The organism is Nocardia sp. NPDC049190, assembly GCF_040648115.1.
Classification (GTDB): Bacteria; Actinomycetota; Actinomycetes; order Mycobacteriales; family Mycobacteriaceae; genus Nocardia.
On record NZ_JBEZDE010000018.1, the window covers coordinates 35,796 to 139,746 of the forward strand.

Annotated in this window: 89 protein-coding genes; 62 read left to right on the top strand and 27 right to left on the bottom strand. The window is 66.1% G+C overall.

Annotated elements, in window-relative coordinates; all coding sequences use genetic code 11:
* The first annotated feature begins 190 nt into the window (after positions 1 to 190).
* From AB0B25_RS17385 to AB0B25_RS17505, 25 genes are all read left to right on the top strand, one after another.
* Entirely contained in the window at positions 191 to 12,430 is a 12,240-nt protein-coding gene (locus AB0B25_RS17385) for a hypothetical protein (protein ID WP_357180066.1), read from the top strand.
* A 36-nt stretch (positions 12,431 to 12,466) separates the two neighbouring features.
* Positions 12,467 to 12,706, top strand: coding sequence for a hypothetical protein (locus AB0B25_RS17390; RefSeq protein ID WP_357180069.1), 240 nt, complete (start codon positions 12,467 to 12,469; stop codon positions 12,704 to 12,706).
* A gap of 93 nt (positions 12,707 to 12,799) precedes the next feature.
* Positions 12,800 to 14,158: a helix-turn-helix transcriptional regulator gene (locus AB0B25_RS17395; RefSeq protein WP_357180072.1), complete on the top strand. Its 1,359-nt coding sequence runs from the start codon at positions 12,800 to 12,802 to the stop codon at positions 14,156 to 14,158.
* Positions 14,159 to 14,463: 305 nt separating this feature from the next.
* Entirely contained in the window at positions 14,464 to 16,110 is a 1,647-nt protein-coding gene (locus tag AB0B25_RS17400; protein WP_357180075.1) for a hypothetical protein, read from the top strand.
* Positions 16,107 to 16,844, top strand: coding sequence for an ESX secretion-associated protein EspG (locus tag AB0B25_RS17405; protein ID WP_357180078.1), 738 nt, complete (start codon positions 16,107 to 16,109; stop codon positions 16,842 to 16,844). The genes AB0B25_RS17400 and AB0B25_RS17405 overlap by 4 nt, the downstream gene beginning before the upstream one ends.
* Before the next feature lie 798 nt (positions 16,845 to 17,642).
* Complete coding sequence (locus AB0B25_RS17410; RefSeq protein ID WP_357180081.1) at positions 17,643 to 19,223, top strand: hypothetical protein; 1,581 nt, start codon at positions 17,643 to 17,645, stop codon at positions 19,221 to 19,223.
* 15 nt (positions 19,224 to 19,238) lie between these two features.
* On the top strand, positions 19,239 to 21,173 hold the full coding sequence (locus tag AB0B25_RS17415; RefSeq protein ID WP_357180084.1) for a hypothetical protein: 1,935 nt from the start codon (positions 19,239 to 19,241) through the stop codon (positions 21,171 to 21,173).
* The gene (locus tag AB0B25_RS17420; protein ID WP_357180086.1) at positions 21,170 to 21,982 is read left to right on the top strand and encodes an ESX secretion-associated protein EspG; all 813 of its coding nucleotides are present in this window, start codon (positions 21,170 to 21,172) and stop codon (positions 21,980 to 21,982) included. Before AB0B25_RS17415 ends, AB0B25_RS17420 begins: the two co-directional genes overlap by 4 nt.
* A complete protein-coding gene (locus AB0B25_RS17425; RefSeq protein WP_357180089.1) occupies positions 21,979 to 22,332 on the top strand; it encodes a hypothetical protein in 354 nt (117 codons plus the stop codon). Before AB0B25_RS17420 ends, AB0B25_RS17425 begins: the two co-directional genes overlap by 4 nt.
* On the top strand, positions 22,325 to 22,627 hold the full coding sequence (locus AB0B25_RS17430) for a YbaB/EbfC family nucleoid-associated protein (protein ID WP_357180091.1): 303 nt from the start codon (positions 22,325 to 22,327) through the stop codon (positions 22,625 to 22,627). The genes AB0B25_RS17425 and AB0B25_RS17430 overlap by 8 nt, the downstream gene beginning before the upstream one ends.
* Before the next feature lie 434 nt (positions 22,628 to 23,061).
* On the top strand, positions 23,062 to 23,373 hold the full coding sequence (locus AB0B25_RS17435; RefSeq protein ID WP_357180094.1) for a type VII secretion target: 312 nt from the start codon (positions 23,062 to 23,064) through the stop codon (positions 23,371 to 23,373).
* Positions 23,370 to 24,629: a hypothetical protein gene (locus tag AB0B25_RS17440; RefSeq protein ID WP_357180097.1), complete on the top strand. Its 1,260-nt coding sequence runs from the start codon at positions 23,370 to 23,372 to the stop codon at positions 24,627 to 24,629. Before AB0B25_RS17435 ends, AB0B25_RS17440 begins: the two co-directional genes overlap by 4 nt.
* 28 nt (positions 24,630 to 24,657) lie before the next feature.
* Positions 24,658 to 24,975, top strand: coding sequence for a PE family protein (locus AB0B25_RS17445; protein WP_357180099.1), 318 nt, complete (start codon positions 24,658 to 24,660; stop codon positions 24,973 to 24,975).
* 36 nt (positions 24,976 to 25,011) lie between these two features.
* A complete protein-coding gene (locus tag AB0B25_RS17450; protein WP_357180101.1) occupies positions 25,012 to 25,992 on the top strand; it encodes a PPE domain-containing protein in 981 nt (326 codons plus the stop codon).
* Entirely contained in the window at positions 25,989 to 26,777 is a 789-nt protein-coding gene (locus tag AB0B25_RS17455) for an ESX secretion-associated protein EspG (protein ID WP_357180104.1), read from the top strand. The genes AB0B25_RS17450 and AB0B25_RS17455 overlap by 4 nt, the downstream gene beginning before the upstream one ends.
* Before the next feature lie 60 nt (positions 26,778 to 26,837).
* Positions 26,838 to 27,161, top strand: coding sequence for a WXG100 family type VII secretion target (locus AB0B25_RS17460; protein WP_357180107.1), 324 nt, complete (start codon positions 26,838 to 26,840; stop codon positions 27,159 to 27,161).
* Between the two features lie 39 nt (positions 27,162 to 27,200).
* Entirely contained in the window at positions 27,201 to 27,500 is a 300-nt protein-coding gene (locus tag AB0B25_RS17465; protein ID WP_357180110.1) for a WXG100 family type VII secretion target, read from the top strand.
* Between the two features lie 138 nt (positions 27,501 to 27,638).
* On the top strand, positions 27,639 to 29,054 hold the full coding sequence (gene eccB, locus AB0B25_RS17470; RefSeq protein ID WP_357180112.1) for a type VII secretion protein EccB: 1,416 nt from the start codon (positions 27,639 to 27,641) through the stop codon (positions 29,052 to 29,054).
* Between the two features lie 54 nt (positions 29,055 to 29,108).
* Positions 29,109 to 30,569, top strand: coding sequence for a type VII secretion integral membrane protein EccD (eccD, locus tag AB0B25_RS17475; protein ID WP_357180115.1), 1,461 nt, complete (start codon positions 29,109 to 29,111; stop codon positions 30,567 to 30,569).
* Positions 30,570 to 30,658: 89 nt separating this feature from the next.
* Positions 30,659 to 32,041, top strand: coding sequence for a type VII secretion-associated serine protease mycosin (gene mycP / locus AB0B25_RS17480; protein ID WP_357180288.1), 1,383 nt, complete (start codon positions 30,659 to 30,661; stop codon positions 32,039 to 32,041).
* Positions 32,042 to 32,064: 23 nt separating this feature from the next.
* Positions 32,065 to 36,108: a type VII secretion protein EccCa gene (gene eccCa / locus AB0B25_RS17485; RefSeq protein ID WP_357180118.1), complete on the top strand. Its 4,044-nt coding sequence runs from the start codon at positions 32,065 to 32,067 to the stop codon at positions 36,106 to 36,108.
* Between the two features lie 394 nt (positions 36,109 to 36,502).
* Positions 36,503 to 39,445 carry an AAA family ATPase gene (locus AB0B25_RS17490; protein WP_357180121.1) on the top strand — a complete coding sequence of 981 codons (2,943 nt, stop codon included), beginning with the start codon at positions 36,503 to 36,505 and terminating at the stop codon, positions 39,443 to 39,445.
* Between the two features lie 62 nt (positions 39,446 to 39,507).
* Positions 39,508 to 40,113: a TetR/AcrR family transcriptional regulator gene (locus tag AB0B25_RS17495; RefSeq protein ID WP_357180124.1), complete on the top strand. Its 606-nt coding sequence runs from the start codon at positions 39,508 to 39,510 to the stop codon at positions 40,111 to 40,113.
* Positions 40,114 to 40,160: 47 nt separating this feature from the next.
* Positions 40,161 to 40,973 carry a glucose 1-dehydrogenase gene (locus tag AB0B25_RS17500; RefSeq protein WP_357180126.1) on the top strand — a complete coding sequence of 271 codons (813 nt, stop codon included), beginning with the start codon at positions 40,161 to 40,163 and terminating at the stop codon, positions 40,971 to 40,973.
* Between the two features lie 162 nt (positions 40,974 to 41,135).
* Entirely contained in the window at positions 41,136 to 41,576 is a 441-nt protein-coding gene (locus AB0B25_RS17505) for a DUF4254 domain-containing protein (protein ID WP_357180128.1), read from the top strand.
* Positions 41,577 to 41,621: 45 nt separating this feature from the next.
* On the opposite strand, the gene AB0B25_RS17510 is transcribed toward AB0B25_RS17505, so the two are convergent.
* The 3 genes from AB0B25_RS17510 to AB0B25_RS17520 are packed head-to-tail and all read right to left on the bottom strand — an operon-like array spanning position 41,622 to position 44,407.
* Positions 41,622 to 42,833 (bottom strand): hypothetical protein, encoded by a 1,212-nt coding sequence (locus tag AB0B25_RS17510; RefSeq protein WP_357180131.1) that lies wholly within the window; start codon positions 42,831 to 42,833, stop codon positions 41,622 to 41,624.
* Positions 42,834 to 42,882: 49 nt separating this feature from the next.
* Entirely contained in the window at positions 42,883 to 44,133 is a 1,251-nt protein-coding gene (locus AB0B25_RS17515) for an MFS transporter (RefSeq protein ID WP_357180134.1), read from the bottom strand.
* Positions 44,134 to 44,161: 28 nt separating this feature from the next.
* On the bottom strand, positions 44,162 to 44,407 hold the full coding sequence (locus AB0B25_RS17520; protein ID WP_357180136.1) for a hypothetical protein: 246 nt from the start codon (positions 44,405 to 44,407) through the stop codon (positions 44,162 to 44,164).
* A gap of 146 nt (positions 44,408 to 44,553) precedes the next feature.
* On the opposite strand from AB0B25_RS17520, the gene AB0B25_RS17525 reads away from it, so the two are divergent.
* Complete coding sequence (locus AB0B25_RS17525; protein WP_357180139.1) at positions 44,554 to 47,424, top strand: AAA family ATPase; 2,871 nt, start codon at positions 44,554 to 44,556, stop codon at positions 47,422 to 47,424.
* A gap of 133 nt (positions 47,425 to 47,557) precedes the next feature.
* Here the strand turns inward: AB0B25_RS17525 and AB0B25_RS17530 are convergent, their stop codons facing one another.
* Entirely contained in the window at positions 47,558 to 48,010 is a 453-nt protein-coding gene (locus tag AB0B25_RS17530) for a hypothetical protein (RefSeq protein WP_357180141.1), read from the bottom strand.
* 603 nt (positions 48,011 to 48,613) lie between these two features.
* Positions 48,614 to 49,396, bottom strand: coding sequence for a serine/threonine protein phosphatase (locus AB0B25_RS17535; protein WP_357180144.1), 783 nt, complete (start codon positions 49,394 to 49,396; stop codon positions 48,614 to 48,616).
* A 992-nt stretch (positions 49,397 to 50,388) separates the two neighbouring features.
* Here AB0B25_RS17535 and AB0B25_RS17540 point away from each other — a divergent pair.
* From AB0B25_RS17540 to AB0B25_RS17575, 8 genes are all read left to right on the top strand, one after another.
* Positions 50,389 to 50,625, top strand: coding sequence for a hypothetical protein (locus AB0B25_RS17540; RefSeq protein WP_357180147.1), 237 nt, complete (start codon positions 50,389 to 50,391; stop codon positions 50,623 to 50,625).
* A gap of 1,287 nt (positions 50,626 to 51,912) precedes the next feature.
* Positions 51,913 to 53,088 (top strand): N-acetylmuramoyl-L-alanine amidase, encoded by a 1,176-nt coding sequence (locus tag AB0B25_RS17545; protein WP_357180150.1) that lies wholly within the window; start codon positions 51,913 to 51,915, stop codon positions 53,086 to 53,088.
* Positions 53,089 to 53,103: 15 nt separating this feature from the next.
* On the top strand, positions 53,104 to 53,325 hold the full coding sequence (locus tag AB0B25_RS17550; protein ID WP_357180153.1) for a hypothetical protein: 222 nt from the start codon (positions 53,104 to 53,106) through the stop codon (positions 53,323 to 53,325).
* On the top strand, positions 53,322 to 53,762 hold the full coding sequence (locus AB0B25_RS17555) for a hypothetical protein (RefSeq protein WP_357180156.1): 441 nt from the start codon (positions 53,322 to 53,324) through the stop codon (positions 53,760 to 53,762). Before AB0B25_RS17550 ends, AB0B25_RS17555 begins: the two co-directional genes overlap by 4 nt.
* Positions 53,759 to 54,064: a hypothetical protein gene (locus AB0B25_RS17560; RefSeq protein WP_357066554.1), complete on the top strand. Its 306-nt coding sequence runs from the start codon at positions 53,759 to 53,761 to the stop codon at positions 54,062 to 54,064. Before AB0B25_RS17555 ends, AB0B25_RS17560 begins: the two co-directional genes overlap by 4 nt.
* 417 nt (positions 54,065 to 54,481) lie before the next feature.
* The gene (locus AB0B25_RS17565) at positions 54,482 to 55,708 is read left to right on the top strand and encodes an IPT/TIG domain-containing protein (protein ID WP_357180158.1); all 1,227 of its coding nucleotides are present in this window, start codon (positions 54,482 to 54,484) and stop codon (positions 55,706 to 55,708) included.
* A 126-nt stretch (positions 55,709 to 55,834) separates the two neighbouring features.
* Positions 55,835 to 56,845: a hypothetical protein gene (locus tag AB0B25_RS17570; protein ID WP_357180161.1), complete on the top strand. Its 1,011-nt coding sequence runs from the start codon at positions 55,835 to 55,837 to the stop codon at positions 56,843 to 56,845.
* Between the two features lie 189 nt (positions 56,846 to 57,034).
* Positions 57,035 to 57,658, top strand: coding sequence for a hypothetical protein (locus AB0B25_RS17575; RefSeq protein ID WP_357180164.1), 624 nt, complete (start codon positions 57,035 to 57,037; stop codon positions 57,656 to 57,658).
* A 197-nt stretch (positions 57,659 to 57,855) separates the two neighbouring features.
* Here the strand turns inward: AB0B25_RS17575 and AB0B25_RS17580 are convergent, their stop codons facing one another.
* Positions 57,856 to 58,806 (bottom strand): alpha/beta hydrolase family protein, encoded by a 951-nt coding sequence (locus tag AB0B25_RS17580; RefSeq protein ID WP_357180167.1) that lies wholly within the window; start codon positions 58,804 to 58,806, stop codon positions 57,856 to 57,858.
* Positions 58,807 to 59,088: 282 nt separating this feature from the next.
* Here AB0B25_RS17580 and ilvD point away from each other — a divergent pair, with 282 nt between their 5' ends.
* The gene (gene ilvD, locus AB0B25_RS17585; protein WP_357180170.1) at positions 59,089 to 60,795 is read left to right on the top strand and encodes a dihydroxy-acid dehydratase; all 1,707 of its coding nucleotides are present in this window, start codon (positions 59,089 to 59,091) and stop codon (positions 60,793 to 60,795) included.
* 104 nt (positions 60,796 to 60,899) lie between these two features.
* Here the strand turns inward: ilvD and AB0B25_RS17590 are convergent, their stop codons facing one another.
* Positions 60,900 to 61,448 (bottom strand): hypothetical protein, encoded by a 549-nt coding sequence (locus AB0B25_RS17590; RefSeq protein WP_357180173.1) that lies wholly within the window; start codon positions 61,446 to 61,448, stop codon positions 60,900 to 60,902.
* A gap of 232 nt (positions 61,449 to 61,680) precedes the next feature.
* Between AB0B25_RS17590 and AB0B25_RS17595 the strand changes: the two genes are divergently transcribed.
* From AB0B25_RS17595 to AB0B25_RS17620, 6 genes are all read left to right on the top strand, one after another.
* A complete protein-coding gene (locus tag AB0B25_RS17595) occupies positions 61,681 to 62,319 on the top strand; it encodes a MerR family transcriptional regulator (protein WP_357180176.1) in 639 nt (212 codons plus the stop codon).
* A 135-nt stretch (positions 62,320 to 62,454) separates the two neighbouring features.
* A complete protein-coding gene (locus AB0B25_RS17600) occupies positions 62,455 to 63,018 on the top strand; it encodes a type 1 glutamine amidotransferase domain-containing protein (RefSeq protein ID WP_357180178.1) in 564 nt (187 codons plus the stop codon).
* Between the two features lie 143 nt (positions 63,019 to 63,161).
* Positions 63,162 to 63,356 carry a hypothetical protein gene (locus AB0B25_RS17605; RefSeq protein ID WP_357180181.1) on the top strand — a complete coding sequence of 65 codons (195 nt, stop codon included), beginning with the start codon at positions 63,162 to 63,164 and terminating at the stop codon, positions 63,354 to 63,356.
* An 81-nt stretch (positions 63,357 to 63,437) separates the two neighbouring features.
* The gene (locus AB0B25_RS17610) at positions 63,438 to 64,157 is read left to right on the top strand and encodes a hypothetical protein (RefSeq protein ID WP_357180183.1); all 720 of its coding nucleotides are present in this window, start codon (positions 63,438 to 63,440) and stop codon (positions 64,155 to 64,157) included.
* A 230-nt stretch (positions 64,158 to 64,387) separates the two neighbouring features.
* Positions 64,388 to 64,852 carry a YiiD C-terminal domain-containing protein gene (locus AB0B25_RS17615; protein ID WP_357180186.1) on the top strand — a complete coding sequence of 155 codons (465 nt, stop codon included), beginning with the start codon at positions 64,388 to 64,390 and terminating at the stop codon, positions 64,850 to 64,852.
* Between the two features lie 601 nt (positions 64,853 to 65,453).
* Positions 65,454 to 65,783: a transglycosylase family protein gene (locus AB0B25_RS17620; RefSeq protein WP_357066576.1), complete on the top strand. Its 330-nt coding sequence runs from the start codon at positions 65,454 to 65,456 to the stop codon at positions 65,781 to 65,783.
* A gap of 456 nt (positions 65,784 to 66,239) precedes the next feature.
* On the opposite strand, the gene AB0B25_RS17625 is transcribed toward AB0B25_RS17620, so the two are convergent.
* The 5 genes from AB0B25_RS17625 to AB0B25_RS17645 form a co-directional block, all read right to left on the bottom strand.
* A complete protein-coding gene (locus AB0B25_RS17625) occupies positions 66,240 to 67,289 on the bottom strand; it encodes an ABC transporter ATP-binding protein (RefSeq protein ID WP_357180188.1) in 1,050 nt (349 codons plus the stop codon).
* Positions 67,286 to 68,098, bottom strand: coding sequence for a molybdate ABC transporter permease subunit (gene modB, locus AB0B25_RS17630; protein WP_357180190.1), 813 nt, complete (start codon positions 68,096 to 68,098; stop codon positions 67,286 to 67,288). The genes AB0B25_RS17625 and modB overlap by 4 nt, the downstream gene beginning before the upstream one ends.
* Entirely contained in the window at positions 68,095 to 68,862 is a 768-nt protein-coding gene (gene modA / locus AB0B25_RS17635; protein WP_357180193.1) for a molybdate ABC transporter substrate-binding protein, read from the bottom strand. The genes modB and modA overlap by 4 nt, the downstream gene beginning before the upstream one ends.
* 11 nt (positions 68,863 to 68,873) lie before the next feature.
* Complete coding sequence (locus tag AB0B25_RS17640) at positions 68,874 to 69,272, bottom strand: TOBE domain-containing protein (RefSeq protein WP_357180196.1); 399 nt, start codon at positions 69,270 to 69,272, stop codon at positions 68,874 to 68,876.
* Between the two features lie 63 nt (positions 69,273 to 69,335).
* Positions 69,336 to 69,986 carry a TetR family transcriptional regulator gene (locus tag AB0B25_RS17645; RefSeq protein WP_357180199.1) on the bottom strand — a complete coding sequence of 217 codons (651 nt, stop codon included), beginning with the start codon at positions 69,984 to 69,986 and terminating at the stop codon, positions 69,336 to 69,338.
* 60 nt (positions 69,987 to 70,046) lie between these two features.
* Between AB0B25_RS17645 and AB0B25_RS17650 the strand changes: the two genes are divergently transcribed.
* Entirely contained in the window at positions 70,047 to 70,847 is an 801-nt protein-coding gene (locus AB0B25_RS17650; RefSeq protein ID WP_357180201.1) for an SDR family NAD(P)-dependent oxidoreductase, read from the top strand.
* 93 nt (positions 70,848 to 70,940) lie between these two features.
* Here the strand turns inward: AB0B25_RS17650 and AB0B25_RS17655 are convergent, their stop codons facing one another.
* A complete protein-coding gene (locus AB0B25_RS17655) occupies positions 70,941 to 71,459 on the bottom strand; it encodes a helix-turn-helix domain-containing protein (RefSeq protein WP_357180204.1) in 519 nt (172 codons plus the stop codon).
* 98 nt (positions 71,460 to 71,557) lie between these two features.
* Here AB0B25_RS17655 and AB0B25_RS17660 point away from each other — a divergent pair, with 98 nt between their 5' ends.
* The 5 genes from AB0B25_RS17660 to AB0B25_RS17680 all read left to right on the top strand — a co-directional run bounded on the left by AB0B25_RS17660 (position 71,558) and on the right by AB0B25_RS17680 (position 76,913).
* On the top strand, positions 71,558 to 72,499 hold the full coding sequence (locus tag AB0B25_RS17660) for an NAD(P)H-binding protein (RefSeq protein ID WP_357180207.1): 942 nt from the start codon (positions 71,558 to 71,560) through the stop codon (positions 72,497 to 72,499).
* Positions 72,500 to 72,681: 182 nt separating this feature from the next.
* The gene (locus tag AB0B25_RS17665) at positions 72,682 to 74,046 is read left to right on the top strand and encodes a glutamine synthetase family protein (protein ID WP_357180210.1); all 1,365 of its coding nucleotides are present in this window, start codon (positions 72,682 to 72,684) and stop codon (positions 74,044 to 74,046) included.
* Positions 74,027 to 74,764, top strand: coding sequence for a gamma-glutamyl-gamma-aminobutyrate hydrolase family protein (locus AB0B25_RS17670; RefSeq protein ID WP_357180213.1), 738 nt, complete (start codon positions 74,027 to 74,029; stop codon positions 74,762 to 74,764). The genes AB0B25_RS17665 and AB0B25_RS17670 overlap by 20 nt, the downstream gene beginning before the upstream one ends.
* The gene (locus tag AB0B25_RS17675; protein ID WP_357180215.1) at positions 74,761 to 76,122 is read left to right on the top strand and encodes an aldehyde dehydrogenase family protein; all 1,362 of its coding nucleotides are present in this window, start codon (positions 74,761 to 74,763) and stop codon (positions 76,120 to 76,122) included. Before AB0B25_RS17670 ends, AB0B25_RS17675 begins: the two co-directional genes overlap by 4 nt.
* A gap of 26 nt (positions 76,123 to 76,148) precedes the next feature.
* On the top strand, positions 76,149 to 76,913 hold the full coding sequence (locus tag AB0B25_RS17680) for a 3-oxoacyl-ACP reductase (protein ID WP_357180217.1): 765 nt from the start codon (positions 76,149 to 76,151) through the stop codon (positions 76,911 to 76,913).
* 55 nt (positions 76,914 to 76,968) lie between these two features.
* Here the strand turns inward: AB0B25_RS17680 and AB0B25_RS17685 are convergent, their stop codons facing one another.
* Positions 76,969 to 77,688, bottom strand: coding sequence for an SDR family oxidoreductase (locus tag AB0B25_RS17685; RefSeq protein WP_357180220.1), 720 nt, complete (start codon positions 77,686 to 77,688; stop codon positions 76,969 to 76,971).
* A gap of 72 nt (positions 77,689 to 77,760) precedes the next feature.
* Here AB0B25_RS17685 and AB0B25_RS17690 point away from each other — a divergent pair, with 72 nt between their 5' ends.
* Positions 77,761 to 78,348, top strand: coding sequence for a TetR/AcrR family transcriptional regulator (locus tag AB0B25_RS17690; RefSeq protein ID WP_357180222.1), 588 nt, complete (start codon positions 77,761 to 77,763; stop codon positions 78,346 to 78,348).
* Positions 78,349 to 78,694: 346 nt separating this feature from the next.
* Positions 78,695 to 79,969 (top strand): MFS transporter, encoded by a 1,275-nt coding sequence (locus tag AB0B25_RS17695; RefSeq protein WP_357180291.1) that lies wholly within the window; start codon positions 78,695 to 78,697, stop codon positions 79,967 to 79,969.
* A gap of 57 nt (positions 79,970 to 80,026) precedes the next feature.
* Here AB0B25_RS17695 and AB0B25_RS17700 read toward each other — a convergent pair whose 3' ends face one another.
* Together AB0B25_RS17700 and AB0B25_RS17705 are read right to left on the bottom strand one after the other, a co-directional pair.
* Entirely contained in the window at positions 80,027 to 80,401 is a 375-nt protein-coding gene (locus AB0B25_RS17700; protein ID WP_357180225.1) for a hypothetical protein, read from the bottom strand.
* A 91-nt stretch (positions 80,402 to 80,492) separates the two neighbouring features.
* Positions 80,493 to 81,062, bottom strand: a complete 570-nt coding sequence (locus tag AB0B25_RS17705) for a TetR/AcrR family transcriptional regulator (RefSeq protein WP_357180227.1) — start codon at positions 81,060 to 81,062, stop codon at positions 80,493 to 80,495.
* Positions 81,063 to 81,161: 99 nt separating this feature from the next.
* On the opposite strand from AB0B25_RS17705, the gene AB0B25_RS17710 reads away from it, so the two are divergent.
* Positions 81,162 to 81,599, top strand: coding sequence for a DoxX family protein (locus AB0B25_RS17710; protein ID WP_357180294.1), 438 nt, complete (start codon positions 81,162 to 81,164; stop codon positions 81,597 to 81,599).
* Between the two features lie 161 nt (positions 81,600 to 81,760).
* Here the strand turns inward: AB0B25_RS17710 and AB0B25_RS17715 are convergent, their stop codons facing one another.
* On the bottom strand, positions 81,761 to 82,162 hold the full coding sequence (locus tag AB0B25_RS17715; RefSeq protein ID WP_357180230.1) for a PaaI family thioesterase: 402 nt from the start codon (positions 82,160 to 82,162) through the stop codon (positions 81,761 to 81,763).
* A 504-nt stretch (positions 82,163 to 82,666) separates the two neighbouring features.
* Here AB0B25_RS17715 and AB0B25_RS17720 point away from each other — a divergent pair.
* A complete protein-coding gene (locus AB0B25_RS17720; protein ID WP_357180233.1) occupies positions 82,667 to 83,524 on the top strand; it encodes a cyclopropane mycolic acid synthase family methyltransferase in 858 nt (285 codons plus the stop codon).
* A 73-nt stretch (positions 83,525 to 83,597) separates the two neighbouring features.
* On the opposite strand, the gene AB0B25_RS17725 is transcribed toward AB0B25_RS17720, so the two are convergent.
* Positions 83,598 to 84,347, bottom strand: a complete 750-nt coding sequence (locus AB0B25_RS17725) for an SDR family oxidoreductase (RefSeq protein ID WP_357180236.1) — start codon at positions 84,345 to 84,347, stop codon at positions 83,598 to 83,600.
* A 61-nt stretch (positions 84,348 to 84,408) separates the two neighbouring features.
* Entirely contained in the window at positions 84,409 to 84,780 is a 372-nt protein-coding gene (locus AB0B25_RS17730) for a hypothetical protein (RefSeq protein WP_357180239.1), read from the bottom strand.
* A gap of 189 nt (positions 84,781 to 84,969) precedes the next feature.
* On the opposite strand from AB0B25_RS17730, the gene AB0B25_RS17735 reads away from it, so the two are divergent.
* The 4 genes from AB0B25_RS17735 (at position 84,970) to AB0B25_RS17750 (ending at position 88,756) form a co-directional block, all read left to right on the top strand.
* Positions 84,970 to 85,548, top strand: coding sequence for a sigma-70 family RNA polymerase sigma factor (locus AB0B25_RS17735; protein ID WP_357180242.1), 579 nt, complete (start codon positions 84,970 to 84,972; stop codon positions 85,546 to 85,548).
* Positions 85,549 to 85,980: 432 nt separating this feature from the next.
* Positions 85,981 to 87,261 carry an N-acetylmuramoyl-L-alanine amidase gene (locus AB0B25_RS17740; RefSeq protein WP_357180245.1) on the top strand — a complete coding sequence of 427 codons (1,281 nt, stop codon included), beginning with the start codon at positions 85,981 to 85,983 and terminating at the stop codon, positions 87,259 to 87,261.
* A gap of 90 nt (positions 87,262 to 87,351) precedes the next feature.
* Positions 87,352 to 88,389, top strand: a complete 1,038-nt coding sequence (locus tag AB0B25_RS17745; RefSeq protein WP_357180247.1) for a CobW family GTP-binding protein — start codon at positions 87,352 to 87,354, stop codon at positions 88,387 to 88,389.
* A 175-nt stretch (positions 88,390 to 88,564) separates the two neighbouring features.
* Entirely contained in the window at positions 88,565 to 88,756 is a 192-nt protein-coding gene (locus AB0B25_RS17750; RefSeq protein WP_357180250.1) for a hypothetical protein, read from the top strand.
* Positions 88,757 to 88,760: 4 nt separating this feature from the next.
* Here the strand turns inward: AB0B25_RS17750 and AB0B25_RS17755 are convergent, their stop codons facing one another.
* The 4 genes from AB0B25_RS17755 to glp form a co-directional block, all read right to left on the bottom strand.
* Positions 88,761 to 89,513 carry an AraC family transcriptional regulator ligand-binding domain-containing protein gene (locus AB0B25_RS17755; RefSeq protein WP_357180252.1) on the bottom strand — a complete coding sequence of 251 codons (753 nt, stop codon included), beginning with the start codon at positions 89,511 to 89,513 and terminating at the stop codon, positions 88,761 to 88,763.
* 256 nt (positions 89,514 to 89,769) lie between these two features.
* On the bottom strand, positions 89,770 to 90,204 hold the full coding sequence (locus tag AB0B25_RS17760) for a molybdenum cofactor biosynthesis protein MoaE (protein ID WP_357180255.1): 435 nt from the start codon (positions 90,202 to 90,204) through the stop codon (positions 89,770 to 89,772).
* On the bottom strand, positions 90,191 to 91,267 hold the full coding sequence (gene moaCB / locus AB0B25_RS17765) for a bifunctional molybdenum cofactor biosynthesis protein MoaC/MoaB (RefSeq protein ID WP_357180258.1): 1,077 nt from the start codon (positions 91,265 to 91,267) through the stop codon (positions 90,191 to 90,193). The genes AB0B25_RS17760 and moaCB overlap by 14 nt, the downstream gene beginning before the upstream one ends.
* Positions 91,264 to 92,511: a gephyrin-like molybdotransferase Glp gene (gene glp, locus AB0B25_RS17770; protein WP_357180297.1), complete on the bottom strand. Its 1,248-nt coding sequence runs from the start codon at positions 92,509 to 92,511 to the stop codon at positions 91,264 to 91,266. The genes moaCB and glp overlap by 4 nt, the downstream gene beginning before the upstream one ends.
* 172 nt (positions 92,512 to 92,683) lie before the next feature.
* On the opposite strand from glp, the gene moaA reads away from it, so the two are divergent.
* Positions 92,684 to 93,742, top strand: coding sequence for a GTP 3',8-cyclase MoaA (moaA, locus tag AB0B25_RS17775; protein ID WP_357180261.1), 1,059 nt, complete (start codon positions 92,684 to 92,686; stop codon positions 93,740 to 93,742).
* On the top strand, positions 93,735 to 93,977 hold the full coding sequence (locus AB0B25_RS17780) for a MoaD/ThiS family protein (RefSeq protein WP_357180264.1): 243 nt from the start codon (positions 93,735 to 93,737) through the stop codon (positions 93,975 to 93,977). The genes moaA and AB0B25_RS17780 overlap by 8 nt, the downstream gene beginning before the upstream one ends.
* A 42-nt stretch (positions 93,978 to 94,019) precedes the next feature.
* On the opposite strand, the gene nadE is transcribed toward AB0B25_RS17780, so the two are convergent.
* Both nadE and AB0B25_RS17790 read right to left on the bottom strand, forming a co-directional pair.
* Positions 94,020 to 94,847, bottom strand: coding sequence for an ammonia-dependent NAD(+) synthetase (gene nadE, locus AB0B25_RS17785; RefSeq protein ID WP_357180268.1), 828 nt, complete (start codon positions 94,845 to 94,847; stop codon positions 94,020 to 94,022).
* A 22-nt stretch (positions 94,848 to 94,869) separates the two neighbouring features.
* Positions 94,870 to 95,493, bottom strand: a complete 624-nt coding sequence (locus tag AB0B25_RS17790) for a helix-turn-helix domain-containing protein (protein WP_357180300.1) — start codon at positions 95,491 to 95,493, stop codon at positions 94,870 to 94,872.
* Positions 95,494 to 95,615: 122 nt separating this feature from the next.
* Here AB0B25_RS17790 and AB0B25_RS17795 point away from each other — a divergent pair, with 122 nt between their 5' ends.
* From AB0B25_RS17795 to AB0B25_RS17815, 5 genes are all read left to right on the top strand, one after another.
* Positions 95,616 to 96,185, top strand: coding sequence for an NAD(P)H-dependent oxidoreductase (locus AB0B25_RS17795; RefSeq protein WP_357180271.1), 570 nt, complete (start codon positions 95,616 to 95,618; stop codon positions 96,183 to 96,185).
* 423 nt (positions 96,186 to 96,608) lie between these two features.
* Positions 96,609 to 96,842, top strand: coding sequence for a glutaredoxin-like protein NrdH (gene nrdH / locus AB0B25_RS17800; RefSeq protein ID WP_357180274.1), 234 nt, complete (start codon positions 96,609 to 96,611; stop codon positions 96,840 to 96,842).
* A gap of 83 nt (positions 96,843 to 96,925) precedes the next feature.
* Positions 96,926 to 97,387 carry a class Ib ribonucleoside-diphosphate reductase assembly flavoprotein NrdI gene (nrdI, locus tag AB0B25_RS17805; protein WP_357180277.1) on the top strand — a complete coding sequence of 154 codons (462 nt, stop codon included), beginning with the start codon at positions 96,926 to 96,928 and terminating at the stop codon, positions 97,385 to 97,387.
* 38 nt (positions 97,388 to 97,425) lie between these two features.
* Complete coding sequence (gene nrdE / locus AB0B25_RS17810; protein ID WP_357180303.1) at positions 97,426 to 100,758, top strand: class 1b ribonucleoside-diphosphate reductase subunit alpha; 3,333 nt, start codon at positions 97,426 to 97,428, stop codon at positions 100,756 to 100,758.
* A 311-nt stretch (positions 100,759 to 101,069) separates the two neighbouring features.
* Positions 101,070 to 101,951: a hypothetical protein gene (locus tag AB0B25_RS17815; protein ID WP_357180280.1), complete on the top strand. Its 882-nt coding sequence runs from the start codon at positions 101,070 to 101,072 to the stop codon at positions 101,949 to 101,951.
* A gap of 57 nt (positions 101,952 to 102,008) precedes the next feature.
* On the opposite strand, the gene AB0B25_RS17820 is transcribed toward AB0B25_RS17815, so the two are convergent.
* On the bottom strand, positions 102,009 to 103,001 hold the full coding sequence (locus AB0B25_RS17820) for an LLM class F420-dependent oxidoreductase (protein WP_357180282.1): 993 nt from the start codon (positions 102,999 to 103,001) through the stop codon (positions 102,009 to 102,011).
* Between the two features lie 177 nt (positions 103,002 to 103,178).
* Positions 103,179 to 103,688 (bottom strand): hypothetical protein, encoded by a 510-nt coding sequence (locus AB0B25_RS17825; RefSeq protein ID WP_357180285.1) that lies wholly within the window; start codon positions 103,686 to 103,688, stop codon positions 103,179 to 103,181.
* Positions 103,689 to 103,951: the final 263 nt, after the last annotated feature.

Here is a 103,951-nt window from a genome sequence, read left to right on the forward strand (position 1 = left end):
GGCCCCCCCCCCCCCCCCTCCCCCACCCACCGCCCCCCACCCGCCCCCCCCGCCCCCCCCCCCCCCCCCCCCGCCCCCCCCCCCCCCCCCCCCCCACGACGACACCGGCCACCGTCCGGACTCGGAGCCACTGGACCTGGATGCTGCGTTCGACGAGCAGAAAATTCGGATTCGGGCCGCGGTAGCGGGGTTGGCCGAGTCGGATCGCGCTGTCGAGTCGGCGCTGTTCGACGCGGAATCGGCCGGGGTGGTGGCACATGACGCCAAGTTGTCGGCTCTCCAGCAGATGATCGACTGGCTGGATGTGAAGATACGGTCGGTCGAGCAGCCGGACTTCGCCGATGCGCGGACGGTCGAGAACCTTCTCGACGAGATGTGGCGCGAAGTAGGCGAGGCGTTCACGCGGGCTGCCGACGTCTACAACGAGACCGCCGATGTGTGGACGGCGGCCGGAGAACGCGTGCGGCAGCGAAACGACCGCAAGATGCAGCTGCTCCAGAATTTCACGGCGTTCGTCGACGACGTGACGGCGGGATCGTCTGGAAACCCGTCGTGGGTGCAAGCACTCACCCAGGCGGAGTCGATCGAGCGCGCCATCGCCACGCGGGAGGCGTCCTACTGCGCCGAACGGGTTCTCGACGCGCATTTGACCGCCACCGCTCTCGTCGCTGAACGGGTCCGAGGCATCCTCATGCGTACCGTTTTCGAACAGCATGACCGCGGTGAATTGTCGGTTGCCCCTGATGACCTCTTCGGTCGAATCTGCGCCGACCTCAGGGACGACATCAGGACGGCGCACGAGATCGATGACATAACGGCGCAGACGGAACTGATGCTCGCCTTCGAGGCGTATCGCGCCCAAGAGGAAATTTTCGCCAAGCATTCCTTCCAGGCGTCTCGGGAGTCCGAACTATTGCGGCGAGTCGTCGACGAATTGCAGGCCCACGTGTGGCCGTCGGAACTCGCGGTCGCCGCGGTGATGGCCACCGATTTGTACCTGGCGTATCTGATGAATCCGTTCCCCGCGGACCTGCGGCCGGGAGGCGCGGCCCTCACGTCTGTCCTTGCCGACAGGTTCGCTGACTCGGACGAGATCCGGGCGTTCGATAGGAACCGTCGAGCCCTCGATCCGCAGACACCGGAATCCGCAGGGGAGCCAGGCGGGCGGGAGATCGACAATATCGGTCGCTCGCCTGATCCAGAGGGGCCGGCGAGAGCGCACACCGGCGTCCCGGCCGAGTCGCGCGGAAAAAACTCGGATGCAGGCGATGAGTCGGATAGTTCACTGCGACAGGGCAAGCCCGAAGTGGAGGCCGGTGGTCGGCATCGTACTCCGGATTCGGGTGCCGAGGGTGCCGAGGAACACTCGCCCACAGTGCGCCATGTCGAGGCCCCGGTGCAGGCACGTGTGGCGGAGCTGGCGCGCGCGAAGATCGACGCGGAGGTGAACTGGGCGACGCGCATGGCCCTGCTCACTCCCCGCGAGGTCCGCCGGCTCGCCGACAACGTCGTGTACCTGGAGCGGGCCGACAACGTGCATCCGGCGAAGCTGATCATCGCCGCCGGACATGGCGCGCACCTGGATACGCTGCGGGCGGTGGTTGCGGCCGACCCCGCTGTTTTCGCCCGGTTGGACGCCAACGGTGGCGGCATCGATTACTATCTGATCGAACCGGACGGCACGGCGTGGTATCTGGATCGCACAGTCGTGGAGCCGTACCGACAGCCCGCTGAGGGCGACCGCCGCTACAGGTTGTTGGCGGAGTCTTTGGCCGTGCGCGACCATGACCGGGCTGAGACCGCATCTCGCCCCGATCTCGAGCGCGAGCAGCAAACGCTCTATCAGCCGACCGAAGGGACACCGGGACAGCCGATCCGAGATGAGCACGCAGCATCCCAGCAACCTGCTGTCGTGACGGAGGTGGCCGAGCCGCCTCGGGTGATCGATGCCCGGTTGCTTGCCGATCTCGACTCAGCACAGCTGCGACAGCGCCATGCGGACGCGACCCGACGGCGCGACGCGGCCGCCGCGCGCTTGCGCGAGCTGGTGGGTGAAGTGCCCGACGCACCCGTCCCCGGCGGAGATCACGACGAGGCGGGCGATCAGCACATGACCGCAGCGCTCGAGACGCGCCGGGACCTGTTGCGTGCCGTAACATCCGCCGCCGAGCTGCGCGACCTCGATCGGGAGTTGTCCGCTGCGGTGGTCCCGGAGCATTACCTCTCCCCCGGAGAACACGGAATCGACCGGCCCACACCGCACGTCAGTGTCGCGGATGAGGTGATTGTCGTGGCGATGGACGGGTTCCACGGTGTCGCGCTGCACGAATTGCGTACAACCGCGAGTACGGTCTGGGAGGGGATCGTCAACGGCTCATACTCGGTTCGCTACCTGCGAGTGCACCTAGACGGGTCGACCACCCCGCTCGCCTCTGACGTAGTCGACCTCGACAGCATCGAGGCCGCCTGGGGCGGCGATATCATCGATGTGTCGCCACTGCGCGCCGAGTTGGCGGTGGTGGAGCAGCGGATCGCCGACCTGGAGCATCATCAGGCTGTCCAGGAGTTGGCGATGGTCGCGGACCTATTGGGCGCGCGGTCGGCCGCACCGATCGTCGAGGATTTACTGCGAGACGAACCCGCCGGTGTGCGGCGTACCGCGCAGGTTGTCGAATTCTCCGGCGAGCCACGCCGACTCGTGGTCGTCGCCGAGCCAGGGCAGCACCTGCGGGCGCTGACAGCGGCGGAGATCGCGCACCGGGATCTCGGTGACGCACTGTGGCGCTCCGACATTCAGATCGAATATTGGGAAATCGGTGTCCAACCGGACGGGACCGAGCGCGCCCATCAGGTTCCCGCGGCCCGCGCCGAAGGGCAGTACCGTGCCCCGACTCATGACGAAGTGCATGCTGTGTTGCTCGAGTTCTACACCAGCTGGGCCGACAGGATCTCGATGACCTTCGACCAGTGGTTCCGGCTGCTCGACGCGGGCCCATTCGGGGACGGTGATCCGACGGGTGCGGTGGATGTCGACGCGCTCACCGAATTCGGCCACCGGATGTCCGTCGATTCCCCGCTGCTGCCACCATGGCATCCAGCGGAAGTGCTGAGCCGACTGCACACTCGGCAGATTCCGCTGCCGCCGCTCGGCGATCACACCGAGTTGAGCGGTCGGCCGGCGGACTTGACAGTCCACCAGCCTGAGCCCGGTGACGCCCCCACCCGGGGCATCGACACCGACCCACGAAATGCCGGTCGGCGGTCTGATCCGGACGGGGCTGAGCAGCAGCCGATCTCGTCGCACTACACCGCGAGCTCGCAGCCCGATGGGACCGCGGAGCCGCCAGTTTCGCCTCGGCAACCGCCCCGGTTGTCGCTGGCCGACCGGTTGCGCGCCGCGGAGGCCGCGCACGAACCCGTGGTCCTGGAAGTTTTCCGAGATGGCACGCAACTACCCGAATACCAGGCCGAGCGGGTCGATCTGGTGGCATACGGCGACGATTTCGTGGTCGTCCGCAAATTTGTCACCCAGCCGCACCACCCCGATGCCGAGGACCTGGGCGCCATGGTGATCAGGGCACTCGGTGGAAAAGCGCCGGAGGTCCATGTCCGAGAAAACGTCGTCTACCTGGAGTACATCGAGCGCCCCACGCTGAGCCGGTTTCACCACGTTCTGCGCAATGACACGGTGCTCGTGACGTTGTACGGCGACTCCGCCGCCGGTCGCCGGCTCGGCTTCTCCGACCACCTGCTCGGCATTTTCGATCGGCGTGGCGACAATGTCATGGTCGACGGAACCGCCATCGACAACAGTCAGGCATTCCGTGATCCCGAGGGGGACCAGCATTTCGCCGCGCGGGCGGTCGGAATGCTGACATTGTTCGGGATCCAGTGGCTGGACCCGCGAACGCCATTGCCGAACCTCGATCCGATGCGCGGCGCACTCGAAAGGTTGCGGCCGGAATTCGATCGCCGTGGACGTTCCGACTGGCACGACGTGATGATGACACGTTTCGACCGCATCATCGACGACGCTGTCGATCAAGGGCGTGCTCGACTGGCTAACGAAGCGCTACGCGCACAACAGCGCGACGCGATCGCAGCGACTCTCGCGCGGTTGCCCCTCGACAGCCGACCCGACGCGGACACCACGCTGTCCGATCCGGAGGATACGCTCCACCGTCTGCGTTCGGCCGGGGTGAGCGCCGATCTGCTTGCCGACATCGACGGTGCTGCTACCGGCTATCAGAAGGTCGACGCTCGGATCCACACCGATGACGACGAAAGTTCGCGGCGCATGCGTCTGCTGGCAGCCGCGCAAGCTCGCGCGATCATCCGGGCCCGCACAGATCGCGTGCTCGGTGACCCGGAGCCCCTGGTCCGCCCAGTAGGCGACCCCCTCGACGGAATGCACCTGCGTGATGACGCCAACTGCGGGCCGCTGGCGATGATGGCTGTCAACGACTGGTACCGCGGGATACGCGGGGAACGAGCGGTCGTCGTCCCGGACATGCCCCTGGACCTGAGCGGTATGCCGGTGACAGCCTTGTCCTGGCTGGCGGGCGGCCGTCGGGAGTACTTCGGTGCCGGATCGACCGGGCACACCGAAGTCGCCGCACGGCTGCTCGACCTTTCGGCTGGTGACCGGCACGACGAGGTCCCCAGGCGGAAGCAGAAGGCCAAGGAGGGGCACGGCATGATCGTCATCGACACGCATGCCGACACCGGATCGTTGACTTCGGCACACGCCTACTTCGTGGTCAATCACCAGGGAGTGTTGCTGACATTCGACTACGGCGGCCGCTTTGTCGGCGAGTTCGACCCTGATCGGCCTCCCGTCACGCTGCGCGCTGTACACGGCATCGAATTCGACGCCGACGGGAATCCGGTGCGGCCCATCGTGGCCGAGCTCGACGCCGAATCTCCCCAGCCGGAACCGGGCCGGCCGCGCGGGCACGAAGTCGGCGACATCGGCCGTGCGCCGGACCCGGAACACACGCCGCCACACCAGGAGCACGACGAAAACCGAAGCGCACCATCGGCCGACGACCCGAACCAGAGTACCGACGAGATGCTACAGGGGCCCACACGCGCGGATGACGACCCGATCGTCATCGGCACCGACGACGGTGGCCGGACTGGCGCAGATAGTGTGTACTCTCGTCGGTTGCCTGACGGGTGGATGGTTTCTGACACGTTCCCATCGGGTTTGCGTCGGCCGAGCGATGAAGCGGTGCAGCTGTTCCAGGAGATTCTTGATGCGGAACAGGCCGCTGATCGCTCCGCGCAGCAACTCCGAGTCGAGGCCGCGCGGCGCATCCCGGAGGACGGGCATCGCGCCTTCGCCGAGCGTTATGTCGGCAATGAGCGCCGTACCGCGGCGTTGGCAGCGGAGTTGGGGATCACGCTCGAAGAGCTCCGTGTGCGGATGACCGAAGAGTTGAAGCGAGTATTCAACGGCGAGATCGTGATTCGAACCAGGGCGGTGACTCTGCAACAGATTCTCGTGAGCGGCGGATTCAAAACCCTGTTCGAGACCGCCTCGAGCAGCCGCATAGGCGAATATCTGCTGGAGGAGAGGGCGCGGTTGGAGCAGGCGATGTTCGGCTTCGCACGCGATCATCCGGTGGAATTGCGGCCGGTCTACGCGCGCGTTCGCACGACACGGGGGGACTGGCGTCGCGACGCCGCGGTCGCTGTCGAGCACGGCGATGTGGATGTTGTCCTCAAATCGACAGTCGCCGAACGGGCGACAGCGTGTGTCGGCGACCCGTGGGGCGTGAAGGCTATCCCGAGCCCGCTCACCGATCCACAGCCCGAGTCATTCGGCGCCACTCCGAGTCACCACGGTGAACTCGGCTATTTCGGTCTCGAGGGCGTGGGTCGCGACTACGCCGGAGACCGGTTCCTCGACAATAGCTCCGTCGAGGTTCAGATTCATGGTGTGCCGGGCCCCGATGGCCGGATTCGCCGTGTCGAGGTCACCGATATCGACCACCTCGTCTTCCATCGCGACCCTCCTGGCCAGCGACTACGGGAAATGCTGGACGAGGCCGGCATCCGGTGGTCGATGTCCTCCGACAACCGGGGACGGTGGTTGGAGTCGGGATCACCCGGCCGACCGAGAGCTGTCGCGCCGGACGCGGCTGCCACCGCTCGCGAAGACGATTCATCCATCGCGGGCCGTGCTGCCGCGGATGTGCGCATGGCGATGACCGGTGCTGCGGACGCGCCGCGGGAACCGTCGCGGGCCGAGTTCGTCGTGCGCGCGCAAGGCCCTGACCCCAGTGATGAAAGGACTCGGGGGCGTGCGGGCGCGGTGGCGTGGGATTGGCTGAGCGAGACGTTATTCGACTGGCCGGCCGACAAGATCGATGACGCTGGATTGGAACTTGCCGAACGTGTTGTGGCAGCACTGGCGAACGTCACCGATGGCGCGGTCCTGGTGGTGGTGGAGGAGACGGGTGAACCGGGTGCGCGCCGCGCGCTTGTGACCGTTGGCGATTCGAGCTTCGAGCTGGGTGAGACGCACGAGTTTCCCCAGTGGTTGGCCGATGCGATAGCCCCGGTGCGCCATGTCCGGTTGAACGTCCCAGGTGGGTTTGCCATTGCGGTGAGCTACCGGCATATCGCGCAGATCGCGGAAGCTCTCGCCCCGTACGGTGCGTCCGCCGGCCCGCGGGAAGTGGTACAGGACAATATCGATCACGGCCTGCGTCATCGATCGACCAGGAATCGCTCACGTCTGCACCATTTCCACGCTGATGTCGAGGCTGAATATCACCAGTTCCGGTTCGGTGATTCCGTGGTGGAACTGAGCATCTATCCATTCCGGGATCAGGCTTTTCGGGACGCCGTACGCAGTTTGGACCTTTCCGGCCGCGACGACCGGGTGGTAGCTCTCGACGAGTTCACCACCGCCATGGTCGAAGCGTGGCGGCAGCGCAAACTCGCACAGCCACAGCCCTCGGCCGCCGACCCGGATTCCGGCGACGTCGGGTCAGCGCCGGAAGGGCAGGTCTCGACCGATGTCGGCGCCGCTGCCGCGCGGCAAGTCGCTGCAGGAGCGGAAGTTCAGTCGACCGCGCGGGAGGCAGCGCAAGACCACCGGACCACGGTGTCTCGGGCGGGTGAGCGTCTGACCGAGGAACCGAATGGTGGGAGATATGACGGCCCTGCCCCCGACGTGCCGGAGATGTTCGACCCGAGGGACGATCGGATGCGGGCGGCAGCGCCGTTGCAGGAGATGGATCTCACGGACCCCGCCGGCGACCGGTCCGCCGGCACGCCGCCGGAGCAGCCGCGTTATCCGTCTCCAGACGACGCGGCGCGGGTGGAGTTCTGGGACAGGATCGAGCGGCTGGATCCGGCGGCATTGTCGCCCGAAGCGGTCGCGGATGCGGTTTACCAGCGGGTGCCGACGGATGAGATCACCGGTCTCTACGAGGGTCGGGTTTCGGGATTCAAGACCGGCGAGGTGCTTCGAGCGCAGCTGCATGTCGCGGCCAGCCTCGACAACGCCTGGTTCGTGTCGGCGGACATCGCCAACCTCCGGGGTCTCAACAACGCGTGCGCGGATCGGGCCGAAGCAAACGCGCACTACTTCGCTCTGGCTGCCATCTTCCGTACGGCATTCGAGAAATTGGGGGCCGTGGTGGTCCCGATGCGGGTCGGCGGCGACGAAATGGCCGCTGTCGTGGTCGGCAGCATCGACCACGGCATTATCGCCTCGGCAGTCGCTACGGTCGATGCCCAGGTTCGGGAATACGCTCGACAGCACAACTTGTCCGACGTCCCGCACCCGAAACATCCAGGGCAACCGGAATACAACGGTGTCGGACTGCACATTGGCTACACCGAGATTCTGCCCGGCCTGGCTGTCGGTGACATCTTCGACGCCGCGGATCTCGGCGTGGATCGCAGCAAGAGAAGGAGAGTAGATGTCGCAGGAGAACCGGGACGAGCGGCTGGGGCTGACGGGTCTGACTCCGGAGCAGAGGCAGCGGCGCATCGAGGAGCTGGAACGCGACCTCGCCAGGAAACAGCAGGAAGCGACGGCGAAGCTGCGGGCCGAGCGGGCGCGGAGGGCGAACCCGGACATCCGCTGAGCGGACACGTCCGGTACCCGCAGCCCGAGGAGGTGAAACACGCCAGGTTCATGAACGAGGTGGCCCGAATCGGGTATGCGGATCCGACGGCGTTCGTCGCCTTGTACGAGCCGCTCCGCAAGGACGAGGTCACCCGGTTCTATGAGGGGCATGGCTCGGGATTCGTGACCGGCGAGCTGGCCCGGGCTCGCCGATGGGTCGCCGATACCGGAGAATCCGGCTTCTTCGTGTCGGCCCACCTGATCAATCTCTCCGGCCTCAATCAGTACGCCCAGAATCGGTCCGAGGTCGCCAACGGCCATTATCGTGCCGTCGCGGAAATCTTCCGCACCGTGTTCGAGGCGACGGGGGCCAGGGTCGTTCCGATGCGTACCGGCGGCGACCGCGTCGCCGCGGTCGTGGTCGGGACCATCGACGCGGCGACCATGGACGCCGCGATCGCCGCGATCGACAGCAGAATCGGCACATACACCCGACACGAGGCGCTGGCCGACATTGCGAATCCATCGAACCCTGAGCAGCCGGGGGTTCATCTGCGCCTCGGATATGTGGACATCGCAGCCCATGACGGCATCGGCGACATCATGCTTGCCGCCGAGCGGCGGGTGTTCGGGCACGACGATCCGCCCGCTGGGACCGTCGCCCCCCACTCTCGGTCGCCGGCCACGCCGGAGTCTCGCGATATCGGCGGCGGTGGCAGACACGACGTGGCCGGTATCGACGACGGCGAACCAACAGTTCCCTCCAACGAGGCCGAGCGGACTCCTCGCGGTCCGGACAAGAACCTGGACGCCGGTTTGCCGGAGTGGAGTCGGCCCGAATTGGTGGGAGAGGCACGCCGGAATCCGGCGCGCGCTGGTGGCGCCCTCACCTTCGAAGCCGGTGTCGCCGGCGAGCTGGCCGAGCAGCCACAGCTCCGCGCGATCGGCACAGCGGCCTTCGGCGATCAAGGCGGACCGGCCGTACCGGACGATGTGGGCGCTGCTGGTGAAGGTGAAGTGGTGTCAGGCTCCTTGACGGTGGTGTCGGCGGTTCCGCACCACGAGTTGACAGCAGCGTTCACGAGATACGGCGACACCGACGATGGTGGCTGGACAGGGGGGGACAGCACATACTCACAACAACTGCCGGATGGATCCCGGGTATGGAGGTTTTCCGACACGTTCCTCGGACCCGTGAGCCCGGAGGGGTCCCGCCCGAGCGATGTTCCGATCGTGAGCAACAGCTTCGTCGTCGACCACCACGGCACGATGTTCACTGTTCTCGGCGGGACCAACGATCAGCCGACGGCCGTCGTGCCGCCGCACGACAACGAGTTCTATTGGGTCGGCGGCGGACACGTTACCGAGAACACGCTCGACGTCATGTTCATGCGGTTCACCGATCTCCAAATTTTCGACGCGGGCGGCGATTTCGACGCTGCCGATTTCGAAGCCGCCCGGCTCCGGGCCGCGCTGACCTCCGGCGGGTTCGAATGGGAGCTGCGGGAGAACGTACTCGTCCAGTTCGACATCACAGATCTGCGCATGATCGGCGCCACCTCGATGCCCTCCGCTACCGGGATTCATTGGGCGTCCTGGGTGGAATTCGACGGCAGCCACACCTACGTCCACGGGGTGGAAGACCTCGGCGCCACCAAGTACATGCACGTCGCCCGGGTACTGGGCAACGACCTGCGGGCGCCGTGGGAGTTCTTCACCGGCCGAGATGATCAGCGCGCGAGATGGTCACCACGCGAGATCGATTCCGCGCGAGTGATGGCCGGTGTTTCCAACGAGTACAGCGTCACCCGGTGGAACGGCCGGTATCTGCTGATCACCCATGACACCACCCACCCATTCGCCGCCGAGATCCTGGTGTATGAGTCGACATCGCCCACCGGCCCGTTCACCTCACCGACGGTGCTCTATCGTGCACCGGAGGCCGGAATCCTCGGCTCCTACCGGGATCCGAACGTCATCATCTACAACGCTCACGAACACCCCGAACTGCGACGCGGCAATACCCTGGTCATCAGCTACAACGTCAACAGTGTCGACGTCCCCGGCGTGCTTGCCGACGTCAGCAAATACCGGCCACGCTTCATCGAAGTCGAACTGAACGATGGAACAACAAATGATGCAGGGCCGCCGCGGTCACCGAGCGCACCAGCAGAACCGGATCCGCAGGTGGCCGTCACTGATGTAGATTCGACAGCCGCAACACGGGAATTCGACGACCATGCGGTCACCGACGTAGACGGCACCGCGAACGTAAACCAGGTCGGCGAACAGCCCTGGCAAGGTTCGCCCGAACAGCCGATGGCCGACACGCCGGGCTGGCGTCGGTACCGCATGCAGGATGAGGTCGAGTTGGCGCGCGACCTGTACAACCGACCGGAGAGCAGGGCCGCGGCGGTCGCGATGCTGGACCGGATTCGGTACATGAACTCGCGTCTGTTCCCGGACAAGTCGCCGAAGGAGATCGACGCGGCTTTCTACGCGAATACCATGCCGCGATGGGGCGGTATGGTGCTGCCCACCGTGTCACTGGACGAGCTGCGACGCGACGGAAATCTGCGCGAGATCATGGCGGCTGTGTTGAACGCGAGGTTCCGGAATTCGATTACCGACAATGCTTCGGGCACAACGTTCTCCGAAGGCATCGCGCGGTTGCTGAACCAGCCCGGGTGGGAGGCGCGTGCCGGCGAGTTGGGGCTCGATGTCGCCACACTGGGCGTGCTCCGGGAAACCATATCGTCGGCACATCCTGGTCGGGAGATCACTGCGGCCGCTGTCAACAACGAAGGGAACCTGGGTCGTAGCCGGGCCGCGGATGCCCGGTTGCTCGACGAGTACGAACAAAGCCGTGCCGCGCGTCGCGATCGAACACCGGCAGAGAAGCGGCGCAAGAATTTCACGGTGCAAGACTGGGACCTGCTGGGAATGCCACTGTCTCGCCGCGAACTCGAGGCGATTCCCGGCGAACTGGAGGTCTTGCGGATCGACAAACTCGAGCACGGTTATGAACTTCCCCGCGACGCCAACGGCCGTGTCGACACCGATGCGCTCGAAGCCCGGATCCGGTTTGAAGACACGTCGGTCGAATACACACTGCCCATCTACACCTACGACCAGAACGGCCGGCGGATCAGAGACGACGACGGCTCCTGCATCGTCGACAGAGTCGAGTTATACCGCCGTGTCGGAACGATCGACTCCGAGAAGGCCCTGCTCCTGGATCCCACGCATTTTGTCGTGCCACTGCCGTGGGAGCCCGGGGCGATCTTTGTCGACTTCGATCCGGGCAGTGAATACTTCCGACAGATCGCTGTCGAGCGGGGGATTCCGGTCACTGCGGCATTCTCGGGCTCCGCCGCCCGGATGATGCACACGTTCAGGTTGCTGCAGCCTGTCGACGTGTCTGAGCGTGACTACATTGCCGCCACCATGGCTATCCTGATCCCCCATCATCATTCGCTATTCGAGACGGTGCAGGGCATGCGAGCGGTCGGGTACCCGGTGGTGTCCGAATCCGCGGTCTCCGATCGCGGCGTCGAAGGTCTGTACCAGGCCGTCGACGATGCGGTACGACGCAGGAACGAATGCCTCACCCATGTGGCACGAACCGTGTGGGCGCTGGGAAACGATGACGGACGAATTCCCCAACGGGGCGAAAGAGATTGGCGTGCTTTGGAAGCTGCCATCAACGCCCAACTGAAGAAAGTGTTGCCGCGGCCCGGAGCCGGCGATCCCATGACATCGGTGGTCGAGGCCGTACGCGCAGGACAGGACGGGGCCGACACCGCTGTTGTCGTGGTAGACGACGGCGTCAAAGCACACGGCTACGTGGTCACGAACGTCGGCGGCACGATCTTCGTCTCGGACACACTCATCGAATCTCCCATCGACGTCCCACGCGTGCGTGCTTACGACAACGGAGACGACAGTTGGATACCGCCCTACCATCGGGTCGAAGAGGCCTTCGTCGCCTACCTCGCGAACGATGGCGGCGTGCTGTCGGCCCTGCACGCGCCAACCTTCGACCGTAGCGACCGCGACCTTCCGCACCATGACATCGAGGGCCCGCCGAACGACCGGGATCGCCGGGACGACGACCATCCCGAAGCCTCTGAGCCCGAGCGGTTCAGGCAGTGGTACCGCATCCGCGCGAGCATCGATGGGCCGCACCAGAGCCTGGCCCAGTACGCCGAAATGCACAGCCTCACCCTGACACAACTGCACCGTTGGCTCGCCGAGGCGGGCATCGTCGACGCCTCAGTCGATACCGGCGCACCGGTTGTGCGCCCGACCGGGCCCGAAGACGCCCCTGGCTGGGCTTGACGCCTTCGCGACTACCTCGCCCGCGCTCCCTCCCAGATGGACGCTCTCACCGACGCCCAACCCGGTACCTGGATCCGCATCGAAAACTCCGACCTACCTTTCACCACCAGCCAACTGCGTGCACTCCTGCGCCGCATTCCCGATGCTCGCGACCACTATCCGACCCTCGCCGACACAATCGCCCCAGAACTCGTCGATTCCGACGGTAGGCCCCGCTACCCCGAGGGCTACCCGCATATCGGCGCGTACTTCCGCTATCTCCGCACTGCCGAATGACTGACCCTCCGGCAGCTCGCCGAACGGATGCCGGGTGTGGCGCACTCCGCCATCAGAGCACACGAGTCGGCTCGTCGATCCCCGACGAGATATATGGTCGACCGGTACGTGCACGCCCTGTCGCGTGCTGACGCCCGGAGTTCCGAGCTGGCCGAATGCTTTCCACATCTCCCGCACGACCCCGCCGCGGTACCCCGATCCCCATGCTGCGGAGTCGCTTCGCGAGTACGGCGAACTGTTCCAACGCGCCCATCATCTCGGCTCCGACGAGACCGCCCGCATGATGGGAATCAGCGACCGGACAAGGAGCTCGCGGCGGGACATTTTCATCCCAGCGAGCTGTTCGTGCTCGTGCTCTACGACAGAGTTCCGCACCGCGCCGGTCCGTGGAACCAGATCGCGCGGGCATGGGGATACCACTACCGCAGGGGATCCCACGGGGAAGTTGCACCCGACCCTATCCGATACCAATCGATCAGCGACTGGGTCAGGGACAGCAGGCTCCACCGCCGTCTCACCCGGCGAGAGCTGGCCGAACTGATGGGCCGCTCGCAACAGAGCGTCGCCAACGTCGAGAATGGTTCCAAGGGCGTGACGCGCAGCTTCCTCGCCGAGTTCGGCGCCGCGCTGGGGATGCCGACCGAGACAGTGGTGGTTGCCCATAGCCATTTCGACATCCATCGCGACTACCATCGTGCGGAAGTTGATCCCCGCGATTCGCTCGCTTTTCCAGACTTCCGGGCGGTCGAGTCGTTCGGCGACTATGTACGCGCGCTACGCGAGGAGAACGGCCTCACCCAAGCGGAAGTCTCCCGACTCATGGGGCTTGCGCCGTCGACGCTCGTACCTGCCGAAAACGCGACTCGGCTTCGTGAACTCGAACTTCTGCGTGTTTACGACCACTTCCGCCACCGAGGTGGATCGTGGAACAGTCTCGCCGAGGCATGGGGATACCGATATCGCATGGACCCGGCGGGCGAATCGACCCCGGATCCGGTGTGGTGCGCGTCGATACACGACTGGGTACGCGCCCACCGACTCAGGTCGAGGTTGACCGCGGCAGACCTCGCCGCATTGATCGGCCGATCCCAGCGTGGCGTCGAGTTTGTGGAGAGGGGCGGACGCCCCAGCGCGGCTTTCCTCTGGGATCTGGCCGATGGCCTGGGTATTCCCGACAGCGCGTTGCGCGCCCGGTTGGATACTTTTATGGTCACGACCACGAACCCGGCGCACGGCCGAGGCTCTCCGAGCCGGAGCGGTTCGTGCAGTGGTGCCGTACCCGCGCGAGCATCGATGGGCCACACCAGAGCCTGGCCCAATACGACTGGTCAGGCTGCATCTCATCGACGGCGTACCGATCCCGGATGCCGCAGCGGAGTTGCGATTGGATCCGTCCGAGGCTGTCGACCTATTGGCCGACGCCGTCCCCCGATTAAGGGCAGCGTTCGATGACCGAACAGTCACCGACGCAACGGATCTCTAGCGACCAGGCCGGTCGCTCCGCAGGGTCGGCCTGTCGAGCCGTGGGTTCCGGTGCGCGGCGGCACCGCCAGTGCGACCGTACCTGCATCGGGACCGCTGGACCGCCCGGTGTCGTCGTAGTACGGCAACGCCGCGCCCGGCAGCGTGGGCGGAAGGTCTGGTCCGGACCGGTGGCGCACGGATGTAGGGATCTCCCTACTACCCGCGCACGAGTCGCAGCCCCGAGTCTGGAGGGAGTGCGATGGCGGCGTGTTCTCGTGAAATGAGGCGAACGCATGGCGGGCGAGGACTATTCGTGGGGCCAGGTGGCTTCCGGTGCTCGCGCGGGGAATCTTCAGTTCGACAGGCAGAGCGTCGTCCACCTCATGAACGGCGTGCGCGATCTGGTCGCGCACTTGAAGGGAGTTCGGCAACTCGCGATACGAGACCAGTTCGCCCCGGTCAGCGGCGTCCGCGATGGCGGCGAGGTATCGGCGCGGTTTCGCAAGAAGGCCACCGACGAACTGGCCGGAACCCTGGACTCGCACCTGACCGTGCTCGATGACCAGGCCGCCACGTTCCGGGCAGTCGGGGTGCGGTTCCACAACACCGAAGTCATCAGTGCCGAGGAGTTCGCGAAGATCCGTCCGAAGTCGCTGTCGGTGTCGAAGGAGGCGTTGCTGGGTTCGGGCACCGTGACAACGGCATACCGGGGCGGTAAGACTCCCGAGTACGCCGACATCCGCTGGGTGGATCCGATGAGCAAGAACTACCGGCAGCTCTACGAGTGGGCGATGAGCATCAATTGGTATCCGGCGCTTGCCGCCGAGGCGATGTGGAACGACGTGGCCGGCCATGTGCGGCAGGGATTCCAGACCTATCGGACGGTGCTCGACAACGCCATGAAAGCCGGGCCGGGCGGGGCCGGCGGGTGGGAGGGCGACGGAGCCGATTCGGCGCGCAAAGCGGTGCACCGATACATCGATGACGTCGACGCGCTCGATACCGCGATGACGAAAGTGGGAGAGAAGCTTTCGACGACCGCACAGGTATTGCAGGGGGCGTACAACGCCTTCAAGGACCTGCCGCACCCGGATCATCTCACCGAGGAGCAGCAGCAAGAACTCGAGGCCGGCGGTCTGCAAGCTCTCCGCATCCTCATGAAGGTGAACTACACCTCCGGCCTGCAGGACAGTACCTCCGGTGTACCCAGGCTGCCGCACCCCGTTTCGCCGGTGACCGACGGCGTCGACACTCCGAGTCCGCGGAGCGGGACGCCACCCCGGACCGTCACCAAGGACCGCGACACGGGAGTGCGTATCAGCGCGCTCGAGGAGAAGTACCGTATCGAGGGCTCCGCTCCACTTGATGGGAGTGGACCGGACCTGGGTTTGCCCATCGGTCAGGACATCGACGGGATACAACCTTTCGAATCAGGCGGGCCAGAGAACCGCTCCGACTTGCCGGCCAGGGTCTCGGATCAGCCTACCGACCTCGGCCAGCGTGACGGGGCCGGTATGGCGAATCCGGCGCTGATGGGTGCGCGTGACCCACAGGCGATGAACGGCGTCGGCGGCCCGCGTGCGGCTGCCCTTCCCACACCTTCGATCGCCGGGCCCACCCCGCGCGCGGCTGGTGGCGCGGCGGCGATCGGTGGCGCCGGGGCACGCGGCAGCGGGCTACGGGCGCCGGAGGTCCCGAAAAAGCCCGCGGCGCATCTGTTTCCCCGGTCCGGGATGCCACCGGCGGAGTCGGCAGGTCGCGCCGGACCCCGTGCGGGGGTGCCCGGCTCGCCCGGCGCGCCGGCGCCGGCGGCGCGGCGGGCAGCGGATCGTTCCGAGGACAAAGAGCACAAGCCCGCTGAGTACCTGAACTCCGAAGAGCATCTGGGCGAGGCGATCGGGCACATCCCCCCGGCGTATCGCCCCGTGGTGGACCGATGAGGCGAACCTGGGACCTCACCGACATCGAGTTCGCCGCGGCCTGGGCCGCGGCGGGGGAAGACCAACTGCCGCGGCCACTGCTCTATACCTCGCGCACCGAATTGCTCGAGGATTCCGAACGCGAACTACGGCAGGCCGCCGCACACGTGCGGGTCGTCCACGGTGCTGAACTGGACTCGGTGCTGGCCGCCCTCGGCAGGCCCGACATCCGCGTGATCGTGCACGGCCGTAGTCCAGGCGATCCGGACAACCCGAAAGGCCAAATCCGGCTGCACGCCTGTCGACTCCGCGGCACCGGCTATCTGGTGACGCAGCTTCCTGGTGAAACCGTCTGGCACAGTGGGGGATACACGATTGACCAGATCGACGCGCTGGACCTCGCGGCAGCTGTCGTCGCCTCGCTTCCGGCTGTCGGGCCGGGTCGGCACCACGATGTCGTACTGCCCGACGGGGACGTCGACCATGGTGACGTCATCCGCGCTCGCGCCAGACGTTTTCTAGCCCTGCCCGCGGCGATGACCGGGTCTGTCACCGTGGTCCAGGGGCACTCCGTGTTCGGACCGCGCGGCATCAGCAGCCGGACCGTGCGTTGGCGCGATCTCGCCGACGATGGCCGCTATGTCGTCACCGGAAAGCCACCCGCCGCTACCGGCACGGACGCGCGCCGCATGGCCGCGGCGATCAACAACGCGATCGCCCACGTCGTTACCGCGATACACGAAGAGCGGCGGTGAGGTTTCGGTATGGGTGATGTGTGGCAGCGGTTGACGCGTCAGGCGGTTGGTGGTGGGGGGTTTTCGATCGAGGGGTCGACGGCGGGGGAGGCGGCGATGGCGTTGGCGGGGGCTGAGCGTGCGTTGAGCGCGATTGGTCGTGTGGGGGGGGGGTTGTCTTTCGATCCGGGTGGGTTCGGGAGGTTGCCGGGTGGGAAGGGTGTGGAGTTGGGGCGGAAGTTTTTGGATCGGACCGAGGAGTTGGGTTCGGTGTTGCGGGGGCATCGGGAGACGGTGCATCACATGCGGGAGTTGTATTTGGTTGCTGGTGATCTTTTCGAGGTGACGGAGGAGGTGACTGCTCGTGGTTTCGCTATTGCGGAGTCGGAGATGCCGGCTCGGTTTGCGATGCCGGCGGAGCATGTGTGGGAGTTTGCGGGTGGGGGTTCGAGGGGGTCGGGGGCGAATGCGGAGACGATTGCCGAGGGGGTGTTCGATAAGGGGCGTAATTCGAAGACGGCGTATAAGTTGGAGGATTTCGACTCCGAGAGTGGGGGTGTGGAGTTTCGTGATTCCGGTGTCGCGCCGGTGTCTGACAAGGCGATGAGTTGGTACAACCTGTGGGAGCTCGGGGAGACGATCAGGCCGGATCCGATTCGTGGGGCCGGGCAGAAGTGGATTTGGCTGGGTCAGGAGCTTCGGGCTTCGGTGGAGGAGTTGAAATCTCGTTTGGGTAAGGCGTTCGCCGGGTCGAAGGTCGGGTGGGAGGGTAAGTCGGCGGAGTCGGCTGCTGGTGCTTACAACCGCTTTCAATCGGAGTTGGCGGCGGTGCACAAGGGGATGATCGCGATGGGGACGGAGTTGGCGTTCGCGGCTGGTTGGTTGGCGGGTACTCCTTTTGGGATGCCGTCGGAGTCGGCGCCGGTGTACAACATGGCGGATGCGGATGAGGCTACCGGGCATGTGCGGGGTGAGGGTTATTGGGATTTCCTTACTTCGTTGTCCGAGGTTCGTGAATATTATGCGAATTCTTATTTTGCGGGGTTTGTGATCAGTCGGAAGCGGATTCCGCAGTTCGCGCCGCCGAAGGTGGTTTCCAGGACTGATCCGAAGAGCAAGACCGATCCGCGGAAGAACACCGATCCGCGGAAGAAGACCGATCCGCGGAAGACGGGTGAGCGCCCGGGGCAACGGATCGGTGGTGATCAACCACAACCCAACGGAATTCAGGGCATCGACAAAGGTTCCAAGACGATCCAGCAGGGCGTCCAGGACATCAATCAAGGTTCCAAGACGATCCAGCAGGGTATCGCCCTGGGTGACCATGGCGCCGCCCTCGTCCAGCAGGGGCAAACGAACCTGGCACGCGGCCGTGCATTGCTCCGGCAGGGACAGGTGGAGGAGGGGAATGCGCTCGTACGCCGCGGGGGACAAGAGATCACCCGAGGGCACGCGGAGATCAAGAAGGGCACGGAGCTGATCAAACAAGGGGAGAAAGAGGTTCGAGCCGGTCAGGTGAAGCTCGAGGAGGGGCACAAGCAGATCAAAGACGCGGAAAAGACGCTTCGCGACGTGGATAAGCGGGATCAGCGCGCTGCGCAGGCGATCAAGCAGGCTGATCAATACCAGCAGGCGGCGCGACAGGTGGATACGGCCGGTGACCAGTACGTGAAGGCCGGCAAGGATGCTCTCGTCGAGGCTGACAAGTGGCTGCCAGGTGGACAGAATTCGACAGAACCGGCCCCACAGCAGAACGGTCCCGCCGAGACCGAGGGTCGGCAGACTGTAGATCAGCAGGGGGTGGGAGCCACCGGTCAGCAGCAGGGGGCTGGGGTGCCCGGTCAGCAGCAAGGGGGCGCGCAGGACGCGACGGCGGCACTGGCCGGAATCGCGCTTGCGGCCGGTGCTTTTGCCCAAGCCGCTGGTCAAGGAGTACAGGCGATCATCGAAGCGGGGATCGCCGCGGCGAGTCAGCTGGACTCTCCGGTCGCGCCACTTCCTGGCGCACCTCTTGACGAATCACACCCCGTCTCCCCGGAGGACGCTCGTAAGACCGCGGATTCCGACGAATCAAAGGCTCCGCAGCAGCACGATGACAATCGCGCGAGTGTCTCGCCCCGGTTGCCATATCCGGAGTCTGTGCCCGACCGTCGGACGAATCTGTTCCCGCAATCGGATGATCCTCCTGAGAAGCTCCCGCCCGCCCCGGTGATCGAGCCACTGGTGTTGCCATCACAGGACCACCCGGCGCCCGCCATGCTCCATGCGGACCGGCCGACTGTAACCGGGCCGGACGGGGTGGCGGAGGCGGAGGCGTCTTTCGCGTATACGGCGCGGCGTCTGGATGAGCCTGTAGGTGATGTGCCCGGCGCACATCAGCCGGTGATCGACCAACGATGAGGAGGTGGTTTCGGTATGGGTGATGTGTGGCAGCGGTTGACGCGTCAGGCGGTTGGTGGTGGGGGGTTTTCGATCGAGGGGTCGACGGCGGGGGAGGCGGCGATGGCGTTGGCGGGGGCTGAGCGTGCGTTGAGCGCGATTGGTCGTGTGGGGGGTGGGTTGTCTTTCGATCCGGGTGGGTTCGGGAGGTTGCCGGGTGGGAAGGGTGTGGAGTTGGGGCGGAAGTTTTTGGATCGGACCGAGGAGTTGGGTTCGGTGTTGCGGGGGCATCGGGAGACGGTGCATCACATGCGGGAGTTGTATTTGGTTGCTGGTGATCTTTTCGAGGTGACGGAGGTGGTGACTGCTCGTGGTTTCGCTATTGCGGAGTCGGTGATGCCGGCTCGGTTTGCGATGCCGGCGGTGCTTGTGTGGGCGTTGGCGGGTGGGGGTTCGTGGGGGTCGGGGGCGAATGCGGAGACGATTGCCGAGGGGGTGTTCGATAAGGGGCGTAATTCGAAGACGGCGTATAAGTTGGAGGATTTCGACTCCGAGAGTGGGGGTGTGGAGTTTCGTGATTCCGGTGTCGCGCCGGTGTCTGACAAGGCGATGAGTTGGTACAACCTGTGGGAGCTCGGGGAGACGATCAGGCCGGATCCGATTCGTGGGGCCGGGCAGAAGTGGATTTGGCTGGGTCAGGAGCTTCGGGCTTCGGTGGAGGAGTTGAAATCTCGTTTGGGTAAGGCGTTCGCCGGGTCGAAGGTCGGGTGGGAGGGTAAGTCGGCGGAGTCGGCTGCTGGTGCTTACAACCGCTTTCAATCGGAGTTGGCGGCGGTGCACAAGGGGATGATCGCGATGGGGACGGAGTTGGCGTTCGCGGCTGGTTGGTTGGCGGGTACTCCTTTTGGGATGCCGTCGGAGTCGGCGCCGGTGTACAACATGGCGGATGCGGATGAGGCTACCGGGCATGTGCGGGGTGAGGGTTATTGGGATTTCCTTACTTCGTTGTCCGAGGTTCGTGAATATTATGCGAATTCTTATTTTGCGGGGTTTGTGATCAGTCGGAAGCGGATTCCGCAGTTCGCGCCGCCGAAGGTGGTTTCCAGGACTGATCCGAAGAGCAAGACCGATCCGCGGAAGAACACCGATCCGCGGAAGAAGACCGATCCGCGGAAGACGGGTGAGCGCCCGGGGCAACGGATCGGTGGTGATCAACCACAACCCAACGGAATTCCGCAGCAGACGGGCCCGCAGCAGATCGAACCAAGTGGCCCGAAGGTCAGCGATGTGACGGCGGAAAGTCTGCCGCGCAGTACACAACTCGATCCGAACGCGGATCCGTATATCGGTCCGACTCCGTATGCCGTTCCGAACGCCACGTCCACGACAGACCATCCGGCGCCGAGTGGCGGGCAACAGATCGGTGGGCAGCTACCGGAAGTGGGGGATCCGAGCACGCGGCCGACAGGCCAGAGCCAACTCGGCCAACTCGGAGGCATGGCGCAACAGGCGGGCAATCTCGCGCAGCAGGTCGGTCAGGGTCTGCCTCGAGCCGGGCATGTGCCGGACCCTGCCAAGGCTCTCGACCCCGCGTTGCGCGCGTCCGAGGGTAAGCCGCCGACTGGCGGAGGTGGCCGTGGCGCCGGTGGTGGCGGAGGCGGTGGTGGTCCCGTCTCCGGCCCGACCGCTCCCACCCCGATGCGGGACTACCCGGCGAGCCTTTTCCCCCGGGCAGGCACCGAACTGGCTACGGGCGCCGCGCCACCCCGTGCCGGGCTGCCGACAGGTCAGCAGCAGCCCATGGCGGGCACGCCAGGATCTCCGGGCACTGCCGCACCGCACGGTGCGCAGGGCGCCGGCCAGGGCAAGGGCGGTGAGCACAAGCATCCGAAGTATCTGCAGTCCACCGAGCACCTGGATGAGGCTTTGGGTGAGGCTCCCACGGTGTTCAAGGCGGTGATCGACCGATGATGCCCGAAAAGCGTTTCGATGACCTCGAATTCGTCGTTCGATGGGAGATAGCCACCGGCGAAGACCTGCCCGCCCCGTTGATCTTCACCACCGACATCATCGACGGGGACGAGTACGAGGCGACCAAACGGCGGGTGCGGGATCGTCTCGCGTCCGAACCTGCCGACACGATCGATGATCTGCTCGCGGCACTCGCCCGCCCAGATCACACAGTACGGGTTGTCGGCGTCGATCCGCGTGCGCCCGAGAAGGCGGCGACGGCGATCCGCGTCTACGCGGCGTCTCGCGGCGACCACGCCTTCATGGTGAGGCAGTTGCCGGGTAAAACCGTCTGGCATGCCGCCGGTTTCGTCGTAACCGCCTGTGATCCGACAACATTGGCCGACGCGGTGGTAAGCGTTTTGCCTCGGGTGGTGGCGGGCCGGAGGCCGGATACCGAACTTCCCGTGCAGCATCGGGAGAGTACGGGCGATGGCTTCGACTATTCCTACGGCCGTTCCCGCTTCCGCGATGACGACGAGGACTCGGTAGCACAGCAGGCCGAGGCATTCTGGCACCTGCCCACGTCGTCCGCCGGGCTGATCGACATCGTCCAAGGTGCGTCGGCGTTCGGGCCACGGGGACGCACGCGCCGCCGACTGCGGTGGCGCGACATCCTCGACGACGGAAGATACGCGATCGTCGGCGACAACCGGGCAATCGCCAAGGGCGTCGACGGGAAAGGCCTGGTCCATCTCATCAACGAGGAGATCGAGGAAGTGCAACTGGTGATCGACGACGAGAACCGGGCCGTCGGGCGGCGAGGATGACCACGACACCCCAGCCTGCCTATTTCACTGCCGCAGCGACGTCCACCGCCGGCTCGATGACGGTCGAGGCCACGGAAACCGGGATGCCCACCACGATTTCGATCGACCGCGACGAGTTGCGTCGGCATCCGGACGAGGTGGCTCGCGAGATCATGAAGCTGACCGCTCGGGCCGCCAACCGCGCCAAACTCGCCCGCCGGACCGAACTGGCCGAGGCCGGCGTCGACGCGGAAGTCATGGCGCGGCTCGGGCTGCCGACCGCCGATGAGGTCGCCGCCGCCGAACTGGACGAGGACGAGGACGAGATGGAATACCACCCAGGTAGTTGGCTTCGGGGGGGATATGAGTAGCGACGGGTCGGCTGGAGTGGACTTCGTCCAAGCACAACTGCGCAGTCACGCGGAGCGACTTTCCCGACTTGCCGACAGCTTGACGGCGATCCGGGCGACGCGCGTGTCCGCCGAGGGGGAAGTCACCGCGGTGGTCGACGGGAACGGCACGTTGCGTGAACTCCGTTTGTCCGGTGCGATTTCCGCAATGACGCCGGCCGAATTCGAACGGATTGTCGTGGATACCGCGCTGTCGGCCGCTCGGGCAGCGTTTGCTCAGCAAGCGGCGATGATCGAGGAGTTCAACACGGTCTAGCCCAGACGGTCGGCGACCAGTTTCCCGCTGTTCGGCCAGGAGCGGGTGCGGTCCGGCCTGTCAGGGTCTACTCGTGGTCGTGGACCATAGCCATGAGCGCCCGCGTCGTGACGACGGGCCGAGGTCACCGAGAGTGTTGCCGAGATGTCACGAGCCGTCTGCTTCGGTTGTGGCGACCTACCGCAGCTCTTTCATCAACCGCTGCGCCGGGGAGTCGGAACCCGATGTAGGGATATCCCTACTGGTTGGATCGGGGCGGGGTATCGCACCATCGAGAGGTGGGCTTCCCGCATCGAAATTCACGGTGAATCAATGCTTTTCGGTTCTCCCGAGTTCATGTCGATTGCTTGAAAAGGATAGCGAGTTGGTCACCGCGGGTGCCGCGCACCGTATGCCCGAGATAACGAGCCACTGCTCGGTGAAAGAGGTCCGCCATGAGCGATGTTGTGGTGATTCCCACGGTCTTCCGTCAGTTCGGCACGGTGAACGCGACCCAGGCCGCGGCGGTGGCGATGTCGGGTGCGGTGGACCAGGCGGCCGCCATCGCCGCCGCGGCGCCGGTATTCGGGCCGATCGGAGCGGACTTCCTGGCGTCGTTCGCGCAGGCGCAAGCCAATCACCTGCATGCCGTGGGCCGGCTTGCCGAGGTGCACGCCGCCTCCTCGGTGGCGGCGGAGCTGGCCGCGGCCTCCTATGAAACCACCGAGTCGGCCAGTGCGGATGAGTTCACGAAGCTGCGGGCATGATCGCGCCCGACCCCGCACCCCTGGATCCGGTGGTGCAGGACACGCTGCGCCAGGTCGCGGCCGGACCACTCTCGGCGCGTCCGGTCGACCAGGTGCTGGCCGAAATCGGTTCGGCGCTACCGCAATTTCCGCCGTTGCCGCCGCTGCCAGGGCTGCCGCCGCTGCCGGTCCTCGACCCTGCGATGCTGCTGAAACCGATCACCGACCTGCTCGGCCAATTCGGCACCGGACGCCTCGGTGATATCGACGGGGCGAATCCTCAGCAGATCCTCTCCGGTGTGGCCAACGGGATGAATCAGGCCATATCCATGGGCACGCAGGCGCTCGGGTTGCTGTCCGGAATGGCCGGGCAGGGAACGCAATCAGCAGCGAACAAAGCTACCGCGGCGCAGGCCAATGCCGGGGAGGTCGCTACGCAGGCGGGTGCGATCGACTCGATCGTCACCCAGGCCGCCATGACGGTCCAGGTGGGCAACGCGGCGCTCGCCGGGATCGCCGCGAAGACGGCGTCGACATCGGCCGCTCTGGCAGCGGTGCCAGGCGGCCAGCCCGCCGTCGTCGCAGTGGTAGCCGAAGGCGCCGCGGAGTCCGCGGCGGTGGTGGCGGCGGTGCGTGCGCAATTGGGCATCCACACCGCCGAAATGGAAGCGGCGGGCCAACCTGTTTCTGTTACGTCGGCGCCGAACGCGGCAGGCGGTGATCCGCAGCAGATGCTGCAGCAGGTGCTGCAACTCGTACAGCCGCTCACCCAGATGTTGCAGCAAGGCAGCAGGGCATTGCAGCAGAACGCGTCCCGGCAGGAGCTTGCCACGGCCGAGGCTTCGGGACCGTCCGCGGATCAGGGCACCGGGGTGGCACCGGGCGGGGCGCCCTTGGCGGGTTACGTCGCAGGCGCGGCGGCGGCAGGTGCCGGCGCGGTCCAGCATCGGACACTGCAGGCGTATCAGGCCGGCGGTCTGCGCGTGGCGGGCATTACCAATCCGGTGACGATGGGCGGCGGCGCGTCGTCCTCGGGATCGGTCACCGGGGAAACCGTCACGCGGACGGCGACCGCTGCCGCACCGATGATGCCGATCGCACCCTTGGCCGCAGCGGCACGGGCAGGAGATCCCGGCAACACCGCGGTGCACGATCCGCTGGTGACCGGACAACTCGACGACGAAGTCGTCGCAGCCCCGGAGGCCGCCGCGTCACCCGTGGTGGGCGTGGTGGGCGACGACCTGAGCGAGCCACCGGACAAGGCCCTGACGTTATGAGCCGACACCGGAAGATCCAGGAGAACCGATGAACGGAACAGTCCAACTAGATCCGGCCGCGATCCGCGCCGTGGCGGCGCGGCTCGACGCGCTGTCGGCGCGCCTGGAAAGCGACCTCGAGTCCACCCGTGCGGGCTTGACGTTGGCGCCCGCGGGCGCCGACGAGGTGTCCGGACGGGCCACCCAGACGCTCAACGCGGTCAGCGCCCAGTATCAGCAAATCCACGACAGTGGTGCGCAAGAGCTGCGGAAGCTGGCTGCCACGTTGCGCGCACACACCCGGTCCGTCGAGCGTGTCGAGGACGACAACGCCACGATGTTCGAGCCGGGCACCCGCCGGGTTTAGCGAATCCGCGGCGGCGTCGGCCGAAGGCAGTATTCGATGGCGGAAGCACACGAAGCCGGATTCACCGGTCGGATATGGGAGGCTGTGCCCCCGGACAAGCTCGTGCGCGACCTGGAGACGGGGGCGGGCGCCGCGCCGATGGCGCACGCCGCATCGGCGTTCGCCCGGTTGGCCGCCGGGTTGGCCGAGGCGGCTGTCGAATACGAAGTGATCCGCGCCGAACTCGGCCGGGTATGGACGTCCGACCACAACGAAGGGAATATCGGCCGGCTCGCGGAGCTGGGCACGTGGTTCGTCGACGCGGCCGCCGCGGCGGCCACCAACGCCGCCAAGGCGCAGGCGCAGGCGGCCGCGTACGAGATCGCCCGCATAGCCATGCCGAGCGGGTCCGCGCTTGCCGCCCTCGAAATGCTGAAAGACGCACTGTTGCAAGGGAATACGCTGGGTTCACCATTGCAGGCGGTCTCCGCCGAGCTGGAGGACGAGACCGATGTCGCCAGGGCGCACGCGGCCAGGGTGATGCAGGAATACGAGAAGGCGACCACTGCGCTGGCTGAGCCGTGGACCCAGCCGGAACCGCCGAGGCTCACCAGCGACATCGCGTTGACGGCCGAGACTGCCGCGGCCGAGCAGCCGTCGGCCGGGTCACTCTCGCCGCCGCTCGGCTCGTCCTTGGCACGGATCATTCCGCCAGGCGCGTTCCCGCGGGCGAAAGTCGCTTACCGAGCGCAGGCGATCGTGCGGACGGCCACCGAGCCGGTGGTGGTCGAAACCACGACCCCGGTCACCGTGGCGCCGGCGCCGATCACGTCGCTACCGCCGCTCGCGCCGCTCACTGCCGCGGCGAACGCGCAGGACGAGGAGCACACCGGTCATCTCGGCGCGGGTGCCGCCGCGGCAGCGGACGATCCGGACCGGATCGGGCTCGACGCCGGTTACCACACCGCGCCCGCCGTCGTCGGCGGACAGTCGGCGCCGCGTGCGCGCCGGATCGATCCGCCGGAGGTGAGCACGTGACCACGGTGACCAATGACGGATTGCTGGCGGTGGCCGAATTGCTGGGCGTGCAGACCTTTCCCGTGGCTCTGGCCGTGATGCAGCCGCACGATCACATCGACGCGTGGCGGGCAGCGCGCCGGGACGCTCGGTCCATGCTCATCGGTGCCGGTGTGATCGACGATTACGGTGATGTCGACACCGAGCTGGCCGGCGCACTGCACGTGCTCGCCCGGCCCGATCGGCAACTGGTCGCCCGTGTCCATCGGCCGGATGGACCGCGTCGAGTGTGCCTGGCGCGCCGTGGACTCGAGCATGCGGTGGCAGTGCGTACCGGGAACGAATTCGACATCCGGCAGGTCTGGGGCGACGAAGACCATGCCGTGCTGGCGCGGCCTTTTCTGGCTGCCCTCGGTCCCGGCGCCGCGGCCGGCATCACGGCCTTCGGCGGGCTCGCGGGCCAGCTGCGCGAGCGTATGGACGCCGCCCACAGCTCCGGCGATTTCATCGACATCGCTTTCCATTTCGGGTGCGCCGAGCGCGCGGCCGTCGAGTTCGGAATGGCGATGGCCGGATGCCACGCACACGCTGAGATCGCCGCATACCACCACCATGACGGGTCGGCTACTCGAATCGCCGCCGCGGTCGCGGTCTACGACACCGCGCGCGGCCGGATCGTCGCTGCACCCACCCAGACCGGCGACGGCCAGCTCTGGTCCACCTTCGCGCCCGGAACGGACCACCGTGTGACGCAGAGCATCTCCGCGTTGATCGGCCTCCTTCCAGGAGAGAGGTGGATGCCGTAACGCAGTGCAGCGACACACAGCAGACGTCACCAGACACGCGACAACGAAAGGATTACGGAAGTGGCCAAGACAACACAGGTTGATTCCCCCGCGCTCATCAAGGCCAAGACCGACATGGAACAAGTGGTCGAGGACATCGCGGGTACCGCGAAGCGGCTGCTGGAAACCGTGGAGACCGGGCACCAGTGGGCGGGCAAAGGCGCCGAGGCGTTCAAGACCATGCACCGCGAACTGAACGGTGAGATCAAGACATTGAACGACCGGCTCCGGGATGTGAGCGATGCGCTGCACTCCAGCGATCGCACCTTCCAGACCCAGGAAGACGAAACCGAGGCGGCCATCAGGGATTTGTCGAACAGCATGACGAACCTCAGAAGCAAGTAACCGTCTTAGCGATCACTCAGCGAGAAACAGAGGACAACAATGCCAGGCGAGGAATTCACCAGATATGTCGACAGCGACATCCACCAGCTCGTCACCTCTCTGGACAAATACTACAACGAGATCACCGGTCACGAGAACGCCACGACCTCGAATCGAGAACGGCTGCGGGAAACCTGGATCGGTGACGGTTTCGAGTCGTTTTCGGGCAAGGTCGACCGCATGATGACCCAGCTTCAGGCGATACAGGACACCCTGAAACAGGGCAGGAACAAGGTGATGGAGGCCAACACCATGATTCAGGGCGCCGACAAGAAGGTCGCGGCGTTGTTCGAGGCCTGACCGCTCGTCGTGCGAAGCCCCATCCCAGGACCGGGGTGGGGCGTTCGCCTGGGTGCGGCGGATTTCATCACCCATCTGCCCACCGGTGTGCCGTTGCGCACCGCGTGCGGTGGCGCGGCCCGTGCAGAGGAGGTTTCCGTGCCAGCTCAGTTGACCACCCGAGCCCAGGTCAACGGCTATCGATTTCTGTTGAAACGCATTCAGCACGCATTGGTGCGTCGCGATGTGCGAATGCTGCACGACCCGATGCGCGCCCAGTTCCGGTCCATGGTTGTCGGCGCGGTGTTGGCGACACTGGCTGTGGCGGGCTGCGCGATTCTGGGATTGCTCAAACCGCAGGGCGCGGTCCGCGACGCGAAGATCATTGTCGGTAAAGACAGTGGCGCGCTCTTCGTCGTACGGGACGACGCGCTGCATCCGGCGCTGAACTTGGCGTCGGCGCGGTTGATCACCGGGTCGGCGGAGAAGCCGACCTCGGTGCAGGAGTCCAAGCTGTCGTCGCTGCCGCGTGGGCCGATACTCGGTATCCCCGGCGCACCGAGCGCGTTGCCGGGGTCCGCGACGGCGGGGAACCGGTCGGCGTGGAGCCTGTGCGAATCGACTGCCGTCATCGCCGGAGTGCAGCGGCTCGTGATGGCGGGAGACCCGAAGCTGGGCGATCCGATTCGCCCGCTGGCTGCCGACGAGGCGCTGCTGGTGTCAGCCGGCGACAAAACCTACCTGCTGTACGACGGCAAACGCGCCGAGGTCGACCTGAGCAACGACGCAATTGTCCGTTCCCTGCAGGTGCAGGACATCGAGCCGCGTCCGATCGGCGCCGGGCTGCTGAACGCCGCCGTCGCGATCCCGGCGCTGGCGCCGCCCGCGATCCCGGAGGTCGGTGCGCCGGGCAAGGTGCCGGGCACCAAGGTCGGCAGTGTGCTCAAGGTCGCCGGGGTCAGCGCGACCGAGCTGTATGTCGTGGTTCCCGCGGGAATCCAGCGGATCTCGTCGTTCGCCGCGGAGGTCATCCGCAATGCGGATTCGCTGGGCGCCAGCGAGATCGCCGCTGTCCCGCCGGACACGCTGCGCGGCGTGCCGGTGGTGAGCACGCTGCCGATCGACAAGTTCCCGACCACCAGGCCGCGCATCCTTGCGGCCGACCCGCTCCCGGTGACGTGCGCGTCCTGGGTGAAGTCCGACGCTGATCACGACGCCACCCTGACGCTGCTCATCGGTCGTGACTGGCCGCTGCCGGGATCCGCCAAGCCGGCGGTGTCGGTTGGCTCCGGCCTGGATGCCGACCACATCGACGCCGCCTACATCCGGCCGAGTTCGGGAGAGTTCGTACAGGTCGGCGGGATCGAGCCGGGCAGTGTGCGCCTCGGCTCGCTGTACTACATCGCCGACACGGGCATCCGATACGGCATTCCCGACCTGGCAACCGCCGAAATCCTGGGGTTGAGCGACCCACCGAAACTCGCTCCGTGGCAGATCATCGGTCAGCTGGTTCCCGGCCCGACCCTCGCCCGGCCGCAAGCTCTGATGGCCTATGACTCGGTCCCGGGAGCTTGATTCGACTGCGTGCTCCCTCATATCCCCTCGACAGCCCGACGAACCGGAGAAGCGATGGATTCTGTCCTGAATGGGCCAGGCGCTGATGAACCCGAGGTGTGCCGCGTCAGCGTGATCGGCGGCAACACCCAGCTCGATATGGGACTGCCGACGTCGGTTCCGGTCGGAGTATTCATCGGTGAGGTGGCCGCGCTGATCGAATCGCGCAATCCCGATCTGACGGAGCCGGAAGAAGGCGCCCCGGTGGTATCTCGGCACTGGACCTTGGCGAGGCTGGGGCGCGAACCGATCCCGCCGGATTCGACGCTCACCGAAGCCGAGGTGTTCGACGGTGAGTTGCTGGTGTTGCGGTCGGTCCGGACGACGGAAGTACCGGCGCTGTTCGATGACGTCATCGACGCGGTGGCTCGGCTTACCGAAAGCGCGTTCGGCGGCTGGAACGCCAGTGCGGCACGCTGGGCGGGACTTGTTGTGGCGCTGGTCGCGTCGGTGCAGGCGTTGGTGTTGCTCGTGCTGTCGAGCTTTCCGCTGGGGGCGGGCGCGGTCGCGCTGGCCGGCGGGACCGCCGCATGCACGGCAGCGGTCATCACCGCCCGCCGCTACGCCTTGACCGCCGTCGCGACCGGGCTGTCGTTGTGTGCGCTGGTCCTGCTCGGCCCGGGCGTCGCGCTGCTCGTACCCGGCCGCATCGGGAGTCCGCACGCCCTGTTGGCGTGTGCGGTCACGCTGGTGGTCACCGCCGCGGCCTACCGGATGACCGGCGTCGGTGCCACGCTGTTCGCCGCGGTGGCGACGACAGTTGTGTTCGGCGGGGTGGCCGCCGGCCTGATCATGGCCTTCGACCTGGACGCCACGAAAGTGGCCGCGGGCGTGTTGGTCGCGGCGGTCACGTTCATCACGCCATCGGCGCAGTTGGCGGGTTCTGCCGCGAAACTGCCGGTGCCGCCGGTGCCCACGGCGGGCGGCGCGATCGATCCGGCCGACCACGAACCGCGCCCGACCATCGAGGGCATCGGCGCGATCGGCGCGACCGCGTTGCCGTCGGCAGCCGGTTTGGCCGAACGCGCCCGCGTGGCGAACCAATTCCAATCCGGCATGATCATCGGCGCGACCCTCGCCGCGGTCGCCGGGGCGGTGCTGGCGGCCGACCCGCTCGGCTCCCGACCGTGGCAGGGCATCGTACTGGCCGTCGTCACCGGACTGGTGCTGTGTCTGCGCGGGCGGTTCTACGCCGACATCACGCAGGCGGGCACGCTCATCGGCGGTGGCAGCCTCACGCTGATCGCGCTCGCCGCGGGATTGGGGCTCGGCAGTCCCAGCGCGCTGATTCCCGCGGCGGCCTCTTCGCTCGTCCTGGCCGCCGCAGCGGTGTTCATCGGTGTCGCGGGTCCTGTCACCGATATCTCGCCGGTCACCCGCCGTGCTGGGGAACTTCTCGAATACGCACTGATCATCGCCATGATCCCGCTCGTCGTGTGGACCATGGACCTCTACTCCGCCGCCCGAAACATATGATCGCCCTGTTGCCTGGCGAGCCAGGCCGTTTCGCGCGTGCGGTGTCCAGTGCCGCCGCGGCCGGTCGCCGACTGCGCACGCTCGCGTCGCTGGTCGCCGCCCTGACGCTCGTCCTCGGATCCGCCTTCGTTCCGGCCGCGGCTGTTCCGGCGCGCACGGTCGGTCCGCCGGTCGTCGATCCGGGTTTGCTGCCCCCGCCGAACCTCCCGCCGCGGCCATCGGAGGAGACCGAACAGAAGTCGGTGTGCCAGCGTCCCGTGCTCACCGGTCCGCCGCCGCGCACCGCGCCACTCGCGCAGCGACAACTCGATCTGTCCGCGGCCTGGCAGTTCAGCCGCGGATACGGCCAGACGGTGGCGGTGATCGATACCGGGGTGAATTTCCATCCGCGCCTGCCGATCCTGATCCCCGGCGGGGACTACGTGTCCGATTCCGACGGGTTGGTGGACTGCGACGGGCACGGCACGCTGGTGGCAGGGTTGATCGCGGCGCGGCCGAGTCCAGGCGACGGCTTTTCCGGGGTCGCGCCGGACGCGGCGGTGCTCGCCATCCGGCAGCTGAGCCTGGCGTTCGAGGCCAAGGACTTCAACCGGCGCCAGCAACAAGGCGATCTGGCGGGCAGCGGCTACGGTCATGTGCTCACGCTGGCGTTCGCCGTCATCCGCGCGGTGGAGTTGGGCGCGACGGTGATCAATATCTCCGAAGTCGCCTGTGCGGTAGTGGGCGAACCCATCGGTGACGGGGCACTCGGCGCGGCGGTGAAATTCGCCCACGACCGCAATGTCGTCGTGGTGGCAGCCGCGGGCAACCTCCAGCAGAACGGACCTTGCAAGGCGCAGAACGATGGCGTCGGCTGGAGCGCGGTGCGAACTGTAGCCACCCCCGCGTGGTTCAGTGATTACGTACTGTCGGTGGCCGCTGTGGACCCGGATGGCGCGGGGTCGCCGTTCTCCATCCATGGCCCATGGGTTTCCGTCGCAGCCCCCGGCCGCGGCGTCATCTCGCTGGACAGTGGGCCTGGCAGCGTCGGTCTGGTCAACGCGACGCCAGGGGATCAGGGCGAACTGCATCCCATCGACGGCACGAGTTTCTCCAGTGCCTACGTCTCCGGTGTCGTGGCGCTGGTGCGGTCGCGGTTCCCGGAAATGTCCGCGCGGCAGGTGATGGATCGGATCATCCGCACCGCGCACGCACCCGGCGCCGGCCGCGACGACATCATCGGCGCGGGCATGATCGACCCGGTCGCGGCGCTCACCGCACAGCTGCCCACACAACCAGTGGAGATCGGCGCGACTGTTCCGAAACCTGTCGCGGCCCCGCCGCCGCCCGCCCGGGAAGACCCGTGGCCCACCCGGATCGCGACCGCCGGCACGCTCGCCTGCCTCGGTGCGCTCGGCATCGGCTACACCGTGTCGATTCCCTACCGGCGTGACGCCCGCCGGCGCAAGTTCTCCGAACACATCGACTACTGACTACTGAAGCCGAGAGGACCACAGTGAGCACCGAAGGCTTTGTGCGCCTGGCCCGGATCGCCCCGCCCCGCGTCCCCGGCGCCGAGGTCATCCTCAATCCGCCACCGGAGTTGCCTCGCCCGGTGCCGGGGGGATTACTCATGAAGTTGATGCCGGTAGTGCTGATCGTCGCGGTCGTCGGCATGATCGCACTGATGATCACCTCGGGCACGCGGTCATTGCTGAGCAACCCGCTCACCATGATGTTCCCGGTGATGATGCTGATGTCGATGGGCGGCATGTTTGTCGGCGGCGCGTTCGGCAAAGGGGCGAACAAGAGTGCGGCCGAATTGAACGAAGACCGCAAGGACTACTTCCGCTACCTCGACCAGTTGCGCAAGGACGTCCGCAAGACCGCGCTGGTGCAGAGCGAGGCGCTGGAGTGGTCGCATCCGCATCCGGCGGACCTGTATTCGTTGGTCGGCACACGGCGGATGTGGGAACGCAGGCCCAACGATCCCGATTTCGGACATGTTCGCATCGGCGTCGGCAGCCACCGCCTCGCCTCCAAACTGGCCCGTCCGGAGACCGGGCCGGTGGAAGACCTGGAGCCGGTGTCGACGGTGGCGCTGCGACGGTTCGTGCGCACCCACTCGGTGGTGCATGGCCTGCCGACAGCCCTGTCGTTGCGCGCTTTCCCCGCGATCAATATCGAAGGCGACCGCGTTCAGTCGCGGAAGCTGCTGCGGTCCATGATTTTACAGCTGTGCACCTTTCACGGACCGGACCACCTGGCGCTGGCCGTCGTCTGCGCCGACCCGGACGGACCGGACTGGGCGTGGGCGAAATGGCTGCCACAACTGCAACATCCCGCGCTGCGCGACGCGATGGGCTCGGAGCGCATGATGTTCGACTCACTGTCGGAGCTGGAGACCGCGCTGTCGGAGGAACTTCTGGAGCGTGGCCGCTTCATGCGCAATGCTCAGCCTACCGCCGGACGAATCCATGTCGTGGTGGTGATCGATGACGGATACGTCAACGGCACCGAGCGGATTATCAGCGACGCGGGCCTGGATTCGGTCACGGTCATCGATCTGACGGCCCCGCAGGCGGGGCTCGCGGTGCGGCGCGGACTGCAGCTCGTGGCTACTGACGACGGGATGGTGGCGGCCAAATCCGGCGGGGGCGTGGAGAAGTTCGCCACCGCGGATGTGGTGAGTCGCACTGAGGCCGAGACGTTCGGCCGCGCGGTCGCCCGCTTCCGCGTTGCCACCGCAGCCCAAATCGTCGATCTCGGCGACGATATCCGCACCGATCCTGGGCTGATGGCGCTGTTGAAGATCAACGACGCTGCCGAGATCGACCCGCAGGCGGTGTGGCGGCCGCGCAGCGCGCGGGAACGCCTGCGGGTCCCGATCGGCGTGTCGCCGGATGGCACACCGGTCGAGATCGACATCAAGGAGTCGGCCGAGAACGGCATGGGGCCCCACGGGTTGTGCATCGGCGCCACCGGGTCGGGCAAGTCCGAGTTTCTGCGCACGCTGGTGCTGTCCCTGGTGACCACCCATTCGCCGGACCTACTGAATCTGGTTCTGGTGGACTTCAAGGGCGGCGCGACCTTCCTCGGTCTGGATCCGCTGCCCCATGTGGCCGCGGTCATCACCAACCTCGAGGAAGAGCTGGCCATGGTCGACCGTATGCGCGACGCGCTGTCGGGAGAGATGAACCGCCGCCAGGAACTGCTGCGCGCCGCGGGCAATTTCGCCAATGTCACCGAGTACGAGAAGGCGCGCGTCGGCGGTGCTCAGCTCGACCCATTGCCCGCGCTGTTCGTCGTGGTCGACGAGTTCACCGAACTACTCGCGCAGAAACCGGATTTCGCCGAACTGTTCGTGATGATCGGGCGGCTCGGCCGGTCGCTGCGGGTGCACCTGCTGTTGGCCTCGCAGCGGCTGGAGGAGAACCGGTTGCGTGGACTGGACAGCCACCTGAGTTACCGGATCGGGTTGCGGACGTTCTCGGCGGGCGAGTCCCGCCAGGTGCTCGGTATCACCGACGCGTATCACCTGCCCAGCGTGCCTGGCTCCGCCTACCTCAAGAGTGACGCCGACGACCCGCTGCGGTTCAACACCACCTACGTCTCGGGCCCGTACATCCCGCCCCGCGGCGCTCGGCGCGCGGCGGACGGAACAGTGGTCGCCGCGCAACCTGTGGAGATCTTCACGGCATCGCCGGTGAAGATCCCCGACCAGCCGGAACCCACAGCGGTGGAACTGCCCGACCTCGACGAGCTGGCGGCGATGCTGTCCGGCGAGCCGCCGGGTGGTCTGGAGAAGACGCTGCTGCAGGTGGTGGTGGAGCGGCTGACCGGACACGGTCGGCCCGCGCACGAAGTGTGGCTGCCACCTCTCGATGTCTCGCCCTCGGTAGACATGCTGCTGCCCGACCCGTACTGGCAATCGCCCGCGAACCGGCACGGACAGTTGTGGCTGCCGATCGGCGTCATCGACAAGCCCTACGAGCAGAAGCGCGACGTGCTGACCATCGACCTGTCCGGCGCTCAGGGCAACGTCGCCGTCGTGGGTGGCCCGCAGGCGGGCAAGTCGACCGCCCTGCGCACGATCATCATGTCCGCGGCCGCCACACACACCCCTGATCAGGTGCAGTTCTACTGCATCGACTTGGGCGGCGGCTCGCTCGCCGCGCTCAACGGGATGCCGCACGTCGGCTCGACGGCGGGTCGGCTGGAAGGCGATCGGGTGCGCCGCACGATCGCCGAACTGACCACACTGTTGCGGCAGCGCGAGGAGCGATTCCTGACACTGGGCATCGAGAACATGGCCGACTTCCGCAGGCGTAAAGCCGCTCTGACACAGCGGAATGCGGACGAACGCGCCGCCGACCCGTTGTCGACGGACCTGTTCGGCGATGTCTTCCTGGTGATCGACGGCTGGGCGGCATTCCGCGAGGAATTCGAGTCACTGGAGGGCCTGGTCAACGCTATTGCCGCACAGGGTCTTTCCTACGGCGTGCACGTGATACTCGGCGCGTCACGCTGGGTGGAGATCCGTCCGGTGGTCAAGGACCAGATCGGAACCAGGTTGGAACTGCGGCTCGGCGATCCGTCGGACTCGGAGATGGACCGCCGCGTCGCCGTGCACGTGCCCGTCGGGCACCCGGGGCGCGGGTTGACACCGGACTGCCTGCACATGCTGATTGCGCTGCCACGTCTGGATTCCCAGCTGGAGCCGGAGACGCTCGCCGACGGTGTGGCCGCGGCGAAGGAGCAACTGCCCGTGTTATATGGCGACTGCCGCGCTCCTGCGGTGCGGATGCTGCCCGCGCGGGTCGACCGGGCTCGAGTGATCGCGCGGGCGCAGGCCGATGGCGCGGATCTGGGAGCGACTCGGGTCGCGATCGGGTTGGGGGAGTCGGCATTGCAGCCGATCGTGTTGGATTTCGACGCCCAGCCGCATCTGCTGATCTTCGGCGATGTCGAGGCGGGCAAGACGACGGTGTTGCGCACCATTGTCGAGGGCATCGTCGAGCGGACCACGCCGGAGCAGGCACGGGTGATACTCATCGACTACCGGCGCACCATGCTCGGCGTTGTCGAGGGCGACCACCTCGCCGGGTACGCGACATCGTCGCAGACGTCGGTTCCCATGCTGAAGGAAGTCGCCGAATATCTGGAGGAGCGGATTCCGGGTCCCGGCATCACCCCGCAGGAGCTGCGCGAGCGCAACTGGTGGTCTGGGCCGGAAATCTATGTTGTGGTCGACGACTACGACATGGTGTCGTCGCAGAACCCGCTGACGGCTCTGCTGGAAATTCTGCCGCAGGCTCGTGATATCGGTCTGCACGTGATCATCGCCCGTCGCGCGGGCGGTGCGGGCCGCGCATTGTACGACTCGGTACTCGGCCCACTCAAGGACATGTCGGTGGACGCGTTCTTGATGAGTGCGCCGAAGGACGAGGGCGTCATTCTCGGCGGTGTTCGGTCCTCGAAGCTACCGCCCGGCCGCGGCCATCTCGTCTCCCGCAGCCGCGACACCGAAATGGTCCAGATCAGCTATCTCCCATTGTGATGACCGGCGTCCGCCGCGGCCGCGATGGTGTGGAGCGATCACCGTTACGACGTATCGGTGCGCAATTTTCACGCAATGAAAGTCTCATTGAGTAGTCCCGGCGTCGAATGCGGTGGTGGCGAGCTGACCGGAGTGGCCGATATCGCCGACATCACTGATTCGAATTGATCTGTGCGCCAGGATGTTTCGATCCTCGCTACGATGTGATGCCGAATTGAATACTTCGGCAGACAATTTGTTCGCCACACTAACCGCAGCGGTGAATTCCCTGATCCCGCTGCACCACAGGCTGTTCTGCTGCGCTGGGCAAGACACCGCCGGGCGGCCGGGTTAGAATTCACCCGAAATTCGCAGAGACACTTCGCGAATACTGCTGTCGGTATTGGGATGTGGCATGAGGTCGCCAGGTAGTTTTATTCGGCCGCTCGTAGGCCGGCTCGAGGAAATGCGCACACTCAACGATGCGCTGGACGTCGCACAACAGGGAGGAACCGCCGTAGTCGCGGTGACCGGGGAGCCGGGAATCGGCAAGACTCGATTGGTGCAGGAGACGTCTCGGGAAGCGATCACGAGAGGCTTCCAGGTGCTCGACGGCCGCGGCACGGAACTCGAACACGAGGTCCCTTACGCCGTCCTGATCGACGCGCTGGACGAACCACTCGGACTGTTGTCTCGCACGGAGCGGACCGCGCTCGATGCCGAGACCTTGTCGGAGCTGGGCGGGGTACTGCCGTCATCGCATGGACATGCGGCGGCACTGGCGCCACCTGTTCGCATGGAACGGCACCGCTTTCACCGCAGTGTGCGGGTAGCGCTGCGGAAGTTGGCGGCGCGGCGGCCATTGCTACTGGTGCTCGACGACGTGCACTGGGCCGATCATGCGTCGTTCGAAGTGATCGCCCACCTGCTGCGAAACCCGGTGCAGCGGTGCGCTCTCGTGTTGGCGCATCGCTCCGGACAGCTGCCATCGGTGGATGCCACCGCCCTGTTCCGGGCCGCGTACGAGAATAGCGTGACGCAGCTGGAACTCGGGCCGTTGTCGCTACGCGAGACCGTCGAGCTGCTCACCGGGCACGGCGACGAGACCGAACTGGCCGACCTGCATCGCGAGTGTGGCGGCAATCCTTTTTACCTGCAAGAACTTTCCCGTGTCCGGAAGCAAGGCGACCGCAGACCCGGGTCGCTGGAATCCGGCGGCACCTCGACGAGCAGGGTTCCCGCGATCATCCAGGCAGCTCTGGAGCAAGAGATCCGAGCGCTGTCCGCGAGCGCGCGGACGCTGCTGCACGCCGCGGCCGTGGTTGGTGAACCCTTCGACCTCGATCTCGCCGCCGAGATCGCCGACCTGGACGAGGTCGATCTGGGCCCTGCAACGCACGAGCTGATGGAGACCGGGCTCGTCCACGAGTCCGGAGTACCGGGGCGACTGGGTTTCCGGCATCCCTTGATCCGCCGTGCGGTCTACGAGCGAATCGGATACGGATGGCGCAAGCAGGCGCACCAACGGGCCGCCGAAGCCCTCGCCGACCGCAGCTCCACCCTGGCGCTGCGCGCGCATCATCTCGAGCACTGCGGCGCCGTGGGGGATGACGCGGCCATCGCTGTACTGACCGACGCGGGGGCCGCCGTCGCCCCGCGCGCCCCGGTCGCCGCCGCCAGATGGTTCCGGGCCGCATTGCGTCTGCTGCCACACAGTGCCCGGTCCGAACAGCGGATGGCGCTGATGATGGCGCTGGCCGAAGCGCTGCGTGCCTCCGGCCGCCTCCGGGAGAGCAGGGAGGTGCTCGGGGACGCGTTGACGCTGGTTTCGCCCGAGGCGCCCGAGGACCGCGCCCGGATGATGGCCATGCTCGCGGTGACCGAACAGGGCCTCGGCAACGCCGCGGAGGGCCGGCGTCTTCTGACGAGTTCGCTGGCGCTCACTCCTCCTGACACCGTGGAGGCCGCCGCGCTGGAACTGGAGCTCATCAAAAACCATGTGATGATGTTGGACTGGGCCAGCGCGGTGGCGGTCGCGTCGGCGATCCGGCAATCCGCCCGCGCGCTCGATGATCCGCGGTTGTACTTCCTGGCGACCGCGGCCGCGGCCTTCGTGGGCATCAGCCAGTCCGGCGACATGCTGCTGCGCGGGCAGTTCGATCTCGATGAAGCCGTGAAAACGCTCGATTCGCTCGACGACAGCGATGTCGCGCCCGCGCTGCTCGACGGGCTGACCGATGTGGCGATGGCCGAGACGAATCTAGAGCGGTGGGAGGACGCGGTCGAGCACGCGGATCGGGGAATCCTGTTGTGTCGTACGAGCGGGCACGGCCGGCATCTGGTCGAGTTGGCGCATCTGAAAGCCGTCTCGCTGCTGGTGCAGGGCAGACTGGAGCAAGCACTCGCCGCGGCCGAGGACGCCGTCGAAACGGCGCTGCTGCTGGATAATCCGCCGATGGTCGCGATGACCGAGGCGACCCGTGCGTGGGCGCTGTCGCTGTTGGGGCGTACCGCTCAGGCGCTCACCGCCGCCGCCGACAGCGTTCGAGTAGGCGCCCAGGCGCCCACCGGGATGAGTTCGTGGCTCGCTCCTGTCGTGTACGGCGGGGTGCTGATCGAGGCGGGTCACTATCAGCGTGGCCGTCAGCAGATCGTCCAGCTCGGTGGTTACGCCGGCGACTACCTCACGATGCTCGACATGACGTCCATGCCGCACTTCTTTCGGCCCCTCGTCGACGCGGAATTGGCACTCGGGCGCATCGACGCTGCGGAGACGCTGGCTCGGCGCATCGAGGCCATCGCCGACGCCGCGCCGATGATGCACATGCGCATCGGCGACGCCCACTACGCGCGTGCCCGTGTCCTGCTCGCGCGGAAGGATGCCGACGCCGCTGTGCGCAGCGCCGAGCGATCCGTCGCGGAGTACCGAATCAGTGGAACCGTGGTGGAGGCCGCTCGGGCGCGGCTGGTGCTCGGTCATGCGCTCGCCGACTTGGGCGTGGAGACGGCAGCCGGACACGAATTCGCCAGTGCGCTGTCGACATTCGAGACCCGCGGTGCCGAGCAGCTGGCCGAGCGAGCGCGTCTGGCGCTGCACCGGGTAGGCGAACGTCAGACTTCGGGCCGGCGCCGTCGATCCCGCGCGACCGCCGTCGGCTTCAGCGGGCTCACGGAACGCCAAATCGAGATCATCAGCCGTGTCGTGCTCGGCATGACCAACCGCCAGATCTCCGAGGAGCTGTACCTGAGTGAGAAGACGATAGAGGCACATCTGAACCGCTTGTTCACCAAATTGGGGGTCTCCTCCCGCACCGAACTCGCCGCCCTGGCCGCGGAGCAGGCGCAACGGCACATGTGATGTGGAACTCGTGAGAATTCCACCCCTACAATGGACCCACTGGTCCATTGAGGAGGTGTGCGGTGCGTGGTGCGTTGACGCCGAAGGGGCGGGCAACCCGGGCACGTATCGTCGAGGGAGCCGCGGGGGTGTTGCGCGAGAAGGGGGTCGTGCTCGCGACCCTCGACGATGTGATGGCCCGAACCGCCACCAGCAAGAGTCAGCTCTTCCATTACTTCCCCGATGGGAAGGATCAGTTGCTGTTGGCGGTCGCACAGTACGAAGCCGACCGAGTGCTCGATGATCAACAGCCCCACCTGAGCTGTCTGGACTCATGGGACGCCTGGTATCGGTGGCGCGACGCGGTGGTGCGTCGGTACGAGGAGCAGGGTGACCAGTGTCCGCTCGGGGCGTTGTTCTCGCAGGTCGGGCGGGCGAACCCGGGGGCACGGGCGATCGTCGTCGAACTGATGCGGCAGTGGCAGCAGAGCCTGGCTGCCGGAATCGAGGCGTTGCGAGCCCAAGGCCTGATCGGGGCGGTCGACGTCGAACAGTCCGCCGCCGCCCTACTGGCCGGCATCCAGGGCGGCGTGTCGATCATGCTCTCGACCGGAGAGTCGGCTCATCTGCGCGCCGCGCTCGACGTCACCATCGAGCAGTGGCGGACCTCCGCCCCGAGTGCCGAGTGATCCGTTCACCAGGATTATTGGACTTGACAGTCCATTTTCTCGCTCCCATGATCGACACAAATGTCCGACCATTCGGGAGAACAACCATCATGGGTAGTCGACTACGCCACAAAACCGCACTCATCACCGGCGCCACCAGCAATATCGGACGCGCCATCGCTCTCGCCTACGGAGCGGAAGGCGCACATGTCGTGGTGTCGGGACGCGACCACGAGCGAGGTGCCGAAGTCGTCGAAGAAATCCGTGCGGCAGGCGGTCGCGCCGATTTCGTCGCCGCCGATCTCGACGGATCCGCGGCCGCGTCCCGCGCACTGGCCGCGCAGGCCACTCGCGTACTCGGCGGCCGCATCGACATCCTGGTCAATAATGCGGGCATCTATCCCGGCCCGACCACCCCGGACACCGATGAAGAGACTTTCGATCGGGTCTACGCCGTCAATGTGAAGGCGCCGTTCTTCCTGACCGCGGCAGTGGCGCCCGCGATGGTCGACGCGGGCGGCGGTGCGATCGTCAACCTCGGGTCGTGGATCGCGCGACTCGGCATCCCGGTCGGCGCGCTGTACAGCTCGACCAAAGGCGCGGTCGAAACTCTCACCCGCGCATGGGCCGCCGAGTTCGGTCCGAGCGGCGTCCGGGTCAATGCCATCTCGCCCGGCGTGGTCCGTACCTCGAGCCCCGAGGAAACCGCACCCGCACCCGGCGATGTCATGATGGTCGGCACCCCGGCGGGCGCCATCGGCTCGCCGGCGGCCATCGCGGCGGCCGCGGTCTACTTGGGCAGCGAAGAAGCCTCCTTCGTCCACGGCGCAGTCCTCGACGTGGATGGCGGACGAACCACTGTCGCCGTTATTGCCGCCTGAGTCAGCTGTTTCGAGCTTCGCTGAGCGCAGGCTGAGATAGCCAGTTTTCGCAGGCCAAGACTACTTTTTCGAGTAGGCCGACATGCGGCGGGGGATGGCGCGCGATGCCTGCGATACCTCGCGGCGATGGCCTACTTCTTCGGATCGCAGGGATAACAGACCATGGGCGCAACCAACACATCTCGACACCATGCATTGCCTGACTGGCACCAGATCTGCGCTTCCTTTCGGGACGCGACCGGAGGCAACCCGGGTGACCATCTGATCACCCGATGGGCGCACAGCCTTGCCCAGCTGCATCGCGGTCACTACATCGATCCAGGCCCGGCGCACGAGAACGAGCAGCGCCGCGGCGATCTCATAGCGTTGATCAATCAGTGGGTCACTGCCTATCTTCGGCCGGCCACGGACAGCGTCCGGCACGTCGGCCGGACAGTGGATGCTCTCGCCGCGGCCTACGTCGATGCCGAGCTGGTGCTCGCGACGGCCGAGAAGGTATCCGATCCGTCAGTTCACGATGCATGGCTTGAAGCCAGCGCCCTTGCGGTCGGCTGGGCCGAGCTGGTTGCCGAAGTAGTCGATGGACAACCACCGATGTCGTGACCACCAGAGAGCACGCGAGCGCGTAGTACGCCCGATGTCGGCAGTTCAGACGGCAGCGAAGAAGTCGCCAACCCTCTTCCGGACTTCGGTGCATCGGAAATCCAGTTCGTCGGCGCTGTCCGCGACGACGAAGGCCAGTCCCAGGGCAACCGAATCCATCATCGAGTGAGTCGGCGGGTACGTCTTACCCGGCACGGCCGCCACCCGGACCTCTTCGACGCCCGCATGCCCCATGAGTTCGACGGCGGCCCCACCCAGATACTGGGATTGTCGATCGATGCTGAAGAGCACGAGCGCACCGCGTCGCGACAGCGAATAGCCGACGCGTCGCCGCGGCGCCGGAGCGCGAATCCCGAAAAGCTCTGCGATGTACTCGCACTCGCGGTGGATCTGTGAGTTGCCGGTGAGTAGATAAGTCTGTTGCGGATGGCCGATCCCGTGCGCCCGCGCGCCGAAATCGATCAGACGGGGCCCCAACGCACCGGACATGATCTCCATGTGCGCAGGTCCGACGAACATGCCCAAGGCATCGAGCACCTGCCGTGCGTAGTCGGTCAGTTCGGTGACCGCCGGGTCATCGTGGTCGAGCCACCGACCCCGCTCATAGACGAAGTCGCCGGAACCTGACACCCACTTGTCATACACACTGACACACAGAAGTTCATGCCTGCCGTCAGCGGAGAAGGTGTCTACGGCGTATTCCACCCGCGGAGCGGGATACATTTCCTGGATCAGAGCGGCGGAGTTGCCCCCGAATAATCCGGCGCCGTTCGTAATCGCGGATACGGCGTCGATCAATTGGGCAGGGGTTTCTACCAATCGAACGTCCACGGAGGCGGCGCCCCGAGCCGGTTTGACCACCAGCTTCCGGCCTCGACGTAACTCCGCGACCGCTTCTGCCGGAACCGTATTGCCGCCCGCGGCAACTGATCGTGTTGTCAGACTGGGAACACCGGCAGCCGCCAATGCCTCGAACATATGCTGTTTGTCCCACCGCCGCATCGGCAGAGCTGGACTGTTGGCGGGGCAATCCGGAATGTCGGCGCGGAGGCGATCGCACAGCTCGACTCCGGGCTCGGACCCGGCGATGACATATTTCACCGACCGTTCCACGCACATCTGGAGAAGCAGCTGGTAGGAAGCTCCGAAGTCTGCCGTGAAATCCAACGCGCCCGGAGTCGGCGCGGTACGGAACTCCGAGACCAGGGCGTGGTCGGTATCCAACAGGATCGTGTTGATCCCGTACTTCTCGAGCACGGGAGGATACAGTTTTCCCGAGCTTACTGGGTCTACGATCAAGACCGAATTATCCGACATGATCCGGACTCCTATCCTTGTTCATCCCCGCCGCGATCGCTACTACCCCCGCGGCCAACGAGATCTGGACGACGAGAGCCCAGTACAACGCACTGTCGTGCAAGACTCCGAAGGCTCCGATCCCCGGTCCCACCGCGAAGCCGATCGATTGTGCGGCCGACAAATACCCTTGATACCTGGGGTTATCCGAAGAAGCTGAGAGCTTCGCGATCGACGCGCTCGACGACGGAATGAAGATGGCCTCACCCAGAGAAAACAGCGCGAATCCGAAAATGCATACGGCCCAGCTGGTTCCCGCTCCGCAGACGGCAAGACCGACCCCCGTGACGGAGATCCCGAAACCCAGCGCGTAGTTCCACCTCAGCTTGGCGACGACAAAGCTGAGCGGCAGCTCGAAAGCAATGATGAAGAGCGAGTTCACGATGAGTAGGACGCTATATAGCTGCGCGCCGTCGGATAGTCGTGCAACGGAGAGCGGAGTTCCGCTCATACTCTGCGCATAGACCGTCATCGCTATTCCGAAGACGACGACGATCGCCCACAGCCGCGCCGTTCGTGTACTGCTATCTACAGGGTTGACCGGGGAGTATGCATCGAACTCCTGCGGGGAGACCGTTCCTTTCCGAGCTGCCGCGCGCTGCTCCGCGGCCCGAAGTCGCGGGCGCTCACGCAACAGCAATGCGGCGGTCGATAGCGAGCCGAGCGACGACAGGGCGAACAGCAACGAGAAGTTGTCTTCGCCCACCAAGGCGACAGCAATAGGGGCAACGGTGACCCCGCTGCTGAGAAAAATTCGATGGAAGGCGACCACCGTCACGGTGTCGCCTCGGTAGCTCGAGCCGGTGACCAATGCCGCCGCGGGCCCGGCGAACGACTGCGTCACCGCCACACTGAAGGATGCCAACACAATTGCGGACGCCGGATTCGTCGATGTGAGTGCAAGTGCGAACAACAAGGGAACATTGAGTACTGCGCCGGCGATCAGGACGTCGGTCGACCCGAACCTGGTCGCGGACCATCCGCCGGCGAGCGACCCGAGCACGCCGGCGAAACCGGCCGCGAACAACGCCAGCGACAGAGCCGAGGCGCTCAACCCGATCGATGTGTAGAACACCGTCGAGTACAGCGCCAGAAATCCTACCGATCGAATGAGAAACGTGGCGACCGAAATGATCCACACTTCGGCAGGAAAAGATCGCAGATTCGGCCTGCCGATTACCGCGACAGCCAACGAGCACACCGCCTCGCATCGGCGAGAATGTATCCGTTCACGCAGGGACGCTTCCCGTATCTATCCGATCTATCCGCAACAACAGTGGTCGGTGCTGTCGAGTCGAGCGGCGCGACACGGTGGTGGGCCACTCGGCCGTTGCCGCCTGGTCGCCGTCGAGCAAGTCGGCAGCGCCGACGTTCGGTGGGCGAGCAATGATTTCTGTGGCGACCAGTGCACCGATGCCTGTGATTCCCCACACCGCCTCCGACGTGGGGTGGCGGGTCGGCGGCTGGGATTCCACCGGGTTCTCCTTCGCTCGGCAGCGTTCGAAATGCTCTGCGCCCTGCGTATTTCCGAGGATCGGGCTGCCGTAGCTCCGGACTCTAAGTCAGGTGCGCGGCGAGAACATCCGTCATTCCGGACAGGAATATCCGCATCCACCGCCGCGTGGTCGATGGCCGTTGGACTCTGGCGCAGCCCCGCCGTCCCTGGTCAACACTTAGTATCCAGTTTGTGCAGGACTCTCCCACCTCGGTGTTCGTCGGTCGCGGTGCTGAGCTGGTGTGTGTGGCGGCACTGGGGCGGCGCGCCGCCGCGGGGCGGGGGACAGTTGTACTCGTCGAGGGTGAGCCCGGGATCGGCAAGACGGCGCTCCTCGACGCGGCCGTAACCCGATTCACCACCAAAGGCATGGTCGTCCGAAGGGCAACCGCGAAGGAATTGGCGCGGAGTGTGCCGTTCGCGGCGGTCGGCTCCTGGCTGGATGTGGACCGCGTCGAGCCCGATCCGAGTTCGGACCCGATTCGTGCGCTGTTGCGGAGCGGGAACAGAGCCGGTGACGGCGCGGCGGCCCACGAATTCGCCATCACCGAGGCAATCCTCGACTCGGTCGATACGTGGTGTGGCGCCGGTCCGGTCGTGTTGATCATCGATGATGTCCACTGGGCGGATCGGCAGAGCCTGGTGGTGCTGCAGCGGCTCTGCGGTGTGCTGGACGATCTTCCGCTTCTGCTGATACTCGCGGCGCGGCCACTGCCACAGGATGAGGCATACACGGCGCTGGCGGCCCATCTGGTCGAGCGCCGTGCCCCGACGATCCGTCTCGAGCCGTTGTCCGAATCAGCCGCCGCGGAGCTGGTTCGGCACATGGTTGGGGCGACCCCCGGCGCGGAATTGATGCGTCAGGTGGCCGGTGCCCGCGGCAACCCGCTCTACATCACGGAATTGGTATCCGCTCTGTTGCGTGCGGATGGCATCACGATCGTGGCCGACCTTGTCGACCGTGCGCGGACGGCGGCTGAGCGGTCACCCGTTCCGCTGGCCGCGGCGATCTCGCGGCGACTGGCGCTGCTGTCCCGTCCGGCACGCCAAGTATTGCCGATGGCGGCCGCACTGGGACCGACCGTCGATGTCGGGGAACTCGCGGCCGTCCTGAGCAGCTCGATTCTCGAAGTCTGGAGCGCGGTCACCGAGGCGCTGGACGCCGGGTTGCTCACCCGTGTCGACTCCGAGTTGGTGTTCCGACACGACCTGATCCAGAAGGCGCTCGCCGAACAACTGCCCGCCTCGCTGCGATCGGATGTGCTCCGCCGGGCCGGTCAGGTTCTGCAGGCCACCGACGTGCCGATCGAGCGGATTGCGTACTACCTCTCGGCCGGCGACCACGATCTGGACACAGCCAGCCTCGAGTGGCTGGTGGCCGTGGCCGACAAACTGATCGTGCGTGCGCCCGAGATCGCAGTGCAGCTGCTGCGTCGCGCGGTGGCCGTTGCGGACCTCGACCGCCCGATCCGTGCGACCCTGACCGGCTTGCAGGCCCAAGCGTTGCTGTGGAACGGCTCGGCCGCCGAGGCCGAGGCCGTGGTGCGCGCGGCGCTGCGCGCTAGACCGGAGACCGGTGACGATGTTGAGCTGAGCTGGCGGCTCGCCGAGGCCTGCCACGCCCAGGGCAGGTTGGCCGACGCGGTCGATATCGCGGAAACAGCACTGTCCACCGCTGATCTGAGCGCCGAGGCCGCCGGGCGCTTCCTCGGCCTGTGCGGACTGGACAATTTCTTTCTGGGGCGACTCGATGCGGCGGCGGCGGCCGGCCGACAGGCGCTCGATCTGGGTGAGGCCACCGATAATCCGCTCGCCACCGCATACGGTCTGCTGAGCCTGGGCGCCGTGCGCTATACCCAGGGCGATCTCACTGCGGCGCTGGATCTGAGCAGCCGAATCATTGCCGTATTCGAGGGCGGATTCGGATCGGACCAATTCGATCCGTATGTATTGCATGCACACTGCCTGCTCGAACTCGATCGGCTCACCGACGCCGAGGAGACGTTGCAGACCGCCATCGTTCACAACCGCACAACGAACGGTGCGTATCTGGCGCCGAACCTGGTCGCGAAGGCGCGGTTGTATCTGTTGGACGGTCGCTGGGACGATGCGATCGCCGAAAGCGCCTCCGCTATGGGTGCGCCCGATGTCTTCGGCTACGCGCCGGTCGCACACAGTTTCGCCGCGCTGATCGGAATCCGTCGCGGCACGTTTCTCCCGGATCCGGCTACCGTCCCCGCACCGGACGGACACCTGGGCAGCAGCGGTTATGCGCAACTCCATCCCTGGGTCAACGCGCTTATCCACGAGACGCGCGGTCGCTCGGACCTGGCATTGAAACTCTTGGTCGATGCCCAACGTCGCCTGGCCGAGGGGTTGACCGCGCCCACGCTGTACTACATCTTCCCCGACATCGCCCGGCTGGCCGCCGACGTCGGTGATCAGGACGCCGCCCGGTCGGTGCTGGCCGACGCCGAAGCTCTGGTGGCGCGTGAGCCGACCGCGGCCAGAAACGGCACCGCGCTGCTCTGTCGCGGAGTCGCCGAGCACGAACCCGCTGACCTCGCCGCGGCCGCTGACGCATTCCGAGCGGCTGGGCGGCCACTCTACGAAGGGCAGGCTTTCGAGAACGCTGCTGTAGTGCTGGCGGTAGCCGGGCGCGGCGCGGAAGCCCGCGTCGCACTGGACGCCGCCGTGGATCTGTACACCCGGCTCGGAGCATCCTGGGATACCGCCCGCGCCGTCGCGCGGGTACGGCCCTACGGAATTCGGCGCGGTGTCCGCGGGCCGCGCAACCGGCCCAAATCAGGCTGGGCGGCGCTGACCGACACTGAACGAAAAGTCGCAGGCCTGGTGGCAGAAGGCTATTCGAACGGCGACATCGCGACCCAGATGTTCCTGTCGCGAAGGACGATTCAATCTCACGTGTCCAATACGCTGGCGAAACTCGGCCTCCGCTCGCGTCGCGAGATCGCCGCGGCCATGCGCGACCATTGAAGGAAATCGAGCCGACACACGTCGGCGTCAGTTGCTTCCGAGCGTGCCCGCTACCGACGCGGTTGGCAGCCGGTCGCTGGGTGAATTGTCATGGCTACCGGACGATGCGGTCGAACAGCTCGCCGGATAGCGGTCAGCCGCCGTCGTTTCCTCGGGATTCGACGGCTTTGACGGTCTTTCGGAACGCGTTTTCCAAGGTGCGCTTGCCGACGGTCCCTACCACGACTTCGAGTGCGCGTCCGGTGAGATTCTTGCCCTCGCGTACCACGACGACATCCACTTCGGTCGTCCCGTCCGGCCGGGGCGTGAAGGTGTAGGTATGGCCGGAGTGGCCGCCCCACACATTGGAGTCGGTCGTCGTCATGACGACGCGGTTGGGGTCCGACCAATCGTAGTGCAGGCGTTCCCAGATGCCGTGCGACCCTTCGGTCACGTCGGCCTGACCAGGACCTCGGTTGTGCACCTCGAGGAATTTGTCGGCGCTGTTGCCGAACAGCTTCGAGCGGCCCGGCCCGAAGTCGGTGAGCGCTGCGACAAACTGCTCGGGCGTCGAATTCGTCTTCTCCTTGAAGTGGAGGGTGGACATCTTTGCTCCTTAGTCTGTGGGGGCACGGTTCAAGGTGGCGGTTCGAGTGTCACCAGCACGTAGGCGACACTCGGGCGCTTCGTCGGGTACCCGCGGATACCGCATCGACTCGCCATACGGAAGAGGGCCGTCATCTTGTGGCGGCGAGTTGTCGGCGAGATTCTCGATCGAGTTCGCGATGGTCCGCCGTGCGGGCGTGTTGTGTTCTGTGATCGCTACGGGCACCTCCTGAGCTTGCTGTCGCTCGAGAAAGACGGCGGGATTCGACTGCGCGTTGTGCACGTGTGTTGTCGGTCCCGATCACAACCACCGGTAGGAGCCAGCGAAACCACCTCATCGGTATATCCCTGCTGACCAGGCGCTACGCGAACGTCGCTGTTCTTCGCGCTAGTTCTACTTTCGCCGCCGATCGCATCGGATGCAAACTCGCTCCAGCACGCACGTGCGGACAGATAGCTCGGCGATCGCCGGCCGGTACCGGAGGTTGCGGGACCGACCACGGCCGTATTTCCGCCGACAATCGTCCGGCAGTGGATCGACCGGCTCCGGGGTCGGCGTCGCCGGCACAGCGATTCGGTTCCTCCAGACGGACCTGACGGGCCGCTAACCGCGTTCGTCGGGAGCGTCCGGCGCCGCGAGACCGCAGGACGTGAGGTCCACGACCAGGGCAGTGGTGTTGTCGGTTCCTCCGACCTGCAGGGCGGTGTCCACCAGGGCGTTCGCGATAGCTGCTGCGGTGTCGCCGTTCGCGAGTAAGGCTTTGATCCCGGCGATGCCGAGTCGCTTGTGCACACCGTCGGTGCTCAGCAGCAGCCTGCCGGTGCTCGATCCGGTCGCGGCGTAGCCGATACCGGTCGGCCGCACGGTGCGCGCCGAGGTGGTGACGATGTTTTCCATTCGTGCCGAAGGGACGAGCCCGCGGGCTCGCCACATCTCGGCGAGCGTGTGGTCTGTGGTGATCTGGTGCAGCACTCGCCCATTCCACCGGTAGGCGCGACAGTCGCCGACCCATGCCACCTCACAGGGCCCATCCGGGCGACCGGCGGCCGGCAGCGCCGCGACCACGAGCACGCTGTCGGCCGATGGCTCCGGAACCTCGCGCAGCAATTCCTGGCGCGCCGCGCGAATCCCCGCCCGGGCGCCGTGGCGTGCACCGACTCGCGCCGCTACCGACGCGACTGTGCGTGCGGCCCTGGCAGCCAGCAGATGATCCCCGACACCGTCGGCGACGACGAATGCGGTCGACCCGGTCACCGTGTCGGTTTCGATGGCCACCGCGTCGGCGTTGATCGTCCGCGATCCACGCCGAGTCGCCCAAGACGCCAAGGGCTCGGCGGGTCCGGGCAGTTCGAGGCGTGGCATGCTCGGGGTAGTGGCAGAATGCATGGGCTTGACCTCCCCGGGCCGGACTCGTCTGGGCGCTGCTTGCTGATCAGCACTCGTTCAGGACATCGCCCTACGCCGTGCAATTCACCAGAATCGCCCGTGTACTTGCTGTGAATTCGCTTTCGATCGGGTCACGGCGGCCGCCGCGATCGTGCCGTGGACCGACCCGGTGACGCGACTCATCATGTCGTGACACCTGCGTCGCGGGGGAGCCCGCCAGCGTGACCCGACGCCGCTCCGGCGGCATTTTCGCGCCGCCGACGAGGTGACCCCGAGCTGACCCCAGGTGGGATCCGTGGTTGGAGCTCGGGCGGGCGGGGGTTCCGGTCGACCTGAGTGTCTAGCGTCGCTCATTTATCTATCAATGCTCTGCCAATCGTTCGCGCGGCCACCGGGGGACACCTACCGGCGCAGCGGTCGCCGCGGGTGCGGCGGTGTCGAGTGCACCGGCCCGCAGCGTCGACCGAGGCGGCCGGACGGACGTCGGTGCAGGCGATGCGGCAGGTCGGTGACGACACCGACTCGATCTGGGTATCTGATTGCGGCCCAGATCATCTCGCGGTTCTATAATTCCGGACTTCGATTCCATCGGAATTGTTCGGGTCGACCCGCCGCATTCCGCGACCGTTCGGCGACATTGGGTTTCGCGCAGTTCCAGTGGAAATTCCGAGAGTCGGCTGTGCCCTTGCGAATCCATACCTACGCGCTCGAGTTCGAATCTCGCTGTCGATGATGCAATGCGTTCCTGCGGTTCGGGTAGTCGGGGATCGACGAAAGTTGATCATAGTCCTCGCGCCCAGCTCCGCCTCGATTTGCTGATCGATATCGGATTCGGCTTCTTTCTCACGATGGAGGGGTTCCAACTGCGTAGGTATCTGATAGCCGGTAAATTGCCTGTTCTGCCCACTGGGCCACTGTCGCGCGTACACTGCGGCGACAAGTTACAGATTCGAGTGGCGTTTGACTGCTTGTCTCACGAAAGAGGTGAGGACATGGCCTTCGGGACGTTCTCCTACCAAAACGGCTCGGGATACTCCGACCGGATCGACAATCCGGAAGATTACCGGACCTTTAATATCGAGATCGGGAAGGGTGCGGTGGATAACCAAACGAACGCCACGGTCAGGTTGTACACAGGCCCCGATGGCCGGGGGGATTCCCACTACGTGAATCCGCACAGCAGTGCATATCTGAGCACAAGCTACCAAAGCTGCATGTTCTCGACCTGAGACCGGACGTGGCTCCGGGTTCGAACGCGGCGCCATTCACCGGGCTGTCAGCGAGTGTCGTCGGTAGGTAGAGGTTGCGGATGCGGATGCGGAGGGTTGTACTGCCGCCCGGTCCCTGGTCGACACGGTGAATGGTGATGACCCGGCGCGCCGAGTGCCGACACGATCGGGGAGGGGAGCGCAACCGGGCGGCTGGCTGCGTCGGCACTCATCCGCCGATCGGTCCACGAACAGGTCAGGGGCTGCTGCCCTGTGCCGAGCAGGGTGTTGCGCGGTCGCTGCACCGAGAAGGAGAGTCGGTGGCCGCCGGGGCGGATGTGCTCGTGCGGCAGCCGGCCTTGCCGGCCAATGGCGATCACTGTGCTGGCGTGCAACAGTGATCCGTGTCCAGCCGCGCCGTCCACGGCAAGACATAGACCGGCGAGTCGCCACCCGCCGACGGTCTCGAAGGCTACGGCCGTCGGCGCCCTACGGCCGCTGACCGACGACTACGCCTCGTCGCCGAAAACCGCACTGCGGCAACGCCTGGATTTTCCTTGCTCCAGGCATAGATACCGAAAATTTCCCGCAATAATCCGAAAACGGACGAAAACGGATCGGAAAACCATTGCCCGAGTGTCGATCCAGGGTGTTAATGGAAGTAGCCGGGCCATCACTGGAGTCGGGGCACCCCCCGGTGTAGAGGAATATCTCGTCACGGCAACAAGGAGGTAGCCATATGCCTACCCATACCTCCCTCGCACCGAACTCGTGGGCCACCAGAGTCGCGGCGATCGGGATCGCCCGCAGGTCAACGACACCGACAGCGAACCCTGGAAGAACCTGCCGGGCGCTCGTCGAGTCCGCCGACCGCGAAAACACCGTCGACACCGTGCGCGCTGTCGTCTGTGCGCCGCCGGTCGCGGGTCTCGCGCCGCCGATGCGGGCCCCCGAAGGCATCGAAAGACCACGCGGCACTGCGACGGGACGGTAGAGCGACCTCGACACGAGTTCCGCCACGGCATCGGCGCGGTGCCGATCGCAGGCAAGCCATCGGTGCGTACGAACGTGCGGCACAGTGACTTCGGCTCGCCGCCGACTGAGGAACACAGGTCGTCGATGGCTCCCACCGCCGGTCGACCTGGCCGCCGTCGGTAATCGAGTTGCCGGGCGAAGGACGGCGACACCCGGCCGGCCGAGGTCCTGTCGGCGGCAATGTGCGCATGCGACTTGTCATCCGAGTCGGGCGCATGGCGCGGAAGAGATCGGCGGTGCACGGCCGAGTCGTGCAGCGGAAGTGGCCACCGATTGTCGCAGCAGCCGCCGAACGGTGTCTTCCTGCTCGAAACGATCGAGATCGACGACGCGCACACAGGCGAAGGCCGATGGCTCACAGTGGAAGGAAAGAAGAAGATGACGGCACCGGAGTACAGAGAACTCGACCGCATGGGGAATTCGGCCTCGTCGCGGCACGGCGCACGGATCACCAACTTCCTGCTGCACACACAGGAGGGAAATGGCACCGCGGAGAGCCTGGCGAACTATCTCAACGATCCCGGCCACGGAGCCAGTTACCACTACACAGTGCGCGACGGCATCGTATGCGATGTCGTGGATACCGATCTTGCGAGTTGGTCGGTGCTCGACGCGAATTCGTACACGATCAACCTGTGTTTCGCCGGAAGTCGGGCCGGCTGGGGGCCCGACGACTGGGCGCAGATCGACCGGGATATCCGGATCGCCGCCTGGCTGGCCGTGCAGGATGCGAAGAAATACGGGTTCGCCACCGATGTCATCGTGCCGCCTTACCAACGGCGGGACGGGATCAGCGATCACAAATACGTGACCGAATGCCTCGGTATCGGCAACCACACCGACGTCGGCTACAACTTTCCCTGGCCCCGGTTCCTGCGCTATGTGCGGGAATACGCGGCCGGTACACCGCAAGGACCGCCGCCGAACGCGATCGACGACGCCTACGCGGCGAATTCGTGGCTCGGTCGCCGAATCACCGATGGCGAACTCAGCACTCCTGATGGCGCCGGCCGATTCGCCCGATTCGAGCACGGCTATATCTACTGGCATCCTTCGATCGGCGCGCACCCGATCCCGGCCACATTGTGGGGCAGGTTCGAGGAATTGAGGTGGGAGGCCGGACCGCTCGGATACCCGGTCACCGACCGTGCCGTGCTGAACGGACCCGACGGGCAGCCGTGGGGCGAGGTGCAGGGCTTCCAAGGCGGCGCACTGTATCGGCGTGACGGCAAGGGCGCCTACTGGGTGCACGGCGCGATCCGCGATCGCTGGAATCGCAGTGGGTCCGAGAACGGTGTGCTCGGCTGGCCGGTATCCGACGAAATCCCGTGGGACACCGGTACCTATCAAGAATTCGATCAGGGCCGCGTCTATTGGACGCCGCGCCAGACGCTGGCCACGGTGACCGCCGATGGCATCGACAAGCCTCTGCACGACCCGCAGAGCTGAGAAAAGGGGAATCCGATGAAAAAAGTGTTCACGACCTTGCGCAGTGAGCCGGTGCGCACCCTGCTGTATCCGGTGCTGGCAGCGCTGATCGGATACCAGGTCACCAAAGGGATTATCTCGTCCGACCTGTCGGACTTCATCCTGGCCGTCCTCGCGGCCGCACTGGGGCTTCCGGCAGTGGAGTCCGCGCGCGGCAGGGTGAGCCCGGCGCCTCCGGGAAGCGGTGAAATCGCATGAAACGCCCGGGGGGGACGGTACGCCACGATCCATTCGAGGTGGTGCTGTGCGCTGTCTTCGGCAGCTCGGCGCTGCTGCAGTGTTTCTTCGGCCCGCCATCGGGTTCCGCCACGGCGACGCTGTCCTCGGGATTCCGCATGCTGTGGCTCGTGCTGATGCTGGTCGGTTGTGTGGCGACGCTTGTCGGTGTGTTCTCGGCGCAGGTCTGGGGTTACCTGATCGAGCAGATCGGTTTGGGCGCGCTCGGCTGGTCGCTGGTCGCCTACGGTGCACAGTTGCTGTTACTGCAAATCCAGCACAGCACCCTGAGTCCGACGACGGTTCTCGGCGGGCCATTGCCCATTGCGCTGGGTGTGGCGTTCCTGTGGAAGCGCAGGCAGGTATGGCAGGACGTTAAGCGGCTGCACGAAGTGAAGTTGAGGGAGGAGGCACCATGAACGCCTTCCAGCAGTCGTCGGTGTTCTCGGCGCTCGTGCTCATCGCCGGCTCCTCGGTGTTGTCGGCGGTCGTCACGGCGTGGTTCAAACGGGGCGATGTCGACGCCCACATGACGAAGACGAAGGCCGATGCCGCGAAGGTACTGAGCGACCTCGCTATTTCGCAGACTCAGCAGATGTCCGAGCAGATGGGTGAGTTCCGAATGGCGCTACGGGCACATCGTGAGTGGGACCGGAAAATGGTGCGGCGTGCACGCCAAGCCGGCTTCGAATTCGAGGACCCGCCCGAGCTGTACCTCTGACCCGAGGACGATTCCCGAGCTGGATACCCGGGCACAATTTCATTTTCGAGCGCCGAGTCGAGCGGGTTGATGTGCACGAATACGCCCGTCTCGGTGCTCGAGTATGCGATAAGAAACCTCCAGGTGGTCGCTGCTCGCATTTGCGGTCATCAATGTCATCGACCGGCCTCGGAACGGTCGCTCCGTCTGCGTCTTCGCATTGACGAAAGTCATACTGCGGTAACGCACTTGTCGACCCGCTTGCCTCGAATCGTCATCGGTGCGGGACAACATTCCGAAAACGGACGAAAACGGATCGAGTTTTCATTGCCCAGGTCCCGGTCCAGGGGGCTTAATGGAAAGTGCCGGGCCACTGAGCGAGTCGGGCACCCCCCGGTGCAGAGGAATTATCACCGCATCAACCAAGGACGCACCACCATGCCTACCATCACCTCCCTCTCACCAACCTCGGGTCCGACCACTGGGGGTACCGGTGTCACGATTACCGGGACCGGGTTCACCGGTCCCGCGACCGTGAAGTTCGGCGCCACCGCAACCACCTTCACCCTCGACTCCGCGACACAGATCACCGCGGTCGCCCCCGCCGGCTTGCCCGGTGCGGTGCAGGTCACCGTCACCAACTCCGGCGGCACCAGTAATGGGCTTCCCTACACCTTTCTCGCGGTTCCCGCATTGAACAACATCAGTCCCAACCAAGGCTCCACTGCGGGCGGGACGGTGGTCACCCTCACGGGGACAGGTCTGACGGGAGCCACCGCGATCAGTTTCGGTAGTGCGGCGGCGACTTCGTTCATCGTCGACTCGGATACGCAGATCACGGCTGTCAGTCCTGCGGGAACAGGGATCGTGCCGGTCACCGTCACCGGTCCGGGCGGCGTCAGCGGTGCGGTCCCCTTCATTTATGTCGTGATCCCTACGATCACGTCCATCTCCCCGACCTCTGGCCCCGCGTCGGGCGGGAACAGTGTCACTATCACCGGTACCGGGTTCACCGATCCGCTCACCGTGAAGTTCGGTAACACCGCGACCGTTTTCACCATCGATTCCGCAACGCAGATCACGGCTGTCGCGCCTGCCGGAACGGGGACCGTGCAGGTGACGGTGACCGGCACGGGCGGCAGTAGCAACGGCGTCGCCTACACCTATGCCGGCGTGCCGACGCTGACGACGGTGACTCCGAATGTGGGTTTGGCGGCGGGTGGTACGCCGGTTGTGTTGACCGGGACGGGTTTGTCGGGTGCTACGGCGGTGACTTTCGGCGCTGTTGCGGCGACGTCGTTCACTGTTTTGTCGGATACTCAGATTGCGGCTGTTGCGCCTGCCGGGACAGGGACTGTGCAGGTGACTGTGACAGGTCCGGGTGGTACGAGTAATGGTGTGGCGTTCACGTACATCGGGGTTCCTACCCTGGTGGTCGCGGTGCCGAATGTGGGATTGGCGTTGGGTGGCACGCCGGTTGTGTTGACCGGGACGAACCTGACGGGCGCTACTGCGGTGAGTTTCGGTGCCACAGCGGCAACCTCGTTCACGGTCGATTCCGCTCTGCAGATCACGGCGGTCGCACCTGCTGGGACGGGGACCGTGTCGATCACCGTCACCACCGCGGGGGGAGTGAGTAACGGGCTCTCCTTCACCTATATCTGACGGCTGAGGTGACTGGGCCGTCGACGGGTTTGCCGGCCGTCGGCCCAGTCGCGTCGCTGGTCAACCGAACAGCGCAGAATCTCCGCCACACGATGGACGGAGGTTGGAGGGGCAAGGGGGTTTTCGTTGGCGACAGTGCTGAAGATGCTGCTGGCGGAGCGGCATCTCAAGAGTCATCCGGAATTTTTGGCCGCATACGACAGGTGCGCGGCGCAACTCGACCCGCCGATCCCGCCGGGGCATGGGCCGGCGAAGGCACAGTACTACCAGTGGCTTTCCGGCCGAATGATCGGGCTTCCGCGGGACTATCACTGCCGGGTGCTCGCCAAGATGTTTCCGGGCTGGACGATCGAAGGATTGTTTCAGATGGCCGACTCCGCTCCGCATGGCACTCGAGCGCACGATACCGGCCTTCCGGTCACCGACATCGAACTCGAGGCGTTCCTCGGAGCCGAGATGGTCGACGGCGGCGCGACTCTGGTGTACCCGACCTTCGAACTGACCGGACGATCCCTCGACGCGCTCCGCGCGGCCGGAATTCCCCGTGAGCGCATCTTCGGTAAGCAGGAGGGGGAATTCGCTTCTCGACATCACCCCGGCGTCCCGGTGATGCTGGCGGAAAATGATATTCGCGGACTGCTGTATGTGTTCTCCCTGCTGCAACGCCACACCGGTATTCCGACCGCATTCCAGAGCGACCGCGGCATCGTCGGACGGTGCGACCGCCCGTACATCAGTTTCGGACTGAGCGGCAACGACTGCACGCATTTATATCTCGCGAGTGTCGCGCACCCACTATTCACCATCCACGTCGACCCGGTCGAGGACGGCGCCTATGTGGAGCACCTCGAGCTGACCGATGGCAGCCGGTACGACTCGAATGACAGTCGCAATATCGGCATCATCGCACGAGTACGACCGAGCCCGGATCTGCACCCCGATCGATATTGGATATTTTGCGCGGGATTGGGCCCGCGTGGCACCGCTGGAGCGGGTTGGTTTCTCGCCAACTATTGGAACTCTTTGCAACGTCGGGCCGGTGATCGCGAGTTCGTCGCGGTCATCGGTGTGCGAACGTACTCCGATCAGACCGCCAGTCTGGAGAATCTGCTGATCAAATCGACCGAGCAGCCGTGAGCCGTTTCGCCGTCGCGCCGGAGCCGTCGATACCGCGATCGTCGGGTAATTGAATGAACAATTTCGAGGAGGACCGGTCGCCACCGGCCCGAATTCCGCCACGATTGCGCGCACGCCGAGGGTGGAGGAAGGTGAGTATGTCCGGTGGCGCCACCGGGGCGCCGCCCTGACCAGGGTAGGAGGTGGCCCGTGTACGCACGTTCAAGCACAATTGCGGCCCAGCCGTCGTCGATCGACAGCGGCGTCGCGTACCTCCGCGATGAAGTGATGTCGAACTTGCCCCAGATCGAGGGGTGGGTTGGCCTGTCGTTGTTGGCCGACCGGGCATCAGGACGGTGCATAGCCACGACCGCGTGGGAATCCGAGGCAGCGGTACAGGCCAGTAGAGAGCGGGTCCGATCACTTCGTGACGGCCTCGCCCAATCGCTCGAAGGCATGGTCCAACTGGTCGAAGAATGGGAAATCGCGGTCGTGCACCGCGATCACCCGGCCGGCGACGGCGCGTGCACTCGGTGCACGTGGGTGCAGATCGACCCGAGCGAGGTCGATCAGATGATCGACACGTACAAGGCGACAGTGCTGCCGGAGGTCGAGAATCTGGAGGGATTCTGCAGCTCCAGTCTGTTCGTCGACCGGGCAACCGGCCGGGGGGTCGGCTCGACCGTCCTGGCAAACCGCGAGGCGATGGACAACACCCGTGCGATGACGGATCGGCTCAGAACCGCGGCGACCAGACGAGCAGGAGCCGCAGTGCTCGAGATAGCGGAATTCGACCTGGCATTCGCGCACCTCCGGGTGCCCGAGATGGCGTGAGATCAGCTGATATCCGGCCGCGGAGCGGAGACTTCCCGGCCGGGTATCAGCATGCTCGAGGCCGTGACCCGGCCGGCCGACGGGCTCGACGTCACGGTGCAGAAGCTCACCGGTCGACGGCTGTGGTCGAGTTCCGCGCCCGCCGTGGTTCACATGGTGTACCGACAGCGCCCGATTCCGGTCGGCAGGAGCGTGGTTCACACTCCGAGCGCGTGAGCCAGATGCGGCCAGGAGTCGTGCAGATCCGTTTCGAACTGACCCCAGGTGTGCGATCCCTCCGGGCGGTTGACATGAATCGCGGGCAGGCCGAGTTCGGTGAGCCGATCCGCGAAGGCCGCGGTGCACGTGCTCGCGATCGCCTCGATCGGAGGGAAGGGGAGTCCACCTCGATCAATCGCGCCGGGGGCGCCGGAAGCAGCGGAGAGATAGATGGTCTTCCCCGCAAGGGCGGCCGCATTGGCGAAGGCGTCGTGCGCCTGCCAGATCCCTTCGCCAGGGTCGCCCCACATGTTCGCGGGGTTGGCTCCGCCGCGTATCACCTGGGCGCTGGTCATCGCCACACCGACGGGATCCGACGCCCAGGGGCAGCCGCTGTATGCCGCGACGGCGCTGTACACATCGGGCGCCTGGATGGCGAGGTCGACCGCCGAGGCCGCACTCATCGAGACTCCCGCGATCCCTTTCCGCCGCGTGGTGTCGAGCCGAGTATCGAGGACTGCTGGGAGTTCTCGGGTGAGATAGGTCTGCCACCGGTTGCGGCCGACCACCGGGTCGTCGGTGAGCCAGTCGGTGTAGAGGCTGTAGGCGCCTCCGACCGGCATCACGACATTGACATCCTTGTCGGCGAAGAACTCTCGGACATCCGTGTCGTCCCACCACGAGATCCCGTCCACGCCACCACCGATACCGGTGAGCAGATACAACGTGGGCGCTCGGCCGCCAGCGGCTCTGATCACCCTGTTGCTCACGACGCGATCCATCGAAGGCGAGTAGACATCCATCCGCGACGCGGAGCCGCCCAGGGGTATCTCGTCGACCAAGTGCGCGTCCGTCGGGGCGGCCGCGGCAGGGCGAGCGGACAGGCCGGACACCGCCGCACAGGCCGTGACGACACTGACGAACGCGGCCAAACACTGTGAAGCCCACACGATTCCGTTGTACCGGCAAATGATCGCCTCTGCACCTCGGGCCGTCAGCACCTCGTGCGGTGGACTGCACGCGGCATGGTGTGGCCGATACTTTCGGCGTCCTCGTCCACGGCCCATCTCGTCCCACGGCCGGGAGCGCGTCCGGGCAGGCGTCCGGTGTAGCGCGTCAGGGCGAACGGACCCTTCGGCTCCGGCCGACCGAGTCCGGCGCTGTCGGAACGCGGGTCGGCGATCGGCGTGGTCGGCGCCATAATCCGGCGCGAGCAGGAATGATGAGCAGCCGTGGCCAATGATCCGAATGTCGCCGACCTCAAGCCCCGCAGCCGCGACGTCACCGACGGCTTGGAGAAGACCGCTGCCCGCGGGATGCTGCGTGCGGTCGGCATGGGAGACGACGATTGGGAGAAGGCGCAGATCGGGGTCGCGTCCTCCTGGAACGAGATCACCCCGTGCAATCTGTCGCTGGACCGGCTCGCCAGGGCGTGCAAGGACGGCGTGTTCGCGAGCGGCGGCTATCCCCTGCAGTTCGGCACCATCTCGGTGTCCGACGGCATATCCATGGGCCATGAGGGGATGCACTTCTCCTTGGTGTCACGCGAGGTGATCGCCGACAGCGTCGAGACGGTGATGCAGGCGGAGCGTCTGGACGGCTCGGTGCTGCTCGCGGGGTGCGACAAGTCGCTGCCCGGGATGTTGATGGCGGCGGCCAGGTTGAACCTGGCGAGTGTGTTCCTCTACGCAGGTTCGATCCTGCCCGGGGTTGCGAAACTGTCCGACGGCAGCGAGCGCGAGGTGACCATCATCGACGCGTTCGAGGCGGTCGGAGCCTGCTCACGCGGCCTGATGAGCCGCGCCGACGTGGATGCCATCGAACGGGCCATCTGTCCTGGCGAAGGCGCCTGCGGCGGGATGTATACCGCCAACACCATGGCCAGCGCCGCCGAGGCGATGGGCATGTCGTTGCCCGGCAGCGCGGCGCCGCCCGCGACCGACCGACGCCGGGACGGTTATGCCAGGCGCAGCGGTGCGGCCGTCCTGACGTTGATCCGGCGCGGGATCACGACCTCGGACATTCTCACCAAGGAGGCTTTCGAGAACGCCATCGCGGTGGTGATGGCATTCGGGGGTTCCACCAATGCCGTTCTGCACCTGCTGGCGATCGCGCACGAGGCGAACGTCGAGCTGTCGCTGGACGATTTCGCCAGGGTCGGTCGCCGGGTGCCGCATCTCGCCGACGTCAAGCCCTTCGGCCGACATGTGATGACCGATGTGGATCGGATCGGCGGCGTGCCGGTGATGATGAAGGCGCTGCTCGATGCCGGGCTCCTGCACGGCGAGTGTCTGACGGTGACGGGGCGCACCGTCGCGGAGAACCTGGCCGATATCGCCCCGCCGGATCCTGATGGCAAGGTGGTTCGGGCGATGGGGTCGCCGATCCACCCGACCGGCGGTATCACCATTCTCACGGGGTCGCTCGCGCCCGGCGGCGCCGTTGTCAAGTCGGCGGGATTCGACTCCGATGTGTTCGTCGGTACCGCACGGGTTTTCGATCGCGAGCGGCCGGCGATGGACGCGCTCGAGGACGGCACCATCTCGGCGGGGGACGTAGTGGTCATCCGATACGAGGGACCGAAGGGCGGTCCGGGGATGCGCGAGATGCTGGCGATCACCGCGGCCATCAAGGGCGCCGCGTTGGGCAAGGATGTCCTCCTGCTCACCGACGGCCGTTTCTCGGGTGGCACGACGGGCCTGTGCGTCGGCCATGTCGCCCCGGAAGCGGTCGACGGCGGCCCCATCGCGTTTGTGCGCGACGGCGACCGGATCCGGCTCGATGTCGGCGCGGGCACCCTCGACCTTCTGGTCGACGCCGAGGAACTCGCGCAGCGCGCACAAGGCTGGAAACCCTTGCCGGCCCGCTACACCCGTGGCGTGCTCGCCAAGTATTCGAAGCTGGTGGGCTCGGCATCGCATGGCGCCGTATGTGACTGACCGACCGGCTGATCGGCACCGTGTGGCAGTGCGGGGAATGCCGGCTGCGGGTTCGGTGCGGTACTCGAGACCGCTAACGCCCGCCAAACCGCGACCCGAGCACGTCAGCGCCGAAATGCCGCTCCTTCGGAGTCGATCGCTGCTCGGTCGGACGGCTCGGGGCTGCCTTTTCGCGGGAACCGCAGTACCCCGGCCGCCCATAGCGCGACGCCGATGTACACCATCTGCTCGGGAATCCGCACCCACAACGGGGTGGCTGGTGCGTCGTTGAACGAGACGTCGGCGACGGCGATGTAGATGTTGGCGGGCAGCATCGCCAGGAACAACACGGTGAGGCCGAGCCCCGCCGGTCGACGAGTGCGCGCCGGGAACATGCCTATCGCGCCGAGTAGTTCCAGGACGCCGGTCAGATAGATCATCAGGCTGGGGAGCGGGACGAACGGCGGCACCATCGGCATGAAATCCGAGTGGGTGGGTGCGGGGGAGTCGGCGAACGCTTCGGGGAGGAAATGCGTTGCGCCGGTCATGATCAGCATCACGCCCAGGGCGTAGGCGCCACAGGTGCGCCATACCGCGAATCGGCGTGCGCCGAGCGCGCCGGTCGCACGCAGGGCGAGCAGTGTGGTCAGCAGAACGATAAGGGTTTCCATCATGCCTCCGTGGGACGGTCGGATTCCGGACGTGGTGCCGGGTGGATCGGATGCGCCGGGTTGACCGGGACGCCGAGCGGTGCGAACAGGATCGTGCGCCGGGGGCGACGGTGCCGCGGATACTTTAGGTACTTAAAGTATCGATAGTTGTACTATCAGTAGTAGTATTGATAGCTGTACTTCCCACTGTCAATACGTGGACCGATCAATACGTGGACCGATGTCGAGGAGTCCGATGCGGATCGCCGAACTCAGCCGTGCCAGCGGCATCCCTGTCGCGACGATCAAGTTCTACGTTCGCGAGGGCCTGCTGCCCCCTGGTGTGCGAACCCACCACAACCAGGCCGAATACGGCGGCGATCACGTCAGCCGCCTGCGACTGATCCGTGCGCTGGTGGATATCGGCGGCCTGTCGGTGGGGGCGGCCAAGGAGCTGCTCGCGGTGCTGGATGGCGACAGCGCGTCCGCGCGCGACACGATCGGCCACGTGTTGTACGCCTTGGGCGGGCGCCGATCACCGGTCGGTGACCAACAGCGCGAGACCGCTGCCGAGGACGTCGCGCAGCTGCTGAGCCAACGGGGCTGGCACATCGACGAAACCAGTCCCGCCCGCGGCACCCTCGTCGAGGTCTGTGCCGCGCTACGCCTGCTCGGCCACTCCGACGTGGTCGCCGCGATGGACTATTACGCCACTGCTTGTGAAGCCATCGCCGCGACCGACCTCGCCCTGGTCGGCAAGGAATCGGGCCTGGAACGCATGACCGAAACCGCCATCGTGGGCACCATCCTCGGCGACACTCTGCTGTCAGCCCTACGTCGTCTGGCCCAAGAGCACCTGTCGGCCACGTTGTTGCCTCCGTCGGCGGGAAGGTGACTGCGGGGACCGGCATCCAGGGGCTTTGACCGGTGCCCGGGTGACGTCGCGGCATGATTCCGGTTCGGTCGGGTTTAACCGGTCCCGTTCGCGGCATGACCGGGGGAGGACACCCCGATCGCAAAGGAGTTGCTCATGCCCGATCAGCTGAACAGTGCGCGGGTCCTGATCATCACCTCGAATGCGGGGGTGGAACGGGACGAACTGCTGATGCCACGCGACGAACTCCGTAAGCGAGGCGCACAGGTCACCCACGCCGCGCCGAAGCCGGACCCGGTCCAGACGGTCCGACGTGACGTGGACAAAGACACTGTCGTGCCACCGGATTCGTCACTCGATGAGGTCTCGGGAAACGATTTCGACATATTGGTCGTGCCCGGCGGCACGGTGAATGCCGATCGGCTGCGAGTGACCGAGCGTGCCGTCGAACTGGCCAGGCAGTTCGTGGACGCGGGCAAGCCGATCGCCGCGATCTGCCACGGTCCGTGGCTGCTCGTGGACGCGGGCGTGCTGCCGGGCAAGACGCTGACCTCGTACTACTCACTGCGCACCGACATCACCAACGCTGGGGGAGCGTGGGTCGACGAAGCGAGTGTGCAGTCGCCGGAAGACGGTTGGACGCTGATCACCTCGCGCAACCCGGGCGACCTCGTCGACTTCGTCGACGCCATCACCCAAGAGTTGGTCCCGGCCTCGTGATGTCGGCCGGCCGACGCCCGCGGCGCGCGAGCGCGGCAGACAGTTCCTGAAACGGATTTCAGGCGGCTTCAGGCTGGGTTAAGTCAACTCCTGCGATGGTGGTGATCGTCTTCGAGATCATCACTTCCGCAGGAGGTTTCACCATGGATACTATGCTTCGCCGCACCCTCGCCGGTCTGCGCTGGCTGCTCGTCGGCGCCGCTGCCGCCGCCTTGTTCGGCGGCACCGTAGCGCTGGGTTCGGCTGCCGGTTCACCAGGGCACGACCGGTCTGTCGCCGCCTTCTCCTCCTCCGATTTCGACCGGGCGCCCGTCAACGCACAACTCCCGGAGAACTGAGCCCGTCGGTTCCCGCGTTCTCCGATAGCTGAATCGCCGCGTAATCACACCGTCCGAACGACTGAGTAGGGTTCCCAGAACATGTTTCTGCGCAAAATCGCCACAGCAACGACGCTCGCGGTCGCCATTGCCGGTGTCACGGCCGGAACCGCCGACGCCGCCCCACCGGCCACCGAGAACGGCATCGTCAATTACACCGCCACCACATCCGAAGAGAACGTGGTCGTCCATATCGATTCGGGTTCGATGAAGGTCGAGAACGGGGTGTTCGAAGTCGCAGCGGCCACCGGCGTCGTTCTCGCGGGAACCCCACTGGAGTTCCGCGTCGACGATTTCATTTTCCCGATCGCCGCCGAGATCGAGGGTCGAACCGCAACGCTCAGACCGCAATTCGATCTCGAGCATGCGGTATATCGGCCGGTTGCCCTCCCCTTCGAGGACCAGGCGCTGTGGCGAACGCCGTACGAACGTGAAGTCGCGGCCTTCACCCGGCTGAAGGAGACGATTGCGACGGGTGCCACGATCGCCACCACAGTGGGTGGCGTCGGTGGCGGCATCGTCGGCTGTGTCCTCGGTGGTATTGCCGGTGCCACCATTGCCGCCGCGACCATCGTCGGTATGTTCGGACCATTCATTCCCGCTGCCGCGGTCGGCTGTCTGGGCGGCATCATTGCCGTAGGCGCACTCGGAACTCTGGCTGGTCAACTCTTCGTTACCGCACCCATCGCTATTGCCGCCTTTGTCCAATACTTCACCACGATCAACCAACCCTTCACCCCGGCGATCCAGCCGCCCCGGTGAGACGGTGTCTCGTCCGGCGTCCAGAACACCGAGTGCGAGCCGCCCGAGGTGCGTGTCGTGCCCCTCTGGACGACAGATCGGTCCCCATCGGCCCCGGAATTGGTCGACGGGGAGCGAACGCTGTCGCGGCGTGGTATCGAGGGCATACAGTTCGGCGCGGTCCACCGCGGTGGCCGCGGCAGAGACGACGAGGTGTCAGCCACCTCCGGCGGGAAGGGACGGTTGTGGACATGGGCGAGGTCGAGACTCCTCCGTTCGAGGACATCGTCAACGGGGCGCTGGAGTTCGCCATCCCCGTCGCGCACAAGATGGGCGCGCGGGCAGTGGAAGTGCGGCGCGGATTCGCGGCCACGACAGTGCCGGTCGAGGGCAATGGCAACCACTTCGGCGTGATGTACGCGGGCGTGCTGTTCACCGTCGCCGAAATTCTCGGTGGTGCGATCGCTGTCGCCACCTTCGACAACTCGGCGTTCTATCCGCTGGTGAAGGACCTGCACGTCTTCTTCCGCAAGCCCGCGAAGACCGACGTGCGGGCGGCGGCGACGCTGTCGGAAGCGGACATCGCGCGCATCAGCGAGCAGGCCGCGGAGCACGGCAAGGCCGACTTCACGTTGCGGGCGGTGGTCACCGACGCCAACGGTGTAGTGGTCGCCGAAACCGAAGGGCTTTATCAGCTGCGAGCACACGGCAAATAGTCCAGCCGCGGTACCGCCGGTTCGGGTTGGAGCAAGCTGTAGTCGCCGCCGAGCGCGGGTCTGTCGGCCGTCATGGATCCCGGCATTGCCCGGGGGGACCCCTTCCTCGCCCAGCGACACGACGCGTCCGGTCGATCTGTGCTCCCACCACGAGCTCGTCGTTGCGTGCCTGGTCACCGGGCTGCTCGCGCGACAGGTAGCGGTCTGTTCTCGCCGGATCGGCGGCGGCGCCGAACGGCCGACACCTGTCGCGGATGCGCGGTGGTCGCACCCGGTTGCACCATCCGCAAACCCGATATCCCTGTGATCTCGAACACATAACGGAGCTATCACGGGAATTCGATATAGTTAATTTTCTGTCTTCGACCGGCGTGAATAGCAATAGTCTCGATCAGTGATTCAGGTTATGTGCTCGTTATTCGAACGTGATCTGTCGTGATTTTTCCGCTAACGTCGTTCTCGGCTCGGATCTACGCCGAGGCCGAACTCGAATCGCTGAACGCCGGAAACCCTGCCCCACGGTTCGAGCATCCCCGACCTTCCTGGGGGCAGGGACGCGGCGGACACCCCGTCGAGCCGGTGGGCGCAGGCGGGAAATCACATGTCGCAAAACCGCAAGTTCAGCACTCGTGTCCTTGGCTTCACCGCAGCGCTCGGCGCCCTCGTCGCCGTACCGTTCGGCTTGTCCACCGCCACCGCGTCGGCCCACAACTGGGATGCCGTCGCGCAGTGCGAGAGCAGTGGCAACTGGGGCACCGATACCGGTAACGGCTTCTCCGGCGGCCTGCAGTTCACCCAGAGTACCTGGGCGGCCAACGGCGGCTCGGGCAACCCGTCCAACGCGAGCCGTGAAGAGCAGATCCGCGTCGCGGAGAACGTGCTCGCCACCCAGGGGCCGGGCGCGTGGCCCGTCTGCGGCGCCTACCTCTGATGCTTCACCGGCGCCTGCCGTGAAACGCGTTAGGCGCCAGGATATTTCGCAGCGATGACGCTGTCACTTCGCAGCAATGATGCTGCTCATACGCAGCAATGATGCTGCTCGCCACAGGCGCTGATCGCGGATCGGCGCCTGTTCGGCTTTTCAATCCGTCAACCGAATGAAATTCTGGCGTGGCTGGCGATATTCCAGCATTGCTCTCCTGTAACTCCGAATCGGAACCCGTTCGGGTCTCGTACTCGGAAAGTGCTGCGAATAGTGATGCGGATCAGCCGCTCGCGGACGTCCAGTCACACGCCGGTATCGCGGTCGATCCGGATACGTCGATCGGCTTCGGTTTCGGTGCGCAAGCGCATCCCGGCGTCCTCCCCGGTGCCGAGCCGCGTTCAGTGGGCCTTCTGCCGGGCAAGGCGTCCAGGGCCGAGGTCGCCGTACGGGCCGCCCCGGGTTTCATGCCGGGTAGGTATGGGTTTCGGTGGCTTTGACCGCGGCCCACAGCTCGCTGCCCGGCCCGAGTCGGAGCTCGGCGACGGTGGCGGGGGTGACGTCGGCGAGTACCGGCGGGATGCCGTCGAGGCGAACCCGGATGGTGTGGGCGTGTTGCTCGATACCGGCGATGGTGACCGGCCACGCGTTGCGCGGGCTGCCCGCCGGGGGCGCGGGGTGCAGGCTGACCGCGGTTGGCGGGAAAACGACGTGGACCGGGCCCGCCGCCGGTTCGGCAACGGTGAGCACGCCGCCCTCGGCCAGGTCGACGGTGGTGCCGCGGGCTGTACCGCGATAGAGGTTGAGGCCGACCAGGTGCGCGACATAGTTCGAACGCGGGCGGCGGGCGACCTCGGCGGGAGGTCCTTGTTGAATGATCGTGCCGTCCTCGATGATGACGAGGCGATCGGCGAGCACCATCGCATCCAGCGGATCGTGTGTGACCAGTACGGTGTGGCCCGGGTAGTCGGCCAGGTGCCGGGCGAGATCCGACCGGACGAGCAGGCGCGTGCTCGCGTCCAGCGCGGCAAGCGGCTCGTCGAGCAGCAGCAGCGCGGGGTCGGTCGCCAGCGCCCTGGCGAGCGCGACCCGCTGCGCCTGGCCACCGGAGAGGGCGCGCGGTGTGGCGGCGGCGTGATCGGCGAGGCCGACGCGGCGCAGCCAGTGCGCGGCGCGGTCGCGGGCGATGGCGCGGCGGTGTCCGCGGGCCCGCAGGCCGAAGGCGACATTGTCCAACGCGCTCAGGTGGGCGAACAGGAGGTAATCCTGGAAGACGACACCGACCCGGCGATCCGCGGCGGGCCGGAACAGCGTCGGTGGCTCGTCCCAGGTGTCGTCGTCGAGCCGGATCGCGCCACTCGTGAGCGGCGTCAGTCCGGCGAGGGTGCGCAGCGCTGTGGTCTTGCCCGCGCCGTTGGGGCCGAGTAGCGCGACCACCTCGCCCGCCGCCACGATCAGTGGAACATCGAGATCGAATTGCCCGCGGGTGACCCGCAGATGAGCATCCAGCGTCATACCGCGCCCCGAATCCAACGCTCGCGTAGGGCGACCAACACCGCGACCGAGACTGCGAGCAGCACCAGGCTCAGCACCATCGCATCGTCGGGTTCGTGCTCCAGCGCCAAGTAGACCGCCAACGGCATGGTGGTCGTCTTCCCCGGAAAGTTGCCGGCGAAGGTGATCGTCGCGCCGAATTCGCCGAGAGCCCGCGCCCAGCACAGCACTCCGCCCGCGACGACACCTGGTAATACGGACGGCAGCGTCACCCGGCGGAACGTCAGCCAGCGTGACGCGCCGAGCGTGGCGGCGGCTTCCTCGAACCGCGGGTCCGCCGCGCGCAGCGCACCCTCCACCGAGATCACCAGAAAAGGCATCGCGACGAACGCTTCCGCGACCACCACCCCGGCGGTCGTGAATGGCAAGGCAACCCCGAACCAGTCGTACAGATAGCGGCCGACCAGTCCACGCCTGCCGAGTACGAGGAGCAGGGCGACACCGCCCACCACCGGCGGCAACACCAGCGGCACGGTGACCAGAGCCCGCAACAGCCCACGCCCCGGAATCTCCCCCCGCGCGAGCAGCCAGGCCAGCGGAACGCCCAACAGCAGGCAGACCACCGTTGCCAGACTCGCGCACAGCAGCGAAAGCCGCAGCGCCGCACCGACTTCGGTGGTCAACAGTCGGTCGGGCAGTGTCCGCCACGGCGCTCGCAGTGCCAGCCCGAACAGCGGGACGAGCAGGAATGCCAGCGCACACACCGCGGGTAGCACCAGAATGAGCGGTCGTCGCCCCGAGACTGTCCTTCGCCGCGCCGCGCGGGTCACGGTGTGTCGAATCCCGCCGTCGCGAATACCGTTCGGGCTCGCTCGGACCGGATGAAGTCGACGAACGCGCCAGCCGCCGTTGCGTTCGGCGCGTGTGCGAGCGGGGCTATTGGATAGTCGTTGATCGCCTTGTCCGCCTCCGGGAAGTCGATGCCCTCGATCTGATCTCCCCCCGCCTGTACGTCGGTCCGATAGACCAGCGCCGCGTCGACCTCGCCGAGTTTCACCTTCGTCAGGACCGCTTTCACGTCCGTCTCGCGGGTATCGGGCCGAGGGGCGATCCCCGCCACTCGGAATACCGTCGCGGCGGCCGCGCCGCACGGCACCTGTTCGGCGCACAGCGCGATCCTCGGTTCGGTCCTGCCGAAATCCGCCAATCCGGTGATATGGCCGGGGTTGCCCTCGGGTATCGCGATCTCCAGCCGGTTGCGCACGAACGTGGCCGGAGCGCCGGCGACCTCGCCCATGTCCACGACCTGCCGCATGTTCTTCGGCGCGGCCGAGGCGAAGACGTCGGCGGGCGCGCCCTGGTTGATCTGCTCGGCCAGCGCGGAACTGGCGCCGAAGCTGTACATCACTCGCACTCCGGGATGTGCGGCCTCGAACTGCTTGCCGAGCTCGGTGAATGTCTCGGTCAGCGAGGCCGCGGCGAAAACCGTGACCGTGCCGGCGATCGTGTTCGGCCCGCCGGGTTCGGCGGGGTGGACCGAACCGCAGCCCGCCACGCCGACCGCGGCGACCAGCACGCTGAGTGATCGGATCATCGTCGTCCTCGTCAACTTTCCGGAATCTCGACAACGACATGCGTCGACTTGACCGAGGCGACCGCGATGCTGCCGACCTCGAGCCCCAGCTCGTCGGCCGATTCCCTGCTCAGCAGCGACACCAGCCGAAACGGTCCGGCCTGCATCTCGACCTGGGCCATCACGGTGTCCTTCACCACCCGAGTGACGATCCCGCGCAGGCGATTGCGCGCCGACGCGGCGACGGTCACGCCGGGCTCGGGAGTCTCGGCCGTGGCGCGGAGGAATTCGGCCAGCTCCCGGCCGCGGACGCCCTTGCGTCCGCTGTCGAGCTGGATTGCGGTCAGCTTGCCCTGATCGATCCAGCGGCGCACGGTGTCATCGCTGACTCCGAGCAACGCCGCCGCTTCGCTGATCCGTAAATTCGACACGATGTGGAGTTTATGTCCGCGTTTGCGGAAATCAAGGGGAGTCCGCCGGCGCGAGGCCTGTGCTCACCAGGTGCCGTCCGATTTCTTCGGATCGGGTTCGGTCAGCACCGCGGTCAGCATTCGCTCGATCCGTTGCGTCAGTTCGGCCGGGTCCGCATCGACCAGTTCATCGACGCCGAGCACAGTTCGCAGGAGGTATATCCCGGCGATCAGCGCGTGGGCGAGCATGGCTCGTTCGTCGGTCGCCGGGCCCTCGAGCAGATCCGATAGTGCTCGCGCCGGGTGCCGCCTGATCCCGGCCGCTAGGATCTCCGTCGCCCGCGGATCGGTCGTCGAGCGCAGTACCAGCAGAAACGGGTCGAGTTCCGCGGCGCCGGGCGCGGTGCGTTCGACCAGTCCGGCCGCTATTCGTTGAGCCAGCTGGTCCGGACGGTCGGGTAGCACGGTGCGAGGTGTCATCGATACGTCCGCTGCTTCGGCGAATAGCTGCTCCTTGGAGCCAAAGTACCGGTTGACCAGTTTCGCGGTCACGCCGGCGCCGTGGGCGATGTCGCGTACCCCGACGCCGTCGTATCCGTGGCGCGCGAACGCGGCGATGGCCGACTCCAGGATCGCCGCGCGCGTCACGGTCGCGTCGCGACGTCGGGGTGCGTCCTGGTGTTCGGGCGCCTCGGGGACTGACCGGGTGGATTGCCTGCGTCGGCGTTCGACCATGTCTACGAGTGTAGACTTAATGAAGTCCACACTCGTAGACATGATGATGGGAGAAGCGAGATGGATCTGAATTTGACTGGTCGGCGGGCGTTGGTGACCGGTTCGAGCAACGGGCTCGGTGCCGCGGCGGCCCGCATGTTGGCCGCTGAAGGCGCGGCGGTGGTCGTCCACGGCCGAAACCTCGACCGCGCCCGAGCCGTCGAAGCTGCGGTGCTCGCCGCCGGCGGAAGAGCGGAGGTCGCGATCGGCGACCTCGGAACCGATGCCGGGGCAGACGCTGTCGCCGCCGCCGCACTGGCTGGTGGACCGATCGACATCTTGGTCAACAACGTCGGGATCTACGGCCATCTCGCGTGGCGCGAGGCCTCTGCTGATCATTGGGCGCAGATCTACAACGTCAATGTCATCTCCGGCGTCCGGATGATCCATCGCTTGGTCGAGCCGATGACCGGGCGGGGATGGGGGCGTGTGATCACCATCGGCGGCGGTCTGGCATCGCAACCCATGAAAGAACAGCCGCACTACAACGCCACCCTCGCGGCGCGTCACAACCTGGCGGTCTCGCTCGCGCGGGAACTCGGGGGCACCGGGGTGACGTCGAATGTCGTCTCACCTGGCGCGATACTCGTCGACTCCGTGCGGGATCTGGTCACTTCGATAGCGCCCGATCGCGGCTGGACCGGGACGTGGGCGGACATCGAAGCGGCGGCGACCGAGGACTGGGTTCCCAACGACATCAACCGCTTCGGGCGGCCCGAGGAGGTCGCGGCGGCGGTCGCCTACCTGGCCGGCGATCAGGCCGGCTACATCTCCGGAGCGACGGTTCGCGTCGACGGCGGACTCATCCGCAGCGCGTTCTGACGAACGCCCGCCGGGTGCGACACGGCGGATCCAGTGGTGCGCCCTCATTCCCGGTGGGCCCTCGGTTCGCTGACCGACCCGCATCGCGGCGGTTCAGTGGGCATCCCGTCGGCGTCGACGGCGGGACGCGCGCAGCTCGGGATCCAGCCGTGTTCGGATGAAGGTATCGGCTTCGGGCCCGGCCAGGAACGCGGAGTTCATCTCCGACAACCGGCGGCCACTGTGGCGATCCACGAAGACCGGGTCGATCTCTCTTCCGGAATCCTGGTCGACGAGTGTGACCTGGCTGTTGCGCACTGCCGTGTGTTTCGAGCCCCAGGCGTACAAGGCGACGATGACCGCGGCGAGGTCTCGACCGCTTGTGGTGGGCCGGTATTCGTAGCGGGGTGGACTCGCGCTGTATTGCGCGCGCTCGACCAGTCCGGCCTCGACCAAGGTGCGTAGCCGGCTGGTGAGCATGGTCGGGGCGATGCCGAGGCCGCGTTCCAGCTCGTCGAACCGGGTATAGCCGTCGAGCACGTCTCGCATGATCAGCAGCGTCCACCAGTCGCCGACGTGCTCGAGGGCTCCCGCGATCGGGCAGCCCATCCCTTGAAAGCTCTTACGTCGCATCGGTATGCCTTCTCCTCCCGTGATACGAGCCAGTAGCTTGCATCATAGTAGTCACTCGGTTAGCGTCTGGTCGCGTTATCCCCAGGAAGGACTTGCCCATGACGTCATCGAACGATTCCCGACCGACCACCTTGGTCATCGGCGCGACCGGTCGGCACGGCCGCACCGGCGCCAAGGTCGTCGAGCAACTCCTCGCCCACGAGCACCATGTCCGCGTGCTGGCCCGCTCCACCGGCGAGCACACGGATCTACTGGTCCGGCAGGGAGCGCAGGTTCTGGTGGGCGATCTGCTGGATAGGCGGACGCTCGGTGAGGTGGTCGACGGCGTTGATGCCGTGTACTTCACCTACCCGATCGCAGCCGGCGCGCTGCCCGCGGCGGCGAACCTGGCCTCGGTGCTGCGCGCCGCGCAGCTCGCGCCGCGCTTCGTCGTGATGTCGATGGGCCCGTCGATGGCGGACAGTCCGAGCGCGCTGGGCCGAGCGCAGTGGATGGCCGAGGAAGTGCTGTCCTGGGCCGGCTTGGCGCCGGTGGTGCTGCGGGTGGGGGCGCTGTTCTACGAGAACATCCCGCTGCTGCACGGTTCGTCCATCCGCGCTACCGGCACGTTCGCCAACAATTTCGGTTCCGGTCGAGCACCGTGGATCAGCGGGCAGGACGCGGCTGATCTTGCGGTTGCGGCTCTACTCGACCCGGACCGGTATCCGGCGGGCACGATCAGCTATCCGGGGGGCGTGGAACTCCGCTCGCACGCGGAGATCGCGGACATGATCGCGGCGGAGATCGGCAGCCCAGTCGAGTACGCCTATATCTCACAGGCCGAATGGCAGGCCGAATTGGAAGCAAGGAGCGACACCGGCGTGATCAATCCCGCTATGGCCCAACATATCTCAGCTGTCGCCGAACGCTTCGCCGCGTCCGGGGGAGCGGCGCCCACGCGGCAGTCGGACCCGCAAGCCGTGGCGGATGCCATCGGGCACGCACCGTTGTCGTTCGCCGAGTTCATTCGCGCGAGCCGGGACGACTTCGCCCGGCGATGAGCCCCGAGTGGCCCGCGCCGTCGCTGGAGTTGGCGCCCGCTGTCCCGCCAGGGTCGTCGGGCGTGGTCGCGGGTTGCCGCTGCCTCGTGCGATGCGGCGCCGATTCCGGATTTGTGTGTCCCGTCGCACAACATCTCCGGTTGCTCTAGCGTGGGCACGGTTGGTGTCGAGAGGGGTCGTGGATGCGAAGCGGAATGCTGAGTATGGCGCAATTGCGGGACCGGGTCGACGAGCGGGAAATCGACACGGTCCTCGTCGCGATGACCGACATGCAGGGGCGATTGCAGGGGAAGCGCTGCTCGGCACGATATTTTCTGGACGGGGTGATCGAGCACGCGACCGAGGCGTGCGGTTACCTGCTCGCGGTGGATGTGGACATGGCGACCGTCGACGGATATGCGATGTCGTCGTGGGAAACCGGATACGGGGATTTCGTGCTGCGGCCCGATCTGCACACGCTGCGGTCGGTGCCGTGGTGGCCGGGTACGGCGCTGGTGCTGTGTGACGTCGAGCAGGTGGTGCCGGAAGGGCGCCCGGTCGCCGTCTCGCCGCGGCAGGTGCTGCGCAGGCAACTGGATCTGCTGGCCGAACGAGGTCTGCGCGCGTTCGTCGCCACCGAGCTCGAGTTCTTGGTGTTCGACGACAGCTACGAGGCGGCCGGGAACGCCGGATATCGCGGGCTGACCCCCGCCAACCAGTACAACGTCGACTACTCGCTGCTCGGGACCGCGCGGATCGAGCCGTTGCTGCGGCGTATCCGTCAGGAGATGGACGGCGCCGGAATGTATGTCGAATCGGTCAAGGGTGAGTGTGCTCCGGGTCAGCACGAGATCGCGTTCCGTTACGATGACGCGTTGGTGACCTGCGATAACCACAGCATCTACAAGTCCGGCGCGAAGGAGATCGCGGCGCAGGAGGGTCGCAGTCTCACGTTCATGGCGAAATACAATGAGCGCGAGGGAAATTCGTGCCATATCCATCTGAGCCTGCGCGACGATGCGGATAAGCCGGTGTTCGCGGGCGATGGCGCTGACGGATCGTCGGCGCTGATGCGGCACTTCGTCGCGGGCCAGCTGGACTGCCTGCGCGAATTCACCTACTTGTTCGCCCCGAATATCAACTCCTACAAGCGATTCGTGCCGGGCAGTTTCGCGCCGACGGCTGTCTCGTGGGGGCGGGACAATCGGACCTGCGCGATCCGGGTAGTCGGTGAGGATCAATCGCTGCGGATGGAGAACCGTGTTCCCGGCGGAGACGTGAACCCGTATCTGGCCGTCGCCGCGCTGATCGCGGCCGGATTGCACGGCATCGACCGCGGGCTTGCGCTGGAACCGGAATTCCGCGGCAACGCCTACCACTCGCAGCGGCCGCATGTGCCGCGTACTTTGCGCGAGGCCGCTCAACTGTTCGGGGACAGCACGGTGGCTCGTGCGGCGTTCGGTGATGATGTCGTGGAGCACTACCGCAACGCGGCCCGGGTGGAGTTGGACGCCTATGACGCCGCGATCACCGACTGGGAGCGTATCCGTGGTTTCGAACGGCTCTGAGGACGAACGTCCGGTAATCGGCCTGCCGACATATGTGGAACAGACGCGCTTCAATGACTGGGATGTGCCCAGCGCGGTGTTGCCGCATGCCTACGTCGCCATGGTGACGGAGGCAGGTGGGATCCCGGTGTTGCTGCCGCCCGCCGGGGTGCCCACGCCGGGGCTGGTGCGGCTGCTCGACGGGTTGGTGCTGACCGGTGGCGCCGATATCGATCCCGCTCGCTACGGCGGACCCGCGGTCGAATCGCCTGGTACCAGATCGGATCGCGACGAATCGGAATTCGGTCTGTTCGAGTTGGGGCGCGCGGCCGCGTTGCCGATCCTCGCGGTGTGCCGCGGGCTCCAATTGGTGAACGTGGCCTTCGGCGGCACCTTGATCCCGCACCTACCCGATGTCATCGGCCACGAGGAGCATTCCGGCAGCGCCGGCGGGTTCTCCGTCACCCGCGTGCTGACGACCGCGGGCAGCCGCGTCGCGGAACTGGCCGGTCCGGAGGTGAAGGTCAGCTGCCACCACCACCAGGCCATCGATCGGCTCGCCGACGGCCTGGTCGTCACCGCGCGCGCCGCCGACGGCACGATCGAGGCGGCGGAGGCGAAGGACGGTTCGTTCCTGGTCGGCGTGCAATGGCATCCGGAGGTCGACAGCGCCGACCGCCGATTGGTCCGGGCACTGGTCGACGCAGCGGCGACTTATCGAAGGGAACGGAGCGCGTGACGACTGCGCAGGTGATCAATCCGGCGACCGAGCAGGTGTTGACGACCGTCGAGCTCGCCGACGAGGCGCGGACCGACGCCGCCATCGCCATGGCCGCCGCAGCCTCGACCACATGGCGTGCGGTCGCGCCGGGTGATCGTGCCCGACTGCTGCGGCGGTTCGCCGAGGCGGTCGACGCGGATTCGGAACGGCTCGCACAGCTCGAGGTCGCCAATGCCGGGCACACGATCGGCAACGCGCGCTGGGAGGCGGGCAACGTCCGGGACGTGTTGCACTTCGCGGCCGGTATGCCGGAACGGCTTCTGGGCCAGCAGATTCCGGTCGCGGGCGGCGTCGATATCACCTTCCACGAGCCGCTCGGCGTGGTCGGTGTGATCGTTCCGTGGAACTTCCCGATGCCGATAGCGGCCTGGGGATTCGCACCCGCGCTCGCGGCGGGGAACACGGTGGTGCTCAAGCCCGCCGAACTCACACCGCTGACCGCGATCCGGTTGGCGGAACTCGCGCTGGAAGCGGGGCTGCCCGAGGGCGTGTTCCAGGTCCTGCCCGGCAAGGGATCGGTGGTGGGCAACCGTTTCGTCACCCATCCCGCGGTTCGTAAGGTGGTGTTCACCGGTTCCACCGAGGTGGGTACGCAGATCATGGCGGGCTGCGCCAGGCAGGTGAAGCGGGTGACGCTCGAGCTCGGCGGCAAGAGCGCGAATATCGTGTTCGCCGATGCGGACTTGGCGCGTGCGGCCGCCACCGCGCCCTACGGCGTGTTCGACAACGCGGGGCAGGACTGCTGCGCGCGTTCCCGGATCCTCGTGCAGCGCAGCGTGTTCGACCGATTTCTCGAGTTGTTGGAGCCGGCGGTGCAGGGCGTGCGAGTCGGCGATCCGGCCGATGAGACCACCGAGATGGGGCCGCTGATCTCGGCCGCGCATCGGGAACGCGTCGCGGGATTCGTGCAGTCGTCGACCACGGTGGCGTTCACCGGGAGCACACCCGAGGGGCCGGGATTCTGGTATCCACCGACGGTAGTGCTGCCCGGCTCGCCCACCGAGCGGGTGCTCACCGAGGAGGTGTTCGGTCCGGTCGTAGCGGTGCTGCCGTTCGAGGACGAGGACGACGCGGTCCGGATCGCCAACGACACGGACTACGGCCTGTCCGGTTCGATCTGGACCGGTGATGTCGGCCGAGCGCTGCGTGTCTCGCGCGGTGTCGAGGCGGGCAATCTCTCGGTGAATTCGCATTCGTCCGTGCGGTATTGGACGCCGTTCGGCGGGTTCAAGCAGTCCGGCCTCGGCCGTGAGCTCGGGCCGGACGCCGCGCTGGCGTTCACCGAGACCAAGAACGTCTTCCTCGCCACCGAGTGACCCCACCGCATCCGACAGGAGATACGTTGCAGCGCTTACAGGATCGAGTCGCCGTCGTCACGGGCGGTGGAAGCGGTATCGGTCTGGCCACAGTCCGTCGTTTCGCCGCCGAGGGCGCGAAGGTCGTCGTCGCGGATATCGATGCCACCGCGGGCTCGGCCGCCGCCGCGGAAGTCGGCGGGCGTTACGTCCAGGTAGACGTTACCGAAGAGGCGCAGGTCGAGGCGCTGTTCCAGACCGCGGTCGCCACCTACGGCGGGCTGGATATCGCGTTCAACAACGCGGGCATCTCGCCGCCGGAGGACGATTCGATCCTGACCACCGGTATCGAGGCCTGGCGTCGTGTACAGGAGGTCAACCTGACCTCGGTGTACCTGTGCAGTAAGTACGCCATTGCGCAGATGCTCGAGCGCGGCAAGGGCTCGGTGATCAACACGGCGTCGTTCGTCGCGGTCATGGGCGCGGCGACGTCGCAGATCTCCTACACCGCTTCCAAAGGTGGAGTGCTGGCGATGAGCCGGGAATTGGGCGTGCAGTTCGCCCGCGACGGAATCCGGGTGAACGCCCTGTGCCCGGGGCCGGTGAATACCCCGCTCTTGCGGGAGTTGTTCGCCAAGGACCCCGAGCGGGCGGCGCGTCGTTTGGTGCATGTGCCGCTCGGGCGCTTCGCCGAGCCGGAGGAGATCGCCGCCGCGGTCGCCTTTCTCGCCAGTGACGACTCCTCGTTCATCACCGCATCCCAGTTCCTGGTGGACGGTGGCATCGCCGGCGCGTACGTGACGCCGCTGTAATGCCGAAACCGCCGGTCCTCGCTCGAGGACCGGCGGTTTCGCTCCTGGGCAAGTCCTACCGGGGTGCTCCCAGCCGAGCGCCGCCGTCGACGCGCACCACGATTCCGCTCGTGAACGAGTTGTCGATAAGGAACTCGATCGCGTGCGCTACGTCGTCGGCGTTCCCCACTCGTCCGGCCGGCGTGGACGCGGCGATCGAGTCGAACGCTTCGGCGCGGGCATCGTCGGGCAGGAAACTCCACCAGTCGGTGTCGATCACGCCCGGAGACACCGCGTTCACTCGCAGCGGCGCCAGTTCGACGGCCAACACCGGAACCATTCCCTCCACGCCGGCGTTCACCGCGGCGAGTGCCGCGGTGGTGGGCATGGACCCGCCGGCCGAGGCGGCCGACACCAGGGTGATCGAGCCTTCCGTCGGCAGATAGGGCAGTGCGGCCCGCATCGCGGCGGTGTGTGCCAGTAGCTTGCCGTCGATGTGCTGTTGGATATGGTTCAGTCCGAGTTCGCGGAACGGCGTGGTGCCCGATGGCCCGGTCACGGTGACGACCAGGTGGTCGATCGGCGCGACCTCGGCGAAGAATCGGGCCAACTCGGCCTCGTCCCGCGCATCGACGGTCTGCCCGGTGACCTCAGGACCGAGTGCGGCCAAGGCGGTGGCGAGTTTCTTCGCGCTGCGCCCGGCGATGACCACCTCCCGCCCGTGGGACGCGAGCCTGCGGGCGGTGGCGAGGCCGATGCCCGACGTACCGCCCACGATGACGACTCGGTTGCGCACAACATCCTCCTGATTTTCGAACCACTATGTATCGAAATATAAACGAGGCATCGTGTCTTGTAAAGTCTGCGCATGACCGGAACTCGAGGCCGCCCGCGCAGTGCGGAGGCCAGGCGGGCGATCCTGCGTGTGGCGCTGGAGCTGTGTGAGCGGGACGGCTACCAGGATCTGACCATCAAGGCGATTGCGGACGCGGCAGGCGTGGGCAGGCAGACGGTCTACCGCTGGTGGCCGGACAAGGCGTCAGTGCTGATGGAGGCGCTCACCGACCTCGCTGCCGAGCACGCGGCGTTGCAGGTCTCGGCGGATTCCGCGCAGATCCTCGCCGACATCGAGCGCTTGCTCACGGCGACCTATGAGTTCGCGCGCGTAGTGACGGGCGAGGCTCTGATCGGCCTGATGGCCGATGCGCAGCGCGACTCCGCGCTTTCGAAGCGATTGCAGGACACTGTGATCGGGCCGCGCCGTGCCGCACTGCGCTCGATGCTGCGGCAGGGCGTCGAGGCGGGCGATCTGGTCGAGACCGTGTCGCTGGACCTGGTGGTCGACTTTGCGTTCGGGGTCATGTGGTACCGGTTGCTGAGTAGGCACGCACCGGTCGGCGCCGCACTGGCAGGCGAGGTCGCGGCGGGTATCGCCGCCATGCTCGGGCGTAATTGAACGGCTCTGTCGAACCGGTGCCTGACGCTGCCGCGGGGTTGCGTGGGCATCGATACATTCGGATTTCGGCATATGTGACTGGCATCACATATGTGAAGTCGTCGCAGATCAGAGCATCCGCTTTCTGGCGTACGGCGGTCTACGCTTGTTTGTCTGCGACGAAACGGGGTATCGGTAGGTTTCGTGCCGGACCTTTTGGTTGTCAGGCGCTGGAGTGGAACGAATCGAGGTCCGTGGACGGGCTGGAGAGGACGTACACGTGACCGACCGGACCAGTGCGCAAGACCAGGCCGGTGCGCAGACCGCGGAGGGTTTCGCGCTGCGGCGTTCCGTAGCGGCCTCCGCCATGGGTAACGCCACCGAATGGTTCGACTACGGTGTCTACGCCGCCACCGCGACATACCTCACCGACGCTTTCTTTCCCGGCGAACTGGGCACCCTCGGCACCATGCTCGGCTTCGCGGTCTCGTTCGTGCTTCGTCCGCTCGGCGGCATGGTGTGGGGACCGCTGGGTGACCGGATCGGCCGAAAAGCCGTGTTGGCCACCACGATTCTGCTCATGGCCGCTGCCACCGGCGCCATCGGCGTGCTTCCGTCGCACACGACCATCGGTGTGTTCGCGCCGATTCTGCTCATCGCCTTGCGCGTGGTGCAAGGGTTCTCCACCGGCGGTGAATATGGCGGCGCCGCAACATATCTGGCCGAGTGCGCGTCCGATCGCAAGCGCGGTTTCCTCGGCAGCTTCCTGGAATTCGGCACGCTCGGCGGGTTCGTCGGCGGCTCCGCGACGGTGCTGGCCTGCCAGCTCGCGTTCGGCTCGGACGCCATGCACGACTGGGGCTGGCGCATCCCGTTCCTGCTCGCCGTTCCGCTCGGTCTGACCGGCTGGTACCTGCGGACCAAGCTCGATGAGAGCCCGGTGTTCAGCGAAGTCGCCGAGCACAAGCATCCGCCCGGTGGTCTGCGCGAGGTGGTGACCACCTACCGGCGCGAGACGCTCACGCTGGGCGGGCTGGTCGTCGCACTCAACGTGGTGAACTACACGCTGCTCACCTACCAGCCCACCTATCTGCAGAACACGATCGGCATGGGCGAGTCGGCCACCACCGCGATGATGTTGGTCGGGCAGTTGGTGATGATGGTGGTGCTACCGTTCTTCGGGCGGCTGTCCGACAGTGTCGGCCGTCGTCCGATGTGGCTGTTCTCGCTGGTGGGTCTCGCGGTGCTCGCGCTGCCGATGTACTGGCTGATGGGCCAGGGGACCGGGTGGGCCATCATCGGTTTCATCGTGCTCGGCCTGCTCTACGTGCCGCAGCTGTCGACGATCAGTTCCACCTTCCCCGCCATCTTCCCGACGCATGTTCGGTACGCGGGCTTTGCCCTGGCCTACAACGTGTCCACCGCGGCTTTCGGCGGCACCGCCCCGCTGATCAACGAGGCTGTGATCGAAACGACCGACTGGGCACTGTTCCCGGCCGCCTATATGGTCGGCGCCTCGCTGATCGGCCTGGTGGCCTGGTTCTTCCTGCGTGAGACCGCTGGAACGTCTCTGCGTGGCACCGAGGTTCCCGAGGCGGTCCAGCCGCCTCCCGCGGGTCTTCCGGCGCAGCTGACGGACTGATCAGGCCGCATGGGCCGGGCGTCGACCGGGATGGCGAGAGCATCCGGTCGGGCCTCGTCACACGGCCTCGGAGGACTCGTCGTCCTCCTCCGGCCAGTCGTCCTCGATGACCAGGCGGTCGTCCCGCAGTGCGGCCGCGTACTGCTCGGCGACCAGGTCGGCCGGGTAGGTGGGCCAGAAGGAGACCGCACCGGTGGGCTTGTCGATGACACAGACCGAGCCGCCGACGACCACCATCGGGACGTTCGGATCGGTGGATCGGGACCGAGGAAAGACCGCGACGACGACGAAGCAGGTGTCGAATTCGGTGATTCGGTGGGTGATTCCGCGAGCCGCGTCGTCGTCGTTCGAGAGGTAGCGGCGAGCGATTCGGTGCGCCTCGCTCTGGTCCACCGGCGTCGCCGCCTCGGTTGGGTAGGCGTGGATATCCATGTGTCGACGGCAGCCACGTCATGATGGCCGCCTACTCCTTCCAGGTCCTCTACATAACATTGTGGCGGCCCGCCGTGGGCGGGCCTCCGGTCTAGTCGAACCGGATGGTGGACAGCATCCGGCGCGCGATGGCCTCCGGGTCGGGATCGGTGGCCAACGCGGAACTGTCCAGCGCCCCTTCGCGCCACAGTGAGGCGAAGCCGTGCACCAGCGACCATGCGGCGAGTTGGGTCGCCTGCTGGTGCTCTCCGGTCCGCCCCTGCTGCAGCGCGGAGACTCCGGAGCGTAGCGCAGCTCCCGAACGTGCGCGTGCCGCTTGCAAATTCGGGTCGTCGGCGTGCAACAGGCTGTGCCGGTACATCACGTCGAAATGCCCGGGGTGTTCGCGGGCGAATCGGAGGTAGGCGACCGCGACCTCCAGGAAATCGCCGGCGGCCCGGTCGAGCTGTTCGGTCAGTAGGTCGAAGCCTTCGGTGGCCAGCGCGGTGAGCAGTCCCGCTCGATCGCCGAAGTGATGTGCGGGCGCCGCGTGCGAGACCCCTGCGTGTCGCGCCAGGTCACGCAAGGAGACGGCGTCGACACCTTGGGTCGCGATCTGCTCGGCGGCCGTGGCCAGGATCGTTGCCCGCAGATCGCCGTGGTGGTAGCCGGTCTTTGCCATCAGTCGATAGTGGCGGATTATCTAGTCATTGACAAGTTTGGCGAGACGTCGCTAATCTTTCCACTGTCAAGATTTGAGTTGAATGCACAGGAGACCCCGATGGCACCGCTGATTGTTCTCGCCGTCGTCACAGGATCGGCTCGGCTGATCGGGTGGCTCACCGATATCGTTTGGCTCGGTTCATGGCCGCACGCGGTCGCACTCGGGCTGGCCGCGATGTTCGTTCTGACGGCGAGCGCGCACTTCGCGCAGCCACGCCGCGACGCACTGATCGCGATGGTGCCGCCGCGCCTGCCGAACCCGCCCACGCTGGTGACGCTGACCGGCGTGCTGGAACTGGCGGGCGGGGTCGGTCTGCTGATCCCGGCGACCGCCGATCTCGCCGCCCTCTGCCTGATCGCGCTGTTGGTGGTGATGTTCCCGGCGAACGTTCGCGCGGCACGAGCCGACCTGGGAATCAAGACCATGCCGCTGTCGCTGCGCACGCTCGTTCACATCGTCTTCGTGTCGGCCTGCGCGGTGGTCCTCGTCGGCTGAGACCGAATGAGCCCGCCACGCACCGTCACGGTGCGCGGCGGACTCATTCGCGCGCACCGGAGGTGGGCGTCACGGTGGCGATGGATTGCGGCGGCTTCTGGATCCGGCCAGGATCCGGCCGCCCGTCGACGGTGCGCCTGGATGATCCATAGGGTGCCGGGCTACAGCACGGCTTGGGTCTGGGTCACTTTCGCGATCAGCTTGTCCGCGTCATCGTGGATGAGGGTCTCGACCACGATGAACGAGCGGCCCGCATGCAGCGGGGTCGAGGACGCACGGGCATAACCGGATCGGACGGCGCGCAAGAAATTCGTCTTCGACTCGACTGTGGTGGTGGCTTGCTTTCCCTCCGGCAAGTTCAGGAAAGCGCATACCGCGCCAGTGGCATCCGCCAGTGACATCAGCACCCCGCCGTGCAGCGCCCCGCCGAGGGTGCACAGTGATTCATCCCAGGCCAGCCGGCTGCGCACCAGCTCAGGCCGGTGCTCGAGTACCTCGATGCCCAGTCGTTCGGTGAACGGCATGGTCTGGTGGAACAGCGATGTACCCGTCGCATCGATCATGCACGGGATCCTGCCCGACTTTCGCGCGCCGCGTCGATTACCCCGGAGGTAATGGTCCTCGGTGTCGGCACGACGAGCTCGACTGCGGACGAGACGTCGACGACGAAAGTCGTTTCTCGACTGGCGATGTCACCCGGAACGTGCCCGAGGGCACGGCCCGTGTCCCTGCGCCGCTGGCCAACCACGTCGGGGCCGTCCGCGTACTTCTCGGCCTTACGCCGGCCTCCGGCAGCGGATCGAGCGCCTGCTGTCCGGGTGGCGGGCAGCTCCGATCCGGGGTCGAATTGCGCTGTGCCGGTGACGTCGCCGGATCATCGGTTCGGAACGAGGTACGCATCGTCGAGGTGGGGACCTCGAAATTCGGGCGGAAGGAGTACCCGCCGCCACGAGAGCTGGACAGGCGGAGCCGGCCCACAACGGTTCGGTATCGGTGGACGCGGACCGTGAACTAAAGCGCCCTGCCCGCTCGAATCAGCGTATGACCCGATGAACAGGAGAAACGTGATGAACGACCTCCAGCCGTTCTATCGGCAGGTGCAGGCGCACTATGACGTTTCCGACGACTTCTACGCGCTGTTCCTCGATCCGTCGATGACCTATAGCTGTGCCTACTTCGAGCGTCCGAACATGACGCTCGAACAGGCGCAGCGCGCCAAGATCGATCTGGCGCTCGGCAAGCTCGACCTGCGGCCCGGCCTGACTTTGCTCGATATCGGATGTGGTTGGGGCGCAACGATGGTGCGTGCCGCCACGGAATACGGGGCGAAGGTGGTCGGGCTCACGCTCAGTCGAAACCAGTACGAATACGTGCGGGCCAGGATCGACCGGGATCGCATCGCGGGCGCGGAGGTTCGCCTGCAGGGCTGGGAGGAGTTCGACGACGCCGTTGACCGGATCGTCAGCATCGGCGCCTTCGAACACTTCCGGCGTGAGCGCTACGAGGCATTCTTCGAGCGATGTCACCGGATCCTGGCGCCGGATGACCGGATGCTCCTGCACACCATCGTCGGCCACACGCTCAGCGACCTACGACGCATGAATATCCCCGTCACCCGGGACGACGCGCTGTTCCACATTTTCATCAAGCGGGAGATCTTTCCCGGCGGACAACTGCCACAGCCGGCGGAGGTGACTCGCCTCGCCGGACGCGCCGGGTTCGGCACGGAGAAGATCCAGGAGCTGCAGCCGCACTACGCGCGCACGCTCGACCACTGGGCCGCGGCGCTGCGGAAGCACCGTGCCGAGGCGATCGCCATCACCTCCGAAGAGGTCTACGAGCGCTACATGAAGTACCTGACCGGCGCCGCGGCGCATTTCCGCAGCGGTCATATCGATGTCATGCAATTCACGTTGGTGAAGTGAGTTGACGCCGGACCCCGCAACGTACCTTCTGGGCGAATTACGGCGGTAGCGCGGGCCGGCCGGCGTGCCTGGTTCAACTCATCCGCGATACCGCCGCATCGGGCAGGTGCGGCAGCACCAGATCGATCAGACGCCACGGCCACGCCGGCACGCAAGCGCGCCGCCGCTCCTTCTCGATGGCGGCGATCATCGCTGTGACTCCTTTGTCCAAGGGTGCGACCATCCGTGTGTCGCCTGCCCGCGCCGCCATATCGGTGGCGATGAATCCCGGCAACAGCGTGGTGACCGCGATCGGCGAGCCGGCCAGCTCGGTAGCCAGCGCCTCGCCGAGCGCGGCAAGGCCGGCCTTGCTCGCCGAGTAGGCCGCTTTCTTGCCGGGCAGTCCGCGTACCGCGCTCATCGAGGAGACCAGGACCAGATGTCCGGAGTGCTGTGCGCGGAAGATCTCCAGCGCGGCTTCGGCCTGAGCCAGTGCGCTGACCAAGTTCGTTGTCACGGTGGCGAGGTTCGCCCCGGGCCTGCCGCTGCCGATCACCGCGCCCTTGCCGATTCCCGCGTTGACGATCACCCGGTCCAATCCGCCCAGTTCGTCGCGGAGCTCACCGAATGCGCGGGGCACCGCCGCGTGGTCGTCGACATCGAGCGCACGGACTGCCACGACGATGCCGGGATGGGCGGCGATCAGCTCCTCGCGCAGCGCCGTGAGCGCGTCCAGCCGACGAGCGCACAACGCGAGATGGCGGCCTTTGCGCGCGAAGTCCCGCGCCATGGCGGCGCCCAGCCCGGCGCTGGCGCCGGTGATCAGAATCCTGGTCCTCGTCATGTGGCCGACCCTACTTTTGTTGAACGTGAGTCGATACGTGACCGGATCGGTCCAGCACGGCTCAGCCGCCGAACGACCCGGTACGCGGCGGTGGGGGAAGCAACCGCCACGGACCGCAGTTCTCGGTCTTGAACGCGACATCGGTCGGTTTGATCTCCACCCGCACCGGGCTCGAGCGGGTGAAGTTGTTCGCGATGATGTTCCGCATGTCGGTGTTGTCGCCCTCGACCTTCCACAATCTGCGCCAATCGCATCCGTGGGCCGGATCAGGGGTGCCGGCTGCCTCCCAGACACCGGGGACGATGTCGACCCCGACCAGGTAGAGGCCGTCACCCGGCATAGTGGTGAGGGGTTCGGCCGCTGCCGTCCAATGTCCGAATACGGTCACCGCGGAGGCGGTAGCCCCTGCGATCAGGAGCCTGCTTGCCCGCATGGCGATGTTTCTCCTCGACTGTGCGTGTTCTACCGCCGGGTCGCGGCTGATCAGGGACCCGCGAATCCTCGCGGCCAGATCTACCAGAACCCCTCTGGTCGTTGTGTCCGAATCGAGATTTCGGTGTGCACGTATAACTAAATAGCTAGGACTGTTGTCATCGGATCCATTCCGGGCGATACCCCTTATATGAGAGATGCTCGGTCTGCCTTCGGCGTCGAGCAGGCGCGCTCGGTTCCGTGTGGCCTGCGTTGTGCTCGGTTGTGTACGGATGACGGTCTGGCGGCCGTACTGACCACTGAGCGGGCGCTGCTGCACTGGCGGGCTCTGCGGTCCCTCGGGGATTCCGGGCTTGCCGAGCAGGCGGTGCAGGAAACCCTGCTGCGCGCTTGGCGCTCATGCGTGCTGTTCGACGAATCCAAGGGGGCGGTCCGGACCTGGCTGCTGGCGATTCAGCGCAACGTCGTCATCGACATGGCGCGAGCACGGGCCGCGCGGCCCGGGGATGCCGGCTGGGACGAATTCGGTGAGTTGGCCGACTCACGATATGCCCACCCCGACTTCACTGATGGCCTGGTAGACGGCCTGTTGGTGGCGCAGTTGCTGGACCGGCTGCCCATCGCCCAGCGTGAGGCCGTGACCGAGGTGATTCTGCGAGACCGGGCCTACCAGGAAGTCGCCGCCGACTTCGGTGTGCCCGTGGGGACGGTGAAGACCCGGGTGCACTACGCCCTCCGGTCCCTTCGTCGCCTCCCGATCGGTGCGTGAACAACCCGAACACCGCTTTCTACAGCTGGTCCGGCATCCAGAACCCCTCGCGCGGCAGCGCCCATACGCTGCCGAGTCGGCTCCCCGCGACCGCGCACCCATCCCCGAAAGCTCCCAGCTGATCGCCGACCGCCGAACCCTGCGTCCACCTCGTACCTCGACCGACTTGTCAACGTAGTCACAAGGCGGCGACCCAAGCGCCGGTCAACCACCGTCTGACTACTGTCGATGACTCTCGACGGTTAGGGGCAGCATCTGCGAGGTGGTGGAGGGAGGGGAGCCGCGGTGGTGGGGTGGCTCTCGGGGGGCTCTCTTGGTATCAGTTCGATAACGTGCCTTGCTTGCTGGTGCGGACGTTGCCAGAGTAAACCACTGGGTTTGGTGTTACTAGTGGGAAGGGAGGGGTGCCCCGTCCCGGGGCGCCGACCGCACATGAAGCCAAGCATCATCAAGGCCGGTATCTGCACCGCCGTCACGGCCGCGGTAACAATGACGCTGTCCGGACTGCTCCCGAGCACCGCGGGTGCCGCGCCGGCGTTGCCCGACTTCGCGGGCAGGCTCGTCGGCAAGACCGTGTTTCTCGATCCCGGCCACCAGGGGCCCAACCACTCGGAGGACCTGACCAGACAGGTCAGCGACGGCCGCGGTGGCACGAAGGAGTGCCAGACCACCGGCATGACCACGGTGAACGGCGTTCCTGAGCACACCATCAACTGGAATGTCGCGCAGCTGGTCAAGGTCTCGCTGGAGACGTTGGGCGCGAACGTGGTGCTCAGCCGCCAGGACGACACCGGCTGGGGTGGCTGCATCGATGAGCGGGCGCGCGCAGCGAATCAGTCCGGCGCCGCCATCGCGGTGAGCATTCACGCCGACAGCGCACCTGCCGCGTATCGCGGCTTCCACGCGATCATCCCGGCGCTGCCGATCCCGGACGCGACCGTCGATCAAGTTCAGTCCGGACCAGGACTCGCCGTCACCAAGGCGGTGCGCGACGCCTATCTGCAGGCCGGCTTCCCCGCGGCGAACTATGCGGGCGTGGTGGACGGGCTGCAGACCCGCGCCGATATCGCCGGACCCGCCCTGACCGCTGTGCCCCAGGTCTTCCTCGAGATGGGCAATGGCGCGAATCCCGAGGACGCGGCTCTGCTGGAGAGCGGAGAGGGGCAGCTGCGGCACGCCATCGCGATCACGACCGGCTTGGTCGGCTACCTGCTGGGTGTACCGCATCTGGGTGCCCGATCGGACCAGCCGGCGTTTGCCCCGAATTCTCTGCGGACCGGTGTGCCGCAGGCTCAGGTGGTGCCCGGTACTCCGCAGGGCACGGTGCCCGGCGTCCCGCAGGCTCAGGTGGTACCGGGTACTCCGCAGGGCACGGTGCCCGGCGTCCCGCAGGCTCGGGTAGCGCCGGGTTCGCCGCAGGGCACGGCGCCGGGTACACCACAGGCGCAGGCCGTGCCGGGCACTCCGCAGTCGCAGAGCACACCGGGTTCCACCCAGTCACCGAGCACGCCCGGTGTGCAGTCGGTACCGGGCATTCCAGGAACCCAGCAGTCGCCCAGTGGGCAGGCAAGCGCCGGCGATTTCGTCGCGGCGATCATTCAGCAGCTGGCGCCGCTTGCCAGGTCGCTGGGCATCGACGACTCCGTTCTCACCTCGGAGCTGGTCAGTATGGCCAATGCCCTGGCCGGTGCACTTCTCAGTGCTTTGAATTAGTTCGCGCACCGAACCCATCGGCCGCCATCCTCGTCAGTTCGAGGGTGGCGGCCGGCTTTTCCTGCGGCGACGCGCACTAGGGTAAGCGGAATGGCTGACCGGATTCCTGTTGTGCTCGTCGCGGGGTTTCTCGGTTCCGGGAAGACGACGGTGCTCAACCACTTGCTGCGGAACAACCGGGGCACCCGGATCGGGGTGGTGGTCAACGACTTCGGTGCGATCAACATCGACTCGATGCTCGTCGCCGGGCAGGTCGACGCGATGGTCTCGCTGGGTAACGGCTGTGTGTGCTGTGCGGTCGACGTCACCGAGCTCGACGAGCTGTTCACCCGGCTCGCGCAGCCGCGCGCAAAGATCGACGTGATCGTGGTCGAGGCCAGCGGTCTGGCCGAGCCGCGCAACCTCATCCGGATGGTGGTCGGCAGCGACAACCCACGCATCCGCTATGGCGGGTTGGTGGAAGTAGTGGACGCCGAACAGTTCCCGGACAGCAGCGCCCGCCATCCCGAGCTGATCACGCATCTGCGACTGGCCGATCTGGTCGTGGTGAACAAGGCCGACCGGGTGTCCGCCGAACAACTGGCCGGACTGCGCGCCGACATCGCGGAACTCGTCGGTCCGGCGCCGGTGTATGCGACCACCCACGGCCGGATCGATCCAGGACTGCTGTTCGACGAACCGCTGCGCGAGAAGCCGCGTGTCGCGGAACAATTGAGCTTCGACGAACTGCTCGCCGACCATGCCGTCGACCACGACCACGTTGAGCACCGTCATCTGCACGATGGCTACACCAGCGTCTCGTTCCGCACCGAACGAGACCTGGACCCGCGCCGGCTGATCGGTTTCCTGGAAGACCCGCCGCCAGGGCTGTTCCGGGCCAAGGGATTCGCCGCATTCGGTGTCGCCGACGAACGACGAAAATTCGGCTTGCACATGGTCGGCCGCCACATCGTCTTCGAACCGGGCAGCTGGGCGCGCACCGGATCCCGCGGCGCCCAGTTGGTGTTGATCGGGGCGGGGCTGCATACCGATACCGTCCTCGCCCGCCTGCACGACACCGTGCACATCGCCGCCGATCCGCTCGATCCGCAGACCATGCTCGTCGTCTGGCGCTACACGCCGCACTGAGTGCGCCAGGTTGGCGCGTTTGGTCGTGAACTGGCGCGTTCGGTGCTGGCGGCGCGAGGGAGGGCTCACGAGACTGTTGTCGTGTGCGCCGTGTCGTAAGGGCTGTCGCGCGTGGCGCCGCTGCGCAGCCGATCCGTGACCGATCGTATCGTCCTGCGAACCGAGGGGAGTTTCCGTGCCGGACATCTGGGAGACGGCCACCGCCTACGTGATCGAAGTGCTGGAAGCCAAGGGCACCGCGACACGCTATGACTTCGACGTTCCCGCTATCGTCGCCGAATCGCATGCCGTCGCCAACGGTTGGGACTTCCGCGCCTTCGAGGGTGGGACGTTCTGGAAGATCGCCGCGCGCTTCCTCGAACAGTGACCGCTCAGTCCATCCGATCGCCGCGAGATGCGTGCGTTGCCGCCGACCACCGCCGCGCTGCCCGCCGCATCGAGCCGGCGTCCGCGTAACCGAGAATCTCGGCCTGGCGTGCCCGGCTGAGCGTTCCGGCGGCGGCCGCCGCGGTCAGCCGGGCGCCGCGTGCGCGATCCAGTTCCCTGCGCCAGGTCGTTCCGGCCTCCCTCAGGCGTCGCTGCAACGTGCGCGGACTGGTGGCCAGTCTGCGCGCGACCCGGTCGAGCGAGGCGTCGCCGTCGGCCGGGGCCGCGGCCAGCGCCGCCGCGACGCGCTCCGGCCACGCGGTGGCCAATGGCGGCGGTGGTGGAAGGGCGTCGGCCAATGGTTGCAGAATCCGGGCGAGTACCGGGTCGCTGGTGGTCATCGGCTGGTCCATATCCGAGGCACGGAAGGTCATAGCGTCGACCGGTGCGTCGAACGCGAGTGCGGCGGTACCGAATACCGCGCGGAAGGTATCGGTCCTGGTGGGCGCTGGCTGGCGCAGCGCGACCCGCAGCGGATACAGCGGCGCGCGCAGCACGCGGCGTGCTCTGCTGAGCACGGCGCACAGACCCCACAACTGGGTGAGTTCGCGACCGCGGCCCTCGCCGTCGATCATGTCCAGCGAGAGCGTCACCTCCCTGTCGTTGCCCACCACCAGATCGAATCGGTGGTTGGTGGTGACCGCTGTAACGGCTCGCCACGTGCAGCGCGATGTCCGGGTCGCCGAGTTCGTACTCACCGACCTCCCACAACCGGGAGAAAGTATGGCTCGGCAGGTGCAGGTCGTGGCCCGCCATGGTCCATTCGGGCAGCCTGGTCTCCCGGAGCAAACAGTCGCGATCGAGACCGGCCGCGGTGAGTTGCGAGATGACGAATCGGTGCAGCAGAACCTGATCGGTTCCCATCGCGTCCTCCTGCCGCACGTGCGACGAATCCCGCGCAGACACGCTATACCCACCGTATTGATTCGTCGTGAGGTCTGTGTGACGGGAAGGTCACCCGCAGGCGTTCACCCATTCCGACAGGCCGTCGGCGAACAATTGGCGCTTCCAGATCGGCACCTCGCGTTTGATCCGATCCACCAATTCCGCGCACACGGCGAATGCCTCGGCGCGGTGGGCGGACGCGACCGCGACGACGATCGCGAGGTCGCCGATGGTCAGCGCGCCGACGCGGTGCACCGCGGCCACGGGCAGGCCGTAAGTGGTGGCCAGTTCCGCGCATACTGTGCGCATGAACCGCTCCGCTTGGGGGTGCGCGGAGTATTCCAGGGTCGAAACCGCCTGTCCGCCATCATGATCGCGGACTTTGCCGGTGAACACCACGACCGCGCCGTAGTGCGGTCCGGACACCGCGGCCTCGACTTCGGCGGGGTCGAGGGGCTGATCGCTGATCCGAGCGAGCCGGACGGTCGCCTCAGGCGTTGTCATGACTGCCGCCTCCGGCTACTTGCGCGAGGAGATGATCCAGCAGCGGTTCCAGCACCGCGATGCCGTCCTGCACGCCGCCGGGCGATCCGGGGAGGTTCACGATCACCGAGCGGCCGACCAGCCCGGCCACGCCACGGCTCAGTGCGGCGAGCGGAAACTTGGCAGTGCCGCGTTGCCGGATCGCCTCGGCCACGCCGGGCAATTCGCGGTCGAGCACCGCGAGGGTGGCCTCCGGGGTGGCGTCGGTGGGGGAGGGTCCGGTCCCGCCGGTCGTGACCATCAGCGCCGGCGCGAACCGGAGCGCGTCGGACAAGCCGACGTCGATATCGGCGTCCGCGTAGACCAGCGGGCCGCGTACCGAAAAGCCCAGCCCGGTAAGCCATTCCACGAGGATCGGGCCGGTGATGTCGACCCGGGTCCCCGCCGCGGCGCCGGTGGACGCGACGAGGACCGCGGCCGTGCGGACGTCCTCGCCGAGTCCGCGGCCAGGGTGATCGATGGCTTCGGCCGGCGTATCCGAGCCGGAAAGCTCTTCTGGGGAAGGCTTTTCGTCCTCGCGCCGCCGCGATCCGACCTCGTCGCTTTCTTCCGCGACAGGACGCTCCCAACGTCCGTGCTTGCCACCCTCCTTGGTGAGCAGCCGCACCGCGGTGATGGTTGCCGCCGGGTCGACCGCTTTGACCATGTCGTGCAGGGTGAGCCCGGCCACCGCGACCGCGGTCAGCGCCTCCATCTCCACACCGGTGGGTCCCGTGGTCTTCGCGGTCGCCTGGATCGTGATCGCGGTCTCGGCGAAACCGAACTCGACCTGGACCGACGACAGCGCCAACTGGTGGCACAGCGGAATCAGTTCCGAGGTCTTCTTCGCACCCGCGATGCCCGCGATGCGCGCGGTGGACAGCACGTCCGCCTTCGGCAGGTCGTCGGCCCGAATCAGCGCGACCACCTCGGCAGTGGTCCGCAGCTCACCTGCCGCAACGGCGATCCGGGTGGTTTCGGCCTTCGCGCTGACGTCGACCATGCGGGCGCGGCCTTCCCGGTCGACATGGGACAGCTCACTCATAGGGACCACACTCGCACAATGGCTCCCGCGGGTAGCGCGGAGACCTCGGCCGGTACATCGACCAGCGCGTCGGCCCATGCCATGCTCGCCACCAGATGCGAGCCGGGCCCAGACACCAGCTCGACCGCCGTGGGATGCCGAGTCGACGCGGTCGGTTCGCCGGATTGCGCGCGGATCAACTTGCCCCGCAGGAACTGGCGCTTGCCCGTGGGCGAGCGTGGCACGGCGGTGCGCAACGGAAGCTCATAGCTGTCGACCTCGGGCAGCCCGACGAGGCGGCGCAGGATGGGGCGCGCGAGCACCTCGAACGACACCATCGTGCTCACCGGGTTGCCGGGGAAGCTGAGCACCGGAACACCGTCGACCACGGTCGACCCCTGTGGTCCGCCCGGCTGCATCGCGACCGAGCCGAACTCCCCGCCGAGCGGTTCGAGAACCTCCTTGACCACCTCGAAGTCTCCTTTGGACACGCCGCCGGAGGTGAACACGACATCGGCGGCGCTGGTCGCGGCGGCCAGCAGCGCACGGAACCGGGCCGGATCGTCGGTGCTGTGCGCCACCGAGACGACCGTGACGCCGTTCGCGGCGAGCGCCGCGGCCAGCGCGATGCCGTTGGAGTTGTAGATCTGTCCGCGGCGCAGGACGCTGCCCGCGGCGACCAGTTCATCACCGGTGGTGATGACCGCGGCGCGCACCGCGGCGAACACCGGCACCTTCGCCAGGCCGACCGCGGCGAGCGCCGCGATGTGTCGGGGTGCCAGCGTGGTACACGCGGCGACGAGCAGCTCACCGCGCCGCACGTCGGTGCCGGGTTCCCGGACGAACTCGCCCACATGGCGGCCGCGTCCGATAGTGACCTTGTCGCCATGGGCGTCCGCGTCCTCCACCGGAACCACACAATCCGCGCCGGGCGGGAGCGGAGCGCCGGTCATCACCTTCACCGCGGCGCCGCGCGGCAGTGGCGTCCGGCCGGGAGCGCCGGCCGCGACCACGCCTGCCAGCGGCAGCGTCACGGGCGCGACCACGACCGACTCCGCGCGCACGGCGTATCCGTCCATCGCCGAGTTGCGAAATACCGGAAGGTCGATCGGCGACCGAGTGTCCTCGGCCAGTTGCCGACCCGACGCCTCCGGCACCGCGACGTACTCGACCACGCGCGCGGCCAAGGGACGCAACAGCTGTTCGATGCTGTCGCGGTAGTCATCGACGGACCGGGCCGAGACGTTGGCGGGCCGAGGGGGCATACGAGTCAGCCTATCGCCGATGTCAGCGGCGTTGCGCCCGCGCTGACCGGTGCGGATCCGCGGGCTCGGTATGCCGCGTGCCGCTGCCGAGTTCACGCTCACTCCGTCGCTCGGGTGGGCGTTTCGGTCCTCGGCACGCGGCCGATTCGCGGAAGGCGGTCATAATGGACGTGTGACTCTGGTCGAGATCGGGATTCCCGCCGTGCGTGCTAGGCGTCCCTCGCTCGACGGCCGTCCCGATACCCCCTACTTGCTGGATCGTTTCGGGCGCGTCGCCCGCGATTTGCGCGTCTCCATCACGGAGAAGTGCTCGCTGCGCTGTACCTACTGCATGCCCGAGGAAGGGCTGCCGGAGATTCCCCGCCACGAGCTGCTCACCCCGGACGAGATCGTGCGACTGGTCGCCCTCGCGGTGCGCGAACTCGGAGTGCGCGAGGTCCGCTTCACCGGGGGCGAGCCGCTGATGCGCCGTGATCTGGAGCAGATCATCGCGGGCTGTCACCAACGAGTGCCCGAGATCCCGCTGGCCATGACGACCAACGGGGTCGGGCTGGAGCACCGCGCGCACGCGCTCGCCGCCGCCGGGCTGCACCGGGTGAATGTGTCGCTGGACACCGTCGACCGGGCCGGGTTCGCTAAGCTGACCAGACGGGACCGGCTCGATTCCACCTTGGCCGGCATCCGCGCCGCACGCGCCGCCGGCCTTGCCCCGGTCAAGGTGAACGCGGTGTTGATGCGCGAAACCCTCTCCGGCGCACCGGATCTGCTGCGATGGTGCCTGGACGCGGGGTGTGAACTCCGTTTCATCGAGGAAATGCCGCTCGACGCCGACCACGAGTGGGCCCGCGCCAACATGGTCACCGCCGCCGAGCTGCTCGACGTGCTCGGCGCTCACTTCGACCTCACCGCGACCGATCGCGGCGACCCCTCGGCCCCGGCCGAGAAGTGGCTGGTCGACGGCGGTCCCGCAGCGGTCGGCATCATCGCGACGGTCACCCGTAAGTTCTGCGACACCTGCGACCGCACGCGCCTCACCGCGGACGGGATGCTGCGCTCCTGCCTGTTCAGCGACGAGGAGTTCGATCTGCGCCAGCCACTGCGCTCCGGCGCCGGCGACGACGAACTGGCGACCATCTGGCGCGGCGCGATGTGGAACAAATGGGCAGGCCACGGTATCGACGCCGAAGACTTCGTGCCACCGGAACGGACGATGGGAGCCATCGGTGGTTGAGGTCCGCTACTTCGCCGCGATCGCCGACGCCGTGGGCAAGGACCGCGAGAATCTCGAGTTCCCGGCGGGCGCCACGGTGGCCGATCTCCGCACCGCGCTGTCCGCCACGTATGGACCTGACCTGGACGAGATGCTGTCGGTCTGTGCCTACCTGATCGGTGATGAACTCACCCGCGACCCGGGTGTCGCGCTGAGCGCCCAGGTCGACGTGCTTCCGCCGTTCGCCGGCGGATAGCACGCACGGATCCAGGCGAGGAGGTCGCGGCCGGTGCCGCGGTCAGGGCCGCCACCAGTTGTCCAGCGGCGTGACCGGGACGGTGCGCTTGTGCCGGGTATTCAGGAAGATGGATTCGATCGTGGCGGCGACCTCCGGAGTGACGTCCTCGCCCTCGAGGTAGTCGTCGATCTCGCTGTAGCGCAGTCCGAGCGCCTCTTCGTCGGGCAGTGCGGGCCGGTCATCCTCGAGATCGGCGGTGGGAACCTTGGACCAGATGCTGGCGGGTGCGCCGAGTTCCTGCAGGAGCGCCGCACCTTGGCGCTTGGTGAGGCCCGTGAGCGGCGTCAGGTCGACACCGCCGTCACCGAACTTGGTGAAGAACCCGGTGACCGCCTCCGCCGCGTGGTCAGTGCCGACGACGAGCAGGTTCTCCTGGCCCGCGAGCGCGTACTGGATCACCATGCGCTCGCGGGCTTTGATGTTCCCGCGCACGAAGTCGCGCAGCTTGTCCACCTGCAGTGACGACGCCGCCTCGGCGGCCAGCGCGTCCGCTCCGGGGCGGACGTTCACTGCGACGGACCGATCCGGCTGAACGAATTCCAGCGCGATCCGAGCGTCGGCCTCGTCTGCCTGCACACCGTAGGGCAGGCGGACGGCGAGGAAGATCGCGTCCTTGCCGTCGGCGCGCAGTTCCTCGACTGCGAGCTGGCAGAGCCGTCCGGTGAGCGCGCTGTCCTGCCCGCCGCTGATACCGAGGACGAAGCCGCGCGCGGGGGCGGAGTCCAGATAATCCTTGAGGAAATCGATCCGCCGCCGCACCTCGGTCTTCGGTTCGATGCTCGGCTGGACGCCCAATTCGGTGATGATCTGTTCGCGCAGGTTCCGCATGGCGCTCGAGTCTACTGACGGTTCATCGGGTGACAACGCGCCGGACGATGGCCTCCCAGTTGTCGCCGATCTGCTCGCGGGTGTAGCCCTGGACCTGCATCTGGTGCATGACGAGCGCCGCGCTGAGCATCGCCAGCAGCGAGTCGGTGACCAGCGCGATCTCACCCGGTGCGGCGGCCTGGCGCAGCAGCATGGCGACATGGGCGCGCAGCAGTCCGTAGGGCGCGCCGGAGTAGCGGTCCCTGGCCCCGCCGATCTCGGCGGCGCGGTGCAGCTCGCCTTCCACCTCGATGTCGAGCAGCCGTACCCGTCCGAACGCGACCAGCCGCTCCACCGGCGGTGCCCCGGGGCCCAGCGGTGGCTGCCCGAACATGAACGCCTCTTGGTACTTCCGCTCGGAGTGGTCCAGCAGTGCGAGCATCAGGCCCGCTCGGCTGCCGAACCGGCGGAATATCGTGCCCTTGCCGACTCCGGCCCGTTTGGCGAGCGCGTCCATGGTGAGGCAGTCGACGCCCTGCTCGCGGACCAATTGCTGCGCCGCGTCCAGCAGAAGCCGCCGGTTACGCGCAGCGTCGGCGCGCTCGGTGGGTTCCGGCGCTCCGGGAAGGGGCGGGCCGATGTCGAGCAGTCGTCGGTCACCGGGCACCGGCGCGTCGGGTGTGGGGTAGCTCACAGCGCTCACGCAGACTCCGCGGGAAGTATTCGGACCATGGTCCGGTTGGGTGTGGTGAAGGTAAGGACACCACATTCAGTACACCAGGAGAAGTTATGAGCCAGACCCGCATCCTCGCACTTGTCGGTAGCCTCCGCGCCGCCTCGATCAACCGGCAACTCGCCGAGGCTGCCGTGCACACCGCGCCCGACGGTGTCGAGGTCGTCATCTACGAGGGTCTCGGTGACATTCCGTTCTACAACGAAGACATCGATGTCAGCGGTTCGGTGCCGGCCGCCGCCGAGGCGCTACGTGCGGCGGTCGACGCCGCCGACGGTGTACTCGTGGTGACTCCCGAATACAACGGCACGCTGTCGGCAGTGCTGAAGAACGCGATTGATTGGGCCTCTCGCCCGTATGGCGCCAGCGCCTTCGCCGACACGCCTGTCGCCGTGATCAGTGCGTCGGTCAGCCCGAATGCCGCGCAGTGGGCGCACGGCGACGCGGTGAAGGCGCTGGGTGTGGCGGGTGCGAAGGTGGTCGAGTCCGCGCACCTGCACTTCGGTGCGATCGGCGAGCGTTTCGGGTCGGCGCATCCCCGCGAGGATGCCGAGGCGCTGACCGAGCTGGCCGGGGCGCTGCGCGAACTGGTCGAGGCCGCGCGCGGCGAACTCGCGTCCGTGTAAGCTCCACGTCCGGTCTCGAAGAGGGTCACCATCGCCGCGGCGATGGTGACCCTCTTCGTTGCCTGAAAGTTTGCTGGATATCAGCTGCTGGCTAAATTGTGATCTGTGACACTGTCGTGTCGGGTTGCGAATCGAGCGTCCTGGTACTTCTCTCGATGGAATTCCATTCGTGTGACTCGCTACATGTCGTGTTGGATGAATCTGTCGGCCACTAGGTGTAGTGTCTTCCTCACTGGAAGACGGCGAGAGACCTCACTCGGTACGAGTCGGCCACACGTGGCTGATCAGGGGATTCGAGACCAGATCCAGGAGTTTGCGCAGCATACGTCGGATCGTGCATCGCCAGCGACTGCTTGCGGGTCGCTGAACGATCGGCATACGGATCACAAGCTGTGGATCAGGCACAAGGAGAGAGGGACATCAATGACCGTCACCGTGTACACCAAGCCCGCTTGCGTCCAGTGCAACGCCACCTACAAGGCCCTCGACAAGGCCGGGGTGGACTACGAGATCATCGACATCTCCGAGAACGACGACGCGCGCGACTACGTCATGGCTCTCGGATACCTACAGGCGCCGGTCGTCGTGGTCGGTGAGGAGCACTGGTCCGGCTTCCGGCCCGACCGCATCAAGTCGCTCGCCACCGTGGCTGCCTGACCCGCTGCGCCGCCGCTGGGTTCGTCCGATCGGCGAGTATCGGATCCCGTGGCCACGGCGCTCCGGAGAGGAGGACGTCGACCATGTCCGAACGGGCAGCGCTGGTCTACTTCTCCAGCGCGTCGAACAACACGCATCGTTTCGTCGAGAAGCTGGGGCTGCCGGCGACTCGCATACCACTGCACACCGCCGACTCACTGCGCGTAGACGAACCGTACGTGCTGATCGTCCCCACCTACGGGGGAGGTCGGCACGTACTGGGGGGCAATCGTTCCGACAAGGATTTCGTGCCGCGGCAGGTCGCCAAGTTTCTCAACGATCCGCACAACCGCGCGCTACTGCGCGGGGTCATCGCGGCGGGCAATACGAACTTCGGCGATACCTATTGCTATGCGGGCGAGGTGATCTCGCGCAAGTGCGGGGTGCCGTACCTGTATCGCTTCGAACTCATGGGAACCGCTGAGGACGTCGAGCGCGTCCGCGAGGGATTGGGATTGTTTTGGCAACAGCAACGACAGCACCGGCCGGAAAAACAGCTCGCTTAGAGCAGTCCCCGGTCCGCGGCGCCGAAGCGGGCGAGGTACTGGACTACCACGCCCTCAACGCGATGCTGAACCTGTACGGCCCGGACGGCACGATCCAGTTCGACAAGGACCGTGAGGCCGCCCACCAGTACTTTTTGCAGCACGTCAACCAGAACACTGTCTTCTTCCACAATCTGGACGAGAAGCTGGATTATCTGATCGACGAGAACTACTACGAGGCAGAAGTTCTCGAGCAGTACAGCCGCGGGTTCATCAAGAAGCTGTTCAAGCAGGCCTACGGCAAGAAATTCCGGTTCCCGACCTTTCTCGGCGCGTTCAAATACTACACCTCGTACACGTTGAAGACCTTCGACGGCAAACGCTACCTGGAGCGCTTCGAGGACCGGGTGTGCATGGTCGCGCTCACCCTCGCCGCGGGCGACGAGGTGCTGGCGAGCAAGTTGGTCGACGAAATCATCGACGGCCGCTTCCAGCCCGCCACTCCGACCTTCCTGAACTCGGGGAAGAAGCAGCGCGGTGAGCCAGTGTCCTGCTTCCCGGCGGGGACCCCGGTGGACACGATGGCCGGTCCGCGGGCGATCGAGACTTTGCGACCTGGTGACCGGGTACTCTCCCATGACGGTTCCTATTCCGCAGTGGAAGCTGTCGTGGAGAACCCGAATGACCAGGCTCTGGTGTCGATTTCACATTTCGGACACAAGGAGCCCATCCGGTGCACACCTGAGCATCCAATTCTGGTGTGGACAACGCGCGATGTCGATACTTTGATCGACGGAGATGGCGCGGATCCGTTCAACGGATTCGTATGGCTGGCTGCCCGAGATGTCCAGCCTTCGGACTTCATTGTTACCGCAGCGCCGCTCGAGGAACGCGACCGGCGCGTGTACGACCTGATGGAGCACGTCGGCGAAGGTGTCTACGAAGATGTCGACGGCCTGATCCGCAAGGTGAACATCGATGCGAAACACCGGAACAAGCAGCGTTATCGAATGGCGTTCGTTCCGGTCAATCGCTATGTGGAGGAATCGTACGATCTCGGCCTGATCCTGGGCTGGTATGTCGCAGAGGGGCACGTTTCCAAGCGGTCGACCAACGGCGGGGCGCTCCCGAGCGGTATCCATTTCACGCTCGGTGCGCACGAAACTGCTTTCCAGGAAGAGCTGTCCGGCGCCTTCAAGCGAGTGTTCGCGGCTGACCTCTCTGTTCATGCGAACCACTCGGATCACTCTGTGCGCATGGTGTGCAACAGCAAGATAGTGGCGTCGTTGATTCTTTCCATGGCTGGAACCGGATACAGCACGAAGCAGCTGACTCATGATGTTCTCACGGCCGACGAGGACTTCCAGCGTGGTCTACTCGCCGGACTGTTCCGTGGGGATGGCTGCTCCACCACCGGCGGGATGATGCTCGATCTGGTGAATCCGGAGCTGGTGGATCAGGTGCAGCTGATCCTTCGGCGTCTGGGAATCGTTTCCACAGTTCGCCGGTATGTCAACCAGGCGGGAAACATCACCGGCCAGCTGTTCGTTCCAGGGTTGCCGGGTACGAACGAAGAATTCATTTTCGATGTCGGCAAGAATCTGCACAACTACATGGGCCGGAAGGGGACATTGCGCACGACGTACCAGGTGGTTCATGGGCGTCATGTGTTCGGTATCCGTGAAGTCGTGCGCACCGAGGAGACTCCGGAGAACGTCTACAACCTGCACGTCGAGGGGACACATACCTATACGATTCGCGGCACGGTGGTACACAATTGCTTCCTCTTGCGCATCGAGGACAACATGGAGTCCATCGGGCGCTCGATCAACTCCGCACTGCAGCTGTCCAAGCGCGGTGGTGGTGTCGCGTTGCTGCTGAGCAACATTCGTGAGCACGGTGCGCCGATCAAGAAGATCGAGAACCAGAGTTCGGGCGTCATCCCGATCATGAAGCTGCTGGAGGACTCGTTCTCCTACGCCAATCAGCTCGGCGCGCGTCAGGGCGCGGGCGCGGTGTACCTGCACGCGCACCACCCGGACATCTACCGGTTCCTGGACACCAAGCGGGAGAACGCGGACGAGAAGATCCGGATCAAGACCCTCTCGCTCGGTGTGGTGATTCCGGACATCACCTTCGAGCTGGCGAAGAAGAACGAGGATATGTACTTGTTCTCGCCTTACGACGTGGAGCGCATCTACGGCAAGCCGTTCGCCGACATCGACGTCACCGAGAAGTACTACGAGATGGTCGACGACAAGCGCATCCGTAAGTCGAAGATCAAGGCGCGCGAGTTCTTCCAGACCATCGCCGAGCTACAGTTCGAATCCGGCTACCCGTACATCATGTTCGAGGACACGGTGAACCGGGCCAACCCGATCGCGGGCAAGATCACCCACTCGAATCTGTGCTCGGAAATCCTGCAGGTGTCCACCCCCTCGGAGTTCAACGCCGACCTGTCCTACGCCACGGTGGGCAAGGACATCTCCTGCAACCTCGGCTCGCTGAACATCGCCAAAACGATGGACTCACCGGATTTCGCGCAGACCATCGAGGTGGCCATCCGCGCGCTGACCGCGGTGTCGGACCAGACCCACATCTACTCGGTACCGTCGATCGAGCAGGGCAACAACTCCTCGCACGCCATCGGGCTCGGACAGATGAATCTGCACGGCTACCTGGCGCGTGAGCGGGTGCATTATGGCTCCGACGAGGGCGTCGACTTCACCAACATCTACTTCTACGCCGTTGTCTACCACGCGATTCGGGCGTCGAACCTGATCGCGAAGGAGCGCGGCGTCTCCTTCGGCGGGTTTCCCGAATCGAAGTACGCCACCGGTGAGTACTTCGACAAGTACACCGAGCAGGCGTGGGAGCCGAAGACCGAGCGGGTTCGTCAGCTCTTCGCCGACGCGGGTGTGCGTATCCCGACTCAGGACGACTGGCGTGAGCTGAAGGCATCGGTCATCGAACACGGGATCTACAACCAGAACCTACAGGCGGTGCCGCCGACCGGCTCGATCTCCTACATCAACCACTCCACCAGCTCCATCCACCCGGTGGCGTCGAAGATCGAGATCCGCAAGGAAGGCAAGATCGGCCGCGTCTACTATCCGGCGCCCTACATGGACAACGACAACCTCGAGTACTACGAGGATGCCTACGAGATCGGCTACGAGAAGATCATCGACACCTACGCCGCGGCGACCCAGCACGTGGACCAGGGCTTGTCGCTGACGCTGTTCTTCAAGGACACGGCCACCACCCGCGACCTCAACCGCGCCCAGATCTACGCCTGGCGCAAGGGCATCAAGACCCTCTACTACATTCGCCTGCGCCAAATGGCCTTGGAGGGAACCGAAGTCGAGGGCTGCGTGTCCTGCATGTTGTAGTCCCGCGTCGAATGGGTTGATGTTCAGCGAGGCGCCGACATGGGCCGGTCTCCGATTATCGGCGATACGGCAATGGTTTTCGTGTCGACTCAGCGGTGGCAGCTTGCGATGGATCAGGTATCCGGCTGCCACCCTCGCGGATATCGGTGGTGAGTCGTTGCGTTCATCGTTGGCGCCTTTCTGTTTCCACTCGTGAGCGAATATCGCGGACACGCAGGCGCTGTCCAATCTTCCTGTCGCGCCATCCGGTCATCCCATTTTTGGGAAGATTTAAAATCAGAGCACGCTGTCAGTGATGATGGAGCTTGGTCATGGATTTTGTGGATGCCGTTCTGACTGTCGGGCTACCCACGGCAGGAGCATTTCTGATACCCGGGCCGGTCGGCGGACTCGTCGGTGGCGCGATCGGTGGCGCGATCGGTGGCATCCTCGACGCGAAACGGCATCACGGAAGTTCCTCGGACGTGGTGGCGAGTGCACTCCTCGGTGGCGCATTAGGCGGGCTCGGCGGTCGATTCGGCGGAAAACTAGGGGCGAAGCTGCTGGACAAGGTGCACATGGAAAGAGCAGCAGGCTGGCTTCCCGCCAACACCTTCACCTCGGTGTGGAACTCGGTGTCACCGCGGCTCCCGCAGACGGTGCTTGCCGGAGCCGGCGGCTGGCTCACGGGATCCGTCGTGCCGCGGATGGCGGAACCCGCCGCTGCAGGCCTGCCGAGCGTGCGCAAGCCCGGTGGACTGGCTCCCGAGGTGGACCGGATGTACGACCAACTGCCGGCGTTCTTCGACCGGACATCGTCCGTCCTTGTGGGTACCGGCGCCGGCCAGGCGGCGAAATCGGCTGTGCCATCAGCGCTTCCGGTGTCATCGTTGCAATCGCCGGAGGGGCGCAGCGGAATACCGAACTACGACGCGAAACGATCGTCGCTCGACGACGACGGGGCTGTCGCAGCGGCGAAGGACCGACAGGTCGCCACACTCGTCAATGCGACCGCCGAGAATTCCGCAACTGGCCACAGTGCGCTGGTCGGGACGATCAACAACCTGAACCGCCAATCCTCCCTGCCACCGAAAGGAATGGACGCCAACACGTACTACCTCGGCGCGATCGACACTGCCGTCCGTGATACCCAGCAGATCCTGAACGGTACTCGAGCGGCCAATATGCGTAACGCGAACAGTATCCCCGCGTAGCCGGAACCCGAGCGGCGACAATGACGAGTCGCGGATCGGGCATTCACCGAAGCGGAGCTAGCGCAGAGCCGGGATCACTTCGCGTTCGAACAGTTCGATGCCGGAGGTGTCGTAGGCTGCTTCGGGGAAGTTGAGGATGGCGTAGCCGAGGCCGAGGTCGCGAACCCGGGTGAGATTTTCGATGATCTGCTCAGGAGTGCCGACGGCGGCGCTGCCGCGGTGCAGATCGTCGACGTAGGTCGTGGCTCGGTCGGCGCCGAGGTGCGGCGTCAGGCGCGCGGTCAGCGTCGCGAGCCGCTGGGCGACCTCTCCTTCGGTCGAGCCGATTGCGACGTTGAAGTTCGCGCTGCGCACGATCGCGTCGAAGTCGGCGCCGACCTCGGCGCAGTGCGCGCGGAGCACCTCGGACTTGTGCTCGAAATCCTCGGGTTTACCGCTGAAGTTGGTGTACTGCGCGTATTTCGCCGCGATGCGCAGGGTCTTCTGCTCACCGCCGCCGGCGATCCAGAGCGGAATCCCGCCCTCCTGCACTGGCAGCGGACGCACGATGGCGCCGTCGACCTGGTAGTGCTTGCCGTCGAGCGTGGCCACGCCGGTGGTCCACGCCTGCCGGAAGATCTGTACGCCCTCGTCGAGGCGACCCAATCGGTCGCCCGGCGGGGGGAAGCCATAGCCGTAGGCGCGCCATTCTTGCTCGTACCAGCCACCGCCGATGCCCATCTCGACCCGGCCGCCCGAGATCAGGTCGACCGTGGCCGCGACCTTCGCCAGGTAGGCGGGGTTGCGGTAGCTGACCGCGGTACACATCTGTCCTAACCGAATCCGCGACGTGGATGCGGCGAACGCCGACATCAGCGTCCACGCCTCGTGCGTCGCCTCTTCGGTCGGGATGGGGACGGTGTGAAAATGGTCGTACACCCACAGGGACTCCCACGTTGTGTCTGCGTCGGCGCGTTGGGCCAGGTCACGCATCACTTGCCACTGTGCGAGAGGGTCGATGCCGACCAGATCCAGCCGCCAACCCTGCGGAATGAAGATGCCGAAGCGCACAGATATCTCCTTGGTGTGTCCCTGACCAGCTACAACAAACCTACTGGTCTTGTGGTGGGTGGCGCATGTGGTAACGGTGTGCGGCCGCGTGGGCGGAGGTGTGCGGGCGGGTTCGCTTCGGACCCCGAGAGGCAATATTCCGGCAAACGGGACTTTCCGCGATTGCCACCGGGATCCCTACTTCGGCGCGGTGGACGTGGTCGGCGTGGCGACGCTCGACGTGCCAGGGCCGACAGCGGCGTTGATAGTGATTTCCGGTTCCGCCGTACCAGGTGCCGGCGGAGTCTGGATCCTGTCCACCACCGATGCGAGCGTGTCGTAGACGGCGCGCGCCAACGGCTCATCTCGGGCGGTGCTGCCGCCGTGCGCGTTGTAGTCCAGTATCTGCAGGTAGTCGACCATCTGCGGGCCGGTCAGTTCGATGGTCGCCATCCCGTTCGGATCCTCGGTGATGTTCTTCGGCTTCTCGACCTTTCGCCCGTCGGCCGCGGTGCTGCGATCGCTGCTGGTTCGCGTCCACAGATCCTTGGTCATGTGGAGTTTGAACGTCGTAACACTGGCTGCTTTACGTTCCCGGTCGGCTTGTTCCTCCGGCGAATTCGTGCCGCACGCGACGATCGATGCCAGAGTTCCAGCGATGACCGCGATGGTGAGCAGTCGGCCGATATGTACATGACGACCGATCATCCCCGAAACCCCCTTGCTCGCGGAGCTTTACGCAGTCCGATCAAGGGTACTGACCCACCTGCGCGGATCAGATCGAAATAGTGTGGTGTAGCGAAGTTTCGAGATATTTTCGCCGAATCGACTGCGTCTCCGTTCGGTCGTGCGGGCTGCGACTACGCACAGTGGATTGGCCGCGCCGAACTCGTTGAACTCGGCGCGGCCGAGGCCGCGTTCGCTGTGATGCACGACCGGAAGCGATCCCTCCTCGAGGTGTGCGGGACCAC

What these genes read in the sequence shown, in the direction of transcription:
- AB0B25_RS17390 (WP_357180069.1), top strand. Translation starts at nt 12,467, where the DNA reads ATGGACGCTCTCACCGACGCCCAACCCGGTACCTGGATCCGCATCGAA.
- AB0B25_RS17395 (WP_357180072.1), top strand. Translation starts at nt 12,800, where the DNA reads ATGGTCGACCGGTACGTGCACGCCCTGTCGCGTGCTGACGCCCGGAGT.
- AB0B25_RS17400 (WP_357180075.1), top strand. Translation starts at nt 14,464, where the DNA reads ATGGCGGGCGAGGACTATTCGTGGGGCCAGGTGGCTTCCGGTGCTCGC.
- AB0B25_RS17405 (WP_357180078.1), top strand. Translation starts at nt 16,107, where the DNA reads ATGAGGCGAACCTGGGACCTCACCGACATCGAGTTCGCCGCGGCCTGG.
- AB0B25_RS17415 (WP_357180084.1), top strand. Translation starts at nt 19,239, where the DNA reads ATGGGTGATGTGTGGCAGCGGTTGACGCGTCAGGCGGTTGGTGGTGGG.
- AB0B25_RS17420 (WP_357180086.1), top strand. Translation starts at nt 21,170, where the DNA reads ATGATGCCCGAAAAGCGTTTCGATGACCTCGAATTCGTCGTTCGATGG.
- AB0B25_RS17425 (WP_357180089.1), top strand. Translation starts at nt 21,979, where the DNA reads ATGACCACGACACCCCAGCCTGCCTATTTCACTGCCGCAGCGACGTCC.
- AB0B25_RS17430 (WP_357180091.1), top strand. Translation starts at nt 22,325, where the DNA reads ATGAGTAGCGACGGGTCGGCTGGAGTGGACTTCGTCCAAGCACAACTG.
- AB0B25_RS17435 (WP_357180094.1), top strand. Translation starts at nt 23,062, where the DNA reads ATGAGCGATGTTGTGGTGATTCCCACGGTCTTCCGTCAGTTCGGCACG.
- AB0B25_RS17440 (WP_357180097.1), top strand. Translation starts at nt 23,370, where the DNA reads ATGATCGCGCCCGACCCCGCACCCCTGGATCCGGTGGTGCAGGACACG.
- AB0B25_RS17445 (WP_357180099.1), top strand. Translation starts at nt 24,658, where the DNA reads ATGAACGGAACAGTCCAACTAGATCCGGCCGCGATCCGCGCCGTGGCG.
- AB0B25_RS17450 (WP_357180101.1), top strand. Translation starts at nt 25,012, where the DNA reads ATGGCGGAAGCACACGAAGCCGGATTCACCGGTCGGATATGGGAGGCT.
- AB0B25_RS17465 (WP_357180110.1), top strand. Translation starts at nt 27,201, where the DNA reads ATGCCAGGCGAGGAATTCACCAGATATGTCGACAGCGACATCCACCAG.
- eccD (WP_357180115.1), top strand. Translation starts at nt 29,109, where the DNA reads ATGGATTCTGTCCTGAATGGGCCAGGCGCTGATGAACCCGAGGTGTGC.
- AB0B25_RS17490 (WP_357180121.1), top strand. Translation starts at nt 36,503, where the DNA reads ATGAGGTCGCCAGGTAGTTTTATTCGGCCGCTCGTAGGCCGGCTCGAG.
- AB0B25_RS17500 (WP_357180126.1), top strand. Translation starts at nt 40,161, where the DNA reads ATGATCGACACAAATGTCCGACCATTCGGGAGAACAACCATCATGGGT.
- AB0B25_RS17505 (WP_357180128.1), top strand. Translation starts at nt 41,136, where the DNA reads ATGGGCGCAACCAACACATCTCGACACCATGCATTGCCTGACTGGCAC.
- AB0B25_RS17530 (WP_357180141.1), bottom strand. Translation starts at nt 48,010, where the DNA reads ATGTCCACCCTCCACTTCAAGGAGAAGACGAATTCGACGCCCGAGCAG.
- AB0B25_RS17535 (WP_357180144.1), bottom strand. Translation starts at nt 49,396, where the DNA reads ATGCATTCTGCCACTACCCCGAGCATGCCACGCCTCGAACTGCCCGGA.
- AB0B25_RS17540 (WP_357180147.1), top strand. Translation starts at nt 50,389, where the DNA reads ATGGCCTTCGGGACGTTCTCCTACCAAAACGGCTCGGGATACTCCGAC.
- AB0B25_RS17550 (WP_357180153.1), top strand. Translation starts at nt 53,104, where the DNA reads ATGAAAAAAGTGTTCACGACCTTGCGCAGTGAGCCGGTGCGCACCCTG.
- AB0B25_RS17555 (WP_357180156.1), top strand. Translation starts at nt 53,322, where the DNA reads ATGAAACGCCCGGGGGGGACGGTACGCCACGATCCATTCGAGGTGGTG.
- AB0B25_RS17560 (WP_357066554.1), top strand. Translation starts at nt 53,759, where the DNA reads ATGAACGCCTTCCAGCAGTCGTCGGTGTTCTCGGCGCTCGTGCTCATC.
- AB0B25_RS17565 (WP_357180158.1), top strand. Translation starts at nt 54,482, where the DNA reads ATGCCTACCATCACCTCCCTCTCACCAACCTCGGGTCCGACCACTGGG.
- AB0B25_RS17590 (WP_357180173.1), bottom strand. Translation starts at nt 61,448, where the DNA reads ATGATGGAAACCCTTATCGTTCTGCTGACCACACTGCTCGCCCTGCGT.
- AB0B25_RS17595 (WP_357180176.1), top strand. Translation starts at nt 61,681, where the DNA reads ATGCGGATCGCCGAACTCAGCCGTGCCAGCGGCATCCCTGTCGCGACG.
- AB0B25_RS17600 (WP_357180178.1), top strand. Translation starts at nt 62,455, where the DNA reads ATGCCCGATCAGCTGAACAGTGCGCGGGTCCTGATCATCACCTCGAAT.
- AB0B25_RS17605 (WP_357180181.1), top strand. Translation starts at nt 63,162, where the DNA reads ATGGATACTATGCTTCGCCGCACCCTCGCCGGTCTGCGCTGGCTGCTC.
- AB0B25_RS17610 (WP_357180183.1), top strand. Translation starts at nt 63,438, where the DNA reads ATGTTTCTGCGCAAAATCGCCACAGCAACGACGCTCGCGGTCGCCATT.
- AB0B25_RS17615 (WP_357180186.1), top strand. Translation starts at nt 64,388, where the DNA reads ATGGGCGAGGTCGAGACTCCTCCGTTCGAGGACATCGTCAACGGGGCG.
- AB0B25_RS17620 (WP_357066576.1), top strand. Translation starts at nt 65,454, where the DNA reads ATGTCGCAAAACCGCAAGTTCAGCACTCGTGTCCTTGGCTTCACCGCA.
- AB0B25_RS17625 (WP_357180188.1), bottom strand. Translation starts at nt 67,289, where the DNA reads ATGACGCTGGATGCTCATCTGCGGGTCACCCGCGGGCAATTCGATCTC.
- modA (WP_357180193.1), bottom strand. Translation starts at nt 68,862, where the DNA reads ATGATCCGATCACTCAGCGTGCTGGTCGCCGCGGTCGGCGTGGCGGGC.
- AB0B25_RS17645 (WP_357180199.1), bottom strand. Translation starts at nt 69,986, where the DNA reads ATGGTCGAACGCCGACGCAGGCAATCCACCCGGTCAGTCCCCGAGGCG.
- AB0B25_RS17650 (WP_357180201.1), top strand. Translation starts at nt 70,047, where the DNA reads ATGGATCTGAATTTGACTGGTCGGCGGGCGTTGGTGACCGGTTCGAGC.
- AB0B25_RS17655 (WP_357180204.1), bottom strand. Translation starts at nt 71,459, where the DNA reads ATGCGACGTAAGAGCTTTCAAGGGATGGGCTGCCCGATCGCGGGAGCC.
- AB0B25_RS17660 (WP_357180207.1), top strand. Translation starts at nt 71,558, where the DNA reads ATGACGTCATCGAACGATTCCCGACCGACCACCTTGGTCATCGGCGCG.
- AB0B25_RS17665 (WP_357180210.1), top strand. Translation starts at nt 72,682, where the DNA reads ATGCGAAGCGGAATGCTGAGTATGGCGCAATTGCGGGACCGGGTCGAC.
- AB0B25_RS17690 (WP_357180222.1), top strand. Translation starts at nt 77,761, where the DNA reads ATGACCGGAACTCGAGGCCGCCCGCGCAGTGCGGAGGCCAGGCGGGCG.
- AB0B25_RS17695 (WP_357180291.1), top strand. Translation starts at nt 78,695, where the DNA reads ATGGGTAACGCCACCGAATGGTTCGACTACGGTGTCTACGCCGCCACC.
- AB0B25_RS17700 (WP_357180225.1), bottom strand. Translation starts at nt 80,401, where the DNA reads ATGGATATCCACGCCTACCCAACCGAGGCGGCGACGCCGGTGGACCAG.
- AB0B25_RS17705 (WP_357180227.1), bottom strand. Translation starts at nt 81,062, where the DNA reads ATGGCAAAGACCGGCTACCACCACGGCGATCTGCGGGCAACGATCCTG.
- AB0B25_RS17710 (WP_357180294.1), top strand. Translation starts at nt 81,162, where the DNA reads ATGGCACCGCTGATTGTTCTCGCCGTCGTCACAGGATCGGCTCGGCTG.
- AB0B25_RS17715 (WP_357180230.1), bottom strand. Translation starts at nt 82,162, where the DNA reads ATGATCGATGCGACGGGTACATCGCTGTTCCACCAGACCATGCCGTTC.
- AB0B25_RS17720 (WP_357180233.1), top strand. Translation starts at nt 82,667, where the DNA reads ATGAACGACCTCCAGCCGTTCTATCGGCAGGTGCAGGCGCACTATGAC.
- AB0B25_RS17725 (WP_357180236.1), bottom strand. Translation starts at nt 84,347, where the DNA reads ATGACGAGGACCAGGATTCTGATCACCGGCGCCAGCGCCGGGCTGGGC.
- AB0B25_RS17730 (WP_357180239.1), bottom strand. Translation starts at nt 84,780, where the DNA reads ATGCGGGCAAGCAGGCTCCTGATCGCAGGGGCTACCGCCTCCGCGGTG.
- AB0B25_RS17735 (WP_357180242.1), top strand. Translation starts at nt 84,970, where the DNA reads ATGAGAGATGCTCGGTCTGCCTTCGGCGTCGAGCAGGCGCGCTCGGTT.
- AB0B25_RS17740 (WP_357180245.1), top strand. Translation starts at nt 85,981, where the DNA reads ATGAAGCCAAGCATCATCAAGGCCGGTATCTGCACCGCCGTCACGGCC.
- AB0B25_RS17745 (WP_357180247.1), top strand. Translation starts at nt 87,352, where the DNA reads ATGGCTGACCGGATTCCTGTTGTGCTCGTCGCGGGGTTTCTCGGTTCC.
- AB0B25_RS17760 (WP_357180255.1), bottom strand. Translation starts at nt 90,204, where the DNA reads ATGACAACGCCTGAGGCGACCGTCCGGCTCGCTCGGATCAGCGATCAG.
- moaCB (WP_357180258.1), bottom strand. Translation starts at nt 91,267, where the DNA reads ATGAGTGAGCTGTCCCATGTCGACCGGGAAGGCCGCGCCCGCATGGTC.
- glp (WP_357180297.1), bottom strand. Translation starts at nt 92,511, where the DNA reads ATGCCCCCTCGGCCCGCCAACGTCTCGGCCCGGTCCGTCGATGACTAC.
- nadE (WP_357180268.1), bottom strand. Translation starts at nt 94,847, where the DNA reads ATGCGGAACCTGCGCGAACAGATCATCACCGAATTGGGCGTCCAGCCG.
- AB0B25_RS17795 (WP_357180271.1), top strand. Translation starts at nt 95,616, where the DNA reads ATGAGCCAGACCCGCATCCTCGCACTTGTCGGTAGCCTCCGCGCCGCC.
- nrdH (WP_357180274.1), top strand. Translation starts at nt 96,609, where the DNA reads ATGACCGTCACCGTGTACACCAAGCCCGCTTGCGTCCAGTGCAACGCC.
- nrdI (WP_357180277.1), top strand. Translation starts at nt 96,926, where the DNA reads ATGTCCGAACGGGCAGCGCTGGTCTACTTCTCCAGCGCGTCGAACAAC.
- AB0B25_RS17815 (WP_357180280.1), top strand. Translation starts at nt 101,070, where the DNA reads ATGGATTTTGTGGATGCCGTTCTGACTGTCGGGCTACCCACGGCAGGA.
- AB0B25_RS17825 (WP_357180285.1), bottom strand. Translation starts at nt 103,688, where the DNA reads ATGATCGGTCGTCATGTACATATCGGCCGACTGCTCACCATCGCGGTC.